The sequence below is a fragment of the Sphingomonas sp. AOB5 genome (assembly GCF_029433115.1).
Taxonomy (GTDB): Bacteria; Pseudomonadota; Alphaproteobacteria; order Sphingomonadales; family Sphingomonadaceae; genus Sphingomonas.
The window spans coordinates 1-111,519 of the sequence record NZ_JARNTV010000002.1 but is presented as its reverse complement, the minus strand read 5'-3'; the positions used below and the strand labels follow the sequence as shown (position 1 = coordinate 111,519).

Annotated in this window: 121 protein-coding genes, 3 tRNA genes and 1 pseudogene (1 of these 125 only partly in view); 48 read left to right on the top strand and 77 right to left on the bottom strand. The window is 65.2% G+C overall.

What is annotated here, in order from left to right:
- From P1X14_RS01645 to mazG, 9 genes are all read left to right on the top strand, one after another.
- On the top strand, positions 1-254 hold the final stretch of the coding sequence (locus tag P1X14_RS01645; RefSeq protein ID WP_277313558.1) for an AAA family ATPase. The gene continues 730 nt to the left of window position 1, outside the view; the window shows 254 of its 984 coding nt (coding positions 731-984); its start codon lies beyond the left edge, outside the window; it ends in the stop codon at positions 252-254.
- 75 nt (positions 255-329) lie between these two features.
- Positions 330-665: a cystatin domain-containing protein gene (locus P1X14_RS01640; RefSeq protein ID WP_277313557.1), complete on the top strand. Its 336-nt coding sequence runs from the start codon at positions 330-332 to the stop codon at positions 663-665.
- A 70-nt stretch (positions 666-735) separates the two neighbouring features.
- Complete coding sequence (locus tag P1X14_RS01635; RefSeq protein WP_277313556.1) at positions 736-1,056, top strand: hypothetical protein; 321 nt, start codon at positions 736-738, stop codon at positions 1,054-1,056.
- Positions 1,057-1,096: 40 nt separating this feature from the next.
- On the top strand, positions 1,097-2,605 hold the full coding sequence (gene metG, locus P1X14_RS01630) for a methionine--tRNA ligase (protein WP_277313555.1): 1,509 nt from the start codon (positions 1,097-1,099) through the stop codon (positions 2,603-2,605).
- Positions 2,602-3,381 carry a TatD family hydrolase gene (locus P1X14_RS01625; protein WP_277313554.1) on the top strand — a complete coding sequence of 260 codons (780 nt, stop codon included), beginning with the start codon at positions 2,602-2,604 and terminating at the stop codon, positions 3,379-3,381. The genes metG and P1X14_RS01625 overlap by 4 nt, the downstream gene beginning before the upstream one ends.
- Positions 3,378-4,145: an MBL fold metallo-hydrolase gene (locus tag P1X14_RS01620; protein WP_277313553.1), complete on the top strand. Its 768-nt coding sequence runs from the start codon at positions 3,378-3,380 to the stop codon at positions 4,143-4,145. Before P1X14_RS01625 ends, P1X14_RS01620 begins: the two co-directional genes overlap by 4 nt.
- Positions 4,142-4,417 (top strand): hypothetical protein, encoded by a 276-nt coding sequence (locus tag P1X14_RS01615; RefSeq protein ID WP_277313552.1) that lies wholly within the window; start codon positions 4,142-4,144, stop codon positions 4,415-4,417. The genes P1X14_RS01620 and P1X14_RS01615 overlap by 4 nt, the downstream gene beginning before the upstream one ends.
- A 66-nt stretch (positions 4,418-4,483) precedes the next feature.
- On the top strand, positions 4,484-5,110 hold the full coding sequence (locus tag P1X14_RS01610) for a TIGR02281 family clan AA aspartic protease (RefSeq protein ID WP_277313551.1): 627 nt from the start codon (positions 4,484-4,486) through the stop codon (positions 5,108-5,110).
- 216 nt (positions 5,111-5,326) lie between these two features.
- The gene (mazG, locus tag P1X14_RS01605) at positions 5,327-6,088 is read left to right on the top strand and encodes a nucleoside triphosphate pyrophosphohydrolase (protein ID WP_277313550.1); all 762 of its coding nucleotides are present in this window, start codon (positions 5,327-5,329) and stop codon (positions 6,086-6,088) included.
- 1 nt (position 6,089) lies between these two features.
- Here mazG and P1X14_RS01600 read toward each other — a convergent pair whose 3' ends face one another.
- The 3 genes from P1X14_RS01600 to hfq form a co-directional block, all read right to left on the bottom strand.
- On the bottom strand, positions 6,090-6,644 hold the full coding sequence (locus tag P1X14_RS01600) for a hypothetical protein (protein ID WP_277313549.1): 555 nt from the start codon (positions 6,642-6,644) through the stop codon (positions 6,090-6,092).
- 103 nt (positions 6,645-6,747) lie between these two features.
- Positions 6,748-8,037, bottom strand: coding sequence for a GTPase HflX (hflX, locus tag P1X14_RS01595; protein ID WP_277313548.1), 1,290 nt, complete (start codon positions 8,035-8,037; stop codon positions 6,748-6,750).
- A gap of 15 nt (positions 8,038-8,052) precedes the next feature.
- Positions 8,053-8,682, bottom strand: coding sequence for an RNA chaperone Hfq (gene hfq / locus P1X14_RS01590; protein ID WP_277313617.1), 630 nt, complete (start codon positions 8,680-8,682; stop codon positions 8,053-8,055).
- A 106-nt stretch (positions 8,683-8,788) separates the two neighbouring features.
- On the opposite strand from hfq, the gene P1X14_RS01585 reads away from it, so the two are divergent.
- Both P1X14_RS01585 and P1X14_RS01580 read left to right on the top strand, forming a co-directional pair.
- Complete coding sequence (locus P1X14_RS01585) at positions 8,789-9,106, top strand: multidrug efflux SMR transporter (RefSeq protein ID WP_277313547.1); 318 nt, start codon at positions 8,789-8,791, stop codon at positions 9,104-9,106.
- Positions 9,107-9,187: 81 nt separating this feature from the next.
- A complete protein-coding gene (locus P1X14_RS01580) occupies positions 9,188-10,669 on the top strand; it encodes a hypothetical protein (RefSeq protein ID WP_277313546.1) in 1,482 nt (493 codons plus the stop codon).
- 9 nt (positions 10,670-10,678) lie between these two features.
- Here the strand turns inward: P1X14_RS01580 and P1X14_RS01575 are convergent, their stop codons facing one another.
- The 6 genes from P1X14_RS01575 to P1X14_RS01550 all read right to left on the bottom strand — a co-directional run bounded on the left by P1X14_RS01575 (position 10,679) and on the right by P1X14_RS01550 (position 18,398).
- Positions 10,679-12,058, bottom strand: a complete 1,380-nt coding sequence (locus P1X14_RS01575; protein WP_277313545.1) for a sigma-54 dependent transcriptional regulator — start codon at positions 12,056-12,058, stop codon at positions 10,679-10,681.
- Positions 12,055-14,307, bottom strand: a complete 2,253-nt coding sequence (locus tag P1X14_RS01570; RefSeq protein WP_277313544.1) for an ATP-binding protein — start codon at positions 14,305-14,307, stop codon at positions 12,055-12,057. Before P1X14_RS01570 ends, P1X14_RS01575 begins: the two co-directional genes overlap by 4 nt.
- 59 nt (positions 14,308-14,366) lie before the next feature.
- Positions 14,367-15,821, bottom strand: coding sequence for a nitrogen regulation protein NR(I) (ntrC, locus tag P1X14_RS01565; protein ID WP_277313543.1), 1,455 nt, complete (start codon positions 15,819-15,821; stop codon positions 14,367-14,369).
- 10 nt (positions 15,822-15,831) lie between these two features.
- The gene (locus P1X14_RS01560; protein ID WP_277313542.1) at positions 15,832-16,935 is read right to left on the bottom strand and encodes an ATP-binding protein; all 1,104 of its coding nucleotides are present in this window, start codon (positions 16,933-16,935) and stop codon (positions 15,832-15,834) included.
- The gene (gene dusB, locus P1X14_RS01555; protein WP_277313541.1) at positions 16,911-17,909 is read right to left on the bottom strand and encodes a tRNA dihydrouridine synthase DusB; all 999 of its coding nucleotides are present in this window, start codon (positions 17,907-17,909) and stop codon (positions 16,911-16,913) included. The genes P1X14_RS01560 and dusB overlap by 25 nt, the downstream gene beginning before the upstream one ends.
- Positions 17,910-17,987: 78 nt before the next feature.
- Positions 17,988-18,398, bottom strand: coding sequence for an energy transducer TonB (locus P1X14_RS01550; protein WP_277313540.1), 411 nt, complete (start codon positions 18,396-18,398; stop codon positions 17,988-17,990).
- Positions 18,399-18,436: 38 nt separating this feature from the next.
- On the opposite strand from P1X14_RS01550, the gene P1X14_RS01545 reads away from it, so the two are divergent.
- From P1X14_RS01545 to P1X14_RS01535, 3 genes are read left to right on the top strand one after another with little or no spacing between them, the layout of a single operon-like run.
- Entirely contained in the window at positions 18,437-19,588 is a 1,152-nt protein-coding gene (locus P1X14_RS01545; protein WP_277313539.1) for a bifunctional 2-C-methyl-D-erythritol 4-phosphate cytidylyltransferase/2-C-methyl-D-erythritol 2,4-cyclodiphosphate synthase, read from the top strand.
- Positions 19,585-20,133 carry a hypothetical protein gene (locus P1X14_RS01540; RefSeq protein ID WP_277313538.1) on the top strand — a complete coding sequence of 183 codons (549 nt, stop codon included), beginning with the start codon at positions 19,585-19,587 and terminating at the stop codon, positions 20,131-20,133. Before P1X14_RS01545 ends, P1X14_RS01540 begins: the two co-directional genes overlap by 4 nt.
- A gap of 7 nt (positions 20,134-20,140) precedes the next feature.
- Positions 20,141-20,668, top strand: coding sequence for a CinA family protein (locus tag P1X14_RS01535; RefSeq protein ID WP_277313537.1), 528 nt, complete (start codon positions 20,141-20,143; stop codon positions 20,666-20,668).
- Here P1X14_RS01535 and P1X14_RS01530 read toward each other — a convergent pair.
- Entirely contained in the window at positions 20,602-21,090 is a 489-nt protein-coding gene (locus P1X14_RS01530; protein WP_277313536.1) for a type II toxin-antitoxin system RatA family toxin, read from the bottom strand. The genes P1X14_RS01535 and P1X14_RS01530 overlap by 67 nt on opposite strands.
- A complete protein-coding gene (gene lipA / locus P1X14_RS01525) occupies positions 21,090-22,022 on the bottom strand; it encodes a lipoyl synthase (RefSeq protein ID WP_277313535.1) in 933 nt (310 codons plus the stop codon). The genes P1X14_RS01530 and lipA overlap by 1 nt, the downstream gene beginning before the upstream one ends.
- A gap of 125 nt (positions 22,023-22,147) precedes the next feature.
- Between lipA and P1X14_RS01520 the strand changes: the two genes are divergently transcribed.
- The 6 genes from P1X14_RS01520 (at position 22,148) to P1X14_RS01495 (ending at position 27,482) form a co-directional block, all read left to right on the top strand.
- Complete coding sequence (locus P1X14_RS01520; RefSeq protein WP_277313534.1) at positions 22,148-22,777, top strand: carbonic anhydrase; 630 nt, start codon at positions 22,148-22,150, stop codon at positions 22,775-22,777.
- A gap of 183 nt (positions 22,778-22,960) precedes the next feature.
- Positions 22,961-23,575, top strand: a complete 615-nt coding sequence (locus P1X14_RS01515; protein ID WP_277313533.1) for a hypothetical protein — start codon at positions 22,961-22,963, stop codon at positions 23,573-23,575.
- 70 nt (positions 23,576-23,645) lie between these two features.
- Complete coding sequence (locus tag P1X14_RS01510; protein ID WP_277313532.1) at positions 23,646-24,497, top strand: MoxR family ATPase; 852 nt, start codon at positions 23,646-23,648, stop codon at positions 24,495-24,497.
- Positions 24,494-24,904 carry a GFA family protein gene (locus P1X14_RS01505; protein ID WP_277313531.1) on the top strand — a complete coding sequence of 137 codons (411 nt, stop codon included), beginning with the start codon at positions 24,494-24,496 and terminating at the stop codon, positions 24,902-24,904. The genes P1X14_RS01510 and P1X14_RS01505 overlap by 4 nt, the downstream gene beginning before the upstream one ends.
- 28 nt (positions 24,905-24,932) lie before the next feature.
- Positions 24,933-26,300 carry a hypothetical protein gene (locus P1X14_RS01500; protein WP_277313530.1) on the top strand — a complete coding sequence of 456 codons (1,368 nt, stop codon included), beginning with the start codon at positions 24,933-24,935 and terminating at the stop codon, positions 26,298-26,300.
- A 3-nt stretch (positions 26,301-26,303) separates the two neighbouring features.
- Entirely contained in the window at positions 26,304-27,482 is a 1,179-nt protein-coding gene (locus tag P1X14_RS01495) for a VWA domain-containing protein (protein WP_277313529.1), read from the top strand.
- On the opposite strand, the gene P1X14_RS01490 is transcribed toward P1X14_RS01495, so the two are convergent.
- From P1X14_RS01490 to P1X14_RS01480, 3 genes are all read right to left on the bottom strand, one after another.
- Positions 27,479-28,828: a cytochrome P450 gene (locus P1X14_RS01490; protein ID WP_277313528.1), complete on the bottom strand. Its 1,350-nt coding sequence runs from the start codon at positions 28,826-28,828 to the stop codon at positions 27,479-27,481. The two genes, P1X14_RS01495 and P1X14_RS01490, sit on opposite strands and share 4 nt — an antisense overlap.
- 69 nt (positions 28,829-28,897) lie before the next feature.
- Positions 28,898-29,287, bottom strand: coding sequence for a DoxX family protein (locus tag P1X14_RS01485; RefSeq protein WP_277313527.1), 390 nt, complete (start codon positions 29,285-29,287; stop codon positions 28,898-28,900).
- A 67-nt stretch (positions 29,288-29,354) separates the two neighbouring features.
- Complete coding sequence (locus P1X14_RS01480; protein WP_277313526.1) at positions 29,355-29,648, bottom strand: Hpt domain-containing protein; 294 nt, start codon at positions 29,646-29,648, stop codon at positions 29,355-29,357.
- 82 nt (positions 29,649-29,730) lie between these two features.
- Between P1X14_RS01480 and P1X14_RS01475 the strand changes: the two genes are divergently transcribed.
- On the top strand, positions 29,731-32,043 hold the full coding sequence (locus P1X14_RS01475) for a hypothetical protein (protein ID WP_277313525.1): 2,313 nt from the start codon (positions 29,731-29,733) through the stop codon (positions 32,041-32,043).
- Positions 32,044-32,048: 5 nt separating this feature from the next.
- Complete coding sequence (locus tag P1X14_RS01470) at positions 32,049-32,507, top strand: GyrI-like domain-containing protein (RefSeq protein WP_277313524.1); 459 nt, start codon at positions 32,049-32,051, stop codon at positions 32,505-32,507.
- Here P1X14_RS01470 and P1X14_RS01465 read toward each other — a convergent pair.
- The 29 genes from P1X14_RS01465 to P1X14_RS01325 all read right to left on the bottom strand — a co-directional run bounded on the left by P1X14_RS01465 (position 32,504) and on the right by P1X14_RS01325 (position 56,431).
- Entirely contained in the window at positions 32,504-32,764 is a 261-nt protein-coding gene (locus P1X14_RS01465) for a DUF1467 family protein (protein ID WP_277313523.1), read from the bottom strand. The genes P1X14_RS01470 and P1X14_RS01465 overlap by 4 nt on opposite strands.
- 4 nt (positions 32,765-32,768) lie before the next feature.
- On the bottom strand, positions 32,769-34,406 hold the full coding sequence (locus P1X14_RS01460) for a ribonuclease J (RefSeq protein ID WP_277313522.1): 1,638 nt from the start codon (positions 34,404-34,406) through the stop codon (positions 32,769-32,771).
- 31 nt (positions 34,407-34,437) lie between these two features.
- The gene (locus tag P1X14_RS01455) at positions 34,438-35,223 is read right to left on the bottom strand and encodes a type III pantothenate kinase (RefSeq protein WP_277313521.1); all 786 of its coding nucleotides are present in this window, start codon (positions 35,221-35,223) and stop codon (positions 34,438-34,440) included.
- A gap of 11 nt (positions 35,224-35,234) precedes the next feature.
- Positions 35,235-35,930, bottom strand: a complete 696-nt coding sequence (locus tag P1X14_RS01450; RefSeq protein WP_277313616.1) for a biotin--[acetyl-CoA-carboxylase] ligase — start codon at positions 35,928-35,930, stop codon at positions 35,235-35,237.
- Positions 35,931-35,938: 8 nt separating this feature from the next.
- Entirely contained in the window at positions 35,939-37,384 is a 1,446-nt protein-coding gene (nuoN, locus tag P1X14_RS01445; protein WP_277313520.1) for an NADH-quinone oxidoreductase subunit NuoN, read from the bottom strand.
- On the bottom strand, positions 37,384-38,961 hold the full coding sequence (locus P1X14_RS01440; protein WP_277313519.1) for an NADH-quinone oxidoreductase subunit M: 1,578 nt from the start codon (positions 38,959-38,961) through the stop codon (positions 37,384-37,386). The genes nuoN and P1X14_RS01440 overlap by 1 nt, the downstream gene beginning before the upstream one ends.
- Positions 38,962-38,965: 4 nt before the next feature.
- Positions 38,966-41,032: an NADH-quinone oxidoreductase subunit L gene (nuoL, locus tag P1X14_RS01435; RefSeq protein WP_277313518.1), complete on the bottom strand. Its 2,067-nt coding sequence runs from the start codon at positions 41,030-41,032 to the stop codon at positions 38,966-38,968.
- Entirely contained in the window at positions 41,032-41,337 is a 306-nt protein-coding gene (gene nuoK / locus P1X14_RS01430) for an NADH-quinone oxidoreductase subunit NuoK (RefSeq protein ID WP_277313517.1), read from the bottom strand. Before nuoK ends, nuoL begins: the two co-directional genes overlap by 1 nt.
- Positions 41,334-41,945 (bottom strand): NADH-quinone oxidoreductase subunit J, encoded by a 612-nt coding sequence (locus P1X14_RS01425; protein ID WP_277313516.1) that lies wholly within the window; start codon positions 41,943-41,945, stop codon positions 41,334-41,336. Before P1X14_RS01425 ends, nuoK begins: the two co-directional genes overlap by 4 nt.
- A gap of 32 nt (positions 41,946-41,977) precedes the next feature.
- Positions 41,978-42,463, bottom strand: a complete 486-nt coding sequence (gene nuoI / locus P1X14_RS01420) for an NADH-quinone oxidoreductase subunit NuoI (protein ID WP_277313515.1) — start codon at positions 42,461-42,463, stop codon at positions 41,978-41,980.
- 58 nt (positions 42,464-42,521) lie between these two features.
- Positions 42,522-43,346 (bottom strand): hypothetical protein, encoded by an 825-nt coding sequence (locus P1X14_RS01415; protein WP_277313514.1) that lies wholly within the window; start codon positions 43,344-43,346, stop codon positions 42,522-42,524.
- On the bottom strand, positions 43,343-44,395 hold the full coding sequence (nuoH, locus tag P1X14_RS01410; RefSeq protein WP_277313513.1) for an NADH-quinone oxidoreductase subunit NuoH: 1,053 nt from the start codon (positions 44,393-44,395) through the stop codon (positions 43,343-43,345). Before nuoH ends, P1X14_RS01415 begins: the two co-directional genes overlap by 4 nt.
- A gap of 139 nt (positions 44,396-44,534) precedes the next feature.
- A complete protein-coding gene (nuoG, locus tag P1X14_RS01405) occupies positions 44,535-46,535 on the bottom strand; it encodes an NADH-quinone oxidoreductase subunit NuoG (RefSeq protein WP_277313512.1) in 2,001 nt (666 codons plus the stop codon).
- Complete coding sequence (locus P1X14_RS01400) at positions 46,535-47,155, bottom strand: hypothetical protein (RefSeq protein WP_277313511.1); 621 nt, start codon at positions 47,153-47,155, stop codon at positions 46,535-46,537. The genes nuoG and P1X14_RS01400 overlap by 1 nt, the downstream gene beginning before the upstream one ends.
- A gap of 2 nt (positions 47,156-47,157) precedes the next feature.
- Complete coding sequence (locus P1X14_RS01395) at positions 47,158-47,739, bottom strand: hypothetical protein (RefSeq protein WP_277313510.1); 582 nt, start codon at positions 47,737-47,739, stop codon at positions 47,158-47,160.
- Positions 47,739-48,353, bottom strand: a complete 615-nt coding sequence (locus P1X14_RS01390; RefSeq protein ID WP_277313509.1) for a hypothetical protein — start codon at positions 48,351-48,353, stop codon at positions 47,739-47,741. Before P1X14_RS01390 ends, P1X14_RS01395 begins: the two co-directional genes overlap by 1 nt.
- Positions 48,350-49,657, bottom strand: coding sequence for an NADH-quinone oxidoreductase subunit NuoF (gene nuoF / locus P1X14_RS01385; RefSeq protein ID WP_277313508.1), 1,308 nt, complete (start codon positions 49,655-49,657; stop codon positions 48,350-48,352). Before nuoF ends, P1X14_RS01390 begins: the two co-directional genes overlap by 4 nt.
- A complete protein-coding gene (locus tag P1X14_RS01380; RefSeq protein WP_277313507.1) occupies positions 49,654-49,827 on the bottom strand; it encodes a hypothetical protein in 174 nt (57 codons plus the stop codon). The genes nuoF and P1X14_RS01380 overlap by 4 nt, the downstream gene beginning before the upstream one ends.
- A gap of 94 nt (positions 49,828-49,921) precedes the next feature.
- A complete protein-coding gene (locus tag P1X14_RS01375; protein WP_277313506.1) occupies positions 49,922-50,089 on the bottom strand; it encodes a hypothetical protein in 168 nt (55 codons plus the stop codon).
- Positions 50,089-50,757 (bottom strand): NAD(P)H-dependent oxidoreductase subunit E, encoded by a 669-nt coding sequence (locus P1X14_RS01370; RefSeq protein WP_277313505.1) that lies wholly within the window; start codon positions 50,755-50,757, stop codon positions 50,089-50,091. The genes P1X14_RS01375 and P1X14_RS01370 overlap by 1 nt, the downstream gene beginning before the upstream one ends.
- Positions 50,750-50,962 (bottom strand): hypothetical protein, encoded by a 213-nt coding sequence (locus P1X14_RS01365; protein WP_277313504.1) that lies wholly within the window; start codon positions 50,960-50,962, stop codon positions 50,750-50,752. Before P1X14_RS01365 ends, P1X14_RS01370 begins: the two co-directional genes overlap by 8 nt.
- Positions 50,959-51,303, bottom strand: a complete 345-nt coding sequence (locus P1X14_RS01360; protein ID WP_277313503.1) for a nuclear transport factor 2 family protein — start codon at positions 51,301-51,303, stop codon at positions 50,959-50,961. Before P1X14_RS01360 ends, P1X14_RS01365 begins: the two co-directional genes overlap by 4 nt.
- Complete coding sequence (locus P1X14_RS01355; RefSeq protein WP_277313502.1) at positions 51,287-51,475, bottom strand: hypothetical protein; 189 nt, start codon at positions 51,473-51,475, stop codon at positions 51,287-51,289. The genes P1X14_RS01360 and P1X14_RS01355 overlap by 17 nt, the downstream gene beginning before the upstream one ends.
- Complete coding sequence (locus P1X14_RS01350) at positions 51,472-52,707, bottom strand: NADH-quinone oxidoreductase subunit D (protein ID WP_277313501.1); 1,236 nt, start codon at positions 52,705-52,707, stop codon at positions 51,472-51,474. The genes P1X14_RS01355 and P1X14_RS01350 overlap by 4 nt, the downstream gene beginning before the upstream one ends.
- A complete protein-coding gene (locus tag P1X14_RS01345; protein ID WP_277313500.1) occupies positions 52,700-53,548 on the bottom strand; it encodes an NADH-quinone oxidoreductase subunit C in 849 nt (282 codons plus the stop codon). The genes P1X14_RS01350 and P1X14_RS01345 overlap by 8 nt, the downstream gene beginning before the upstream one ends.
- Positions 53,549-53,553: 5 nt before the next feature.
- On the bottom strand, positions 53,554-54,093 hold the full coding sequence (locus tag P1X14_RS01340; protein WP_277313499.1) for an NADH-quinone oxidoreductase subunit B: 540 nt from the start codon (positions 54,091-54,093) through the stop codon (positions 53,554-53,556).
- Positions 54,084-54,470, bottom strand: a complete 387-nt coding sequence (gene ndhC, locus P1X14_RS01335) for an NADH-quinone oxidoreductase subunit A (protein WP_277313498.1) — start codon at positions 54,468-54,470, stop codon at positions 54,084-54,086. Before ndhC ends, P1X14_RS01340 begins: the two co-directional genes overlap by 10 nt.
- Before the next feature lie 167 nt (positions 54,471-54,637).
- Positions 54,638-55,114 (bottom strand): hypothetical protein, encoded by a 477-nt coding sequence (locus P1X14_RS01330; RefSeq protein ID WP_277313497.1) that lies wholly within the window; start codon positions 55,112-55,114, stop codon positions 54,638-54,640.
- Between the two features lie 60 nt (positions 55,115-55,174).
- Positions 55,175-56,431, bottom strand: a complete 1,257-nt coding sequence (locus P1X14_RS01325; RefSeq protein WP_277313496.1) for a hypothetical protein — start codon at positions 56,429-56,431, stop codon at positions 55,175-55,177.
- Positions 56,432-56,509: 78 nt separating this feature from the next.
- Between P1X14_RS01325 and P1X14_RS01320 the strand changes: the two genes are divergently transcribed.
- Together P1X14_RS01320 and P1X14_RS01315 are read left to right on the top strand one after the other, a co-directional pair.
- On the top strand, positions 56,510-58,108 hold the full coding sequence (locus tag P1X14_RS01320; RefSeq protein WP_277313615.1) for a glycosyltransferase family 39 protein: 1,599 nt from the start codon (positions 56,510-56,512) through the stop codon (positions 58,106-58,108).
- A gap of 130 nt (positions 58,109-58,238) precedes the next feature.
- Positions 58,239-59,168, top strand: coding sequence for an acyl-CoA thioester hydrolase/BAAT C-terminal domain-containing protein (locus tag P1X14_RS01315; protein ID WP_277313495.1), 930 nt, complete (start codon positions 58,239-58,241; stop codon positions 59,166-59,168).
- Here the strand turns inward: P1X14_RS01315 and P1X14_RS01310 are convergent, their stop codons facing one another.
- From P1X14_RS01310 to thiE, 6 genes are all read right to left on the bottom strand, one after another.
- Positions 59,169-59,990: an inositol monophosphatase family protein gene (locus P1X14_RS01310; RefSeq protein ID WP_277313494.1), complete on the bottom strand. Its 822-nt coding sequence runs from the start codon at positions 59,988-59,990 to the stop codon at positions 59,169-59,171.
- Position 59,991: 1 nt separating this feature from the next.
- On the bottom strand, positions 59,992-60,378 hold the full coding sequence (locus P1X14_RS01305) for a hypothetical protein (protein ID WP_277313493.1): 387 nt from the start codon (positions 60,376-60,378) through the stop codon (positions 59,992-59,994).
- Positions 60,379-60,942, bottom strand: coding sequence for an elongation factor P (efp, locus tag P1X14_RS01300; RefSeq protein WP_277313492.1), 564 nt, complete (start codon positions 60,940-60,942; stop codon positions 60,379-60,381).
- A 42-nt stretch (positions 60,943-60,984) separates the two neighbouring features.
- Complete coding sequence (locus P1X14_RS01295; RefSeq protein ID WP_277313491.1) at positions 60,985-61,614, bottom strand: M23 family metallopeptidase; 630 nt, start codon at positions 61,612-61,614, stop codon at positions 60,985-60,987.
- Between the two features lie 4 nt (positions 61,615-61,618).
- Entirely contained in the window at positions 61,619-62,617 is a 999-nt protein-coding gene (locus P1X14_RS01290) for a L,D-transpeptidase family protein (protein WP_277313490.1), read from the bottom strand.
- A gap of 63 nt (positions 62,618-62,680) precedes the next feature.
- Positions 62,681-63,367 (bottom strand): thiamine phosphate synthase, encoded by a 687-nt coding sequence (thiE, locus tag P1X14_RS01285; RefSeq protein ID WP_277313489.1) that lies wholly within the window; start codon positions 63,365-63,367, stop codon positions 62,681-62,683.
- Positions 63,368-63,447: 80 nt separating this feature from the next.
- On the opposite strand from thiE, the gene P1X14_RS01280 reads away from it, so the two are divergent.
- Positions 63,448-63,828: a hypothetical protein gene (locus tag P1X14_RS01280; protein ID WP_277313488.1), complete on the top strand. Its 381-nt coding sequence runs from the start codon at positions 63,448-63,450 to the stop codon at positions 63,826-63,828.
- Here P1X14_RS01280 and P1X14_RS01275 read toward each other — a convergent pair.
- A complete protein-coding gene (locus P1X14_RS01275; protein WP_277313487.1) occupies positions 63,825-64,487 on the bottom strand; it encodes an O-methyltransferase in 663 nt (220 codons plus the stop codon). The genes P1X14_RS01280 and P1X14_RS01275 overlap by 4 nt on opposite strands.
- 56 nt (positions 64,488-64,543) lie before the next feature.
- Here P1X14_RS01275 and P1X14_RS01270 point away from each other — a divergent pair, with 56 nt between their 5' ends.
- Positions 64,544-65,032, top strand: coding sequence for a hypothetical protein (locus tag P1X14_RS01270; protein WP_277313486.1), 489 nt, complete (start codon positions 64,544-64,546; stop codon positions 65,030-65,032).
- A 28-nt stretch (positions 65,033-65,060) separates the two neighbouring features.
- Positions 65,061-65,495, top strand: coding sequence for a hypothetical protein (locus P1X14_RS01265; protein ID WP_277313485.1), 435 nt, complete (start codon positions 65,061-65,063; stop codon positions 65,493-65,495).
- On the opposite strand, the gene P1X14_RS01260 is transcribed toward P1X14_RS01265, so the two are convergent.
- The 10 genes from P1X14_RS01260 to tkt form a co-directional block, all read right to left on the bottom strand.
- Positions 65,492-65,896, bottom strand: a complete 405-nt coding sequence (locus P1X14_RS01260) for a putative quinol monooxygenase (protein ID WP_277313484.1) — start codon at positions 65,894-65,896, stop codon at positions 65,492-65,494. The genes P1X14_RS01265 and P1X14_RS01260 overlap by 4 nt on opposite strands.
- 2 nt (positions 65,897-65,898) lie before the next feature.
- Positions 65,899-66,804: a fructose bisphosphate aldolase gene (locus P1X14_RS01255; protein ID WP_277313483.1), complete on the bottom strand. Its 906-nt coding sequence runs from the start codon at positions 66,802-66,804 to the stop codon at positions 65,899-65,901.
- 163 nt (positions 66,805-66,967) lie between these two features.
- The gene (locus P1X14_RS01250; protein WP_277313482.1) at positions 66,968-68,104 is read right to left on the bottom strand and encodes an SPFH domain-containing protein; all 1,137 of its coding nucleotides are present in this window, start codon (positions 68,102-68,104) and stop codon (positions 66,968-66,970) included.
- A 473-nt stretch (positions 68,105-68,577) separates the two neighbouring features.
- Positions 68,578-68,653, bottom strand: a tRNA-Asn gene (locus tag P1X14_RS01245).
- A 2-nt stretch (positions 68,654-68,655) separates the two neighbouring features.
- Positions 68,656-68,724 (bottom strand) — tRNA-OTHER (locus tag P1X14_RS01240).
- Positions 68,725-68,850: 126 nt separating this feature from the next.
- Complete coding sequence (locus P1X14_RS01235; RefSeq protein WP_277313481.1) at positions 68,851-69,408, bottom strand: putative glycolipid-binding domain-containing protein; 558 nt, start codon at positions 69,406-69,408, stop codon at positions 68,851-68,853.
- Positions 69,409-69,439: 31 nt separating this feature from the next.
- A complete protein-coding gene (locus P1X14_RS01230; RefSeq protein WP_277313480.1) occupies positions 69,440-70,633 on the bottom strand; it encodes a phosphoglycerate kinase in 1,194 nt (397 codons plus the stop codon).
- Positions 70,630-71,088 carry an MOSC domain-containing protein gene (locus P1X14_RS01225; RefSeq protein ID WP_277313479.1) on the bottom strand — a complete coding sequence of 153 codons (459 nt, stop codon included), beginning with the start codon at positions 71,086-71,088 and terminating at the stop codon, positions 70,630-70,632. Before P1X14_RS01225 ends, P1X14_RS01230 begins: the two co-directional genes overlap by 4 nt.
- Positions 71,085-72,092, bottom strand: a complete 1,008-nt coding sequence (gap, locus tag P1X14_RS01220) for a type I glyceraldehyde-3-phosphate dehydrogenase (RefSeq protein WP_277313478.1) — start codon at positions 72,090-72,092, stop codon at positions 71,085-71,087. The genes P1X14_RS01225 and gap overlap by 4 nt, the downstream gene beginning before the upstream one ends.
- 19 nt (positions 72,093-72,111) lie before the next feature.
- Complete coding sequence (gene tkt, locus P1X14_RS01215) at positions 72,112-74,070, bottom strand: transketolase (RefSeq protein WP_277313477.1); 1,959 nt, start codon at positions 74,068-74,070, stop codon at positions 72,112-72,114.
- A 222-nt stretch (positions 74,071-74,292) separates the two neighbouring features.
- On the opposite strand from tkt, the gene P1X14_RS01210 reads away from it, so the two are divergent.
- The 7 genes from P1X14_RS01210 (at position 74,293) to P1X14_RS01180 (ending at position 76,663) form a co-directional block, all read left to right on the top strand.
- Positions 74,293-74,472 carry a hypothetical protein gene (locus P1X14_RS01210; RefSeq protein ID WP_277313476.1) on the top strand — a complete coding sequence of 60 codons (180 nt, stop codon included), beginning with the start codon at positions 74,293-74,295 and terminating at the stop codon, positions 74,470-74,472.
- A complete protein-coding gene (locus tag P1X14_RS01205; protein ID WP_277313475.1) occupies positions 74,472-74,774 on the top strand; it encodes a cell division protein ZapA in 303 nt (100 codons plus the stop codon). The genes P1X14_RS01210 and P1X14_RS01205 overlap by 1 nt, the downstream gene beginning before the upstream one ends.
- Positions 74,775-74,960: 186 nt before the next feature.
- Positions 74,961-75,509, top strand: a complete 549-nt coding sequence (locus tag P1X14_RS01200) for a 5-formyltetrahydrofolate cyclo-ligase (protein WP_277313474.1) — start codon at positions 74,961-74,963, stop codon at positions 75,507-75,509.
- Positions 75,506-75,730 carry a DUF2842 domain-containing protein gene (locus P1X14_RS01195; RefSeq protein WP_277313614.1) on the top strand — a complete coding sequence of 75 codons (225 nt, stop codon included), beginning with the start codon at positions 75,506-75,508 and terminating at the stop codon, positions 75,728-75,730. The genes P1X14_RS01200 and P1X14_RS01195 overlap by 4 nt, the downstream gene beginning before the upstream one ends.
- A complete protein-coding gene (locus P1X14_RS01190; protein ID WP_277313473.1) occupies positions 75,721-75,993 on the top strand; it encodes a hypothetical protein in 273 nt (90 codons plus the stop codon). The genes P1X14_RS01195 and P1X14_RS01190 overlap by 10 nt, the downstream gene beginning before the upstream one ends.
- Positions 75,968-76,219, top strand: coding sequence for a hypothetical protein (locus P1X14_RS01185; RefSeq protein ID WP_277313472.1), 252 nt, complete (start codon positions 75,968-75,970; stop codon positions 76,217-76,219). The genes P1X14_RS01190 and P1X14_RS01185 overlap by 26 nt, the downstream gene beginning before the upstream one ends.
- A 12-nt stretch (positions 76,220-76,231) precedes the next feature.
- Positions 76,232-76,663: a DoxX family protein gene (locus P1X14_RS01180; protein ID WP_277313471.1), complete on the top strand. Its 432-nt coding sequence runs from the start codon at positions 76,232-76,234 to the stop codon at positions 76,661-76,663.
- A gap of 12 nt (positions 76,664-76,675) precedes the next feature.
- Here P1X14_RS01180 and P1X14_RS01175 read toward each other — a convergent pair.
- Both P1X14_RS01175 and P1X14_RS01170 read right to left on the bottom strand, forming a co-directional pair.
- Positions 76,676-76,752 (bottom strand) — tRNA-Asp (locus P1X14_RS01175).
- Positions 76,753-76,807: 55 nt separating this feature from the next.
- Complete coding sequence (locus P1X14_RS01170; RefSeq protein ID WP_277313613.1) at positions 76,808-77,962, bottom strand: AI-2E family transporter; 1,155 nt, start codon at positions 77,960-77,962, stop codon at positions 76,808-76,810.
- A gap of 190 nt (positions 77,963-78,152) precedes the next feature.
- Here P1X14_RS01170 and P1X14_RS01165 point away from each other — a divergent pair, with 190 nt between their 5' ends.
- On the top strand, positions 78,153-79,622 hold the full coding sequence (locus tag P1X14_RS01165) for a glycerol kinase (RefSeq protein ID WP_277313470.1): 1,470 nt from the start codon (positions 78,153-78,155) through the stop codon (positions 79,620-79,622).
- Here the strand turns inward: P1X14_RS01165 and P1X14_RS01160 are convergent.
- Positions 79,603-80,190 carry a hypothetical protein gene (locus P1X14_RS01160; protein WP_277313469.1) on the bottom strand — a complete coding sequence of 196 codons (588 nt, stop codon included), beginning with the start codon at positions 80,188-80,190 and terminating at the stop codon, positions 79,603-79,605. The genes P1X14_RS01165 and P1X14_RS01160 overlap by 20 nt on opposite strands.
- A gap of 222 nt (positions 80,191-80,412) precedes the next feature.
- Here P1X14_RS01160 and P1X14_RS01155 point away from each other — a divergent pair, with 222 nt between their 5' ends.
- Together P1X14_RS01155 and P1X14_RS01150 are read left to right on the top strand one after the other, a co-directional pair.
- Positions 80,413-80,928 (top strand): hypothetical protein, encoded by a 516-nt coding sequence (locus P1X14_RS01155; protein ID WP_277313468.1) that lies wholly within the window; start codon positions 80,413-80,415, stop codon positions 80,926-80,928.
- Positions 80,929-81,034: 106 nt separating this feature from the next.
- On the top strand, positions 81,035-81,388 hold the full coding sequence (locus P1X14_RS01150) for a hypothetical protein (RefSeq protein WP_277313467.1): 354 nt from the start codon (positions 81,035-81,037) through the stop codon (positions 81,386-81,388).
- On the opposite strand, the gene P1X14_RS01145 is transcribed toward P1X14_RS01150, so the two are convergent.
- A complete protein-coding gene (locus P1X14_RS01145; protein ID WP_277313466.1) occupies positions 81,385-83,133 on the bottom strand; it encodes a class I adenylate-forming enzyme family protein in 1,749 nt (582 codons plus the stop codon). The genes P1X14_RS01150 and P1X14_RS01145 overlap by 4 nt on opposite strands.
- A gap of 156 nt (positions 83,134-83,289) precedes the next feature.
- Here P1X14_RS01145 and P1X14_RS01140 point away from each other — a divergent pair, with 156 nt between their 5' ends.
- The 5 genes from P1X14_RS01140 (at position 83,290) to tesB (ending at position 89,983) form a co-directional block, all read left to right on the top strand.
- On the top strand, positions 83,290-84,513 hold the full coding sequence (locus tag P1X14_RS01140) for a serine hydrolase domain-containing protein (protein ID WP_277313465.1): 1,224 nt from the start codon (positions 83,290-83,292) through the stop codon (positions 84,511-84,513).
- A gap of 78 nt (positions 84,514-84,591) precedes the next feature.
- Positions 84,592-86,619: a 3-hydroxyacyl-CoA dehydrogenase NAD-binding domain-containing protein gene (locus P1X14_RS01135; RefSeq protein ID WP_277313464.1), complete on the top strand. Its 2,028-nt coding sequence runs from the start codon at positions 84,592-84,594 to the stop codon at positions 86,617-86,619.
- A 100-nt stretch (positions 86,620-86,719) separates the two neighbouring features.
- Positions 86,720-87,877, top strand: coding sequence for an acyl-CoA dehydrogenase family protein (locus P1X14_RS01130; RefSeq protein WP_277313463.1), 1,158 nt, complete (start codon positions 86,720-86,722; stop codon positions 87,875-87,877).
- 88 nt (positions 87,878-87,965) lie between these two features.
- The gene (locus P1X14_RS01125; RefSeq protein WP_277313462.1) at positions 87,966-89,090 is read left to right on the top strand and encodes an acyl-CoA dehydrogenase family protein; all 1,125 of its coding nucleotides are present in this window, start codon (positions 87,966-87,968) and stop codon (positions 89,088-89,090) included.
- A complete protein-coding gene (tesB, locus tag P1X14_RS01120; protein ID WP_277313461.1) occupies positions 89,090-89,983 on the top strand; it encodes an acyl-CoA thioesterase II in 894 nt (297 codons plus the stop codon). The genes P1X14_RS01125 and tesB overlap by 1 nt, the downstream gene beginning before the upstream one ends.
- An 11-nt stretch (positions 89,984-89,994) precedes the next feature.
- Here tesB and P1X14_RS01115 read toward each other — a convergent pair whose 3' ends face one another.
- The 6 genes from P1X14_RS01115 to P1X14_RS01090 all read right to left on the bottom strand — a co-directional run bounded on the left by P1X14_RS01115 (position 89,995) and on the right by P1X14_RS01090 (position 95,839).
- Entirely contained in the window at positions 89,995-90,711 is a 717-nt protein-coding gene (locus tag P1X14_RS01115; RefSeq protein ID WP_277313460.1) for a TonB-dependent receptor, read from the bottom strand.
- Between the two features lie 87 nt (positions 90,712-90,798).
- Positions 90,799-91,599 (bottom strand): SDR family oxidoreductase, encoded by an 801-nt coding sequence (locus tag P1X14_RS01110; RefSeq protein ID WP_277313459.1) that lies wholly within the window; start codon positions 91,597-91,599, stop codon positions 90,799-90,801.
- Entirely contained in the window at positions 91,596-92,360 is a 765-nt protein-coding gene (locus P1X14_RS01105) for an SDR family oxidoreductase (RefSeq protein ID WP_277313458.1), read from the bottom strand. The genes P1X14_RS01110 and P1X14_RS01105 overlap by 4 nt, the downstream gene beginning before the upstream one ends.
- The gene (locus P1X14_RS01100) at positions 92,357-93,376 is read right to left on the bottom strand and encodes a phosphotransferase family protein (RefSeq protein WP_277313457.1); all 1,020 of its coding nucleotides are present in this window, start codon (positions 93,374-93,376) and stop codon (positions 92,357-92,359) included. Before P1X14_RS01100 ends, P1X14_RS01105 begins: the two co-directional genes overlap by 4 nt.
- Positions 93,373-94,458 carry a Zn-dependent alcohol dehydrogenase gene (locus tag P1X14_RS01095; RefSeq protein ID WP_277313456.1) on the bottom strand — a complete coding sequence of 362 codons (1,086 nt, stop codon included), beginning with the start codon at positions 94,456-94,458 and terminating at the stop codon, positions 93,373-93,375. The genes P1X14_RS01100 and P1X14_RS01095 overlap by 4 nt, the downstream gene beginning before the upstream one ends.
- 97 nt (positions 94,459-94,555) lie before the next feature.
- Positions 94,556-95,839 carry an acyl-CoA dehydrogenase family protein gene (locus P1X14_RS01090; RefSeq protein WP_277313455.1) on the bottom strand — a complete coding sequence of 428 codons (1,284 nt, stop codon included), beginning with the start codon at positions 95,837-95,839 and terminating at the stop codon, positions 94,556-94,558.
- 151 nt (positions 95,840-95,990) lie between these two features.
- Between P1X14_RS01090 and P1X14_RS01085 the strand changes: the two genes are divergently transcribed.
- On the top strand, positions 95,991-97,241 hold the full coding sequence (locus tag P1X14_RS01085; protein ID WP_277313454.1) for a TetR/AcrR family transcriptional regulator: 1,251 nt from the start codon (positions 95,991-95,993) through the stop codon (positions 97,239-97,241).
- Here the strand turns inward: P1X14_RS01085 and P1X14_RS01080 are convergent, their stop codons facing one another.
- The 6 genes from P1X14_RS01080 to P1X14_RS01055 all read right to left on the bottom strand — a co-directional run bounded on the left by P1X14_RS01080 (position 97,242) and on the right by P1X14_RS01055 (position 105,444).
- Positions 97,242-98,018 (bottom strand): SH3 domain-containing protein, encoded by a 777-nt coding sequence (locus tag P1X14_RS01080; RefSeq protein WP_277313453.1) that lies wholly within the window; start codon positions 98,016-98,018, stop codon positions 97,242-97,244.
- A 40-nt stretch (positions 98,019-98,058) separates the two neighbouring features.
- Positions 98,059-98,415 (bottom strand): hypothetical protein, encoded by a 357-nt coding sequence (locus tag P1X14_RS01075; protein ID WP_277313452.1) that lies wholly within the window; start codon positions 98,413-98,415, stop codon positions 98,059-98,061.
- Positions 98,416-98,439: 24 nt separating this feature from the next.
- The gene (locus tag P1X14_RS01070) at positions 98,440-99,729 is read right to left on the bottom strand and encodes an MFS transporter (RefSeq protein WP_277313451.1); all 1,290 of its coding nucleotides are present in this window, start codon (positions 99,727-99,729) and stop codon (positions 98,440-98,442) included.
- 208 nt (positions 99,730-99,937) lie between these two features.
- Positions 99,938-102,736: a TonB-dependent receptor gene (locus P1X14_RS01065; RefSeq protein WP_346770436.1), complete on the bottom strand. Its 2,799-nt coding sequence runs from the start codon at positions 102,734-102,736 to the stop codon at positions 99,938-99,940.
- Between the two features lie 312 nt (positions 102,737-103,048).
- A complete protein-coding gene (locus tag P1X14_RS01060) occupies positions 103,049-104,125 on the bottom strand; it encodes an acyl-CoA dehydrogenase family protein (RefSeq protein ID WP_277313450.1) in 1,077 nt (358 codons plus the stop codon).
- A gap of 95 nt (positions 104,126-104,220) precedes the next feature.
- Positions 104,221-105,444 carry an acyl-CoA dehydrogenase family protein gene (locus tag P1X14_RS01055; RefSeq protein ID WP_277313449.1) on the bottom strand — a complete coding sequence of 408 codons (1,224 nt, stop codon included), beginning with the start codon at positions 105,442-105,444 and terminating at the stop codon, positions 104,221-104,223.
- 382 nt (positions 105,445-105,826) lie between these two features.
- On the opposite strand from P1X14_RS01055, the gene P1X14_RS01050 reads away from it, so the two are divergent.
- Positions 105,827-107,038, top strand: a complete 1,212-nt coding sequence (locus P1X14_RS01050; RefSeq protein ID WP_277313448.1) for an MFS transporter — start codon at positions 105,827-105,829, stop codon at positions 107,036-107,038.
- A gap of 95 nt (positions 107,039-107,133) precedes the next feature.
- Complete coding sequence (locus P1X14_RS01045) at positions 107,134-107,841, top strand: glutathione binding-like protein (RefSeq protein WP_277313447.1); 708 nt, start codon at positions 107,134-107,136, stop codon at positions 107,839-107,841.
- Here the strand turns inward: P1X14_RS01045 and P1X14_RS01040 are convergent.
- Complete coding sequence (locus P1X14_RS01040; RefSeq protein ID WP_277313446.1) at positions 107,838-108,629, bottom strand: SDR family oxidoreductase; 792 nt, start codon at positions 108,627-108,629, stop codon at positions 107,838-107,840. The genes P1X14_RS01045 and P1X14_RS01040 overlap by 4 nt on opposite strands.
- Before the next feature lie 83 nt (positions 108,630-108,712).
- Between P1X14_RS01040 and P1X14_RS01035 the strand changes: the two genes are divergently transcribed.
- From P1X14_RS01035 to P1X14_RS01025, 3 genes and pseudogenes are all read left to right on the top strand, one after another.
- Positions 108,713-110,203: a class I adenylate-forming enzyme family protein gene (locus tag P1X14_RS01035; RefSeq protein ID WP_277313445.1), complete on the top strand. Its 1,491-nt coding sequence runs from the start codon at positions 108,713-108,715 to the stop codon at positions 110,201-110,203.
- Positions 110,200-110,973, top strand: a complete 774-nt coding sequence (locus P1X14_RS01030; protein WP_277313444.1) for a thioesterase family protein — start codon at positions 110,200-110,202, stop codon at positions 110,971-110,973. The genes P1X14_RS01035 and P1X14_RS01030 overlap by 4 nt, the downstream gene beginning before the upstream one ends.
- Before the next feature lie 277 nt (positions 110,974-111,250).
- Positions 111,251-111,519 (top strand): annotated as a pseudogene (locus P1X14_RS01025) (calcium-binding protein); the annotation flags it as partial.

Sequence of the window (111,519 nt, the reverse complement as noted above, 5' to 3'; positions counted from 1 at the left end):
ACGCGACCCGCACCCGTCTTGCCAAGCTGCTTGGCGTCAAGGCTGCACAGCCGCGTTACGAGGCGTTCCTCGAACGGGCGCCCAGCTTCATCGCAGAACATGCCCGGCCCCTGTCGGGCGAGCCGCTGCGCACCGCGCTGGATGCCTATGCCAGCGCACGCGACCTTTCCGGCGCTGCGCTCGGACTGTCGCTCGATGCCACGGCTACCGTGTTCGAGATGGGCGGGCTGATCGCGAAACTCGGCGCGCGCTGAATTTCGTTCAGCTTGCGTATCGACAAAGCGGGCTAGCCCCCGCAAAGCGAAGCACCATTGAGGAGCCGAAACGATATGCGCCTTGTTCTCGCCAGCCTTGCCGCCACCGTCTTCCTCGCCACCGGTGCACAGGCCCAGGATGCGCCGCGTCCGCGTCCGGTCGTGGGCGGCTTCAGCGCCATCGAAGTGGACGCCGAGGTCACCAAGGCCGCCGAGTTCGCGCTGGGCGAGTTGCAGATTCCGGTCGAGGACCTCGACCATATCGAGCAGGCCAAGCGGCAGGTGGTTGCCGGCACGAACTATAACTTCGTCATGGTGCTGAAGGATGGCCGCAAGTTCCGCGTTCAGGTCTGGGCGAAGCTCGATCGCAGCTATGCGCTGACCAGCAGCGAGGAAATCCACGCGCATTGATCGCCTTCGGGGGCTTTAACCTCGATTTCAGCCGTGCCGGGGTAAGTCTCTCCCGAACAGGGGAGAGAGTATGACCATCGGCATTTCCGGCACTGGCGCGGCCAGCGATCCTCTTCGCTCCAGGCCGTCGGCCAAGGCAAGTTCCGCCGCTTCGTTCGAGACGATCCTCGAATCCTTCAAGAAAGCCGCTGCCCAGACCCCCGAAGAGCGGGTCCGCGAAGCCGTGCTCAAGAAGCATGACCTGAACGAAGCCGATTACGACCGCCTGGCGCCGGAGAAGCGCAAGGCGATCGACCAAGAGGTCGCTGCGGCTGTGAAAAAGCTCCACGAACGCAAGACGGGCGTCCCCGCGACCGAACATTCGTTCGCCACGGACAAACTGTTCGGCTGAGGGCCTTCACCGCGCGAGCGCATTCCCCTAAAGCCGCCCCATGTCCCGGCCTTATTACATCACCACCGCCATTCACTATCCGAATGGCCGCCCGCATATCGGTCACGCCTACGAGATGATCGCGGCCGACGCGATCGCGCGGTTCCAGCGTCAGCAGGGTCGCGACGTCCGCTTCCAGACCGGCACCGACGAGCATGGCCTGAAAATGGTCAAGACCGCGCGTGACCGCGGCGTCGAAGTACGCGCGCTCGCCGACGAAATGTCCGGCTATTTCCATGAGATGGCGGACAAGCTCGATATTTCGTGCGATCGTTTCATCCGTACCGTCGAACCCGATCACTATGCCGCCAGCCAGGCGATCTGGAAGGCGATGGAAGCCAATGGCGACCTGTATCTCGATCGCTATGAGGGCTGGTATTCGGTTCGCGACGAAGCCTTTTACGAGGAAAAGGAGCTGGTCGAAGGCGAGGGTGGCGAGAAGCTGTCGCCCCAAGGCACGCCGGTGGAGTGGACCGCGGAAGAGACCTGGTTCTTCCGCCTGTCCAAATATCAGCAGCCTTTGCTCGATCTGTTCGCGAGCCAGCCCGACTTCATCCGCCCGGAATCGCGTCGCAACGAGATACTGCGCTTCGTCGAGGGGGGGCTCACCGATCTGTCGGTCAGCCGCACCAGCTTCGACTGGGGCGTGCCGGTGCCGGGATCGCCGGGGCACGTCATGTATGTGTGGGTCGATGCGCTGACCAACTACATCACCGGCGTCGGCTACCCCGACGATTCCGCGATGTTCGACAAATATTGGCCGGCGGACCTACACCTGATCGGCAAGGACATCGTTCGCTTCCACACCGTCTACTGGCCCGCCTTCCTGATGTCGGCGAAGCTGCCGTTGCCGAAACAGGTCTTCGGCCATGGATTCCTGCTCAATCGTGGGGAGAAAATGTCGAAGTCGGTCGGCAACGTGGTCGATCCGATGGAACTGGCCGAGCTCTATGGCGTCGATGCGCTGCGCTATTTCCTGCTGCGTGACGTCAGCTTCGGCAATGACGGCACCTTCAGCGACGAAGCCATCGTGACGCGTGCCAATGCCGACCTGTCGAACAGTTTCGGCAATCTGGCCCAGCGGGTCTGCGCCTTCATCGCCAAGAATCTCGAAGGCAAGGTGGAAGCGGGCAGGGCGGATACGGCCGACGATGCGCTGATTGCCGACGTGGATGCCGCCTGTGACGGTTTTGCGAAGGCGTTCGAGGAACTGGCGCTGAGCCAGGGCATCGAAAGCTGGATGACCGGCGTCTTCGCATGCAACGCGTTTATCGACGTGCAGGCGCCCTGGGCGCTGCGCAAGACCGATCCGGAGCGGATGCATGCCGTCCTGGGCACGCTTCTGAAGGCGATCCACCGTCTTGCCGTCACGATTGAGCCGGTCGTGCCGGGCTCGTCGGCGAAGCTGATCGCGCAGCTCGGGCATGATGCCGCGACCGGTGCCTTCAATATCGCGGCGCCAAGCCCCATCTTCCCGCGTCTGGAGCTTCAGCAGAGCGAGGAAGCGTGAGGTTAGCGGACAGCCATTGCCACCTGAACTATAAAGGGCTTGTCGAGGAACAGGCGCAAGTGATTGCGCGTGCTCGCGAAACCGGTGTGGAGGCGATGCTCAACATCGCCACGCGCGAAAGCGAGTGGGACGATGTGCTGGCTGCGGCCGAGCGCGAGCCGGACGTGTGGGCGACGGTTGGCATCCATCCGCACGAGGCGGACGAGCATCCCGATGTCGACACGGGGAAGTTGGTCGCTCGCGCTGCGCATCCGCGTATCGTCGGCATCGGCGAAACCGGCCTCGATTATTATTACGACCATAGCGACCGCGACCGCCAGCGGCACAGCTTCCGTTCGCACATCGCCGCCAGCCGCGAGACGCAGCTTCCCATCGTCATCCACACTCGCGATGCCGAGGAAGACACCGCGGCGATGCTGCGCGAGGAGATGGGGAAGGGGGCCTTTCCCGGCGTGATCCACTGCTTCACCGCCAGTGGCGAGTTCGCCGATATCGCGCTGGAACTGGGTCTCTACATCTCGATCTCAGGCATCGTGACGTTCAAGAACGCGAAGGACCTGCAGGAAACCGGCGCGCGCCTGCCGCTGGACCGGATGCTGATCGAAACCGATGCGCCGTTCCTCGCCCCGGTGCCGCATAGGGGCAAGACCGGCGAGCCGGCATTCGTGGCGGATACTTGCCGCTTCCTGGCAAATCTGCGCGGCGAGGATCCGGATGCGCTGGCGGACGCGACGCGGCTCAATTTCCACAAGCTCTTCTCGAAGACGCTGGCGTGAAGGTCCGCATCCTCGGCTCCGGCACGTCGTCGGGCGTGCCGAGGATCGGGAATGATTGGGGCGATTGCGATCCCACAGACCCGCGTAACCGCCGCACGCGCGCCTCGATCTTGGTCTCGACCGAAACCACGCATATCCTGGTCGATACCAGCCCGGACATGCGCGAGCAGTTGCTTGCCGCGAACGTCAGCGATCTCGATGCGGTGATCTGGACGCACGACCATGCCGATCATTGCCACGGTATCGACGATCTGCGGCAGCTGATGCACCTGCGCGGCGGCGATCCGGTCCGCGGGCTGGCGCGGCCGTTCACGCTCGAACAACTTCAGAGCCGCTTCGCCTACGCATTTTACGGCCGTGCCGGTTATCGCCCGACCATCGAAGGCGATCTGCTCCATGATCGCTGCCGCATCGGCGATATCGAGGTCAGCGTTGCCGATCAGCCGCACGGTGGCATCACATCGGCCGGACTTCGCTTTGAAAACAATGGAAAATCAATCGGATATTCCACCGATTTCAATGAAATGACGAACGAGATGCGTGAGAATTTCCGCGATCTCGATCTTTGGGTGGTCGATGCATTGCGCCATGCGCCGCATCCGACCCATCCGCATCTCGACGCCACGCTCCGCTGGATCCAGGAACTGAAGCCGCGCCGGGCGGTGCTGGTGCATATGGACCAGTCGATGAACTTCGCTACGCTGGCCGCCGAACTGCCATCCGGTGTGGAGCCGGGCTATGACGGACTGGAGGTCGCGGCATGAGCGATTACGAAGGCGCGCGGGTCATCTATCTTCTGGCGGCACTGGTGCTGGTCGGCAGCGGGCTGTGGGGGACACGCCTGTCGCTGGGCAAGTCGCTGCGCCTGCTGCTGCTCTGGGCGGGCATCTTCCTGATCGCGTTTCTGCTGGTCGACAATCGTCACGCGATCGGCCGCGCGTTCGGTATTCTGCCGGCTGAAGCCGAACAGCAGGATGTACAGCCGAACGACAATAGCCGGATCGCTGACGTCATGCGGGAGCAGGGAAGGGCCTGACGTTCTGCGTTCGGCATTTGTTCATGAGGGGCGGGGTATGGGTATCTCATGAATAATCAGCTACTTATGTTGATCGTCGCGGCGGTTGCGCTGTTGATCGCGGCGCGGTTAGCCGCCGGCGGCTTTACCGTGCGTGGCTTGATCCAGAGCCTGATCAGTTGGGCCGCCATCGGCATCATCGCGTTCATTGCCTTCAGCCATCAGCAGGAAATCGCCGCGATCCTGGCACGCGCGTCGGATCGGCTCGGCTATGAGCAGCAAAAGGTCGAAGGCGACACCGTTCGAATCCCGATGAGCCGTGACGGGCATTTCTGGGCCAAGGTCACGATCAACGGCGTCGAACGCCGCATGCTGGTCGATAGCGGCGCGACGGTCACAGCATTGTCCGAAACGACCGCGCGTGAGGCCGGTATCGGCCCAGGCGGCCTGCCGGTGGTGATCGAGACCGCCAATGGATCGGTTCAGGCGCGCAGCACGCGTCTGGACCTGATCGAAGTCGGCCCGCTGAAGACCCGCGATCTCGAGATCGTCGTTTCGCGCAGCTTTGGCGAGTTCGACGTGCTGGGGATGAATTTCCTGTCGCGGCTGCAATCCTGGCGCGTCGAAGGCAAGACGCTTGTGCTCGAGCCTGTGCGGCCGAAGGGTACGGAAGATCGCAAGGCATCGGAAAAGAGGGACCGGCGCGAACCCTGAATCCCCGTCGCGTGATGCTTATCGTAATTTAACATAATGTATATTATCGTTCTTGCGTTTGTCCGTGCGGGGCGATCGACTATGACCGCCCTCTCTTCAATTAGCCTGCACCAGCAAGCCTCCAGGTCGTGTCCTTGATGATGTGGCGGTATGGCGCGACGCAGGCGCGGCTGATACCAGCGGCGCAGCATCGATCCGCGCTCCGAAAGGCTCCCCATGACCGCCGCTCCCATCGACCGTCTCGTCGCGATCATGGCGCGGCTGCGCGATCCGAAGACCGGCTGCGAATGGGATACCGTCCAGACCTTCGAGACGATCGCGCCCTACACGATCGAGGAAGCCTATGAGGTCGCCGATGCGTGTCAGCGCGGCGATATGGCCGATCTGAAGGACGAGCTTGGCGATCTGCTGCTCCAGGTCGTGTTCCACAGCCGCATGGCCGAGGAATCCGGTCATTTCGCACTGCCCGACGTGATCGGCGCGATCAGCGACAAGATGGAGCGCCGCCACCCGCATATCTTCCTCGGCAAGTCCGAGGGCGGCCATCATCTGTGGGAACAAATCAAGGCCGAAGAGCGGGGGAGCAAGGGGGCGGAGAGCGCCTTGGATGGCGTCGCCCTCGCCCTACCCGCCCTGCTCCGCGCCGAAAAGCTCCAGAAGCGCGCCGCCCGCACCGGCTTCGACTGGCCCGATCCGAGCGGCGCCCGCGTCAAGATCGACGAGGAACTGGCGGAAGTGGAAGCTGCGGAGACGGCTGCGCATCGCGAGGAAGAAATTGGCGACCTGCTGTTCGCGGTGGTCAACTGGGCGCGCAAGCTGGGCGTGGACCCGGAGGCTGCGTTGCGCGGGGCAAGCGCCAAGTTCGAGCGGCGGTTCAAGGCGATGGAGGATGCGGCTGGCGTCGAGGCCTTCACAAAGCTCGATCTCGATGCTCAGGAAGCCCTATGGCAGCGGGTCAAGGCCGCACCAACCGCCTAGCCTAGGCCGGAATCTCGGCCTGCATGTCCAAGACATGCGGATAGTAGACCATCCGCGCCCAACCCGAGGCATCGCCGCCCGGCTGTTGGTTTTCGTGAATGATCCTGAACCCGATGCTGTGTAGCGTTTCCATTCCCGCACGACCGCCAGACACGGCAGAGGTTCTGAAACCGACCCCTGTCGGTTCGCTCCAGAAGCTGTTCGTCCGCGCATTCAGCGAAAACACATCGATCTCGGGATTCAGCCCGATCGTGATTTCCGAGTTGAAGGTCGATCCTCTCGAGCCACCGTCGGTCGCTCCGAGGGGAATCTCGAGCGTATCTATCGACATACTCGGTACAGATACCGGTCGAGGAAGACTGGACCCGGCCGAGTTCCACTCACCGGTATACAGATGCCTCGGCCCTAAGCCGTTCAGGGTTACGTAGAGAAAGTGCTGGGCGAATTCCGAAACCGTGACGTTGAGAAGTATTTTGAAGAACCCATCGCTCAAGCCCGGTAGCGTAAACTCAAGCGTCGAACCGCTGAATTCCCGGCTGAGGTAAATGAGTGGCATGGCCTGCTCCCCTTTCGCATCGAAGGGAAGCTATAGCCTGCCATGATCCGGCCCCTGCGCCGGATGCGTCCATTTCGCACCAAGTTCGTAACAATAGGGGCGTTCAGCCTCGCATCCCGAACCGTTCGAAATCCCGCGGCGCCATCCGCACTTCATACACTGCGCGGTCGCCCTCGACGCGTTGCTCGATCACCTCGCCATGCTGGTGCAGCCAGGCAGCCCCCGCCCCATCGCCGGTATCCAGCGTCACCGTGTAGCGCCGGTGCCCCTCGGTCAGCCGTGCTGCCACCGCTTCGATAAGGATCGCGACGCCCTCCCCCGTCCAGGCGGACAGCGCCACAACATCCTCGCGCTTCGTCGCTTCGGCCAGCGCTTCCTCGCGCCGCTCCTCGTCGAGCAGGTCGAGCTTGTTCCACGCCTCGAACCGCGGCGTGTCCAGCGCCACGCCGATCTCGCCCAGCACCTTCTCGACATCGGCGCGCTGCGCTTCGCTATCGGGATGGGCGATGTCGCGGACATGGATCAGCAGGTCGGCCGACACCACTTCCTCCAGCGTTGCCTTGAACGCCGCGACCAGCTGGGTCGGCAGTTCGGAGACGAAGCCCACCGTGTCGGACAGGATCGCCTTGTCGATCCCCGGCAACTGGATCTGGCGCAAGGTCGGATCCAGCGTGGCGAACAGCAGGTTTTCCGCCATGACGTCAGCACCAGTCAGGCGATTGAAAAGCGTGGACTTTCCGGCGTTGGTATAGCCGACCAGCGCGATCACCGGCCATGGCGCGCGCTGGCGACGGTCGCGGTGCAGGCTGCGCGTGCGGCTGACCTGATCGAGTTCCTTCTTCAGCCGCGCCATCCGGTCGCGGATCAGGCGCCTGTCGGCTTCGATCTGGGTTTCGCCCGGGCCGCCAAGGAAGCCGAAGCCGCCGCGCTGGCGCTCGAGATGGGTCCAGCTGCGCACCAGTCGGCCTGCCTGATAATCGAGATGCGCCAGCTCGACCTGAAGCCGGCCCTCGGCCGTCCGCGCGCGCTCGCCGAAGATTTCGAGGATCAGGCCGGTGCGGTCGATCACCTTGCAACCGAGCGCAGTCTCCAGATTGCGCTGCTGCACCGGTGTCAGCGCCGCGTCGAACACCGTGAGGTCCAGTTCGCGGTCGCGCACCGTCTCGGCCAACGCTTCGACCTGGCCCGAACCGATCAGCGTGCCCGGCTTGGGCTGGCGCAGCCGGAACGTCACCTTCTCGATCACATCGACGCCGATCGCCATGGCGAGGCCGGCGGTCTCCTCCAGACGCGCGTCTGCATCGCGCGAGCTGCCTCCCGTATCGGGATAGACGACTGCCGCCCTCGCCCCGCGAGTGAACTCGCTGGCGTCGCGTTCGAAACCGGTACTCATTTCAATGCCTTAAAGTCAGTCCTCGCCATTCTGCTCTTCGGCGAGGTTCAGCGGATGCGCCGGCTGGATGGTCGACACCGCATGCTTGTAGACCAGCTGCGCCATGCCCTCACGCTGGAGCAGCATGCAGAACAGGTCGAACGCCGCGATCTGCCCCTGCAGCATCACGCCATTCACCAGGAACATGGTGACATTTTCCTGCTGCTTGCGGATCGCATTCAGGAAAATTTCCTGCAAAACCGGGTTCTTGGACTGGTAATCTCCAACCTGATCCAAGAGTTGCTCGAGATCCACTGCGCCCGAGGGCATGATGGTGGAAATGGCATGCTTGTAGATCAGCTGCGACTGGCCGTCGCGGCGGAGCAGCACCGAGAAATTGTCGAACCAGGTCACGATACCCTGGAGCTTCACGCCCTTGACCAGGAACATGGTGACGGGGGTCTTGGAACGGCGCAGCGAGTTCAGGAACAGGTCCTGGAGCGAGGTCTGCTTGTCGGCCATCGAAGGGCTCCACTGTTTTTGGCGGGATCTGTCCCGCTGGGCGCCGTTTCCCGGCGTCGGAGTCGCGCCACCGCTGGCGCGCGCCGCCAATCTAGGGATTGCACCCCGTCGCGTCCAGTTGGATGCTTGATCGGCCCGTCCCATTTTCCTAGATGAGCCGCGCGAGGCCACGCCCTCCCCTGCTCACCACTATAAGAGGGTGCCGCAGGCAGATGCCCGGGACGGCCCGGCCTTTCGAAAGGAGGGCCATATGGCCTGGATTGCATTGTTCGTCGCCGGTCTGCTCGAAGTGGTGTGGGCCTATTTCATGAAGCTGTCGGACGGCTTCACCCGCCCGGGCGCGACCGCCGCGACCTTCGTCTTCATGTTCCTCAGCTTCGGCCTGCTCGCATGGGCGATGAAGCAATTGCCGCTAGGCACCAGCTACATGGTGTGGACCGGGATCGGCGCGGTCGGCGCGTTCATCGTCGGGGTGGTGTTCCTGGGCGAAGGCGCCGGGCTGATGCGGATCGCGGCAGCAGGGCTGATCGTCGCCGGGATCGGGTTGATGAAGCTGGCGACGCCCTGATCGAGACCGCTTTGAATGCGATCCCGCTTGCCTCACGGGCGGCGGGATTGCCATGGTCGGCTCGTCCAGGGGAGGATGCCGATGCCCGTTACCGATTTCGCGCCGCTGCGCCTTTATGACGCGTCCCGGGCGAACGGGCATTTCTCGCTGCTTACGCTCTCGATCATGGAGGAGGCGTCGGCGCGCGAGGCGTGGCGTGGCGCCGGCGAATATTCGAAGGTCGGCATGCAAACCCAGGCCGAGCGTGCCGAACGCGAGGCGGTGACCGCCGGTTTCAATCTGGATGAGATGCATCAGTCGCTGACGAGCGTCCACGAGCATAATCATTTCGCCGCCCATACCGGTTCGGCATTCGGGGTGCTGGTCACTTATGTCCAGCTCATGCGGCATGCGCTGATCGTCTCGATGCCGCGCATGGGCGAACTCGAGACGCCAAGGGCGATCCTTGATCTCTATGATCGGGTCTTGTTCTCGCTTACCGGCTATTCGCCCGAATGGACCCAGGCCGATGCGGTCGATGCGCTGAACATGCTGTTCACGCAATTCACGGACTGCGAAGCGCCGTTCGTTGCGGATACCCCCTCGGCGCCCGCCTGCCCCGATCCACGCTTTGCCTATACGAACCTGCTCGAGGCGTCCGCGCTGATGGTCGAGATGCGGCAGCTTCGCAGTTTCGCGCCAAACCTGGATCCGGTTCCGCTGCTCCGCTACGACAAGCGTGATCATCTGATCTATTTTGCGCTGATCGATGCCATGCGCGAGCAGATGGGTCTGCTGGCGCCGTGCCAGATGGCACTAGGCATCGCATTGTCGGGGCCGGTGCCGGTCTTCGGGACCACAAGCGGTGTCTCGGGCAAGCTACGGTGGAGCGCGTTTCATCCGGGCTACCGGCTCGCGCATCTCATTCCGGGTTCGCAACGGCAGTTGCAGACTGCGCGGGATGCGCTGACGAAGAATTACGAAGATCCGGAAATGGCGGAGGACAGGGCTTATGACTCGGTCATCCTCGAAATGTATCTCGATATTTTCAAACAGACCGGCCTGATCGGCTATTGTGGCGGGATACGCGCGCGCGAGACGCCGCTCACCGCCTCCTACCTGCGCGAGCGGCTCACCGAGCGTGGTGGCCGCATGCTCGGCAAGCTCGGCTTCCATCGACACGAGCCGATCCTCCAGCACGCGTGCGATTCCTATAATTCGGTCCAGGCGATGCTGCGCAAATCCTTCCTCGCCGCCGGGATGACCGAAATGCGCTTCTACGGGGCGGAGGCACGCGATACCTTTGCCGAGATGGTTCGCGATCGCGAGATTTACTACGCGCTTTTCTCGATCTTTGCCGGTGAGTTCCGCTCGGAATATGCGTCTTCAAAGGTTGAAGCGGTGACCTACGGGCTGTTCACCGCGATGCAGGCCGAGATCGTGGACTATCTGGCGCAGGGGTACGAGATGGACACGATCCGGGCCTATCTCGACCAGAAATACCATACCGGCGTGGAAACGAGCGATCGGCTGCTGGCGTCGGCGATCAGCCAGGCCTGCGACAGCCTGACATCGGTCGTGTGATCGCGCCGCCTAGTCTTCCCGCGTCTCGGTAATCCCCAGCAGCTTCAGCTTCCGGTGCAGCGCCGAGCGTTCCATCCCGATGAAGCTCGCCGTGCGCGAGATATTGCCCGAGAAGCGACGGATCTGGATGCGCAGATATTCGCGCTCGAACGTCTCGCGGGCTTCCTTCAGCGGGGCGCCCATGATCGCGTTGGCGCCGACGCCATTGCCCATCTCGCCCGGCTTGCCCAGCACTTCGGGGGGAAGCAGGTCGAGATCGATCCGGCCGATCCGGTCGCCGGGGGCGAGGATCACGGTGCGTTCGACCACGTTGCGGAGCTGGCGGACATTGCCCGGCCATTCATAGCTTTGCAGCGCGACGATCGCGTCCGCGGCCACCTCGGGCGTCGGCACGCGGCGTTCGCTGGCGTAATGCGCCACGAAATGCTCGACCAGCACCGGGATATCCTCGCGCCGTTCGGTCAGCGGCGGGATCATCACCGGCACCACGTTGAGCCGGTAATAGAGATCCTCGCGGAAACGCCCCTCGGCAATCTCGGTCATCAGGTCCCGTGCAGTGGCCGAGACCACGCGGACATCGACTTTCACGATCCGCGTGCCGCCGACGCGGCTGAAACTTTGATCGGTCAGCACGCGCAGGATGCGCGCCTGGGTCGCGATCGGCATGTCTGCGATCTCATCGAGAAACAGGGTGCCGCCATGGGCCTGTTCGAGCAGGCCGGTGCGGACCAGATCGCCATTCTCCTCGACGCCGAACAGCTCCTCATCGACCCGCTCGGGCGTCATCCGCGCCGCGCTGACGATGATGAAGGGCGCCTGTGCGCGCTGGCTCCAGCCGTGCAGCAGCCGCGCCGCGACTTCCTTGCCCACGCCCGCGCCGCCGCTGATGAGTACGCGGCTGCCGGTCGAGGCAACCCGCTTCAGGGTTGCACGCACCGCATTGATAGAACCGGACATGCCGGTCAGGTCTTCCTCGCGCCCGATCGACGCGCGCAGCGACGCGACCTCGCGCTTCAACCGCTCGGTCTCGGTCGCGCGTTCGACCAGCCACAGCAGCCGCTCCGCCTCGAACGGCTTTTCGATGAAGTCCACCGCGCCGCGCCGGATCGCCGCCACTGCGGTATCCAGATTGCCATGGCCCGAGATCACCAGCACCGGGATCGAGGGGTCGCGCCGCTTGATCTCGTCGAGCAGTTCCAACCCGTCGAGCCGCGAGCCCTGCAGCCACACGTCTAGCAGCACCAGGCTGGGCCGCCGGTCGGCAATGGCATTCAGCGCTGAGTCGCTGTCGGCCGCGCCCCGCGTCTCATAGCCTTCGTCCTCGAGCACGCCGGCGACCAGCTCGCGGATGTCGCGCTCATCGTCGACGACCAGGATATCGAGTGTCATGACTTGTTCCCACGGGTAAGCGCCACCGGACGCGTATCGGCGCTGTCGGCGGTTTCGGAATCGGCGGTGGCCATGCCGGCCAGCGCATCTGTGTCGAAGCAGATGGTGACGATCGTGCCGCCACCCGGACGATCCCCGAAGGCGATCGTGCCGCAATGCTCCTCGACGATCTTCTTGACGATGGCGAGGCCGAGCCCGGTGCCGCGGCTGCGCGTCGTCATATAGGGCTCGACGATGCGGTCGCGCTCGACCGGCAGGCCCACGCCATTATCGGCGACGGTCAGGGTCACCCTGCCCTCGTCCTCGGCAATGGTCAGCACGACCTCGCCCTGCGGCAGCGCCTCCCCTTCCCCGCGGCCCTCGATCGCCTCGACCGCGTTCTTGACCACATTGGTCAGCGCCTGACCGATCTGGCGGCGATCGGCGATCAGATTGGGTGCGGGATCGGGCGCATCCATCTCGAAGCGGATCGTCGGATGGGCGACTTCGTGGAGGAACATCGACTGGCGCGCGATATCGAGCAGGGATTCGCGGCGGAACAGCGGCTTGGGCATGCGCGCGAAGGAGGAGAATTCGTCGACGATGCGGCGCAGATCGCCCACCTGCCGCACGATCGTGTCGGTCAGCCGGGCGAAGGTGCCGTCCTCGGCATCCACCTTCTTGCCATAGCGCCGCTGGAGCCGTTCCGCGGCGAGCTGGATCGGGGTGAGCGGGTTCTTGATCTCGTGCGCGATCCGCCGCGCCACGTCGGACCATGCCGCGCGGCGCTGGTCGAGGAGTTGCTGGGTGATGTCGTCGAAGGTGAGGACCTGCCCGCCCTCGTCGCGGGTGATCTTCACGGCGAGCGTGCGCGGATCGCCTCCGGCTGTGACCTGGACCACGGCCTCGCGGTCCTGTCCGTCAAGCAGCACGGCGAGTTCGGGCACCAGCTCGGCCAGCGGCTGGCTCACCACATCGGCATCGCGACGCAGCATCGTAAGCGCGGACGCGTTGATCAGCCGCACCTTGCGCTCGTCATCGATCGAGATAACGCCTGCGGTCACACCCGACATCACTGCTTCGATAAGCGCACGGCGGCTTTCGGATTCAGCGTTCGCGCTGACGAGCGCACTGGTTTGCCCCTGAAGCCGCTCGGTCATCTGGTTGAACGCGTCCGCGAGCACACCGACTTCGTCCCGCGTCTTCGGCTCGGGCACGCGCACGCCCAGATCGCCCTTGGCAATCTCTCGTGCTGCACCAACCAGCTCGCTGATCGGCCGCACCAGCCGGTCGGCGACGAGGATCGCGACCCACATGGCAATGCCGATGATCAGCAGCGCGACGCCATAAAGCGCCGCGTTGAAAATGATCTGGAGCGAGCGCGCACGCGCCTGCAGCGCGGTGTACTCGCGCTTGATCTCACGCGCGGAGTCGGTTTGGCGCGTCAGATATTCGGCGTTTACCGGCGTCGCGACGTACAGGAAGATGTTGCGGGAACGATCGACCGGGGTGATCACCCAGACCAGCTTGGCGTTGAAATCGGTATAGGTTTTCTTGTTGTCGTTCAACGCGTTGAGGATCGAACCGGTGACCCGGGCGGCGAATTCCTTCTCGTTCGGCTGCTCATAGGCATAGAGCGGCTCGACATTCTTGCCATCGGGCAGATGAAATAAGACCGCCTGATAGAAATTCCGGAGGTAAGTCTGCTCGAGAAAGGCGCGCTGCACCGAAGCCGAGCGGCCGGGCAGATCGGGATAGATGGCGATCAAGTCATCCGCCATCGCCCTCGCCTCGCCGGCCCAGCGTTCCGCGACCACGCGCTGCCCTTCGATCGCAAGGTCGGTGCTTGATTCAAACGCGGTTCGCGCGCGTTCGGAACCCCAAAGCTGCACACCAGACTGGAACATCACGGAAGCGCCGATCACGGTCAGGATGATCGGAATGCTCGCAATCAGCGAGAACATCACCACAAGCCGGATGTGAAGCTGTCCGCCACCGGCCATGCCTGCTTTCGCAGCGCGGTTTCTGGCGATCCGGCGTCCGAGCAGGATAATCAGGACCACTGCGGGCAGCAGGTTCGCCAGCAGCAGGAACGCGGCGATTACCGGACTTAGCAGACCGGTGAGATCGCGCTGTCCGCTGATATAGAGATAGGTGCCATAAAGCGTCGCGGCCGCGACCCCCAGCACTGCCAGTTCGATCGCCGGGGTAACCGAAAACCACCGCTTTTGCGGCTTCTCTCCGGTTATTGGCGTCGTGACGGCATCCATCGTTGCAAGGCTACAACAGGATTGTGGCCGGAAAAACACATAATCTGGTCAGACTGTCGCTATTCGGCACCATCCTGACGCCCGCCCGCCATCGCGATCCCGAGCGTATCCAGCCGCTTGCGCAGCGTATTGCGGTTGATTCCCAGCGAGCGGGCGGCGCGAAGCTGGTTCTGGCCGTGGCGGCTCAGCATCGCTTCGATCAGCGGGCGTTCCACCTCGCCGATGATCCGGTCGTACAGCGTGCCATCGTCGAGCGACTGCGGCTCCTCGATCGCGATTCGTTCCAGCCGGGCACGCACTGCAGCCTCGATTCCCTCGTCGCGAACCGCCACGGGCGCATTGCCCATATTGGCTTCGCCCAGCGCGCGGCGGATGCCGGCAGCGTCGATCCACTCGTCGCGGCTGAGCGCGGCAATGCGGCGCATCAGGTTCTCCAGCTCGCGCACATTGCCGGGCCAGTCATAGGTCTCGAGGACGGTGACCGCATCCTTGTCGAGATGCTTGCGTGGCAATCCGTCTTCCACTGCCCGGTCGAGGAAGTGACGGGCCAGCAGCGCGACGTCCTGACGCCGCTCGCGCAAAGCGGGGAGCGCTACCGGCACTACGTTGAGCCGGTAGAACAGATCCTCGCGGAACTGGCCGATATTCACCAGCGCGCTCAGATCCTTGTTCGTCGCCGCGACGATGCGGACGTCTGCACGGATCGTGCGGGCGCCGCCTACAGTGGTGAATTCGCCCGATTGCAGTACGCGCAACAGGCGCGTCTGCGCATCCATCGGCATGTCGCCGATTTCGTCGAGGAACAAAGTCCCTCCTGCCGCCTGTTCGAACTTGCCGGCGACGCGCGCAGCCGCACCGGTAAAGGCGCCGCGTTCATGGCCGAACAGTTCGGCTTCGATCAGCTCGCGCGGGATGGCGGCCATGTTGAGCGCGACGAACGGCGCGCGCCGGCGCTGACCGAGATCGTGGATCGCCTTTGCGACCAGCTCCTTGCCGGTGCCGGATTCGCCCGAGACCAGCACGGTCAGGTCGTTCGAGACGACGCGGGCGATCACCCGATACACGTCCTGCATCGCAGGCGAGCGGCCGATCAGCGAGGGGCCTGCGCCTTCCTCGATATCCGGCATGGCCGAGGGCCGCCGCCGTCCCTTGGCGATCGCGCCGCGCACGGCCTGCGCCAGCACGTCGAGATCGAACGGCTTGGGCAGATAGTCGAACGCGCCCACCTCGGTCGCACGCACCGCGGTGGCCAGCGTGTTCTGTGCGGAGAAGACGATCACCGGCAGATCGGGATGCTCGGTCAGCAGCGACGCGACCAGATCCAGGCCATTGCCGTCCGGCAGCACCACGTCGGTCACCAGCACTTCAGGCATGGCGAGACGGAATTCACGGCGGAATTCGGCGATGCTGCCCGCGGTGGTGACGCGATGCCCCTCGCGCTTCAGCGCCGCGGCGACCACGGTGCGGATTGCAGCGTCGTCGTCGACGACCAGAACGGTACCGGGGCTGTTCATTTGGGCGCGATCACTTTGGAGCTCTGGGCAGGAGGATGCGGAATACAGTGGATTCGTTCTGGCCGGTGCGTTCGCGGGCATACTGGATGATACCGCCCATATCGCGGACCAGCTTCTCGACCAGCGGCAGGCCCAGGCCCTTGCCCTCGGGCTTGCCCGAAACGAACGGCTCGAACAGATGCTCGGCGATATCCCCCGGCGCGCCGGGGCCGTTATCGACGACGAGGATCTCGATCGGCAGCGGCTGGCGCGGACGCCCTGCCCCGGTGCTGACCGACATGCCGTGGCGATAGGCGGTCGACAGGGTGATCCGCGGCTGCGCCAGCCCGACCAGCACCTCGGCCGCGTTCTTCAGCAGGTTCAGCAGCACCTGCAGGAACGCGTCGGGATCGATCAGCACCGGTGGCAGCGAGGGATCGAACCGCTCCTCGATCACCATCCCGCGCGCGAACCCGGCCAGCGCCACGCGGCGGGCGTGATCCAGTAGCGGATAGACATTGGTCGGCGCCAGCTTCAGCGGACGCGTATCGGTGAAGTCCTGCATCCGGTCGATCAGCGCGGCGATGCGGTCGACTTCGGTGGTGATCAGCCCGGTGAGTTCTGGATCGGCTCCCTCCCCCATTCCGAGCAACTGCGCCGCCCCACGAATGCCCGAAAGCGGGTTCTTGATCTCATGCGCCAGCATCGCCGCTGCGCCGACTGCAGCGCGCGCGCCTGCCGAACGATCGCCGCCGTGCGCAGCTCTGCGCGGCGCATGGTGGAGCGTCACGATGCGCCAGCCGGGATGGTCGACGACCGAGGTCTCGACGAAATCGACGCGGATGCGGGAACCGCGCACCGCTTCGATCTCGACATCATAGGCCGCGAAGCCGCGTCCGTCGCGGCGGTCGGCATAGTCTTCGGGCGGCAGCAGCACCGCGTCATAGGGCTGTCCCGCCATGGAGGTTTCGCTGTGGTTGAGCAGCAGCTCGCACGCGGCATTGGCATGGGCGATGCGACCGTCCGGATCGATCACGAGCACCGCGACGGGCAATGCCGCGAACATTTCGCCAAAGGCCGGCCCCGCGACGGGGGTTACCTTGGCGCGCTTCAGGCCGCTTCGCGGGATCGCCACGGTGCGTAGAATTCGGCGAGCATCTTCAGGACGGTATCGGCGTCGGCGATCTTGTTGACTGCATTGCGGAACTCGGCCGATCCGTGCAGCCCCTTGGTGTACCAGCCGATATGCTTGCGCATCATGTTCACGCCGACTTCGTTGCCATACAGGCTCAGTGAGTCGCGGTAATGCGCTGTGATAATGTCATATTGTTCGTCGAGCGTGGGATCGGGGCGCACGCCCTGCCCTGACAGTTCGTCCATGACCTGCTTCAGGATCCACGGCTTTCCATAGGACCCACGGCCGATCATCACGCCATCCGCGCCCGACTGCGCCAGCGCGGTGCGGGCGTCCTCGGCGTTCAGGATATCGCCATTGACGATCACCGGGATCGACACCGCATCCTTCACCTTGCGCACGAACGCCCAATCGGCGCTGTCGCGGTACATCTGGTTCCGGGTGCGACCATGGACCGTCACCATCTTGACGCCAAGATCCTCGGCGATCCGGGCAAGCTCCGGCGCGTTCAGGCTGGAATGGCACCAGCCCATCCGCATCTTGAGCGTGACCGGCACCTTCACCGCCTTCACCACCGCCTCGACCAGCTGCGAAGCAAGCGGCAGGTCGCGCATCAGCGCGGAACCCGCATCGCCATTGGTGACCTTGCGCACCGGGCAGCCCATGTTGATGTCGACGATGGCGGCGCCGCGATCCTCGGAGAGCTTGGCCGCCTCACCCATTTCATAGGGGGTGCAGCCGACCAGTTGCATCGACACCGGATCCTCGATCGGATCCCAGGCGAATTTCTGGACCGACTGGCGCGTCTCCCGGATGGCGGCCTGGCTGGCGACCATCTCGGTGACGTTGAGGCCCGAGCCATAGCGCCGCACCACCCGCCGGAACGGCAGGTCGGTGACGCCCGTCATCGGGGCGAGGATCACCGGTACGTCGATCCGCACGGGACCGACCTGGATGGGAGCGAGCGTCGTCATGATCTGCCTGAAAAATAGGCAGCAGCCCCTACGCGCGCAAGCGGCGATTGGCAAGTTGGGGTGGTTACGCCCCGTATATTACGGGATCTCCCAGTGAAACCGGCTGCTCCAGACGCTGGGAATATTCTGGCCCTCTTCGTTCCTGGCGGGAATAAACCGGGCACGGGCCTTCAAAGCTGCGCAGACTGTGTCGTCGAGACGCCGGAATCCGCTCGTTTGGGTGATGGTGCAGGCGCTTACCTTGCCCTTCTCGTCGACATCGAGACGGAAATACACCATTCCCTGCTCCCTGCGCCGCAGGGATTCCATGGGATAATCGTTGTTGGTGATCCACTTGAAGGGATCGATGGGACGCAAGCTGGATTTCTGCGCCCATGCAGCAGGGGCAACCGATAGCGCCGCGATGGCTGCCAAGAACTTCAACCCCGCCATTGTCATGCCGATCCCCTTTCCTGCCCCGATGCTGCCAGTGCCGGTGCCGCCGATCAAGGCTGGCGACCCACTTCGCCTTGCGCTAGGGCGCCCGAATGTCCCGCCCGAAGACCGTCGCGATCATCGTCGCCGCTGGGCAAGGCACCCGAGCGGGCAGCACCGTCCCCAAGCAGTTCGCGAAGCTCGCCGGCAAGCCGATGCTGGCGCACAGCTATGCCGCTTTGGCGTCGCATCCGGACGTGGACGACGTGCTGGTGGTGATCGGCGAAGGCCAGCAGGACGCGCTGGCCGAGGCGCTGGGTGACGTCCCGCACGTTATCGGCGGGACCACGCGCCGCGAGTCGGTGCTGAATGGCCTGCAGGCGATTGAAGCGGATCGTGTCCTGATCCACGACGCCGCGCGGCCGTTTCTGCCTGCTACGGTGATCGGCGCGCTGGTCGCCGCGCTCGACGAGCATGAAGGTGCCATCCCTGCCCTGCCCGTCGCCGACACTTTGGCACTGTCGTCTATTGGTAAGTTAGAGGACACTGTTCCCCGCGACGGCCTGTTCCGCGTCCAGACCCCGCAGGCCTTCCGCTATCCCGCGATCCTCGCCGCGCATCTCGACTGGCCAGAAGATCGCGAAGCCACCGACGATGCCCAGATGCTCCGCCATGCCGGGCATGACGTCATGCTGGTCCCCGGAGATGCTGCATTGGAAAAGATCACCCACCCCGCCGACTTCGCTGCCGCAGAGGCGCGCCATTCGGCCAGCCTGCGCGTGCGCACCGCGACCGGATACGACGTCCATCGCTTCGCCGAGGGTGAGGAATTGTGGCTCGGCGGCGTGCTGGTGCCGCACAGCAAGGGGCTGTCCGGCCATAGCGACGCCGATGTCGCGCTCCATGCGATCACCGATGCGTTGCTCGGCACCATCGGCGCGGGTGATATCGGCATGCATTTCCCGCCCAGCGACCCGCAATGGCGCGGCGCTTCATCGGGGCAGTTCCTCCAGCATGCCGCCGGCCTCATCGCGCGCGAAGGCGGGATCGTCGACTTCATAGACCTGACCCTGATCTGCGAGGCGCCCAAGATCGGCCCGCACCGCGAAGCCATCCGCGCGAGCATCGCAGAGCTGTTGCGGCTCCCCGTCAGCCGGATTAGCGTCAAGGCAACGACGACCGAGCGGCTGGGCTTTACCGGTCGCGGCGAGGGCATGGCGGCACAGGCGGTCGCCACGGTCAGGATTCCGGAGACCGACGCATGATTCGCAAGGGATTCCTCGCCACCGCTGCCGCATGGGCCGCGCTCGCAGCCACCGGCGCGCATGCCCAGAGCTTTGGCGGTCGCGACATTCCCTGTCTCGAAGCACCCGAGGCCGAAGCAGTGATGCTGCTGATCGCACCCGGTGCGATCAAGGGCGTAACACAGGCGTGCACCCCCCATTTCACCGCCGGCGCCTTCCTGACCGGCCCTGCCGGTCGAGCCCAGCTGACCCGCTACGAAGCCGCCGCGAAGGCTGCTGAACCGGCCGCGGGCTCGGGCATCGCCAAGCTGCTGGGCCTGCCGCCCGCCGCTGCAGCCGTTCCGGGATCGTCCGCGGGCTTCGCGTCGCTCGCGCAAATGATGGTGATGGGCGAACTGGACCAGATGGACACGCTCCGCTGCTATGCGTTCGATCGGATGTTCCACCTGCTCGATCCGCTGCCGCCCAAGGATGTCGCCGGCGTTTTGACCGTGATCGCCGAACTGGGTTCGCGCGACGGGAAAAAGCCGCTGCCGATCACTATATGCCCCCGAAAGGCACGCTGAGACTCATATGGACACCATTCTTCCCCCGGAACTCGTCGCCGCCGCGCGCAAGGTGATCGAGGCCAACCGCGCCGCTGGACGGCGCATCGCGGTGGCCGAAAGCTGCACCGGCGGGCTGGTCTGCGGCGCGCTGACCGAGATTCCGGGTTCGTCGGATGTGCTGGAAGGCGGCTTCGTTACCTATTCGAACGAAGCCAAGACCGACATGCTGAAGGTCAGCACCGATGTGCTCGAGACGTTCGGCGCCGTCTCGATCGCCGTTGCCTGGACGATGGCGCAAAACGCGGTTTCCAAGACCCAGGCCGATGTAGCGGTGGCGATCACCGGCATCGCAGGCCCCGATGGCGGAACCGAGAAGAAGCCGGTCGGCACGGTCGTCTTCGCGCGCGCCGAAAAGGGCGCCGACCCCAATCACATCGTCGCGGATTCGAAGCTGTTCGAGAATAATGGCCGCGGCGGGATCCGGCTTCAGGCGGCGCTGGTGGCGCTCGAACTGCTGATGCCGGGCGCGCCCGAGCCGGATGCGGCGGAATAGAGCCGCGCGGCGCGATCCTCGAACGCATTGACCATCTTGCGGACGGCGCGGTCGAACACCTGACCCGCCAGCATCTCGAACATGCGGTTCTTGAACGCGAAATCGACGCTGAAATCGACCAGGCAACCGCCCTTGCCGTCCGGGCGAAACTTCCAGTCGTTATTGAGGTGCTTCAGCGGCCCCTCAAGATAGTCGACATGGATATGATCCGGCTGCGTCTTCGCGACACGCGACGAGAAGGTTTCGCGCAGCCCCTTGAAGCCGACGATCACGTCCGCGACCATCTCGGTCTCGCTGTTCGAACGCACCCTGACTGCAGTCACCCAGGGCAGGAATTCGGCATAGCGGCCGACATCGGCCACCAGATCGAACATCTGTTCGGGCGTGTAGGGAAGCGCCCGCGTCTCCTGATGACGCGGCATCAGGCCCCCGCGGCTTCCTTGGCCAGCTTGGCTGCGCGGGCGTCGCGCATCTTCGCGAAATCGTCGCCCGCATGATAGCTCGAACGGGTCAGCGGCGAGGACGCGACCAGTAGGAAGCCCTTGGCCCGCGCAATCGCACCATAGGCGTTGAACGCCGCCGGGGTGACAAATTCCTGCACCTTGGCGTGCTTGGGCGTCGGCCGGAGATACTGACCCATGGTCAGGAAATCGATGCCGGCCGAGCGCATGTCGTCCATCACCTGATGCACCTCAAGCCGTTCTTCACCGAGGCCCAGCATCACGCCCGACTTGGTGAAGATCGACGGATCGAGCCGCTTCACCGTCTCAAGCAGCCGCAGCGACGCATAATAGCGCGCGCCCGGGCGGATCGTGGGATAGAGCCTCGGAACGGTTTCGAGATTGTGGTTGTACACGTCGGGCCGCGCGGCGACGATCGCCTCGACCGCGGCCTCGTGCTTGTTGCGGAAATCCGGGGTCAGGATCTCGATGGTCGTGGTCGGGTTCGAGCGGCGGATCGCCTCGATCACCTTCACGAACTGGCTCGCGCCGCCATCCTTCAGATCGTCACGGTCGACCGAGGTGACGACGATGTGCTCCAGCCCCATCTGGGCCGCGGCATCGGCGACATTGTTCGGCTCCATCGGATCGACAGCGCGCGGCATGCCGGTCTTCACGTTGCAGAAGGCACAGGCGCGGGTGCAGGTGTCGCCCAGGATCATCACGGTCGCGTGCTTCTTTGACCAGCACTCGCCGATATTCGGGCAGGCGGCCTCTTCGCACACCGTGGTCAGGCTTTTCGACCGCATCAGTTCGCGCGTGGCGGCGAAACCGGCCGAGGTCGGCGCTTTCACGCGGATCCAGTCGGGCTTGCGCTGGCGTTCCGGGCGGGGTGCGGCAGAGAGGTCGTTCATGAGGGCCAGATAGCGGCAGCAACCAACGGTTACAATGTTGCGCTTGTCCCGCCGGCGCGCTTTCCGTTAACCGCCATCGCACCAGGCACCGCCCCAGTGTATCAGTCGGGGCGCACGGAGGTACCATGACCTACTTCACCGACCTTGTTGACGGCTATCACCGGTTCCGCAGCAGCGACTATCGCCGCCAGCGCGAACGCTGGGAGCAACTGGCGGAAGGCCAGTCGCCCAAGGTGATGGTGATCGCCTGTGCCGACAGCCGGGTCGAGCCGTCGCAGATATTCGACACGCTGCCGGGCGAGATGTTCGTGGTGCGCAACGTTGCCAATCTGGTGCCGCCGTTCGAGACGACTCCGGGCCGTCACGGCGTGTCCGCCGCGCTGGAATTCGCGGTGACCAAGCTGAACGTCGAGGAGGTCGTCGTTCTCGGTCATGGCAAATGCGGCGGCGCACATGCCGCGCTGACCGAGATGTTCCAGGATTCCGAACGCGGCGATGGCGGCTTCGTGCACGACTGGGTGAGCCTGCTCGACGGCGCGCGCGAAAAGGTGAAGGCGAAGTTCGGCGACAGCCCGGATATCGGCCGCGAGATGGAATATGAGACCGTCCGCACCTCGATCGCCAATCTGCGCAGCTTCCCGTTCGTCACCGATCGCGAGTCTGCAGGCACGCTGACCATCCACGGCGCCTATTTCGCGATCGCGGACGGCGGCTTGCACGTGATGGGCGAAGATGGCGAGTTCACACCCGCCTGAACGCAAACGTGCTTCCGTAGAAACACCTAGGTAAACACCGAATAAACCACGTCTTTACGCGGTTCGGTATATTCCTGCCCGCTATTGAGAGGCGCGCCCGTCTTGGGCTGCACTCTTGTGTAATGGGGGCGTATGCCGTTTGATTCGGTACAGATTGCGCGGCTGAGCGGTGCTTCGGGGCCTATGGGCGCCCTCACCGCTTCGGACGGCGTCGCGGTCCATCCCTGGCTCACCCGACTCGCGACCAAGACCGAGCCGCCCCGCGACCTTGCCGACGCGGTGCATTATCTGTGCCTGCTGCACGGCAGCCATCCGGGTGTGATCGATCACGCACTGGCGCATGCGCGCGGCGATCTGGAACGCGGCTGGCTGGAAGCGGCCGCCGAGGCCTTCGTCGCCGAGCGCGAGTTCCTGGTTCGCATCGTGTCTGCCGCAGGCCCCCTGCCCAGCACGCCGGGCCATGCCGAGGCCGAGGCCGCAGCACAGCATCAACGCCACGCGCTGGACATGCTGGCCCAGTCGGATCGCGCCGGATGCGCTACCGGCGCCGCGCTGGCACTGGCGCTGGACTGGGATGCGATCCGCGACGTGCTGGATGCCGCCGCGCACCGGCTCGGCCTGATTGCGCCGGCAAGCACGTTGCCGTTGGCGGAGGAGACTATAACCGTGGTCGACACGCTGGTGCGAGAAATGAGTGTCGAGCGTGCCATGCTGTTCGGCGCGCAGCAGATGTTCGCCCAGCATCGCGGCCTGTTCGATCTGCTCGAAGCCCGCGCCAGCGCCCGCGGCAAGCACTGATCCCTCCGGCGGGGTTGCACCCGCCGCCCCTTCCCCTCTACGCAGCAAATCGGGTTTCAAAGGAATACCGATGCGCTTCGAGGGTACCCAGTCTTACGTCGCTACCGAGGATCTGAAGGTCGCGGTCAACGCCGCGGTCACCTTGCGCCGCCCGCTGCTGGTGAAGGGCGAGCCGGGCACCGGCAAGACCGTGCTGGCCTATGAGATAGCAAAGGCGGTCGGCGCGCCGCTGATCGAGTGGAACGTCAAGTCGACTACCAAGGCGCAGCAGGGCCTGTACGAATATGACGCGGTCGCCCGCTTGCGCGACGGCCAGCTGGGCGACGAGCGCGTCCACGACATCGCCAACTATATCCGCAAGGGCAAATTGTGGGAGGCGTTCACCGCGCCCAAGCTGCCCGTGCTGCTGATCGACGAGATCGACAAGGCGGATATCGAGTTCCCGAACGACCTGCTCCAGGAACTCGATCGCATGGAATTCCATGTCTACGAGACCAAGGAGACCATCCGCGCTGCCGAGCGCCCGATCGTGGTCATCACCTCGAACAACGAGAAGGAACTGCCCGACGCGTTCCTGCGCCGCTGCTTCTTCCACTATATCAAGTTCCCCGATCGCGAGACGATGCAGGCGATCGTCGACGTGCACTTCCCCGGCATCCAGAAGATCCTGGTCAGCAAGGCGATGGATATCTTCTACGATATCCGCGAGGTGCCGGGCCTGAAGAAGAAGCCCTCGACCAGCGAGCTGCTCGACTGGCTGAAGCTGCTGCTACACGAAGACCTGCCGCTCGACGTGCTGCAGAACAAGGATCCGACCAAGGCGATCCCGCCGCTCCACGGCGCGCTGCTGAAGAACGAGCAGGACGTGATGTTGTTCGAACGCCTCGCCTTCATGGCCAAGCGACAGCAGAACCGCCCGTGACGAGTAGCGCAGGTTGCCTGTGCGGCGCCGTGCGCGTCGCGATCCATGGCGAACCTGTGCGCGTGCGGACATGCTGGTGCCGCGACTGCCAGTATTGGGGTGCCGGTAACGGCACCACCAATGCTTTGCACCGTGCGGCGGACCTCGAGATCGAGGGCGAAGTCCGCTGGTATGAGAGCGTCGCGGATAGCGGCAACCGTCTGCGGCGCGGTTTCTGTCCGCAATGCGGAACGCCGCTGTTCACCGGTCCTGTGAGTGGCGAGTTCCTGGGCATGCGCGCTGGCGCGCTGGACGATCCGGGCAGCATCCGCCCGACCGAAGTGATCTGGACCGCGTCCGCGCCGCACTGGGCCGCTTTCGATCCCGAACTGACGCAGTCCGAGCGTCAGCCCCCGCCGATAGGCTGACACCATGGCTGGGGGGCGTCGTCTTTGGTTGGCAGTCGCCGCCATAGCGGTACTCGGTCTTGCGCTGCGCGTCGCTGCCGGAACCGGGGCGCTTTGGCTCGACGAGGCTTGGTCGGCGGTTCAGGCGCATGATGTGGGGACGCCGCTGGGCGTGTTCCTCAACATCAATCATGACAACAACCATCACCTGAACACGCTGTGGCTGCAGATGGTAGGTCTGGACGCACCGCCGGTGCTACAGCGTGGCCTTTCGGTCCTGACCGGTACGGCGGCCATTGTCGTCGCGGCGCTGATCGGGCGGCGGGACGGTGTGGCGATGGCGCTGGTTGCCGCGTTGCTGTTCGCGGTGTCGCCGTTGCTGGTCATTTATGGATCGGAAGCGCGGGGCTATGCGCCGATGATCCTGGCGCTGATGGTTGCGGCTCTGCTGGCCGCGCGGTGGATGGACGATCCGGGGCAGCGGCTGCCGGTGGTGCCGCTTGCCCTTGCCTCACTGCTGGGCATGGCTTCGCAACTGACCATGGCGTTCGGTTTGGCGGCGATGGCGCTCTGGGTCGTGCTCACCCTCAAGCACGGGCGTTCGTGGCGGGAGACGCTGATGCTTTCGGCGCGCGTCCTGCTGCCCTTGGCCCTGCCCGCCATCGCGATGCTGGGGCTGATCCTGTGGGCGGCGCAGGGGGAACTGCAGTTCGGCAATGTCGAGGCCTTCAGCTGGGCGAGCTGGTGGAACGGCGTGAGCCTGCTGGCGAACTACTGGATCGGCGGCATCCTGCCGATCGCGCTGCTGGTGCTGCTGCTCGGTCTGGGCGAGGCGCCGCTTGCCCGGAAGGCGGAGCGCAACGAGCTGGCCTATTGGGTCATCCTGCTGCTGGTGCCGCTGGCGATCGCGCTGGCGCAGCTGCCGAACAGCGGGGCACCGCGATACCATATCGTCGCCAGCATCGGCGGGCTGATGCTGATGGCGGTGCTGATCGCGCGGCGGATCGAGTGGCCCGGGCTGGCGCGCATGTTCGGCTGCATCGCGATCGTCGTGGTGGCGTGGTTCGCGCTCGACAAGGACTGGCGCCTGATCGTCGACCAGCGCGCCGATCCCGGCCGCGCCATCGCCGCGATGCGCGACAGGGCGCCTGCCGGAGCGGATGTCACCGCCGAGCGGGATCGCGCCGTTGCGGTGCTGCGCGCGGCGAGCGTCTCGTCGGGCTACCGGCTGACCATCGTCGAGACACCCTGCCCCGCCCCGCGCTTCCTGTTCGTCGACCGCGACGGGTTCGATCGGTTTCCCGACGCCCCCGAACATTGCGGCACCATCTATCAACCGATCGCCGAGGCGCATCCCGAAGGCCTGTCCGGCACGCACTGGAAGCTTTACGAGCGCGTCGCAGAGGAGCATCGCTGACCCATGTTCTTCAACTTCCTCGACGAGCTGCGCGCCGCGGGTATTTCCGCCAGCCTGAAGGAGCATCTGGTCCTACTCGAAGCGCTCGACAGCGATGTGATCGACCGCACGCCCGAGGCCTTCTACTTCCTCGCCCGCGCGACTTTCGTGAAGGACGAGGGGCTGCTCGACCGGTTCGACCAGGTGTTCGCCAAGGTCTTCAAAGGCATCTCGTCCAGCTATGGCGTGGCCCCTGCCGAGATTCCCGAGGACTGGCTGAAGGCCGTGGCCGAGAAATTCCTGACCCCGGAGGAAATGGAGAAGATCAAGTCGCTCGGTTCGTGGGACGAGATCATGGAGACGCTGAAGAAGCGGCTCGAGGAGCAGCAGGGCCGGCATCAGGGCGGAAACAAGTGGATCGGCACCGGCGGCACCTCGCCTTTCGGCAATGGCGGCTATAATCCCGAGGGCGTCCGCATCGGCGGCGAGAGCAAGCACAAGCGCGCGCTGAAGGTGTGGGAAGGCCGCGAGTTCAAGAATCTGGACGCCACCCGCGAGCTGGGCACACGCAACATCAAGGTGGCGCTGCGCCGCCTGCGCCGCTTTGCCCGCGAGGGGGCAGCGGACGAACTCGATCTGGAAGGCACCATCGAAGGCACCGCGCGCCAGGGCTGGCTCGATATCCGCATGCGGCCGGAGCGGCACAATGCGGTGAAATTGCTGCTTTTCCTCGATGTCGGCGGATCGATGGATCCGTTCATAAAGCTGTGCGAGGAGCTGTTCTCTGCCGCGACCGCCGAGTTCAAGAACCTCGAATTCTTCTACTTCCACAACTGTCTGTACGAAGGCGTGTGGAAGGACAATCGCCGCCGCTTCACCGAGCGTACGCCGACCTGGGACGTGCTCCACAAGTACGGGCACGACTATAAGGTGATCTTCGTGGGAGACGCCGCGATGAGCGCGTACGAGATCAGCCATCCGGGCGGATCGGTCGAGCATTTCAACGAGGAAGCCGGCGCGGCGTGGATGCAGCGCGTGACCAACACCTATCCCGCCGCGGTGTGGCTCAATCCGATTCCCGAGGCGCAATGGGGCTATTCGCAGTCCACGCGGATCATGCGCGAGCTGATGACCGACCGGATGTATCCGCTGACGCTGGCGGGGCTGGACGATGCGACGCGGGAACTCAGCCGGAAGCGCTAACGCCTGTAAGGCAGCATCCACATGCCGCCCTGGCCCACCAGCGCGCCGAGCCGTACGCCGATTTCCACTGGTCGCGCTGGATCGGGAGCTAAGCGAACTGCGCGGACCAGGGTCGCGAGCGACGCCACCATCTCGGTCATCGCGAACGCCGCGCCCATGCAGATGCGAGGGCCCGCGCCGAAGGGGTGGTAGATAGCGGCGGCGGGTTTTTCCCCGCTGAACCGGTCGGGATCGAAGCGTTCGGGGTGGGACCACAGATCGGCGCGGCGATGGAGCGCATAGGTGGCGATCTGGACCAGCGCGCCCTTGCGCACCTTGTGACCGCCCAGTTCGCAATCGGCCGCTGCGGTGCGCACCAGCGCGACGGCGCCGGGATAGAGGCGCTGGGTCTCCTGGATCACCTGCCTCGTGAAGATGAGCTGGCCCACATGTGTCCCGCCGATCGGCCCCTGCCCTGCTACCGCCTCGATCTCGGCCAGCAGCCGCCCCTCGACTTCCGGGTGATGCGCGACGAGCCACAGTGCCCATGACAAAGCGAAGGACGAAGTGTCGGTGCCCGCGGCAATGAACCCCAGCAGATTGTCGCGCAGCAGTTCGTCGTCCATGCGCTGACCCGTCTCCGGGTCGGCAGCCTGCATCAGCATGGTGACGAGATCGTCGGGCTGCTCGGCCAGCGCACGCCGCCGCGAGACCATCGCGTCGACGCCGGCGCGCAGATAGGCGGCATCGGCACTTCCCCGTCCCGCGGTCGAGCCGCGCCAGCGCTCTGGGATCGGCAGGAAATCGCGCAGGCTGAACTGCCCGACCCCATCCAGGAAGCGATGCACATGGCGGCTGGTTTCCGCCTTGTCAGGAAAATCGGCGCCACCGGACAGCACGGCGTCGAACAGCACCTGCAGCGTGAGCCGGCGCATTTCGTCATGCAGGTTGACGGGAACTCCGTTCGTCCAGCGCGCCGCGACACCCTCTGCGGCGGCGCTCATCACCGGCGCGAGCGCATGCATCGCGGACGGGCGGAAGGCAGGTGCTGCGGCTCGGCGCTGCCAGCGCCACTCATGGCCTTCGCTGACAAAGATGCCGCGTCCCCAGACCGGGCGGAACAGGCGGTTGAACAGTTCGCCATGCGGGAACTCGTCGGCGCGATCGACCAGCACCTCATGGGCGAGATCGGGATCGCTGACGATCAGCGGGGCGCCGGGAAGGCGAGAACGGTAGATGCCGCCCGTGAAAACCTGGGCGGGCCAGCCGTCGACCACGGTGCGGACCGCGCGGAGCGATTCCTTCAGGCCGGGTTCGCGCGAGGGCGGATAAATGGCGGGCGGCACGATCTGCTGTCCGGTCGCCATGGTCCGCCCCCCTTTCGGGGCTGGCTCTACGCCCGGGACGCTGGCGGGGCCAGTGCCAAAGCGGTCAGATCAGCCCTTCCGGAACGGAAAGATCGCCCGCAATGCCGGATCGCGCAGCCATAACCCGCCCCACATGAACAGGCCGAGATACAGGCTGAAGAGGATGTTGCTGTAGAGCGGCATTTCCGCGCGGATCTGGGTCGCCATCGCGCCGCCGAACACGCCCATGAACAATATGGCGCCCAGCACGCTCGTGCGCGGGAAGAGATAGAGGATCAGGCAGGCCAGCTCGATCAGGCCGATCATCATGACATAGCCGGCGGGCCAGCCGAGTTGTGCCATGGTCTCCTCGGCAATCGGCATGCCGGAGAGTTTCGGGAACACCGATGCGCCCAGAATGAACAGCGAGAACAGGCCGGTCAGGACCCATCCGGTGATCGTCATCGCCTTGGGCGACATATGCAGGCTCCCCTCGTTTCGAAGTTAGTTTATGTAACTTCGATCGGGAGCGCAACCGTAAGGAGGATCAGAGGCGTTCAATCGCCCGATGCAGGCGGCGCAGCGTCGCATTGTCGTGCGCCAGGCCGTTGGCGGCTTCGCCCGCCAGCGCCATCAGGCGAACCGCGCCGAAGCTGGCGGCCAGACCCTTGAGACGCAGTGCCGCGGCGGTCCATCCGTCGGGCGTGTCGGCCGACTTCATGCCCTCCAGATTGCGCTTCACGCCATCGAGGAAAGCCTCGCGCAGCTCCGCGATCAGAGCAGGCTCATCGCCTACCGCTGCCGCCAGCGTCGCATCGATTGCACCGGGATCATACGCCATGATCAAAGAGTAGCTTAACCCCAGTTAATGCTTCGTTTCCTTACGGAGTTGGACCGGCAGCGAAATGTGGTAAATGGGTCACATGACAGGGGCCAAAACCGCCGAACCCATTCTCGCGCCGACGGCAAGCGGCGAAGAGGAACTGTTGCTCGCCAACGACGCTTTCGAAGCGTCGGCCGAGCCGGAGGCCGTTTACGCGGCCGAAGTGGAGGCGGATGAGGAGGAAGCGCCGCGCCGCAGCTTCGGCTGGCTCGCCCCTGCCCTCGCCATTCTTCTGTCGCTTGGCTGGATCGGCGGCTCGCTATGGGCGATGCGCGATATGCTGACCCAGCCGATGGCGCCGGTCGAACTCGTCCGGCTGGTGGCGGAACTCTGCGTTCCGCTCGCGCTGATCGCGATACTGTACCTTCTGGCGATGCACACCAGCCGTGCGGAGGCGCAACGCTTCGGCAAGACCGCCCGGGCGATGCGCTCCGAGGCGGCAGCGCTGGAGCGTGTCGTCGAGACGCTGGCGCGCCGTATCGAGGATAATCGCGCGGCGCTGGCGCAGCAGACGACCACGCTGATGGCGATGGGCGATGCGGCGGCCGAGCGGATGGCGGGTCTGGCGACCGAAATGGGCCAGCAGGCGCGCGTGGTCGATGCCAGCACGCGTACCCTCGTCGAAGCGGTTACCGATGCCGAGAAGAGCGTCGCGGTTGTCCTCTCCTCGCTGCCCAAGGCGCATGAGGAAATGCAGGGCATGGCCGCGCGCGTGGACGCCGCGGGCCTGATCGCCAGCGAGCGTGCGGCGGCACTCGATACCCAACTTACCGCGCTCGCCGATCGCGGGCGTGAGGCCGACACCGTCGCCGGTGGCGCTGCAGACCGGCTCGCGGCGCATATCGCGCGGATGGAAGCGACCAGCGAGACTGCCAGCGCGCGGCTGGAATCGGTTACCGGCGAGATGTCGACTGCGGTTGATGCGGTGCTGGATCGTGCCGCCAATGCCGTGGACGAAGCGCGCAAGGGGATCGCGGCGCAGGGCGAAGCGATGCTCGCCATGCTCGGCGCCAATCAGGCTGCGCTGGATCGTGCCGGCAAGGACAGTGCGGATGCGCTGGCCGAGCGGATCGCGACCATCGAGGAAGCCGTTGGCCGCATTTCCGAGCGGCTGGGCGAAGAGAAGGACCGCGGCAGCGAGCTGTTCAGGACGCTGACCGACGGGGTGAAGCGCACCGATCAGGAACTCGCGGTGCTCCACGCCGCGGGCATGGACCGCACCCAGGCGCTTGCCGCGCAGGTCAGCGCGCTGGGCGAATCCTTCGAAGCGACCGCGGCGACGATGCGCGCGGGCGAGACCACGGCGCGCGCGGTGATCGCGACCTCGGAAGACCTGCTGACCGCGCTCGATGCATCGGCGCGCGAGATCGACGAGACGCTGCCGGAGGCGCTCGACCGGCTCGATGCGCGGATAGCGCTCAGCCGTCGCGTGGTGGCCGAGAGCAAGCCCGAACTGCTGGCGCTGGTCACCGCCGCGGAGAGCACGCACGACGCGATCGAAGCGATTGCCGATGTGGTCAAGCAGCAGACCGATACGCTGGCCAAGACCCAGGAATCGCTGCTGGAGACGCTCGCCAGCGGCCGTGAGAAGGCCAACGATCTCGAAGCGATCGTCGACGATGCCATTTCCACCACGCGCCGCTTTGCCTCCGAAGCCGCGCCGCAGTTGATCGACGCGCTGCTCCGCGTGCGCGAGACTTCGGCTCAGGCGGCCGATCATGCGCGCAACACGCTGGCGGGGATCGTGCCGGTTGCCGAGGCGGCGCTGGAGGAAGCGGGCAATGCCGCGCTCAGCCGCGCAATGGATGCTTCGGTGCGCCGCCAGCTGGTCGAGCTGGCCGACACTACCGAGGCTGCGGTTACCGCCGCCACGCGGGCGTCCGAGCGGCTCACACAGCAGATGCTGGCGCTGGCCGAGACCACCTCGCAGGTGGATCGCCAGATCGACAAGGCGCGCGCGGAGCATGAGAAGAGCGACAGCGATAATTTCGCGCGCCGCGTGACCTTGCTGATCGAGGCGCTCAATTCGGCGTCGATCGACATCACCAAGAGCTTCTCGGCCGAAGTGACCGACAGCGCCTGGTCGGCCTATCTCAAGGGCGATCGCGGGGTCTTTACCCGCCGTGCGGTACGGCTGCTGGATGCGGGAGAGACCCGCGAAGTGGCGCGGCTGTATGACGAGGACGAGGTCTTCCGCGACAACGTCAACCGCTACATCCATGATTTCGAGGCGATGCTCCGCCAGATCCTCGCGCTGCGTGACGGATCGCCGCTGGGCGTAACCCTGCTCTCGTCCGACATGGGCAAGCTCTACGTCGCGCTGGCACAGGCGATCGAACGGCTGCGGGGCTGAGCCCGGTGCAGCCCCGGCTGGTCGATCAGGGCGGACTGAGGCTGGCCGGTATCCGGCGTTCGCACCCGCGCGCCAAGATGGCCAGCGACTCCCGGCGGCAGTGGATGGACCTGGTCGTGCTCGGCCGGATTCCGGGTCAGGCGGCGCAGACCGGCTATGGACTTCATCTCGAGGCGCCGGACGCGGAGATGGTCGACTATCTCGCGGCGGTGGAGGTCGACGGGTTCGAGGCCCTGCCCGCCACGCTCGAGCGGATCGCACTGCCGCAGCGGCGCTATGCGGTGTTCGAGCATCGCGGGCATGCCGCCGAGGCGCGCAGCCTGCGGGATCGGCTTGCGGGCGGCGAACTTGCCGCACTGGGCCTGACGGCGGACGAAGGCCCGGATTTCGAGCGCTATGACGAGAATTTCGATCCGATCACCGCGACCGGGCTGATCGAATTATGGTTCCCCGTCCGAGCCTAGTGCGCCCAGTCGAGCATCTCGGTGGTCACCCAGCCGAAGATATAGTTGAGCAGGAAGATCGCGAAGAGGATCGTCGAGACGATCGTCGTGCGGATCGCGACCTTGGCCAGGCTGAAGCTGGCCGGGGCGCTGTCGGCCTGTCCGGGCACCATCTCCACGCCCGCTTCCTGCGAGGTCTTCACGCCGAACGGCAGCACGAAGAAGACGCAGAGCGACCAGAACAGCACATAGATTGCGAGCGCGGATTGCCACTTCATCGGATCAGGCCTCGATCACCAGCACATCGACCACCGGCTTCTTGCCGGTGAAGCGGGTCGCGGTGCGCCGAACGGCGAGCCGTAGCGCCTCGCGCAATGCTTCGCCGCCGGACTTGCCCGCGCGGACCGCTTCGGCGGCGGCGTCCGCGGCTTCGGCGATGAACTTGTCGCGATCTTCCTCTACCGGCACGCCCTGCACGCGGATCTGCGGCTTGCCGAACAGGCGGCCATTCTTGTCGAGCGCGACTGCGACCGAGATCTGGCCGTAGAGCGCCACGCGACGGCGTTCGTTGATCGTCGTGCCGTCGGCAGGCAGGATCACGTCCCCATCCAGCACGAGGCGGCCGGCATGCGCCTCGCCCACCTTGTGCGGCTTGCCCGGCGCCAGCCGGATGATGTCGCCATTGACCTGTTCGATCGCGGCCGGGATGCCGAGCGAACGGCCGAAGCGCGCCTGTTCGTGCATGTGGCGCACCTCGCCATGGACCGGCAGCAGGATCTGCGGGCGGATCCACTTGTACATCTCGGCCAGTTCGGGGCGGCCCGGATGGCCGGAGACGTGGATAAAGGCCTGGCGATCGGTCACCAGATCGACACCCTGCCCCGCCAGAATGTTCATGATGCGGCCAATGGCGATCTCGTTGCCCGGGATCTGGCGCGACGAGAACAACACGGTGTCGCCCTTGCCCAGCTTGATCTGGTGCTGTCCCTCGGCGATCCGCGACAGGGCGGCGCGGGGTTCGCCCTGCCCGCCGGTCGCCACGATCATGACGCGGCCCGGCGGCAGCGACATGGCGGTGTCGAAATCGATCGTTTCGGGGAAATCGCGCAGATAGCCGGTCTGCTTGGCCACACGCAGGATGCGGTCGAGCGAGCGGCCCGCGACGCAGAGCTGGCGCCCGGTATCGACCGCGACTTCGCCCAACGTCTGTAGGCGCGCGGCGTTCGAGGCGAAGGTGGTGACCAGAACGCGGCCGGTGGCGGCGCCGATCACTTCGTCCAGCCCCTTGCGGACCTCGCCTTCCGAACCCGAGGCTTCGGGATTGAAGACGTTGGTGGAATCGCAGACCAGAGCCAGCACGCCCTGGTCGCCGATTGCGGTCAGTTCCTCGGCGGTGGAAGCGCCGCCCAGCGAGGGGCTGTCGTCCAGCTTCCAGTCGCCGGTGTGCATGATCTTGCCATAGGGCGTCTCGATCAGCACCGCGTTGCCCTCGGGGATCGAGTGGGCCAGCGGGACGTAACGCACGGTGAAGGGGCCGATATCGAACGGCTCCTCGTCCTTCACAACGTTCAGCCGGACGCGATCCTCGACACCCTCTTCCTCCAGCTTGCCGCGGATCAGGCCCGCGGTGAACGGGGTGGCATAGAGCGGCACGCCCAGATCGGCGGCGAGATAGGGCAGCGCGCCGATATGATCCTCATGCCCATGGGTCAGCACGATGCCGAGCAGATCGTCGAGCCGTTCCTCGATGAACTGGAGGTCGGGCAGGATCACGTCGACGCCGGGATAGTTCGCGTCGCCGAAGGTGATGCCGCAATCGACCATCAGCCACTTGCCCTGCGTGCCGTAGAGATTGACGTTCATGCCGATCTCGCCCGAGCCGCCGAGCGCGAGGAAGAGGAGTTCTTTACCGGGGGTCACATCGTTCCAATCAGTTGCGCTGCCTCAACGCTCATTTGGCGCTATGGCTGCGTGCCCAGAGCATCGACAGGCCCTGGATGGTAAGGTCGGGTTCGATCACGTCGAACACATCGGTATGCTTCTCGAACAGGACGGCGAGGCCGCCGGTGGCGATCACCTTGGCGGGACGGCCGATCTCGGCCTTGGTGCGCGCGACCAGCCCTTCGATCATCGCGATATAGCCCCAATAGATGCCGATCTGCATCTGATCGACCGTGTTGCGGCCGATCACGCTGTTATTGCCCTTGGGCGCCTCGATCGCGATGCGGGGCAGCTTGGCGGCCGCGGTGACGAGCGCATCGAGCGACAGGTTGATGCCCGGCGCGATGATGCCGCCCTTGTACGTGCCCTTGAAGTCGATCACGTCGAAGGTGGTCGCGGTGCCGAAATCGATAATAACGAGGTCGCCGGGATGGCGGGCATGCGCCGCGATGCAGTTGAGCGCACGGTCTGCGCCCAGATTGTCCGGCTCGTCCACGTCGAGCTGAAAGCCCCAGTCTGCGTCGCCCTTGCCTGCGATCACGGCCTCGGTCTTGAAGTATTTGCTGCTGAGCACCTGAAGATTGTGAAGCGCACGGGGCACCACCGTGCCGAGGATGACCGCGGTCACCGAAGCCATGGTGAAGCCTTCGAGGCCAAGCAACTGACTGAGCCACACGGCATATTCGTCGGCGGTGCGGCGCGGATCGGTGGCGATCCGCCAGCGCGCGCGGATCTCGCCCGCATCAACGAGCGCGAAGACGACATTGGTGTTGCCGGCGTCGATCGCGAGCAGCATCGGGCTTTCCTCTAGATCAGGAATACATCGGCGGCGTGAATGACATGGCTGGAGCCATCGGCCAAGCGAAGGATGAGCGCGCCGTCACCGGTGAGGCCGCCGAACAGGCCATCCTGCGAACTGCCATCGGCCTGTCGCGCGGTGAGCGCGGTGCCCATCGGGTGCGCGCGGGCGAGCCAGCGGTCGCGGACTGGACCAAGCCCCTCGCCCCGCCAGCGTGCGATCCAGCGCTCCAGACTTTCGGCGAGGGTTTCGAGGAAGATATGCGGATCGGGCGTGACGCCGTGTGCGGCGAGGCCGGTGACGGGGCGTTCGAGACCCTCGGGATGATGCGCCAGATTGACGCCGAAGCCGATGATGACGGCATCGTCGACCCGTTCGAGCAGGATGCCCGAGAGCTTGGCGCCGTCGATCAGCAGATCGTTGGGCCATTTGAGCATCGCCTGGCCGGGCAGGAAGGTCGACACCGCATCCTCGAGCGCCACCGCCGCGACCAGCGCGAGCGTGGCGCCCTGCGGATCGCTTGGCCGTAGCCGAACCAGCGTCGAAGCGAACAGGTTGCCGACGGGGGATTCCCACGCCCTGCCTTGCCGACCCTTGCCCGCGGTCTGGCGTTCGGCCCTCAGCCACAGCCCTTCGGCCGCGCCGCTGCGGGCGAGGCCGGCGAGATCGGCATTGGTCGAACCCGTCTCGGCGACGGTGCGGATCGTGACGGTCAGAACAGCGACTTCGCGGCCAGCATCGTCCAGGCCGACAGGCAGGTCAGGCCGAACCAGCTGAGCGGCGAGAGCGCCACCGCGCTGAGCGTGATCAGCCCGCCTTCGATCACGCCCGGACGCCCCTCGAACTTCGGCGCGGGCTTGTCGAAATACATCCGCTTGATGATCGAGAGATAGTAGAAGGCGCCCGGCACCGATCCGACGATGCCGATCGAGGCCAGCCAGAGCAGATCTGCCTGAACCGCGGCGTTGAACACTTCCAGCTTCGAGAAGAAGCCGAGCAGCGGCGGGATGCCGGCGAGACTGAACATGAAGATTGCCATCGCCGCGGCCAGCCCCGGACGGGTCTGCGACATGCCCGAGAGAGCGTCGATCTCCTCGACCTGATTGCCCGCCGCATCGCGCATCTGAAGCACGATCAGGAAGCAGCCGATGGTCATGACGACATAGACGGCCATGTAGAACAGCACGCTGGCGACACCGGCCTGCGTGCCCGCGGCCAGACCGATCAGCGCGAAACCGACATTGTTGATCGACGAATAGGCCAGCAGCCGCTTGATGTTCTTCTGACCGATCGCGCCGAACGCGCCGAGCAGGATCGAAGCGAGCGCCGCGAACACGACGATCTGGCGCCAGTCATGGATCGCGGGACCCATCGCCTCGATCGCGACGCGGATCGCCATCGCCATCGCCGCCATCTTGGGCGCGCTGGCGAAGAAGGTGGTCACCGGGGTCGGTGCGCCTTCATAGACGTCGGGCGTCCACATGTGCAGCGGCACGGCGCTGATCTTGAAGGCGAGGCCGGCGAAGACGAAGACCAGACCGATCAGCAGGCCAAGCGAACGGCCCTCACCATAGGCATCGGCGATACCGCCGAACAGGGTCGTGCCGCTGAAGCCATAGACCAGGCTGATGCCGTAGAGCAGCATACCCGAGGCGAGCGCGCCGAGGATGAAGTATTTCAGGCCCGCTTCGGCAGAACGCGTGTCGCGACGCATGAAGCTGGCGAGGACGTAGGATGCGAGGCTCATCAGCTCGAGGCCGACATAGAGGGTCAGCAGGTCGCCCGCCGACACCATCATGCCCATGCCTGCGGTCGAGAGCAGGATGAGCACCGGATATTCCGGACGCAGATCCTCGCCGCTGGTGCGCTGGAAGAAGTTCGGCGCGATCAGGATGGAGACCGCTGCCGCGGCATAAATCACTGCCTTGGAGAAGGCGGCGAACATGTCTGCGCGGTACAGGCCGTCGAACGCGCTGCCGCCGGCCGAGGCCGGACCGAACAGGGCGATGAACGCGCCGGCGATCACCGCGACCGCGGCATAGCTGACCACGCGGGTGGAGGCCTGCCCGCCCCATGCGGCGACGAGCATCAGCAGGATCGCGCCCAGGCCGAGAACGATCTCGGGCAGGGTCATGGCGAGCTGGAGGGAGTAGGACATCAGTGCGCCTCGGTCTTTGCGGCGGGTTCGCCGTGCGCAGCGGGGGCGCCATGTGCGTCGTGCGCGGCCTTGGCGGCCGCAGGGTTACCCGGGGTAGGCTGGGAGTCCCCAGCCGGCTTGGCGCGCTCGATCCGCTCGACCAGGCGAGAGACGTCGGGGCGCATCGGCTTCAGGAAGCTTTCGGGGTACACGCCCATCCACAGCACCGCCGCCGCAATCGGCGCCAGCGTCAGGATCTCGCGGACGTTGAGGTCCGGCATGGCGCGGACATCGTCCTTGGTCAGATCGCCGAACACCACCCGGCGATAGAGGTACAGCATGTACGCCGCGCCCAGGATGATGCCGGTGGTCGCCATGAACGCGTAGAAGGTCGAGATCTGGTAGATGCCCGCCAGCGCGAGGAATTCGCCGATGAAGTTGCTGGTGCCCGGCAGGCCGACCGAGGCCATGGTGAACAGCATGAAGAACACGGCGTATTTCGGCATGTTGATCGCAAGGCCGCCGTAGCGGTCGATCTCGCGGGTGTGCAGCCGGTCGTAGATCACGCCGACGCACAGGAACAGCGCGCCCGAGACCAGGCCGTGGCCGAGCATCACCATCATCGCGCCTTCGATGCCCTGCGCGTTGAACGCGAACAGGCCGAAGGTGACGATCGCCATATGCGCGACCGACGAATAGGCGATCAGCTTCTTCATGTCGGACTGCACCAGTGCGACGAGCGAGGTGTAGACCACCGCGACGGCCGAGAGGGCGAAGACCAGCCAGGTGAGCTGGGCCGAAGCCTCGGGGAACATCGGCAGCGAGAAGCGCAGGAAGCCGTAACCGCCGAGCTTCAGCAGCACGCCCGCCAGGATCACCGAACCTGCGGTCGGCGCCTGCACGTGTGCGTCGGGAAGCCAGGTGTGGACCGGCCACATCGGCATCTTCACCGCGAACGAAGCGAAGAAGGCCAGCCATAACCATGTCTGGACTTCCGCCGGGAAGTCATAGGCCATCAGCGTCGGGATGCTGGTCGTGCCTGCGGTGCCCACCATGTACATCATGGCGATCAGCATCAGCAGCGAGCCGAGCAGCGTGTAGAGGAAGAATTTGTACGACGCGTAGATCCGGTTCGCACCGCCCCAGATGCCGATGATCAGGTACATCGGGATCAGGCCGGCTTCGAAGAAGATGTAGAACAGGAAGATATCCTGCGCCGCGAAGGTGCCGATCATCAGCACTTCGGTGACGAGGAACGCCGCCATATATTCGGAAACACGATCCTGGATCGCGTCCCAGCTCGCCAGGATGCAGATCGGCATCAGGAACACGCTGAGCAGGATCAGCATCAGCGCGAAGCCGTCGATCCCGAGCGACCAGCCGAAGCGGCCGAGGACCGCGCTATGCTCGACGAACTGCCACTGGGCCGCGTGCGGACCCATGTCGAAACAGGCCCAGAGCATACCGCCCAGGACGAGATCGATCAGGGTCGCGCCCAGCGCGATCCAGCGCGCCGCCTTCGCGTCGACGAACAGACAGGCAATGGCCGCGACCGCAGGGACCGCGAGCATGATCGAAAGGATGGGAAATCCGGTCATGCGCTCAACCCACCATGAACCAGGTGATCGCCGCAGTGAGGCCGATCAACATGACGAACGCATAGCTGTATACATATCCCGATTGCAGGCGGACCGCGCCGGCGCTGCCGAGCTGGACCAGCCGGGCGAGGCCGTTGGGGCCGAACCGATCGATCGTGCCCTCGTCGCCCTTCTTCCAAAGGAACCGCCCGATCGCGAAGGCAGGCTTCACGAACAGGAAGTTGTAGAGCTCGTCGAAATACCATTTGTTGAGCAGGAACTGGTAGACCGGCTTGAACTGCTCGACGAAGCGCGCCGGGAAGCCCGGGTTGCGGATGTAGGCATACCAGCCGATCAGCAGGCCGCTGACCATGGCGATGGTGGCGGAAAGCTTCACCAGCGTCGGCACCTCGTGCATCGCGTGCATCAGATGGGTGTCGAACGCGAGCGCGCCGTTCCAGAAGTGCGCCCCCTCCTCTGCCTCAATGAAGAAGCCGTGGAAGACGAAGCCCGCGGCGACTGCGCCGACGGTCAGCACCAGCAGCGGGATCAGCATCACCAGCGGGCTTTCATGCGGGTGATAGCCGGCCGTCCCGTCACCGTGCGAGTCATGCGCGTGGGCGTGATCGTCATGACCATGGGCATGATCATCGTGGTGCGCATCGCCATGGCCATGCGCGTCATGCACGGCATGCTGGATATGCTCGGACTGCTCCCAGCGGGGCTTGCCGTAGAAGGTCAGGAAGATCAGGCGCCAGCTGTAGAAGCTGGTGATCAGCGCAACGCCAACGCCGACCCAGAAGGCGGCCGGATAGCCAGCCGCCCAGGCCGCTTCGATGATCGCGTCCTTCGAGTGGAAGCCGGCGAAACCGATGGCGAGATGGTTGCCGAACACCGCGGGGATGCCCAGGCCGGTGATCGCGAGCGTGCCCGCCATCATCGTCCAGTAGGTGATCGGGATGTGCTTACGCAGGCCGCCATAGTAGCGCATGTCCTGCTCGTGGTGCATCGCGTGGATCACCGAACCGGCGCCGAGGAACAGCAGAGCCTTGAAGAAGGCGTGCGTGAACAGGTGGAACATCGCCGCGCCGTACGCGCCGACGCCTGCCGCGAAGAACATGTAGCCCAGCTGCGAACAGGTCGAATAGGCGATCACGCGCTTGATGTCGGTCTGCGTCATGCCGACCGTGGCGGCGAACAGGCAGGTCGCGGCACCGACGAAGGTGACGACATGCTGCGCGACTTCGCTGGTTTCGAACATCGGCGACAGGCGGCAGACCATGAACACGCCGGCGGTGACCATCGTCGCAGCGTGGATCAGCGCCGACACCGGGGTCGGGCCTTCCATCGCGTCCGGCAACCAGGTGTGCAGGCCGAGCTGCGCCGACTTGCCCATCGCGCCGACGAACAGCAGCAGGCACAGGATCGTCATCGTATCCCAGCGAACGCCAAGGAAGCCGATGGTCGAACCCGCCATGCCCGGCGCGGCGGCCAGGATCTCGGGGATCGAGATGGTGCCGAACACCAGGAAGGTGCCGAAGATGCCGAGCATGAAGCCGAGATCGCCGACACGGTTCACCACGAACGCCTTGATCGCGGCCGCGTTGGCGCTGGGCTTCTTGAACCAGAAGCCGATCAGCAGATAGCTGGCGAGACCCACGCCTTCCCAGCCGAAGAACATCTGGACCAGATTGTTCGCGGTCACGAGCATCAGCATCGCGAAGGTGAACAGGCTGAGATAGGCGAAGAAGCGCGGCTGATCCGGGTCCTCGCTCATATAGCCCCAGCTATAGAGGTGGACGAGCGCCGAGACGCTGGTGATCACCACCAGCATGACCGCGGTCAGCGCATCGACGCGCAGTTCCCACTGCACATCCATCGCGCCCGACAGGATCCAGGTGAAGCCCGGCGCGATCGCCGCCTCGCCGCCACCCAGATATTTGATGAAGATGGTCCAGGAGAGCGCGCACGCAACGAACAGCGCGCCCGTCGTCACCAGCTTCGGAAATGCGAAACCGAATGCCTTGTTCGAAAGGCCGCCCACTGCTGCCGCGATCAGCGGCAGGAGTACGATGAAATGGATCGTCGACATCAGCCCTTCATCCGATTGACGTCGTCGACTGCGATCGTGCCGCGGCCACGGAAATAGATGACGAGGATGGCGAGACCGATCGCGGCCTCACCGGCAGCGACGGTCAGCACGAACATCGCGAACACCTGACCGACCATGTCGTTCAGCGCCGCCGAGAAGGCGACGAGGTTCAGGTTCACGCTCAGCAGGATCAGCTCGATCGCCATCAGGATGATGATCAGGTTCTTGCGGTTCATGAAGATGCCCAGCACGCCCAGCGTGAAGAGGATCGCCGAAACGACGAGATAATGGGTGATGCCGATCACAGCTCGACCCCCTGCCCAACCGGCGGTTTCATGTTGCGGGTCGCATCCTTCTGGCGGCGATTGATCTGGCGGTTGATGTTCTGCTTGTGCACGTCACCGCGCTTGCGGTGGGTCAGCACGATGGCGCCGATCATGGCGACCAGCAGGACGAACCCGGCAGCTTCGAAGACGAACAGGTAACGGGTGTAGAGCAGCTCGCCGAGCGCCTCGATGTTCGGCTTGGCGCCATCGACCGGCGCGATGCGGCGGCCGAGCTGGATGCCGCCCGCCTGCCACGCGCCCACCGCGATCACGATCTCGGCAGCCAGCGCGATCGCCAGCGCCAGACCGACTGCGGCATAGCGCATCACGCCCGCGCGCAGTTCGGCGAAATCGATGTCGAGCATCATCACGACGAACAGGAACAGCACCGCGACCGCGCCGACATAAACGATGACGAGCAGCATCGCGATGAACTCGGCACCCGCGAGCACCATCAGCCCTGCGGCGTTGAAGAACGCCAGGATCAGCCAGAGCACCGAATGCACCGGATTGCGCGCCAGGATCGTCATCGCCGCGGACGCGACGACCACGATGGCGAACAGGTAAAAGGCTAGGATCTGGATCACGGAATCAATGGGCCCCTGAAGCTGCGGTGCGCTTAACGATACGGTGCATCGGCGGCAAGGTTCGCGGCGATGGCGCGTTCCCAGCGGTCGCCGTTGGCGAGCAGTTTCGACTTGTCGTAGATCAGTTCCTCACGCGTCTCGGTCGCGAATTCGAAATTCGGTCCCTCGACGATGGCGTCCACCGGGCATGCCTCCTGGCACAGCCCGCAATAGATGCACTTGGTCATGTCGATATCATAGCGCGTGGTGCGGCGGCTGCCGTCGTCGCGCGGCTCGGCCTCGATGGTGATCGCCAGCGCCGGACAGATCGCCTCGCACAGCTTGCACGCGATGCAGCGCTCTTCGCCATTGGGATAACGGCGCAGCGCATGCTCGCCGCGGAAGCGGGGCGAGATCGGGTTCTTCTCGTAAGGATAGTTGATCGTCGCCTTGGGCTTGAAGAAGTACTGCAAGGTCAGCGCATGCGCCTTGACGAACTCCCACAGCGTGAAGGAACGGATGGTCTGGGCGATGCTCATTGGCTTGCTCTCGGGAAATTGGGTTGCGCCTGGCGCATCAAGGGGGTCCGTGCCATCGTCATCCACCTACCGGCGTAAATTGGGTACGGACCACACCATTCGCATTGCACAGCGCGCGAGCGCCGGTTGCCGCCGGACTGGAAAGATCGGAAAATTCGAACACGGATGACAGGATCGCAGACTCCTTGCCCGTCATCTGGGTGTACATGACTCGCGTGCCGCGTGGGCCCGTCTTGCCGCGCGCCGGCGCGAACGCGTCCGTCGTCAGATCCAGATCTCTCGCAATCTTTCGGGTGCCCGTATCCCGCAACACGACCGGCGATGTCGGCGCACTCCAGAGATCATAGCCCGGGGCCTGAAAACTGATCGTAAGATCACCCGATCCCGAAGCCGCTGCATAACGGGGATCGATCACCACCCGCTTGCCTTCGCTGGTGATCGCCAGGCACTTCTGCATCCAGCGGTCGTAAGCAAAGGCTGGAGAGGTCGCATCAGCTACCGTTGCGGTACGCGCCCCGGAGGTATCCTTGGCGTCATCTTCGACGCAATAGCCAACCGCGACCGGAAGGCCCTTGAGCGTGGCATTGGTCTGAAAGAGTGTCGCCGAGCGCATGCCGTCCTGTATCGGACCCAACTCGAGCGCAAGCCGCTCGGATCCAGATCCGATCACGACCGTTTCGCTCGCCCCTGACTGCGTGCGGGGCGTAACGATCTTAGCGCTCGGCCACGCGGTTCCGCTCGTCGGGACCAGCGTTGCCTGCGGCCCTGACGTCGCAATACCGAACACCACGGGATCGCCCGTTGCAGCGATCATGCCGCATTGCTGGGCGCCCGCCGGTGCGGACTGCGCGGACAGCGCAAGAAGGAGGAGCGGCAAGCTCACCAGGGCATCCCCACGCGCTGGATCATCAGCCAGCCCGACACCAGGAACACGAAGGTCAGCGACAGCGGCAGGAAGATCTTCCAGCCCAGCCGCATCAGCTGGTCGTAACGGTAGCGCGGGACGGTGGCCTTCACCCAGCTGAAGCAGAAGAAGAAGAACAGGATCTTCGCGAAAAGCCAGATGATGCCCGGCACGTAATAGAGCGGCGCCCAGTCGATCGGGGGCAGATAGCCGCCCCAGAACAGGATCGCGTTCAGCGCGCACATCAGGATGACGTTGGCGTACTCGCCCAGCCAATAGAGCGCGAAGGCCATCGACGAATATTCGGTCTGATAGCCGGCGACGAGCTCGCTCTCCGCTTCGGTCAGGTCGAACGGCGCGCGCTGGGTCTCGGCGAGCGACGAGATGAAGAACACCACCGCCATCGGGAACAGCAGCGGGTTGAAGCCGAAGCCGTTGAGGAAGCTCAGCACATGGCCCTGCTGCGCATCGACGATGGTCGAGAGGTTGAAGCTGCCGGCCCACAGCACGACGGCGATCAGGACGAAGCCGATCGAAACTTCATAGCTGACCATCTGCGCCGCGGCACGGATCGCCGAGTAGAACGGGTATTTCGAGTTCGACGCCCAGCCCGCCAGGATGATGCCGTACACGCCCAGCGACGAGGCCGCGAGAATGTAGAGCAGGCCGACATTGATGTTCGACAGGACCACGCCCGCTTGGAACGGGATCACCGCCCACACGATCAGCGCGACCGTGAAGGTGATGATCGGCGCCATCAGGAACAGCACCTTGTTGGCGCTCGACGGGATGATCGTTTCCTGCAGGAACACCTTCAGGCCGTCCGCGAACGACTGGAGCAGGCCCAGCGGACCCACCACGTTCGGGCCGCGGCGCAGCGCCATCGCCGCCCAGATCTTGCGATCGGCATAGATGATCATCGCGACGGCCAGCATCAGCGGCAGCGCGATCAGCAGGATGCCCGCGATGGTAGCGATGAACCACGCCGCCTCGAACGGCAGGCCGAGCCATTGGAAGAAGGCGGTCATCGCGCGCACTCCATCAGCTCGAAGCAATCAACACTAGCGCCGCCAAGCACAGAATGACGGTCATGAACAGCGCCCACGCCTTCCATGAGGAGGGCATAAGAAACCCGAGGATTTCGAAGAGGTAGTTGGACATAAGTCATCACTCCGCGGCCTCCGCGAAATCTTCGCCGTGGATCAGTTCGGCCGAGCAGCGCTGCATCGTCGGGCTGGCCCGGCAGATGGCGTTGGTGAGGTAGAAGTCCTTCATCGGATAGGCGAGTTCGCCCTTCGCCTTGGCAGCCAGCTTGGGCGGCGCCCAGTCGTAGCTGACCAGACCCTCCTGCCCCAGCGCCGGCACGTCCGCGGCCATCGCGGCGCGCAGCTCGTCGAGCGTGTCGAACGGCAGGGTGTGGCCGAGCTTGTCCGACAGCGCACGCAGGATAGTCCAGTCCTCACGGGCATCGCCCGGGGCGTAGACGGCACGGTCGCCACGCTGGACGCGGCCTTCGAGGTTCACATAGGTGCCCGGCTTCTCGGCATAGGTCGCGCCCGGCAGGATCACGTCCGCGTGATGCGCGCCGGTATCGCCATGATGGCCGATATAGACCTTGAAGCTGCCCCCGAACGCCGAGAAGTCGACTTCGTCGGCGCCCAGGAAGAAGGTCAGCTTCGGTGCAGCCGCAACCACGTCGGCGATGCCGCCCTTCTGCGCATAGCCGAGCATCAGCCCGCCCATCCGCGCCGCGGCGATATGGACGACGTTATAGCCGTTCCAGCCGTCACGCATGAAGCCGCCGGCCATCGCCAGCGTCGGGCCATGGCCGTCCTTCAGCGCGCCGGGGCCGACGATCAGCAGCGGCTTCTTGGCTTCGTCGATTGCCTGTGCGGCCTGAGCCGGCAGCTTGGCGAGCAGGCCGAGATCGTTGCCGAGCCATTCGACCGGATAGGTCAGGTCGGTCTCGGGGCCGATGGCGAAGACCTTCGCACCCTTCTTGAAGGCCTTGCGCACGCGGGTGTTCACCAGCGGCGCTTCCCAGCGCAGATTGGTGCCCACCAGCAGGATCGCGTCGGCATCCTCGACGCCGGCGATGGTCGAGTTGAACGCCACGGCGCCCAGATTGCTGGTGTCATAGGCCATGCCGGTCTGGCGGCCTTCGAGCAGGTCCGAGCCGAGCGACTTGAGCAGCGCCTTGGCCGCGAACATCGTCTCGCAATCGAGCAGATCGCCGGCAATGGCCGCGACGCTGGAGCCGGCGGTCTTGGCGGCCTTGGCGATCTCGGCGAACGCTTCGTCCCAGGTCGCTTCGATAAGCTTGCCGCCCTTGCGGACATAGGGCTTGTCGAGGCGGCGGCGCGACAGACCATCGACATGGTGGCGCGTCTTGTCGTGCGCCCATTCCTCGTTGACGTCCTCGTTGATGCGCGGAAGCGCGCGCAGCACGGCGCGGCCGCGGCTGTCGAGGCGGATATTGGTGCCGACCGCGTCGGTCACGTCGATGGCGAGCGTCTTCTTGAGCTCCCACGGGCGCGCTTCGAACGCATAGGGCTTCGAGGTCAGCGCGCCGACCGGGCACAGGTCGACGACATTGCCCGAAAGCTCGCTGGTCACGGCCTGTTCGAGATACGAGGTGATCTGCATGTCCTCGCCGCGATAGATCGCGCCGATTTCCTCCACGCCCGCCACTTCCTCGGCGAAGCGCACGCAGCGGGTGCACTGGATGCAACGGGTCATCACCGTCTTGACGATGGGACCCATGTACTTCTCGGTCACCGCGCGCTTGTTCTCGGTGTAGCGCGAATGGCCGCGGCCATAGGCGACCGACTGGTCCTGCAGGTCGCATTCGCCGCCCTGATCGCAGATCGGGCAATCGAGCGGGTGGTTGATCAGCAGGAACTCCATCACGCCTTCGCGCGCGGCCTTCACCATCGCACTGTCGGTGCGGATTTCCTGACCTTCGCCAGCGGGCAGCGCGCATGAGGCCTGGGGCTTGGGCGGTCCCGGCTTCACTTCGACCAGGCACATGCGGCAATTGCCGGCGATCGAGAGGCGCTCATGGTAGCAGAAGCGCGGAATCTCCTTGCCCGCGGCCTCGCAGGCCTGGAGCACGGTGGCCCCTGCGGGCACCTCCACTTCGATTCCGTCGACAGTTAGCTTGGGCATTACTGGGTTCCCGCTTGGGCAGGCGCAGCGCTTCCGCTGCGAGACTTGAACAGGGCTTCGGCGAGAAGACCGTGGAGCATGGCGCGATCGAAACCGATCTGTGCGCCGTTGGGGGTGCAGCCCGCGATCACCGGGACGATGCGGGTCAACGCCGCCTTTTCCTCGGGCGAGCGGAGCTGCGAACGGACGAAGCGGTCGGCACCGGACGGATCGCGCGCGGCGACGCAACGCGTGACGTCATAGCTGGCCAGCCGCGAATTGCCGCTGCCGGTGAATGGCGCCTCGGAAGCGGGGCGATCCGCCAGCGGCTCGGAATAGGTGTCGAGATAGAGGCGCTCGGCGACCGCGCCGCGGAACGACGCCTGCTTCATCCGCAGCTTGCCGCTGACGCCCATACAACCGCTGCGCCGCGTGATCGCCGCCTGGAACATGGCGTTGGTCTCAGCCGTCTCAGGCTCCATCGCCAGCAGCGCGCGTGCCTTGGCCGGTTCGCCGCGCACGAAGCAGCGCGCGACGTCCTGCACCATGCGATAGGTGCGGTCGGGACTTGCGTCCTGCGCCTGCGCCGGAAGCGTGGCGAGGCCGATGGCGGCAACGGCAAGGATCGGAACGAGACGCATCGTCAGTTCGTCCCCGCCGCGCCGCGGATATTGTACAGGCCCTCTGCCACCATCCCGCGCAGCTTCTCGCGGTCGAGGCCGAGCTGGAATCCCGACGGCACGCAGCCGCCGAGCACCGGCATGATCCGCTTCAGTGCCGCCTTCTCCGCTTCCGAACGCAGATCCGAGCGGATCAGCATATCGGCACCCAGCGGGTCGCGGGTCGCGACGCAGCGGGCGATGTCGTAATAAGCGAGGTCCCTGACGCCGCTGCCGGTGAAGGCGGCGGGCTCGCCCGTCGCTTCGGCCGGCGGGGTGGCATAGGTGGCGAGATACAGCTTCTCGGCCACGGCACCGCGCAACCCCTCGTCATTCGGCTTGCCGTCACAGCCAAGCGCGGTGACCTTGGCCGCGGCGGCGCGCGCCTCGGCACTGCCCGGCACGGTCGCCAGCAGCGCCTTGGCGGCAGCCGCGTCCTTGCCGACCGCACAGCTCGCATAGTCGAGCGTCGTGCGGTAGGCCGAGGTCGAGACCCCCTGCGCCGCGGCGGGCTGCGCAAGCAGACCGAGCGGCACAGCGGCGATAAGAAGGGCGAGCGGCTTCATCACTTCGAACCGGACGCCTTGCGATAGGCGGCCTCTGCGATCACGCCGCGCAGCTGGGTGCGGGTGAAGGTGATCTTGTCGCCATCGTTGAGGCATTCGCCCATGACCGGTGCCAGTGCGCTGAAGGCGGTCCGCTCATTCGACGAACCTGGCGCGGTCAGCATCATCGCGACCGACTCCTTCGGTGCGGCCTGAACGATGCAATCGCCATAAGCGAGCATGCCGATCGCGTAACGGGTGCGCGGATAGAGAGACTGATAGCTGCCCGGCATCGGCATGGTGAACATCGAAACCTTGCCCGGACGCGCTGCGCCATCGAGCGTGCCGTAGTCGCGCTCGAACAACGCCTCGGCCATCGAGCCGCGAACCGTGGCCGGATCGACCGCGAAATCGCCCATGGTGCGGCAACCCTTGCTGAGCAGCGCAGCGATCGCATCGCTCTCGCCCGACGTGCCGGGCATGGCGCCGAACAGCCCCTGCACCAGAGTCAGGTCGTTCGCGGCGCAGGCGACGAACGCCTGGGTCGATTCCACGGCGCTTTCGGTGGCGACGGGAACACGGTTCCCCTGTTGCGGCGCGGTCATCAGCGCCAGAGAAGCGAGAAGAGCAATCATTCTGCAGCCTCCATCATGGGAGCGTCGCCACCGCCATTGCGTTCGGCAATGCGGCGTTCCAGCTCAGGTCGGAAATGGCGGATCAGGCCCTGGATCGGCCAGGCGGCGGCATCGCCCAGCGCGCAGATCGTGTGCCCTTCCACCTGCTTGGTAACCTGGTGGAGCGTGTCGATCTCGCTGACATCGGCATCGCCGGTGCGCAGACGTTCCATGACACGCCACATCCAGCCCGTACCTTCACGGCACGGGGTGCACTGGCCGCAACTCTCATGCTTGTAGAAATAACTGATCCGGCTGATCGCGCGGACGATATCGGTGGACTTGTCCATCACGATGATCGCGGCGGTGCCCAGGCCCGATCCGACCTTCTTCAGGCCGTCGAAGTCCATCGGGCAGTCGATGATCTCGGCCGCAGGCACCAGCGGCACCGACGAGCCGCCCGGGATCACCGCGAGCAGATTGTCCCAGCCGCCGCGAATGCCGCCGCAATGCTTTTCGATCAGCTCGCGGAAGGGAATGCTCATCTCTTCCTCGACCACGCACGGCTTGTCGACGTGACCGCTGATCTGGAACAGCTTGGTCCCGCGATTGCCCTCGGCGCCGAAGCTGGCGAACCATTCGGGCGAGCGGCGCAGGATCGTCGGGACGACCGCGATCGATTCCACATTGTTGACCGTGGTCGGGCAGCCATAGAGGCCGGCGCCTGCCGGGAATGGCGGCTTCAGGCGCGGCTGGCCCTTCTTGCCCTCGAGGCTTTCGAGCATCGCGGTCTCTTCGCCGCAGATATAGGCGCCCGCGCCGCGATGGACGACGACGTCGAAGTCATAGCCCGACTTGCACGCATTCTTGCCGATCAGGCCGGCTTCATAGGCTTCGTAGACCGCAGCCTGCAGCGTCTCGGCCTCGCGGATATATTCGCCGCGAATGTAGATGTACGCAGCACGTGCACGCATCGCGAAGCCGGCGATCAGCGCGCCTTCGATCAGCTTGTGCGGATCGTGGCGGATGATCTCGCGGTCCTTGCACGAACCCGGCTCTGACTCGTCGGCATTGATGACGAGGAAGTTGGGACGGTCCGGGCGCGGTTCCTTGGGCATGAAGCTCCACTTCATGCCGGTGGGGAACCCTGCCCCGCCGCGGCCGCGCAGGCCGGACGCCTTGACCTTGTCGATGATCGGATCCTGACCGAGCTGCATCAGCGCCTTGGTCTTGTCCCAGTCGCCACGCTTCATCGCGGCCTTCAGTCCCCAGGACTGGAAGCCGTACAGATTGGTGAAGATGCGATCCTTGTCAGCGAGGCTCACGCCTGGTTCCCTTCCGACCGGTTCAGGTTGAAGATGCCGAAGCCGCCGAACAGGAAGCCCAGAATGGCCCAGACCACCCAGGCATCACCCTGGAAGAATTTGAGGCAGGCCAGCGCGAGGAAGATGACGCCCACAACCGGCACGCCAAGCTTGACGGGCTTCGACGTCATTCGCCGCCCCCCTTCTTCTTCGCCTGCGTGGACGCGTAAATCGCCACGAACGATCCCATGAACACCGCGATCAGCGCGAACCAGACGGCGCCGTTCATCGTCCCTTGTCCTTGAAGAAGATCAGGTAGACCGCGACTGCGAGGCCGATCAGCAGCAGCGGCCCGAGCAGCGCGAAGGTCACGCGCAGCACCCAGCCCAGCACGACGAGGCCGCCGATGATGGCGAGGATCGTGACGATCAGGTTCTTGTTGTCGCCGCTCATTACCATTCTCCCCGGTAATCGTGATTGGCGCTCACCATTTCCTTCAGCGTGGTCGCGCCGCCGACCGGCTCTACCGTGTGCCGGCCCGGTTCCTGCGTTCCGGCCTTGGGGCTTTCGCCCTTCGCCAGCGCATCGAGGATCGCGATGGTGCGATCATAATCCAGATCCTCGAAATTATCGTCGTTGATCTGGACCATCGGCGCGGACGAGCAATTGCCCATGCACTCGACCTCGGTCAGCGTGAACATGCCGTCCTCGGTGGTGTGGCCCTTCTTCATGCCGCGCGCCTTGCACGCTGCCATCACATCGTCCGACCCGCGCAGCATGCACGGCGTCGTGCCGCACACCTGGACGTGGAACTTGCCCACCGGGTGCAGATTGAACATCGTGTAGAAGCTGGCGACCTCGAGCACGCGGATCACCGGCAGCGAGAGTTCGCGCGCGACGAACTCGATCACCGGGATCGGCAGCCAGCCCTGCGTATCGGTCTCCGCACCGACCTGACGCTGGGCCAGATCTAGGAACGGGATCGTGCACGACTGCTGACGGCCAGCCGGATAGCGCGACAAGATTTCCTGCGTCTTGGCGACATTTGCCGCATTCCACGCAAACCCGCCCCAGCGAGCGCGCAGTTCGGGGGTATCTTCGAGAGGGGGTTTCTCAGCCATTCACAATCTCGTTCGTCACGCTCGGCTTCGCTTTCCTGCGCAGCACGCGCATCCCGAAAAAGCCAAGCAACAGGACATAGGCGACAGCCATCGCGAGGATAGCGCCGTAGGACATCTCGCTCAGCAGCACGAACGCCAGCACCACCAGCGGCACCGCGAGCAACTGGCCAGCGAAATGGCCCATGAAGGAGACCAGCGTCTTCACCGGATGAACTCCACCCGCTCAACCAGATCGCCGTCGAACGAATAGACGGTCATCACGTCGAACGGCTCGGCGGTGCTGGAGCGGTAAACCCGCTCGTGCAGCACGACGCGGTCGCCCAGCTGGAATTTCTGGAGCACGTCGGCGCGGTTCTCGGGGAATTCAGCGAACACCGCCTTCATGCCCGAACGCACGCCTTCGCGGCCTTCACGCACCACGTCGCCGCGATACATGGCTTCGCTGCCGCCCTCGGCGAACATCTCGGCATAGGCGTCCGCATCGAGCGCGTTGTAATGCGCCATCAGCGTGTCGATCAGGGCGATGCGATCACTCACCGGTCGCACTCCGCATGCCTGCTTCACTATCTTTCCGCTCAAGCCGCTGAACCAACACGATCAGCCAGCAACCCGCCACGAAAGGCAGGGCGGCAAAGACTTCCATGCCAGTTAGTTCGAGCAGATAGAAAGTCGTAACCGCGACAATGACGATGGCAGAAAGGAGCATGAGCCACTTCACCGGTCGCACTCCCCGAATACGATATCGAGCGCACCCAGAATGGCCGTCGTGTCCGCCAGCATGTGGCCGCGCGACATGAAGTCCATCGCCTGGAGGTGGCTGAACGCGGTCGGGCGGATCTTGCAGCGGTACGGCTTGTTGCTGCCGTCGCTGACCAGATAGACGCCGAACTCGCCCTTCGGGCTTTCGGTGGCCACGTAAACCTCGCCCGCGGGAACGTGATAGCCTTCCGAATACAGCTTGAAGTGATGGATCAGCGCTTCCATCGACTGTTTCATCTCGCCGCGCTTGGGCGGGCCGACCTTGCGGTCGAGCGTCATGATCGGGCCTTCGGGCATTTCGGCCAGGCACTGCTTCATGATGCGCGCGGACTGATAGACTTCCTCGACGCGAACCATGAACCGGTCATAGCAATCGCCGCGGGTGCCGACGGGGATCTCGAAATCCATCCGGTCGTACACGTCATAGGGCTGCGACTTGCGGATATCCCAGGGGATGCCCGCGCCGCGGATCATCGGGCCGGAAAAGCCCCATTTGATCGCGTCCTCGCGGCTCACCACCGCGATATCGACATTGCGCTGCTTGAAGATGCGGTTCTCGGCAACCAGGCTGATCGCATCGCCGAACAGCTTGGGCAGACGCGTGTCGAGCCAGTCGCCGATATCGGCCAGCAGCTTGACCGGCGCATCCTGATGGACGCCGCCGACGCGGAAATAGTTGGAGTGCATGCGCGCGCCCGACACGCGCTCGAAGAAGTTCAGGCAATCCTCGCGGATCTCGAACATCCACAGGTTCGGCGTCATCGCGCCGACGTCCATCACGTGCGAACCGAGATTCAGCATGTGATTGCAGATGCGGGTCAGCTCGGCGAAGAACACGCGCAGATATTGCGCTCGCAGCGGCACTTCGAGATCGAGCAGCTTCTCGACCGCCAGCACATAGCTGTGCTCCATGCCCAGCGGCGAGCAATAGTCGAGGCGATCGAAGTAAGGCAGCGCCTGCGAATAGGTCTTGTACTCGATCAGCTTCTCGGTGCCGCGATGGAGCAGACCGACATGCGGGTCGAGCCGCTCGACGATTTCGCCATCCAGCTCCATGACGAGGCGCAGCACGCCGTGCGCCGCGGGATGCTGCGGGCCGAAATTGATCGTGTAGTTCTTGATTTCGACATCGCCGGCTTCCGGCTTGCCGGCGTCGGTGACGCCTTCCAGTTCGTCCAGATACTCAGCCATTGTCCGGCCCTGCCTTCTTCGCACGCGGCTTGCGCGGCGTCTTCACCACATCCGGATCGGCCGGCTTGGGGCCTGCATGCGGACTCGCCTTGCCGATACCGGTATCGGCCGGGCCGTCGCTGGTCTTGGGCGTCTTCGCGCGCGGTTTGGTCACCTTGGGCGCAGGCTCGGCCTTGGCGGGAGCTGCTGCAGGCGGCGCGGGCGGCGGTGCCGGCGGTGTGGGCGCGACGTACTTCTCGTCGCCGGGGAGGATATATTCCGCCCCTTCCCACGGGCTCATGAAGTCGAAATTGCGGAAGTCCTGTGCCAGCTGGACCGGCTCATAGACCACGCGCTTGGCTTCTTCCGAATAGCGCAGCTCGACATAGCCGGTCAGCGGGAAGTCCTTGCGCTGCGGATGCCCCTGGAAACCGTAATCGGTCAGGATGCGGCGCAGATCGGTGTTGCCCGAGAACAGCACGCCGTACATGTCGTACACTTCGCGCTCGAGCCAGCCCGCGACCGGCCAGATGCCCGTCACCGACGGCACCGGCTTCACCTCGTCGGTGGTCACGCGCACGCGCAGCCGGTGGTTCCGGGTGAGCGAGAGCAGCATGTAGCAGACGTCGAACCGATCGGCCCGGTCGAGATAGTCGACCCCGGCGATCTCCATGCACTGCTGATATTCGAGGCCCTTGGTGTCGCGCAGCGCGATCATCGCCTCGATCAGGCGCGTACGCTCGACCGTCAGGTTCACCTCGCCGACCAGATCGGTCGCCTCGATCAGCATATCACCGAGCGCAGCCTTGGCCGCGTCGATCACGCCCTCGTTCGAGGCGTAACGGGGAGCAGAGGTCTTCACCACGCTCACCGTTCGATCGTCCCGGTGCGGCGGATCTTACGCTGGAGCTGCATGATGCCGTACAGCAGCGCCTCGGCGGTCGGCGGGCAGCCGGGAACATAGATGTCCACGGGCACGATCCGGTCGCAGCCGCGCACGACGCTGTAGCTGTAATGGTAATAGCCGCCGCCGTTCGCGCACGATCCCATCGAGATCACGTACTTGGGCTCGGACATCTGGTCGTACACGCGACGCAGCGCCGGGGCCATCTTGTTGCACAGCGTGCCGGCCACAATCATCACGTCCGACTGGCGCGGAGACGCGCGCGGGGCGGCGCCGAAACGCTCCATGTCGTAGCGCGGCATGTTGACGTGGATCATCTCCACCGCGCAGCACGCCAGGCCGAAGGTCATCCACCACAGCGAGCCGGTACGCGCCCACTGGAACAGCTCCTCGGTCGAAGTGACCAGGAAGCCCTTGTCACCCAGCTCGGCATTGATGTCGTTCAGGAACGCGACGTCCGGGAGGGTTCCCGGCGGCGGCGCCTGCGTAAGATCTACTCCCAATCCAGGGCTCCCACTTTCCAGGCGTAGACGAGACCGAGCGCCAGCTCGGCAATGAAGATCATCATCGAGGTCCAGGCGACCCAGCTGGCCGAAGCGCCCAGCTTGAACACCGTGACCGCCCACGGAAACAGGAAGGCGGCTTCGAGATCGAAGATGATGAAGAGGATCGCGACGAGATAGAAGCGAACGTCGAACTGGCTGCGGCTGTCCTCGAACGCGGGGAAACCGCACTCATATTCAGTCAGCTTCTCGGGCGTCGGCTTGTGCGAGCCGGTCAGGCGGCTGACGGCCATCGGCAGAAAGACGAACGCGCTGGAAAGCACGATCGCGACGCCGAGGAACAGCAGGATCGGCAGATATTCGATTAGATCGATCAAAGCTCATCTCGCGAGTGCGGAATCTGACGTGGGCTTTAGGACTCCCTGCCCCGCGAAGCAACGCCTCGGGGAGTGAGAATGACTCGCAATTGGAGTGCAGATACGCAGCCCAAAACGATCCGTGCCGCATCGTCGCGCGGCACGGATCGCAAAAGCCGAAAAGCGCTTTAGCTGGTCTGCTGAACGCAGCGGCGCAGCGCAGCGCGGGCAGCCACAAAACCGGTGACATTCAGGTCGACGACGGTGGCGCCATCCTTGGTCACCTTGAAGCGCCAGCTGTCCGGAAATGCATCGATGGTGGTCGCGGCAGGGAACGACAGCCAATAGCCCGGCATATCGCTATAACCGATCGCGCGACGCTCGCCGGCCATGGTCGGCGGACCCGAGAGCTGCAGCGGCTGACCCGGGCCGTCGGCCACGGTCAGGCCGGGCTTGGCGATCATCATGCCGCCCTGATTCTCGCCGGTGGTGGCGGGCGAAGCGATCATCAGCATGCCCTGCGGCGTCATGAACCCGACCAGACAGTCGCCGCCCTTGCCGCTGACCTTCCATGCGCCGACGGTCTCCATCGGCATTTCCTTGACCTGGGCCTGGGCCGCGACCGGAACGACCGACGCAAATGCGAGCGCAATCAACCACTTCATGACAATTCCCCTTACACCTTTGCGCGGCACGATAGCTTAGTTGCGCGAACGGGCAAGCACTCAGGTGGCGATATTGGTCACGGCGATCCGGTAGATCGGCGTGCCCCGCGCGGGCTGGCCATCCTTGATCGCGCCGGCGGGTCCGTACCGCTCCCACTGCGCATCGCCGACATAATAGAGGTAACCGCCTACCAGCGTGCCGAGCGTCGGTTCCGGCCCTTCGGGCGAAAGCCTGCGAAGCACGGTAACCTGCGTATCCGGTCCGCGGTGCGACGAAGGATAGAGTTTGAGGATGCGCCGCGGACGCGTGCCATTCTGGATCGCGATCAATGCGCCGCCAGTTTGTGCCGCTATCAGACCGTCGATGCCATCGAGCATGATGGGCTGGGCAACGCGAAAGGGCGAAACGGCGCCGGTTGTGGTGTCGACCATCCACAGCCCCGAATCATAGTCGGCAACGTACAGCCGGTCGCCCCTCGGGGAGAGCGCCAGACCCTGCGGGCTGTTGAAGCGCCCGGCGGGCACCAGCGCTTCCAGTTCGGTGCAGCCGGGCCTGCAGCGATGGATCGCGCCCGACACGCTGTTGCTGGCGAACACCGTGCCGTCTGGGGCTACTGTAAGGTCACCGACCATTCCGGGCTTGGGATCGGTGACGGGAACGCGGCGAACCACCTTCAGCGTATCGAGATCGACCGCAATCAATCCCGTCATCCGCTCACCAGTCACCGCCACCTGATCGAGCACGCCGGTGGCAATCCATAACAGCCGGCGCTTCCTATCCACCGACATGCCGAACAGCCCACCACGCGGCGATGCGATCTGGACCTCGTGCCACGCGCCATTCTCGAGATAGGCGAGACGGCCATCGATCACGGTACTGACGAACAGCCTCTTGCGCGCAGCGTCCCATGCGATGCCTTCGACCAGCCGGTACTCGGCAGGCACCGTTGCCACCAGATCCGCGGCGGGTGGCATCTCGACCAGGGCATTATCGTGAAACCTGCTCCGCAACTGCGCGAGCCCGGCGGACGGCTGCAACCCGTACCATGCGCGGGGATCGCCGAGCGTGGCGGGATCGAGCAGCGGCGTGACGCGATCGAAACTGGCATCGGAAAGCGCGCCGCCCATCGCCGCGAGGTCGATCACACCCCGGGTCACCTGTGCGCGATCGCCCGATTCGAGCGCTTCCGAAATCTGCTGGCGTGCGGTGCTGCTGGAATGGGGTGGCGCGGCAGCGGGCGTCGAGGTCATCGGCGGATTCGTCGCGCAAGCCTGAAGCATCAGCGCGGCGGCGACACTCGTTGCGATCCGCTTCATCACCCCTCCTCTGCCCGTTCGAATCATTTCTAGCCGAAATCCACGATTTCCTAAGCCCTTGCCGTCACTATCGTGCAGATGCTCGTCCGCCGCCTTCCCTTCCCCGTCGTCGCAGCAGCCGTTTTCGGGTTGCTCTCGCTCATCCTCGCCTCGCTGAGCGGCGGTCTTTCGGAGAGCCTGATCAATCCCGACGAGGGCGGGCATTATGTCAACGCGCTCTTCATCGGCGACTGGATCCGGGCGGGCTTCCCTTCGCCCATGGCGTTCGCGCAGGATTATTACGCGCACTTCCCGCGCCTCTCGATCGGCCATTGGCCGCCGGGATGGTATCTGCTGGAAGCGCCGATCTTCGCGGTGCTGCGGCCTTCGCCATATGGCGCACTGCTGATCGCGGCGTTCGTCGCAGGACTGCCTTCGGGGGCCATCGTCTGGGCGTTCGACCGGATCGGGCATCGCGCGATCGGGCTGATTCTGGCGCTGACCTATGTCTTCCTGCCGCTGGTGGTCGATGGTGCGCGCTACCTGCTGCTCGACCAGCCGGTCGCGCTGGTTGTCGCGGTCGCGGCGATCCTGTGGGCGAACGCATCGGACAAACCGGGCTGGACCCGCTTCCTGCTGTTCGCGGTCTTCGCCGCAGCCGCGCCGCTGACCAAAGGCAACGGCGCGCTGATCGCGCTGGTGCCTGCCATCGATATCGCACTCACTGACCGCTGGAGGCTGTTGAAGCAGCCCGCTCTGTGGGTCGCCGCGCTGATCACCGTGGCGCTGGTCGCGCCGTGGTACTGGTTCTCGTTCAAGATCTCCGCAGGCGGGTTCAACTATGCCCCGGGCCTCGAATATGCGGGCCTGTCGCTGAGCGCGAACGGTACCGCGCTGCTCGCCAATTTCGGACTGGTCGGGATCGCACTCGCCATCGGCGGGATGGTCTCGGCCTTCCGTCCCGGCGACGCCCGCGAGATGCGGGTCGCGCGCCTGTCGATCGCGGTGGCCGCCGCGACCCTGATCTTTCAGGCTGCGGTCCCCGCCGCGCTCGAGCCGCGCTACGTCACCCCGCTCCTTCCCTGGCTGACCGTGCTGATGGGCCTCGGCCTGCTCAACCTGTGGCGGCTGCACCGCCATGCCCGCTTCGCGACGCCGGTGGCGGCGCTCGCCGCTATTGCGCCTGCCATAGCCGCGCTCTGGGTCCTGCCCGCCAAGCCCGATATCGGCGCTCCGGCACTCGGCCGCACCATGGCGCGCGAAGGCGGGTTGTGGCTGGTCGACGGACGCGCGGGCGGCGAAGGCGCGCTGATCGCCGCGGCTGCGCATGCAGATAATGGCGAGAAGCGCGTGTGGATCAGCCGTGCCTCGCAATGGCTTTCGACCAGCGACTTCATGGGCCGGGGCTATACGCTGACCGCACAGACGCCCGGCGCGGCGCGCAAGATCCTCGACGAGATCGGCGCCAGCGGCGTGGTGTCCGCCGCCGAACTGGACCGCTACGCCTATCCGCACAGCCGCGTGCTGTGGGGCGCGGCCAAGGGCGATGGCTATACCTTCACCGAATGGGGCTTCGCCTCGGGCAAGGGCAGCGTGCTGATCGCGCGCCGCAACCTGCAGGTCGAGCCGAACCTGGCGCTGATCCGCGAGAATTCGGGATCGGTGAATGTCGGCAAGATGAAGACCGCGCTGCGCTGAACGCCGCATATTGCGGCAGGTGCATTATTATCATAACACACCACTTCGAATTGCCGGAGTGACGAAGACGATGCGCGCCCTGCTTGCCTGTTCGCTTGCCCTGACCCTTCCCGCCATCGCTCCAGCCTCCGTGCCGCCCCCAGCGGCGCCCGCACCCGCGGACGCGGTGGAGACGGCCGATATCGCCGGATTCCCTCACGCGAAGCTCTACCGGCTGGCCGGGGAGAAGAAGCGTCCGGTAGTGGTGATCCTTGCGGGTGCGGAGGGTGGCGACGGCGCGGGCAAGCGCTTCGGACCGATCCTGGCGCAGATGGGCTATGCGGCGATCAGCCTGCCTTACTACTCGCCGAACTGGGGCAGCTATGGCCCGCCGCCCGAATATCCCGACCTGCCGGGTAGCTTCATCGACATTCGCGTGGACCAGCTCGCCCGCCTGCGCACCACGCTGGCCGGGATGCCCGGCGTCGATGTCGAGCGGTTCGCCCTGTTCGCGGGCTCCAAGGGATCGGAATTCGCGCTGATCGCCGCGAGCCACTATCCGTGGATCGATGCGGTGGTCGCCTATGCGCCGTCGGATCTGGTGTGGGAAGGCTGGGGCCTGGAGACGCTGGAGGCCGAGGGCACCCGCTCGTCCTTCTCGTTCGACGGCAAGCCCCTGCCCTTCATGCCCTATCGCGGGTTCGTCGAGGGCCTGCAAAAGGGTCCCGCTGCAGACCTGCGCGCGATCCATGAGAATGGCCGTGCCGATCATCCCGGCCGCGAAACCGCCGCGCGCATCCCGATCGAGAATTATCGCGGGCCGCTGATGCTGATCGCGGGAGACCGGGATCATCTGTGGAACTCGGGCCGCATGTCGCGAAACATCGCCGCGACCCGGAATGCCAGGGGGCTGAAGACCGAGACGCTGATCTATCCGCAGGCGGGCCACGATCTGGCCGGCGGATCGGCGGACCCGCGCGAGGATCCCCGCGGTGGCGGCACGCCCGCAGCCAATGCACAGGCGCGGGCGGACTCATGGCCAAAGGTCGTCGCGTTCCTCGCCGGAGCGCTGACGCCCTGATCAGGCGTTGCGGAGCGCGCCTGCCACGAGCTTGTGCAGCTTCGAATGCAACACGTCGTTCGCGGCGAGATACTGGTTGCGCTCGCGCGCCAGATCCTGCCCGCGGAAATCGGTGACGAAGCCGCCCGCTTCCCGGATCAGCAGCATGCCTGCCGCCACATCCCACGGCTGGAGATCGCTTTCCCAGAAGCCGTCGAAACGGCCCGCCGCGACCCATGCCAGATCGAGCGCCGCCGAGCCGAGCCGGCGGATGCCCGCCACTTCAGGCGCGACCGCACCGAAGATGCGGCTCCACTGTGCGAAATTGCCATGGCCCAGGAACGGAATGCCGGTGGCGATCAGCGCTTCGTCGAGATGGCGGCGCGCCGACACGCGCAGGCGCTGGTCCTGCAACCATGCGCCGCGGCCCTTCTCGGCCCAGAAGCTCTCGTCGGTCAGCGGCTGATAGATCAAGCCGGTGGTGATCTCCGGCTTGCCCCCGGCGCCGATCGGCTCCTCGACTGCGATCGAGATCGCGACATGCGGGATGCCGTGGAGAAAGTTGGTGGTGCCGTCGAGCGGATCGATGATCCAGCGCGGCTTGTTCGGATCGCCCTCGATCACGCCGCCTTCCTCCAGCAGGAAGCCCCAGTCGGGCCGCGCCTTGCGCAGTTCCTCGACCAGCGTTTCCTCGGCACGCTTGTCGGCCAGGCTGACGAAGTCGGCCGGCCCCTTGCGGCTCACCTGCAGGTGTTGGACCTCGTTGAAGTCGCGGCGCAGGCGCGGCGCGGCCTTGCGGGCAGCGCGCTCCATGACGGTGAGAAGGCCGGAATGGGAAACCACTTCAATTCTCCAGTTCAGCGGCGAGCGCCACGATTCGGGCGCTGCCTGCCGTAAAGCTGAGTTCGCCCCAGTCACCCTCCAGCGTGAAGCGATCCTGGCCCTCGACATTCATCGCGTCGATATGACCGTAGTCAGGTTCGTCCGAGGCATCATGGGCTGGCGGACGACCGCTCGCGCGGTAATCCAGATCAGCGACGCCCTCGAAAATCAATTTCGAACGTAGATAGCAGTGCTGCTCGCCGGGTTCGGCAGGCCGGTATTCCGGATGTTCGGGCGTCAGAACCGCATCAAGATCGAAGACGATCCGGTTCTCCCCCACATCGAGACCCAGCACCCAGCTGCCCTCGAGATAATGGGAAGAGAACCGAGGATCGTCCTCGTAGCCCACTTAGTCCGCCCGCTTGACGTAGGTCTGCTCGTACACGTCGACCACGATGCGGGTGCCCGATGCGATGTGCGGCGGCACCATGATGCGCACGCCATTGTCGAGGATCGCGGGCTTGTAGCTCGACGATGCCGTCTGGCCCTTCACCACGGCGTCGGCCTCGACGATGGTGGCCTCGATCGTATCGGGCAGCTGCACCGAGATCGCTTCCTCGTCGTACAGCTCCATCACCACGTCCATGCCGTCCTGCAGGAAGGCAGCCGCATCGCCCAGCAGGTCGCGCGGCAGCGTGGTCTGGTCGTAGGTTTCCTTGTCCATGAAAGTCAGCGTGTCGCCCTCGGCGAACAGGAACTGGAAGTCCTTGGTGTCGAGGCGGACGCGCTCGACCGTTTCCGCCGAGCGGAAGCGGACATTGTTCTTGCGGCCGTCGCGCAGGTTCTTCATCTCGACCTGCATATAGGCGCCGCCCTTGCCGGGCTGGGTGTGCTGGATCTTGACCGCACGCCAGATGCCGCCTTCATATTCGATGATGTTGCCGGGACGGATGTCCACGCCGCTGATCTTCATGATCGAGACCTATAGAGCTTGAGAAAGAGCGAAGGCGGGCCTTTAGCGACGGGCGGCCTCTCCCGCAAGCATGGGATAGGGATTGACCGGCTGGCCCTTCCACCACCCGTCGCCCGGCTGCATCCGCGCCACGCCGAAATGAAGATGGTAATTGCCGGTCCCGGCATTGCCGGTATCGCCGACATAGGCGAGCAAATCGCCTTCATGCACCGGCTGACCCTCGTGGAGGTCCGGCGCATAACCCTGAAGATGTGCGTAATAATAGCTCCACAGCCGGTCAGGCGAGCGGACATAGAGGGTGATCCCGCCACCGCCGTTCGAGAAGTACAGCTTCTCCACGGTGCCGTTCGCCGCCGCGATCACCGGCGTGCCGCCTGGCGCCATGATGTCGATGCCCTGATGCGCCCGCGCGCCGGCTGCACGCGATTGGCCCCAGCTGTCGTACAATGCGGATCGCGAGACGCCTTGAACCGGTACCGTCAGCAACGGATGCTCCCGCGACGCGACCGGCTTTCCTTCGGGTGCGGCAGTAACCGGTGCCTCGAGCCGCTGGACCGGGTGCGCAGGCGTCGCAGCAGAGTCCGGCTCGGGCGGCACGACCCGCACCATCGAACCGGCCAGCATCACCAGCCCGCCGGCGACCCCGCCCGCAATCCAGGTGCCGAAGCTCATCGCGTCACTCCTGAAACACCGCCGGTACGCCGGGCTTCACCATCAGCGACAGGCGCGCGACGTCCCAGTTGGTCAGGCGGATACAGCCATGGCTTTCCGCCCGGCCGATGGTCTGCGGTTCGGGCGTGCCGTGGATGCCGTAATGCGGCTTGTTCAGATCGAGCCACAGCACGCCGACCGGGCCATTGGGTCCCGGCGGCAGCAGCACCTTGGGCTTGTGGTCGCTCACGTCCCAGAACAGCTCCGGGTTGTAATGGAATTTGGGATTATAGTCGGCGCCCTGGATCTTCCAACGCCCGATCGGCAGCGGGTCCTTGCCGCTGCCCATCGTCGCGCTGAACAGCGCCACCAGGCGATCCCCCGAATAGACGCGCAGCGTGCGTTCCGATTTGTCGACGACGATCCGGTCGCCCTGCGGCTGGTTCGCGTCGACATTCAGGTCATGCAGCGTCTGCCGCCAGTCGGGGCGGAGGCTTTCGGGATAAGCGCGTGAGGTGGGCAGCGCGTTGGGAAAGATCATCTGCACGCCCGGTTTCGGGGTGCCCAGCCGCGGATTGAGTTCGGCCAGCACCTCGGGCGTGGTGTGGAACATCTCCGCCAGCTTCTCCATCGGATCGCGATAGGCGAGCGTGGTGAGCTTGCCCTGTTCGACCGGATCCTTGGGCAGCGGGTTCACGAACGGACCCGCGACCGCATCTTCGGTAAGGGTGAGCCGGCGGACCGGACGGAGCGCGCGATAGGGATGAAGCGCATGCAGCGTGCGCGCGTCGAGCTTGCCCGTTTCGGGCAGGCCGCGGGTTTCCTGAAATCCCTTCAGCGCCGCGACAAGCGACTGCCCTTCGCGCCCGTCGAGAATGCCGGGCGCGAAACCGAGATGATCGAGGATCACCTGCGCGTGGAGAACACCGAGATCGATCGGCGGCCGGGTTCCCGCCGCCTGCGCCTGAGCAAGACCGGGCGAGGCAAATGCGAGACAGGTTGCCAATCCGAGAAATTTGCGCACGCTTTCAAGCTCCTGCTGTTTCGTATCACTAGGACAACGACACAGCGCTCGCTTGTTTCCGCGTCAGCCGAGCACTCCGGCAAAGGCCTTGACCGCGGCCTCCTCGTCCCCGCCCCACACGGCGTTCGACACCGCGATGAAATCGGCGCCGGCCTTCACCAGTGCTGGCGCGTTCGCAGGCGTGATGCCGCCGATGGCGACACAGGGGATCTCGAACATCGTCGTCCACCACGACAGGATCGAGGGATCGGGATGGTGCCGCACCTCTTTGGTGGTGGTCGGGAAAAAGGCGCCGAACGCGACATAATCCGCGCCCGCCTCGCCCGCTTCCATCGCCAGGTGGCGGCTGTCGTGGCAGGTCACGCCGATCTGGGCCGAGGGACCGAGTACTGATCGCGCCTCGCGCGGATCGCCGTCGCCCTGCCCCAGATGCACGCCATCCGCGCCAAGACGCTTCGCCAGCGCGATGCTGTCGTTCACGACGAAGGCGACGTCATGATCGGCGCAGATACGCTGCAGCGGCTCGCCCAGCCGTGCGGCCTCGTGCTGGTCGACATCCTTCACGCGGAACTGGAACGCCGCGACTTCGCCAGCACCCAATGCGCGCTTCAGCCGCTCGTCGAACCCGCCGGTCACGTCGAGCGGCGAGATCAGGTAGAGCTGGCAAGGCGGCCGCCGCATGTCGCGTTCGAACTGCTCGGCGAATTTGGGGTCGAGCGGGCCCAGCGGGTCTTCTTCATCGATGATCATGACGCTCCCCTACCGCGTCGGGCAGGCCGGGGATAGTTTCGTTCATCCGGCATCTCACTCGCTGCGGATAGACTGGCGTCATGAAGCCGCTCCTTCTCCTGCCACTGTCTTTCCTGACCGCTTGTGCCGCCACGGTCGCTGCCACGCCGGCGCTTCCGGAAGGCCCGGCGCGGATCGGTGAGACGGTTCGGGTGGACGGCCCGACCGTACGCCCGTTGGCGATTGTCGAGGACAGCCGCTGCCCGGTCGATGTGGCGTGCATATGGGCCGGGCGGCTGGTGATCCGCGCCGAGATCGGCACCGGCCGGGGCAAGCAGGAGATGGTGCTGACGCTGGGCGAACCCGTCCCGGTTGCCGACGGCATGCTGACCCTGCGCGACGCGACGCCGGTCACGCGGCACGGTCAGCCGCTAAAGCCCGGCGACTATCGCTTCACCTTCGCGTTCGCCGGCGGCTTCTAGCGGACCAGCGCCAGCACGAACCCGTCCCAGCCTTTCGCACCGACGGTCTGGATCACGGTCGCGTCGATCCGCGGCTCGGCGGCGAGCATCTCGAACGCCGCCTGCGTGCCCCTCACCGAAGGATCGCTGCTGCCGGGATCGAGGATCGCCCCGCCGCGCACCACATTGTCGAGTACGATCACCGTGCCGGGCCGGCTCATGGCGAGCGCGGCCGTGAGATAGGCGGTGTTGCTCGGCTTGTCGGCATCGATGAAGACGAAGTCGAACGGTGCGCCGCCTTCGGCCTGAAGCGCGGCAAGGCTTTCGACCGCGGGGCCGGTCCGCACCTCCGCCTTGTCCGCCACCCCCGCCGCGGCGATGTTCGCGCGGGCGACATCGGCATGGTAGGGGTCGATCTCCAGCGTCACCAGATGCCCGTCCTCCGGCAATGCCCGCGCCAGCCAGATGGTGGAGTAGCCGCCCAGCGTCCCCACCTCGAGGATGTGCCGCGCACCCACCATCCGCGCAAACAGCATCAGCATCTTGCCCTGCGCCGCGGAGACGTCGATCGCGGGTAGTCCCGCCGCTTCGTTGTTCCTCAGCGCCGCTTCCAGCGCGGGATCGCTACCGAGCAGGCGATCGCAGATATAGGCATCGACGCCGGTCCATTCGTCCATCATCGCCGCTTGCTCCCGCATCGTATATGATACACTATATCTTCACAGGAGGCGCACCAATGGCCGGACGTTCGATATCGCTTTGCGCCGCCCTGTCCTGCTTCGTGCTCGCTGCCTGCTCGGCTCCCAATGCGGCGGAGAATCAGGCCGCGCAAGCCTCTCCCGAAGCGAAGGCGCCAGCCAAACCGTTCGTCCCGCTGACTTCCGCGGAAATCAAGAAGCTGCTGTCGGGCCATTATATCGATGAAGGCCCTTATGGCTGTTTCGACGGGCCATTGCGCGTGCTGGGTGACGGCAGTTTCGAAGCCTACAACATCGGAAGCGGCGTGACCGGCGGCACGGTTGAGATCGTCGATGGCGCCGCGATATTCGATGACGGGGCCGGACCCGAGCATTTCCGGCGGGTCCTCATGCTGTTCCGCGACGGCCGCGGCGATCCTTTCTATCGCGCGGAAGGCGACACGGCCGATCCGCGACCGCTCAGGCTGGGCCGCAACGGCGTGGACGAGCCGGTATCCAGCTGTCAGCCCGGGAATGCGTCCGGCTGAGATGAGAAACTTCGCCCTCGCAAGCCTGTTGCTGCTCGGCGCATGCTCGCCGGCAAAACCGCCGCCCGGTCCGGCGACACTGCGAACACCCGTTGTCGCAGCCGAGTTGCAACGGCTCTTGCCCGGCCATTTCATCGATGAGCGGCCCTATCCCTGCGATGCCGGCGCACTGGCGCTACACGCCGACGGGAAATTCGACTGGTTCAGCGGCTGGGGCGGAACCCACGGTACCTACCGGATCGGGGACGGCGCGGTTGCGTTCGAAGGTTATCGCTACAATTCCGCCGATCCCAAGGTCGATTTCAGCGTCACCTTCGCCAAGGACGGCAACGGAACCATCTACTACCGGATCGCGCCGGACCCCGAGCGTGAGTTGCGGCTCGCGAAAATCGACAGGAACACGCCGTTCATCAGTTGCGGCAATGTCGAGGCGCCCCCGCCGCCGCCCGGCAATGGGGGTTAGCCGGCGATCCCCATGCCGCCGACCGGCCGGGTTTCGACATGGGTATCGAAGCCGGCGATCAGCGGCCGCCCTTTGGCGATCGCGGCCTGCACGGCGGGCAGCTTCAGCGAGTCCGCATGATACCCCTTGGTCTGCCAGACCTCGGTGATCCAGATGCCGTTCTCGTCCTTCACGTCTTCGGCGACGATATAGGCAAGACAGCCGGGCATATCGGCGGTGCCCGCGGTCAGCAGGTTGATCAGCTCGTTGCGCTTGCCCGGATGGGCAGTCATCTTGCCGATCAGGCCATAGAGTTCGATCTCTTCCACGCCGCCGAACTCCCCACTGAATTCCCTTGCCAATACGGGGCCGCCCAGTATCGCCAGCGCGAGGCCGGCAAGGACCGGGCGGCGGCCCGTCATGATCAGGCCGGAACCGCCGTCTTGGCGGTCGAGGCTGCGTGGATCTCGTCGATCGCGCCGCCAAGCGAGGCGTTGAACTCGTCCTCGCTCATCTGATGGCGCAGATCCTCGAGCAGTGCGCGGCTGAAGCTGGCGATCATGCCGCGGTTCTTGGCCAGCTCGGCGCACGCCTCGGGACGGGCGAAGCCGCCCGACAGGGCCACGACGCGCAGCACGCGCGGATGATCGACCAGCGCATCGAACAGGCCGGGCTTGGCCGGGATCGACAGCTTCAGCATCACCTTGTCGTCGCCCGGCATCGCGTCGAGCGCCTTGAGCAGTTCGTCGAGCAGGATCACTTCGGCTTCGGCGCGTTCCGGCGACTTGATGTTCAGTTCCGGCTCCAGCATCGGCATCATGCCGTGCGACAGCACCTGCTGGCCCACTTCGAACTGCTGCGCGACGATGGCGGCGATGCCCTCGCGATTGGCGAGGTTGATCACCGAACGCTCCTTGGTGCCGAACACGCCCAGCGCCTTCGACTTGGTCAGCAGCGCGTCGAGTTCCGGCATCGGCTTCATCAGCTGAACGCCATTGGCTTCGTCCTCGAGGCCCTTGTCGATCTTGATGAAGGGCACCACGCCGCGCTCGATCAGCGCCTGCGGGGTCGGCTTGCCGTCGACCTGGCCGTCCATCGTCCGCTCGAACAGGATCGCGCCGATCACCTTGTCGCCGTTGAAGCAGGGCGAGGTGATGATGCGGCTGCGCATGTCGTGGATCAGGCCGTACATCGCGTCTTCGCCGGAGTAGGACCCTTCCTCGATGCCATAGCCCTTCAGCGCCTTCGGGGTCGAACCGCCGCTCTGGTCCAGCGCGGCGATGAAGCCGTTGCCCTCTGCGATCTTGGCGGTCATCTCGGCGGTGTTCATGTGGCGTGATCCCCTTGTTCGAACTAGCGGCACATCGGCCGCGCGAATTCCTTCGCTATTGCAGCGACTCGCTGGAGTTGGAAGTCTGACAACGCTGGTCAGCAAGTGTCAGAAAGGGAGGCGCAGCGTTTCCGCCACGCCTCCCGTCCGTTTTTGCGGAACGTCAGTCCCGCGGCTTGAGGGTCACGAGCTGGTCGAGCAGGCCGCCAAGCCCCTGGCTGCCCGTGTGGACGTCGATCCGGCCGATCTTCTCGGTCACCCGCTCGAGGGTCTCCAGCTCCTTCAGGCGCAGCAGCGTGGGGTTGTCCTCCATCAGCTTCGCCGTGTTGAGCAGGCTCCGCGTCGCCGCGGTCTCCTCGCGCCGGCGGATCAGGTTGGCCTGCGCCACCTTCTCCGCTTCGACGACCTTGTTGATCAGCTCACGCATCTCGCCCGGCAGGATCACGTCCTTGATGCCGAGTTCGGCAACGCGGACGCCGATGTCGCCAAGCTGGTTCCGGACATGCGCGACGATCTGCGCGTCGACCGACTCGCGATCGTTGAGCAGCTCGTCGAGCGTCCGCCCGCCCACGGCCTCACGGACCGCGAACTGGACCAGCTTGTAGACGTGACCCTGGTGGTCCGGGGTCGAGAGCGCCGCCAGACGCACGTCCGTGATCTGCACGAACGAGGTCAGGGTGACGCGCAGCGACACGCGGTCCTTCGTCAGGATCTCCTGTGCGGTAACCTCGACCGGGATCGGGCGGGTGTCGAGCATCTTGGCAGTGACCTTGCGGCCGATCTGCCAATAGCCGTACCGGCCCGGACTGAGCGTCTCGACGAGCTCGCCGTCGAAGAACACCAGACCCGCCTCGGCTTCTGCGACCGAGATGGTCGCGATCACCGCCGGCGTGGCCGGGCCGACCGTCGCCGCCTTCTCGAACGCCACCAGTTCGCGCTTGTCGAGCTTCGGGCGCTCCAGAACGTCGAACGTGTCGACGCGGACGGTATCGAACACCTTCCACACACGGATCACCTGACCCGGGCGCACGATCCACGCCGCGCGCTCACCGAGCCACACGACACAGACCTGGCCTTCGCCCGGCTGCACCGTCTCGAAATTCGCCTGAGCGAGTTCGGGATGGCGCTTTTCCATGATCTCGGCCCAGGGCGAGTTGAACAGGCCGATCGCGTCAACGATCTCCACGCTCTTTCGTCCCAGCCAGTTCGAGATCCGGTGACGACCCGGACCCAGAACATCGATGATGCGGCCATCCTGAATGAGGAGGCCGCGCTGGTTTTCGGCGATAACGAACGTCATTGCCGGTCCTCCTCTTGCTCATCCGCGCGACCTGAGTGTCGCTGCGGGACGGCGCCGTTAGACCGGCATAGTAACGATTGCAACGGTTATTTTGCTGCGGTGCAGCATATAAAGAAATCTGCAAATCCTTATATGTCGTGGCGATGACAAGACGCGTCGATACACGGCGCAAAATCGCGGCATGGAGGTCGGGTTATCTTGGGGGATAGGGTCGGCCGGCGGGTTGTTCGCCGATGATCGTGCGGGCTGGCGATTGAGGCAGGTGCCGGGGCGGTTGCCGTTCGCGCGGACATATCGGGGCCAGCCCCGATCCCGGTACGAACGCCGCACGCCCCTCAGCGCGCTGCCGGTATCCTCGCCGGCGCTGAGCCGGTCACCGACTGCCTCGGGCTGCGCGCGCCGGCCGAAGCCGGAACGCCCTTCCCTCGGCGTGAACACCCTGCCGGCCTTCCCATCAGGAATGGCTTCGAAGGCCAGTGCAGGAGTCGAACCTGCGGAGGACGCTTGCGCGCCCGACAGATTAACAGTCTGCTGCTCAACCACTGAGCGTGGGAAAAAGGAAGGATTCGAACCTTCGCCAGCCCGGTTCCCCGGGTGCTCTACCGCTGAGCTACATTTTCATGTCTGATCTGCGCCGTGGAACACGGTACGGTACGCCGCCCGCGCCCGCGGGGTCTCACGAGCCCCAACGAAACAGCACAATCCAGAGCCGCCCCTTGGCAGCCCGGCTCGCGCTTGTCCAGCATTTATGTTGCAGCGCAACATGAAATCCAGAGCCCGGGATAGTCGCTCACGAACCCATTGGCGGCGATGTGGAGCGTGGCGAGATACGGCCCTTGCGGCGAGTTATAATCGTAGGTGTCGTTCCCCGTGCGCTTGTAGATCTGGGGCAGTGCGATCAGCGTATCGGACTCGACATCCAGCCACGCGACATCGATCGAAGCGGATTGCCCGACGGAAAGTCCCATCCGCTTCAACTGCGGGCAATTGGTCGCAGGCGTGAAGCCGAGGTCGAGATCGACACAATGCGCGACGCCGGTTTGCCGTACGCCATCCAGAGTCCAGCCTTCGGCATCCCGCTCGATCCGGCGGGACACGGGCTTCGTGCCGACAAAGCCGTCGATACGGCCGCGGCGCGTCGACCAATCGGGTTCGAGATCCAGCGCATAGTGGAGGCAGGCCGGCGCGCCTTCGTGGAGGAACACCGCCGTGCCGCTCAGCCGCCAGCCCTTGCCCGCCTCGGCCAGCAAGGCGGCGTCATGTCCTGTCGTATGGAGCGTCTTCCAGAACGCCGTCTCGCCCATCCCCGCTCAACCGGCGGACGGGCGAATGGTTTCAGGCCCTGATCAGCGCCGCGACGCCCGGAAGGTCCTTGCCTTCCATCCACTCCAGGAAGGCGCCGCCCGCGGTCGAGATGAAGCTGAAGTCGCCCGACACGCCTGCCTGATTGAGCGCAGCAACAGTGTCCCCGCCCCCGGCAACCGAAACGAGCGAGCCTTCCTTGGTCAGCGCCGCCGCAGTCTTGGCCAGCGAAACGGTGGCGGTGTCGAACGGCGGCGTCTCGAACGCGCCGAGCGGTCCATTCCACACCAGCGTACGGCAGGTCTTGAGCACATCGGCCAGCGCTTCGGTCGCCGCCGGGCCGACGTCGAGGATCATCTCGTCGGCTTCGACTTCATGGACATTGACTGTGCGCACCGGCGGATTGGCGCGGAATTCCTTCGCCACCACCACGTCGTAGGGCAGATGCACGGTGCAGTTGGCGCGGTCGGCAGCATCGAGGATTTCCTCGGCGGTGCCGGTCAGATCATGCTCGCACAGGCTCTTGCCCACATCCACGCCGCGCGCGGCGAGGAAGGTGTTGGCCATGCCGCCGCCGATGATCAGGTGATCGACCTTCTCGACCAGATGCTTCAGCACGTCGAGCTTCGACGATACCTTGGCCCCGCCGACCACCGCCGCGACCGGATGCTCCGGATTGCCCAGCGCCTTGTCCAGCGCGTCCAGCTCGGCTTCCATCTGACGGCCCGCGAACGCCGGCAGCTTGTGCGCCAGCCCCTCGGTCGAGGCATGGGCACGGTGCGCCGCCGAAAAGGCGTCATTGACGTAGAGATCGCCCAGCGCTGCGAGGCGAGCGATGCTCTCGGGCGCGTTCTTCTCCTCGCCGGGATCGAAGCGGGTATTCTCGAGGATGCCGATATCGCCCGGCTGCATCATCGCCACAGCGTCGCCCGCATCCTGATCGTCGATGAAGCGCACCTGACGACCCAGCACCTGCGAGAAGGGCCGCGTCACAAGCGACAGGCTCATGCTCGGGTTATGCTGGCCCTTGGGCCGTCCGAAATGCGCCAGCACGATCACGATCGCGCCCTTGTCCGACAGTTCGGCGACGGTCTGCACCGCAGCACGCAGGCGCGTGTCGTCGGTCACCGCGCCATCGGCCATCGGCACGTTCAGATCCTCGCGGACCAGCACGCGCTTGCCGGTGATGTCGCCCATATCGTCGAGAGTCTTGAAGTTGCGGCTCATGCTTCGATCCTGATTTCGTCGCCAATGGCGATATGTCCGCCCGAGATGACGCGCGTGCAGGCCCCGCCGCGCCAGTCGGGCTTCAATGCTTGCTGAAGGCCCATATGGAGATCGTCCATCCGGCTGCACGGATCGCATTCGACCGTGACTTCCAGCACGACCTCGCCGCCGATGCGGATGCGGGCGCCCTCGCTCTGCGGCAGGTCCACGCCGTCCACCAGTAGGTTCACCCGGCGGTTCCACCAGTCGAGCGACGTACCCGCTTCGCGCGAGGCCGCCGCCCAGTCACCTGCTTCCATCACAGTGACCTGGCGGCGGTTCTTGCTATTGGGTCTCAGGATGCCGCGACAGCATCCCTCGATCCCGCGCTCCACCGACACCGCGACCGAATCGAGCGTCTCGATCGGGCCTTTCCGCTCGCGATGGAGCGCGATGCCGGCGAGCGTGCCGGTCACCCCAGCTTGGCCATCGCCGAGGCGGTGTCGACCATGCGGTTCGAGAAGCCCCATTCGTTGTCGTACCAGCTGACCACGCGGACCAGCTTGCCGTCCATCACGGTCGTTTCCAGGCTGTCGATGGTCGACGATGCCGGGGTGTGGACGATGTCGATCGAGACCAAAGGCTCGTCCGAATAGAAGAGCACGCCCTTCAGCGGACCGCTTTCCGACGCGGCCTTCAGGATCGAGTTGATCTCTTCCTTGGTCGTGTCGCGCTTCGGGGTGAAGGTCAGATCGACAAGGCTGCCGTCCGGGACCGGAACGCGGATCGCCGAACCGTCCAGCTTGCCCTTCAGCTCGGGCAGAACCTCGCCCACCGCGCGGGCAGCGCCGGTGGTGGTCGGGATCATGCTCATCGCGGCGGCGCGGGCGCGGCGCAGGTCGTCATGGATCTGGTCGAGGATTTTCTGGTCGTTGGTATAGGCGTGGACCGTGGTCATAAAGCCACGCTCGATGCCGACCGTGTCGTTCAGTACCTTGGCGACCGGCGCCAGGCAGTTGGTGGTGCACGATGCGTTGGACACGATCGTGTGACCGGCCTCCAGCTTGTCGTTGTTGACGCCGAACACGACGGTCAGGTCGACATTCTTGCCCGGTGCCGAGATCAGCACCTTCTTCGCGCCCGCCGCGATATGCTTCTCGCACGATGCACGGTCGGTGAAGAAACCGGTGCATTCCAGCACCAGTTCGACGCCGTTCGCGGCGTGCGGCAGGTTCGCCGGATCGCGCTCCTTGGTCACCTTGATGCGCTTGCCGTCGACGACCAGATCGTCGCCATCGGCCGAGACGGTGCCGGGATATTTGCCGTGGACCGAATCGCGCGAGAACAGCCACGCGTTCGACTTGGCGTCGGCGAGATCGTTGATCGTGACCAGTTCGAGGCCGCTTTCCGGCCGCTCGAGAATGGCACGCGCCACGAGGCGGCCGATGCGTCCGAACCCGTTGATCGCAACCTTCGTCATATCCCTGCTTCTCCTGCTCTTATTTCAGCTTTTCGAGGATTTGCGGCACGATCGCCGCGGCCGTGAGGCCAAAATATTCGTACAGCGCGGGCGCCGGGGCCGAGGCGCCGAACCGGTCGATACCGAAGCGCAGCCCGTCCAAGCCGGTATAGCGCTCCCAGCCGATGGTCGTACCGGCCTCGATCGAGACCTTCAGCACATCGGCGGGCAGCACGTCCTGGCGATAGGCCAGGTCCTGTGCATCGAAGCGTGACCAGCACGGCATCGACACCACGTCCGCGCCGATTCCCTGCGCTTCGAGCGCTTCGCGTGCTGCAACCGCGATCTCGACTTCCGAGCCGGTCGCGATCAGTACCACCTTGCGCGCTGTAGTAGCCGTAGCGAGGCGATAGCCGCCCTTCGCAGTGTTGCCGGCGACGGTGCAGAGCTGCGGCAGGTTCTGCCGGGTCAGCGCCAGCAGCGACGGCCCGTTGGCGCGCTTGAGCGATTCTTCCCAGGCTTCCGCGGTCTCGACCGTGTCGCACGGCCGCCAGACCTCGAGGTTGGGCATGATGCGCAGCGAGGTGACATGCTCGATCGGCTGATGCGTCGGGCCGTCTTCGCCCAGCCCGATCGAATCATGGGTCATCACATAGACGACACGGGCATTCTGCAGCGCCGAGAGGCGGATCGCGCCGCGGGCATAGTCGGAAAAGACCAGGAAGGTGCCGCCATAGGGGATCACGCCGCCATGCAGCGCCATGCCGTTCATCGCGGCCGACATGCCGAACTCGCGAATGCCGTAATAGACATATCGGCCCGAATAATCGTCGCGGCTCAGCGGCGTGGTCTGCTTGGTCTTGGTGTTGTTCGAACCCGTAAGATCGGCCGAACCGCCCAGCGTTTCGGGCACCAGCTCGTTGATCGCGCCCAGCGTATTCTCACTGGCCTTGCGCGTCGCGACCTTTTGCGGCGCGGCGAGCAGATCGGCGACGAACGCGTCGAGCGAGAAGCCCTCGGGCAAATCGCCCGCCATGCGGCGCGAGAATTCGGCTGCATTGGCGTCGCTTGCGAGACGCTGCTTCCACTCGGCGTGAGGAACGGCACCACGTGCGCCCGCTTCCAGCCACGCCGAACGGATATCCTGCGGCACTTCGAACGGCGGATAGCTCCAGCCCAGTTCCTCGCGGGCAGCCGCGACTTCGGCACCGCCCAGCGGCGAACCATGGGTCTTGGATGTGCCCTGGAAGTTCGGCGCACCCTTGCCGATGATGGTCTTGCAGCGGACCAGCGAGGGCCGCTCGTCGGCGATGGCATGGTCGAACGCCTTGGCGATGCTGACGGGATCATGCCCGTCGCATTCCACCACCTGCCAGCCGGTCGCGGCATAGCGCGCCGGGATATCCTCGCTCGACGACAGCGATACCGCGCCGTCGATGGTAATCTTGTTGTCGTCCCACAGCACGATCAGGCGGCCGAGCTTCAGATGGCCGGCAATGCCGATCGCCTCATGGTTGATGCCTTCCATCAGGCATCCGTCGCCCGCGATCACCCACGTGCGATGATCCACCAGCGAATCGCCGAAGCCCGCATTCAGGTGACGCTCGGCAATCGCCATGCCCACCGCCATGGCGAGGCCCTGCCCCAGCGGGCCAGTGGTGCATTCGACGCCCGCCAACTCGAAATTCTCGGGGTGCCCCGCGCACGGGCTGCCGATCTGGCGAAAGGTCTTGATGTCCTCCAGCGTCGGGCGCGCATAGCCGGTCAGGTGCAGCAGCGAGTAGAGCAGCATCGATCCATGACCGGCCGACAGCACGAAACGGTCGCGGTCCGGCCATTTCGGATCGGCAGGATCGAACTTCAGATAATTCTGGAACAGCACGGTCGCGACATCGGCCATGCCCATCGGCATGCCGGGGTGGCCGGAATTGGCCGCCTCCACGGCGTCCATCGAGAGTGCGCGGATGGCATTGGCGCAGTCGCTGAAGGATGCGGTCACGTATATTCCCCGGGTAGCTGGCGCGCACGCCTTTGGGACGCATGCGCCGATACGTCAACCGACTCGCCGGACCAGCATTTCTTGGGGCGCTGCAACTTGCCCGCCGCTCGCCGCGAAATCGGGGGATTCGGCCGCACCAATCGCCTTTCGTTATACCTTGTGTCGAATGCGCTATAGGTACGAGGGGTTGCCGCTCGGCGCCGCGGTGCCTAATCCTAGCCTATGGCGGGTAGTTCTTCCGACCGGATCGAAAAGGCCCTGGCTCGAATCGAGGCGGCCGCAGCGGCTCGCGCATTTTCCAGCGAGCGAATCGTCCGCCGCCACGCCGCCCTGCGCAAACGCATCGAAACCGCCGTCGCTTCGCTCGACGAACTGATCGCGCGCGAAGGCCGGAGCGACTGATGGCCGAAATCACCCTCACCGTCGCCGGCCGAAGCTATAATGTCGCCGCGCGAGAGGGTGACGAGTCCCATTTGCGCCACCTCGAAGCGCTGCTGGCCAAGCATGCCGATACTGCCCAGCGCGCCTCGGGCGGCCTCAGTGCCGAGAAGACCCTGCTCTATCTCGCGCTGATCCTGGCCGACCTGCTCGACGAGGCGGAGAAGAATCCGCCCTCCGGCGTCTCGCCCGTCCTGCTCGATCGCATCGCAGATCGTCTCGAAGCCGTCGCCGCTGCCCTTGAGGAAGACAGTGCGAGCGCCTAGATAGGTTGACGGTGGGCACTGCCCGGTACGAGCTTTAGCGATTATCCCTGAGGCGATTCATCATCCATGGGGGTTGTCCCTGCGCAGATCCTGGTCTGTCGTACATGATCCCCACCTGACGTACTTGGCGTCAGAGGATATTCAGGCAAACGGCCATGGCGGTCCCACCACCCCGATCGGACAGATATGATCCCCGATAAACTGGCCCTCCGGGCAAGGCTCCGCGCCGAACGCGACCGGTTTGCGGCCGAATCGGTCAGCGCGATCACAGCACCCGAAGCATTTCTGGAACGGCTGAAGCCGGATCTGGTCGTCACAAGCTATATCGCGCTCGGCAGCGAGGCCGATCCCACCCAGCTCGCGGCCGCGGCGGTGGCCAAGGGCTGCCGCCTCGCTTTGCCCCGCGTCACTGATCGCACCAGCCCGATGCGCTTCCTCGCCTGGAGCCTGGGCGATCCGCTGGTCACCGGCCAGCTGGGCCTGCGCCAGCCCGGTGCGGACGCCGAGGAAGTGACGCCGGACATCATCCTGACGCCACTGCTCGGCTTCGACGCGCGGCTCGACCGGCTTGGTCAGGGCGCCGGCCATTACGACCGTGCCTTTGCCCGCTATCCCGATGCGTGGCGGGTCGGTATCGCATGGAGCGTGCAGCAGGTCCCCGCGGTCCCGACGGACATCTGGGATGTGCCGCTCCACGCCGTGATCACCGAGGAAGGCATGCTGTGTCACAAATAGGACCCGATTCCGGACCGCAGCCGAGCTGGCGCAAGCCCGCGGGGATGTTCGGCATCCTCGTGCTGATCCTGGTGTGGATCGTCGCGGTCGCCAGCTTCTCGGCCGAGATCGGATCGCTGCCGGTGCTGGTGCAACTCGTCATCTATGTGGTGCTGGGCATCATCTGGATCATGCCGCTCAAGCCGTTGCTGCGATGGATGGAGCTGGGGCGGTGGAAATAACCCCGCCGAAGCAGCCCTTCCCGCTGAAGCGCCTGCTGCGCGAATCGCTGTCGCAGGTCGCGCATTTTCTGGTGTGGATAGCCTGTACCGGCGTTGCCACAGCGCTGCTGCAAGGCATGACGTCCGGCTTCGAGATATTTGCCGAGGGTTGGCTTCCGCTGGCCGTACTCGGCAGCATCGCTATCCCTCTCGTGCTGGCGGCACCGATCCTGATCCTCGATTGGCGCAACGCGCGCCGTGAGAAGTCCCTCGCCAGCCGCTGAACCGCCCCCGCGCAATCCCCGCTGGGAAGCGATCACCGTCGCCGCGACCTTTGCGTTCGGCGGCGGACTGATCTCGCTGATCATCGTCGGGCTTGCATGGTTCGCCATCGGCCCCGCTTTCCGCTGGCCGATCGAATCGGGTTTCGTCACATTGTGCGTCATCGCCATGGTGGCGGGCCTGCCGGTTCTCGTGATCGACCGGATCCGTCACCGGGAGAAGCAATAGGGAGAGGATCGCATGTCCGACTGGAAGCACATTGTCGTGCAACCCGGCTGGGCGATTCGCCGCGATGCCGTGTTGCTCGCCTCACGACTGACCATCGGCGCGTTTCTGATCTGGGGCGTGTGGGACAATATCGTCGATCCGGCGCGGATGAGCGAGTTCCGCAACTTCCTCGCCTTTCACGATTTCCCCATGCCGGGCATCGCCGCGCCGCTCTCGGTCTATGCGCAGTTCATGTGCGGCGTGGCGTTCCTTGCCGGCATCGGCACGCGCTGGGCCGGACTGATCTGCGCGATCAATTTCGCGGTGGCGATTGCGATGGTGGACGCAAAGCTGGGCATTCGCGGCGCGTTTCCGTCCGCATGCCTGATCCTGTTCGGATTGATCTTCGCGACAATCGGTGCGGGCCGTTATTCGGCCGACGCCATCCTCAATCGAAATCCCTGATTTCGTGAGCGATGGCGCGAGTGACGGGGCTCGAACCCGCGACCTCCGGCGTGACAGGCCGGCGCTCTAACCAACTGAGCTACACCCGCTTGAACCAGCGAGGAGGCGGGCACTAGACGCGGGTCCCACCCCTGTCAACACGCTTTAGCCGGAATTGTCGCGCCCGGGGGAACGACGGAAGCGGCTGGCAGTGCGATCATGCGTCAGCGTGCCGTGTTCGAACAGGAATCCGGCGATATCCGGCTTGCCCGCGGCGTTCATCACGGTCTGGACGATGATGAGAATCGGCACCGCCATCAGCGCGCCCGGCGTGCCCCACACCCATCCCCAGAAGCTGAGCGAGATCAGGATCAGGATCGGGCTGATCGTCAGGCGGTGACCGACGATCAGCGGCGTCACCACATTCGCTTCGATCAGATGCGCGACGATCATGATCGCGGCCGGCACCAATGCCCAGCCAATCTCGGGAAAGCTCATCAGCCCGCCGATCGCCAGCAGCAGCGCCGCGATCACCGGCCCGAAATAGGGGATATAGTTGAGCAGCGCGACCATCCCGCCCCACATCAGCGGACTGGGCATGCCGATCATCCACAGCGCGGCGGCAACGATCAGGCCCAGCACCAGATTGATCAGCGTGATCGTGCCCAGATAGGCCGAGGTATCGTCGACCACGTCCTGGATCACCCGCGCGGTCGCCATCGCCCCGCCAAAGCTGGAACGGCTGGTGATTGCGCCGCGCCGCAGCCGGGTCCAGCCCGACAGGAAGAAATAGATCACCAGGATCGCGAAGAAGCTCTCGATGATCGCCGACGGCGCCGAGGTGGCAAACAGATCGAGCAGCGAACGCGGCGGCGTAGCGGCCATCACCGCAGGCTGCTTCATCGGCTCGGCTGCGAAGTTCATCAGCGTGCGGTTCACGAACTGATCGAGGTTCGAATAGAATTCGATCAGCGGCGCGAGATTGTTCTGGATCTGCGGAATCTTGGCCGGCAGGTCGCGGATCCACTGGGTCGCCGGCACCACGATCGACGCCAGCGCGACATTCGCCGCGACCAGGAACAGCAGCACGCAGGTAAAGGCGGCGATCGGCGAAGGGATGCGATGCCGCTCCAGCCATTCGAGCAGGGGCACCAGCGCGATGGCGATCACCACCGCACCGGTCAGGGGCAGGAAGAACTCGCTACCGGCCTTCAGCGCGAAAGGCAGCGCGAGCAGCAGGCCGATCCCCGCGAGCAGCGCCAGCGCCGCCATCAGCCGGTCGCGCTGCATCTCGCCTTCAGCACCCGCGGCGGGAAGCATCGGCGACGGCGGCACAGCCTCGGGTGCAGGCGCCGCCGCAGCAGCTCCCGTATGCGGCGTGTTCGCGCCCGTCGTTCCGGCTTGCTCGTTCATACCCTACCCTCGCAGGGGTACGTTAGGCGCGGCAGGGCGTGGGGGCAACAAGTCCCGCCCCGTTTCCACGAGGGGAAAACCCGGCTAGCCTCGATACATGGGAGAGATACTGCTCGTCATCGACGAAGGCACCACATCGACGCGCGCGATGCTGTTCGCGCCCGACGGCACCGTATTGGGATCGCAATCGGCGGCGCTGACCCAGCATTATCCGGCGCCGGGGCTGGTCGAGCATGACGCGGCCGAAATCTGGGAAAAGACCCTCGCCTGCGCCCGCGCGATGGTCGGGAAGGCCGGTGGCGCAGACCGGATCGCCGCAATCGGCATCACCAACCAGCGCGAGACCCTGGTCTTCTGGGACAGGACGACCGGCGAGCCGCTGGCCCCCGCGATCGTGTGGCAGGACCGGCGCAGCGCCGACATTTGCCGCACGTTGAAGGATGCGGGCGAAGAACCGGGCGTGCAGGCGCGCACCGGCCTGCTGCTCGATCCCTATTTCAGCGGCACCAAGATCGCATGGGCCATGGCCAACTGGCCCCAGCTCAAGGAAGCGGGCGACCGGCTGGCGCTGGGCACCATCGAAAGCTGGCTGGTGTGGAAGCTGACGGGTGGCTTGCACGTCACCGATGCCACCAACGCTTCTCGGACCCTGCTGATGGGCCTTGGCAGCGGCGCGTGGAGCGATGGGCTGATCGACCTGTTCGGTGCCCCGCGCCATGCCCTGCCCGAGATCGTCGATTGCGCGGGCCGATTCGGCACCACCAGCCTGTTCGGCGGCGAAATCCCGATCTGCGGCCTTGCCGGCGACCAGCAATCCGCCACCATCGGCCAGGCCTGCCTCGCCAAGGGCGAGACCAAGGCGACCTATGGCACCGGCGCGTTCGTGCTCACCAATGCCGGCACCGCCCAGCCCCGCTCGAAGAACCGCCTGCTGGCCACCTGTCTGTGGCAGCTCGACGGGCGGCGCACCTATGCGCTGGAAGGATCGGTGTTCGTCGCGGGCAGCCTGATCCAGTGGCTCCGCGATTCGGTGAAGCTGATCGCCAATGCGCAGGAGACCGAAGCGATCGCGAAATCGGTCGACGACAATGGCGGGGTCTATCTGGTCCCCGCTTTGTCCGGCCTGGGTGCCCCATGGTGGCAGCCCGAGGCGCGCGCCGCGATCACCGGCCTCAGCTTCTCGACCGGCAAGGCGCATATCGTCCGCGCGGCGCTGGAAGCGATGGCGCACCAGAGCCACGACCTGAAGACCGCCTTCGCCGCGGACGGCGTCGACTGGGCCACGCTGCGCGTCGATGGCGGCATGGTGACCAACGACTGGATCGCGCAGGATCTGGCGGACATGCTCGACGTGACCGTGGAGCGCCCCGACTTTGCCGAGACGACGGCACTAGGTGCGGCGATGCTCGCGGGCGTGGGATGCGGCATGTTCGCGGGACTGGAGGAAGCTGCCACAATGCGCGGGAAGGTCGAGACGTTCACCGCGCAACTCGATCCAGCCACCCGCGACGCCCGCCTCACCGGCTGGCGCAGCGCCATCGAGAACGTCATCGGCCAGCGGGTTTGAGCGGAGTACGCTCCATGAGTTTCCGCCACGCCGCGCGGCACGCTTCGTCGCCATCGCCAGCGTCCGGATCGAGTTCGAACCAGGCGATGTCCCGGATCGCATCGGTCGACAAGCTGACCGGCCAGATCTGCCAGAAGATATATTCCCTGCCTTCGCCATCATAGAGCTGGAACGAGAAAGCGTCGGTGCGGCGGCAGATCGGATAGAACGCTTCATCCGCACGTCCGGTGTCGAACATCGCCCACCGCTCCGCGAAGACCGTCGGGCCATTTTCCGGCCTGACAAATTGCGCCCAGCGCATCGACAATCCCACGAGGAGCGTTGCCGCCAGCCCCGCCACAAGCCCGCTCCGCCTCACAACTGGCGAACCATGCAAGGCGGAGAGTGCCAGTAGAAAGGTTGCAATGGCAGCAAGCGCGACGATCCTGGCCGGCGGCACCGCCAGCGTCACTTCCATATCATCGATGCCGATGCCCACGCCGTGCAGCGAGGCGAAGAACAGGTGCAGCAGCACCATGACCGGCACTGCGACGATAAGCACCCAGCGCACCAATCCCGCCTTCCGCATGACTTCCCCCGCAGTATTCGCCATCCAACGATATCAAACACCGCCACAATCGGAAGGGAGACGGACAATGAGGAGTCCGACCGTCGAACCGCTGGCATAAGTTCAAGGAACATCGCATCGTCGCATTGCCGGTTAAGGAGGGGCGAGGATGCGACACGTTCGCCCGGCGGGCCTGCTGGCGCCGCACTCTGTGATTGCCGATACCGACGGGGGGAAGACGAAGTGAACAATGCCGATGTGATCAAGGCCGAACTGGACTGGCTGGAGGCTTGTATCGGCAGCCGCCTCAACGCCTATGGAGAGGCGGTCGCGATCGACCTGCCGCCCGCGCCGCCATTGGTGGAAGCCGCGCCGGGCTATGCCGGAATCGTCGCGCGCCTGTGCTTGGCCGACGAGGCGCGCCTGCTGCTGATCCTCGCCCTCGCCCCGCATGTCGCGCCGAACCTGCTCGACAGCTTCATGATCGAGAACTCGGCGATCGAGCGCCGCTTCACCGAGTTCGGCGGCTTCATCGATCCGGCGGGCAGCGGATTCCGCCCGACCTGCCAGACCGCCTGCTTCCTCGTCGCGGGCGACGATATCGCGCAGTCGCTCCGCTTCCAGGCCGGGCTGAAATCGCATCCGCTGATCGTCGAGGACCTTGTCCGTTTCGACCGCCGCGACAGTCACGAACCGCTCCTCAGCGCACGGCTGATCGTGCCCGAGGATGCCGCAGAGCAGATGTTGTTTCCCGGCTGATCCGCCACAGACATAGTAGCGAAACGATTCGCGCCTAGCGCCAAGTCATCAGCCGTTGACTTGCATCTCCGGACGCAGGCCCCGGCCAGTGACTGGAGTATGAAGCGTGGACCACAATGAACGCGAGCAGGCGCTGCGCCTGCACGAGAGCCTCGAATATATCGGCCTGCGCGCCCAGGCGACGATGGTCGGCCTGTCGCAGCTCTGCACCGAGCTCGTCGCCGCCAATGTGCTGAGCGACGATGCGGTCGAGCGGATCAAGCTGGCCATCGTCCAGGACATCACCGTGTCGCGCCCGCGCGTGCGCAATCACGAGGAGTTCGAGGCGGCGCTGAAGAACCGTATCGACACGATCTTCCCGCGCCCGGCAGGCGGCAAGCGCAGCGCCCGCGTCGGCCCCTCGACCGACATGGAACGTGCGCTGCAGACCAGCCCGGAGGAACTGCGCGGCGAAGCCTAAACCGCAGCTTCCTCGCCGAACAGCGCCTTCAAATCCTTCTTCAGGATCTTGCCGTTGGCGTTGCGCGGCAGCGTGTCCTTCGAGAACAGCACCCGCACCGGCACCTTGAAGCCGGCCAGCCGCGCACGGACCCAGTCCTGCAATTCGGCTTCGGTCGCGCTGGTGCCGGGGGCGAGGTGGACCACTGCGGCAGGCTCCTCGCCCAGCGAGCGGTGCGGGATGCCGACCAGCGCCGCATCGGTCACCGCCGGATGGGCGTAGAGCACGTCCTCGACCTCGATCGAGTAGATATTCTCGCCGCCGCGGATGATGATGTCCTTGGCCCGGTCGACGATGTAGAGGAAGCCTTCCTCGTCCACCCGCGCCAGATCGCCGGTGCGCACCCATCCGTTGACGAAGGTCTCGGCGCTCGCCTCGGGCTTGTTCCAATAGCCCTTCACGATCATCGGCCCGCGCGCCCACAGTTCGCCGACTTCGCCGACGGGCAGCTCGTCCTTGGCCTCGACGTCCATGATCTTCAGGTCGGCCACCGCCACCGGCACGCCCGCGCTGGTCGGCCGGGTCAGGTAATCCTCGCCCGAATGCTGGGTCACCGTCGCGGTCGTTTCGGTCATGCCCCAGCCATTGCCGGGCAATGCGCCGAACTCGGCATAGATGCGCTTGACCAGCTCCGGCGCGGACGGCGCGCCGCCATAGGAGATGCTCTCCAGCGACGAGAGATCGTATTTCGCCCGGTCGGGATGCTCGAGCAGCTGCCACGCGATCGTCGGTACGCCGCCGGTCATGTTGATCTTCTCGCGCTGGATCAGCTCCATCGCCAGAACCGGATCCCAGCGCCGCATGAACACGATGGTGCCGCCCGCCGCGATCAGCGTCATCATCGCCGCGCTGCACGCGGTGACGTGGAACAGCGGGATCACCAGCAGCGTGGTCTTGTGATCGGGCATTTCGGGCGGCATCTCGCCCCGGCGCAGCATCGCCCTGCCCGCGCTGTACCCGCTCGACATGATGTTGGTCACGAAATTGCGGTGCGTGCCCAGCGCGCCCTTGGGATTCCCAGTCGTGCCGCTGGTGTAGAAGATCGTCGCATCGTCGTCCGGCGCAACATCGGCGTCGGGGAAGCCGATATCCTCCAGCGTCGCCCAGTCCTTCGTGACACCGATCAGCACTTCCAGCCGGCTGGCCGGCGCAACGATCTCGGTCTTGCCGCGCGCCACCACGACGCGCTCCAGATCGGGCATGCGCTCGTAGCAATCCTTCAGCCGCTCGTGCCGCTCGCCATCGACGAAGAGGACCTTCGCGCCCGAATCCTTCATGGCGTATTCCAGCTCGCCGCCGGTCCACCATGCGTTGAGCGGCACCACGATCGCGCCGATGCTCACCCCGGCGAAATAGATCACCGGCCATTCGGGCAGGTTGCGCATCGCCAGCGCGACGCGGTCGCCCTTGGCCACGCCCATCTCGCGCAGCTTGTGCGCCAGATGGCTCACCGCGCGATAATTGGCGTCATAGGTGACGCGCTCATCCTCATAGATGGTGAATTCGCGCGCGCCATAGGCCCGCACCAGCTGCGCCAGCACCCGCAACGAGGGGGGCGCATTCTTCCACACCCGCGTCGGCACCCCGCGAATCTCGACGGTGTCCATCTCGAACTTGGCGCCCGGCGCGGTCATCGCGGCCTGGACTGCCGCTAGGGAAGCCTTGGGCCAGGCAGGGTCCAGCGGCACGATCGGATCGTTCGACAAGGCGGCATCACTCCATTTGTAGAATGTCGGGTTTGCCCCGCGCTTTCTGATTCCTTATCGAACTAGTGTTGATTCAAGCCGCACTCAAGGCAATAGGGGATGCGACGGGCGCGGAAACGCATCGGACAAGATTCGAGTTTAGGGTATGGAGTGGGCATGAAGGTCGCGAAGCCGGAATCACAGGGGTTCGACGCGGCGCGCCTCGCCCGTATCGATGCGTTCATCAAGGCGACCTATCTCGATTCGGGAAAGCTGCCCCACGCCCAGCTGCTGATCGCCCGCAATGGCGAGATCGTCCATTTCTCAAGTCAGGGTGCCGCGCGCGAAGGCGGTGCCGATGTGAACGACTCCACCCTGTTCCGCATCGCTTCGATGACCAAGCCGGTCACCAGCCTCGCCTTCATGATGCTGGTCGAGGAATCGCGGGTCAGCCTCGATACGCCGGTCCATCACGTCCTGCCCGAATTCAAGGGCCTCGGCGTCTATAATGGCGGCGGTGCGGGCGTTCCGTTCGCGACCAAGCCGACCGCCGAGCCGATGCGGATGATCGATCTGCTCCGCCACACTTCGGGCCTGACCTACAGCTTCCAGAACCGCTCGAACGTCGATGCCGCCTATCGCGCGGGCAAGATCGAGAATTGGTGGGGCCACCTCACCCTCGAAGAGTTCGTCGGAGCGCTGGGTCAGATCCCGCTCGAATTCTCGCCGGGAGAAGCCTGGAACTATTCGGTTTCCACCGACGTGCTCGGCCTCGTCGTCGAACGTGTCTCGGGCATGCCCCTGCCCCGCTTCTTCGAGGAACGCATCTTCAAGCCGCTCGGCATGGGCGACACCTTCTTCCAGGTGCCCGCCGACAAGGTCGATCGCCTCGCCGATTGCTGGACGCTGGCGCCGGGCAAGGGCCGCGTGATGTTCGATCGCGGCGCGGAAAGCCTGTGGGCGACCCCGCCGACCCAGGTTTCTGGCGGCGGCGGCCTCGTCTCGACCGCGCTCGACTATCACCGCTTCAACACCATGCTGCTCAGTCAGGGCGAGCTGGACGGCGTGCGCATCGTCAGCCGCAAGACGATCGAGCTGATGACCACCAACCACCTGCCCGGCGGTTCGGACCTCGCCACCATGTCGCAATCTTTGTTCAGCGAGACGACCAATGCCGGTGTCGGCTTCGGTCTGGGCTTCGCGATCACCACCAATGTGGCGCGCACCCTGATCCCCGGCTCCAACGGCGAATTCTACTGGGGCGGTATGTTCTCGACGGCCTTCTTCGTCGATCCGGTCGAACGGATCTCGATGGTCTTCATGACGCAATTCTCGCCGTCCACCACCTTCCCGATCCGCCGGGAACTCAAGACGATGATTTATTCTGCGTTGACGGACTGACTGCCCTCCGGCGAACGCCCATTTGTCCCCACCATCCCCCGGCCCAGGCCGCATGACGAACCCGAAATGGAGAGAAGAATGACCTCCCCCATCACTACCAGCCGCCAGGGCGATGTCCTGATCATCACCTCGGATAACCCGCCGGTGAACGCGCTCGGCGCCGCGGTCCGCCTCGGCATCCAGGCCGGGATCCGCGAAGCCGCAGCAGACGATAGCGTGAAGGCGGTGGTGATCCACTGTGCCGGCCGCACCTTCTTCGCGGGCGCCGACATCACCGAGTTCACCAAGCCGCCGGTCGATCCGCTGCTCCCGGCTTTGGTCGACGAGATCGAGGCTTCGGAAAAGCCGGTGATCGCCGCGATCCACGGCACGGCGCTGGGCGGCGGCTGCGAAGTCGCGCTCGCCTCGCACTATCGCATCGCCGTCCCCTCGGCGAAGTTCGGTCTGCCCGAAGTGAAGCTCGGCATCCTGCCCGGCGCAGGCGGCACCCAGCGCCTGCCTCGCGTTGCAGGCGTCGAACTCGCGCTCGAAATGGCCGCCAAGGGCGATCCGATTTCGGCCAGCAAGGCCAAGGATGCCGGTCTGGTCGATCGCCTCGCTGGCGAAGACAGCCTGCTCGCCGATGCCGTGGCCTTTGCCAATGAAGTCGCAGCCACGCGCCCTCTGCCCCGTGCCAGCGAGAAGACCGCGACTGCCGATCCCGCGCTGTTCGAAACCTTCCGCAAGACCAACGCCAAGCGCTTCCGCGGCTTCGAGGCACCGGCCGACATTGTCGACCTGATCGAGAAGACCACCGGCATGGACTATGCCGAGGGCGTCAAGCTCGAGCGCAACGGCTTCATGAAGCTGGTGATGGGTGTCCAGTCCGCTGCGCAGCGCCACATCTTCTTCGCCGAGCGCAAGGCCAGCAAGATCGACGGCATCGCCGACGACATCGCGCTGCGCGACGTGAAGCGCGTCGGCGTGATCGGCGCCGGCACGATGGGCGGCGGCATTTCCATGAACTTCCTGTCGGCGGGCATCCCCGTCACCATCGTCGAGATGGCACAGGAAGCGCTCGACCGCGGCACCGGCACGATCCGCAAGAATTACGAAGCCACTGCCGCCAAGGGCCGCATGACCGCCCAGCAGGTGGAAGGCGCGATGGGCCTGCTGAAGCCCACGCTCAACTTCGACGATCTGGGCGAGTGCGACCTGATCATCGAGGCCGTCTATGAGAATATGGACGTGAAGAAGGAGATCTTCGGCCGTCTCGACAAGATCGCCAAGCCCGGCGCGATCCTGGCGTCGAACACCTCCTATCTCGACGTGAACGAGATCGCAGCCGCCACGTCGCGGCCGCAGGACGTGCTCGGCATGCACTTCTTCTCGCCGGCGAATGTCATGAAGCTGCTGGAGATCGTCCGCGGCGACAAGACCGCCGACGATGTGCTCGCCACCGCGATGGCGATCAGCAAGAAGATAAAGAAAGTCGCCGTCGTTGCGGGCGTCTGCTACGGCTTTATCGGCAATCGCATGCTGATCCCGCGCCAGATGGAAGCGATGAAGATGCTCCACGAAGGCGCCACGCCGGAGCAGATCGACAAGGTCCATGTCGCGTTCGGCATGCCGATGGGTCCGTTCCAGATGAGCGATCTCGCCGGCGTCGATATCGGCTGGCACCGCGATCCCACCCGCATCGAGAATATCCGCGACGCGCTCGCCGCCGAAGGCCGCTGGGGCCAGAAGACCGGCAAGGGCTTCTACGATTATGACGAGAAGCGGAACCCCTCGCCCAGCCCGCGCGTCGCCGAGATCATCGCCGATTTCCGCGAGAAGACCGGCACCCCGCAGCACGAGATCACCGACGAAGAGATTGTCGAGCGCACGCTCTACACCATGGTCAACGAAGGCGCGCTGATCCTGGCGGAAGGCAAGGCCCAGCGCGCGTCGGACATCGATGTGGTGTGGATCTACGGCTACGGCTGGCCGGTCTATCGCGGCGGCCCGATGTTCTGGGCCGATACCGAGGGCCTCAAGAAGATCGTCGCCGGACTGGAAAAGCACGGCTTCGAAGTCGCCCCCCTGCTCCGCGAAAAGGCCGAAAAGGGCGAGCGGTTCAACTAAAATGACCCGTCACCCCAGCGAAAACTGGGGTCTCAGGCCGCGGGCGCATCGCTCGCGGCACGAGATCCCAGCCTGCGCTGGGATGACGATGGAGTGGAAAATGTCTGAAGACCTCGACCAATTCCGCCTCGAAACCCGCGCCTGGCTCGAAGCCAATTGCCCGGAATCGATGCGCCAGCCCGTCCGCAGCGACAAGGATGCGAACTGGGGCGGCCGCAACCCGAACTTCTCGCATCCCGACCAGAAGCTCTGGATGGACCGGATGGGCGCGCGCGGCTGGACGGTGCCGGATTGGCCCGCAGCCTATGGCGGCGGCGGTCTCTCGGCAGCCGAAACCAAGATCCTGCGCGAGGAAATGGCCCGGCTGAAATGCCGCAATCCGCTCAACTCGTTCGGCATCTCGATGCTCGGGCCGGCGCTGCTGAAATATGGCACCGAGGAGCAGAAGCTCGATCACCTGCCCAAGATCGCCCGCGGCGAAATCCGCTGGTGTCAGGGCTATTCCGAGCCCAACGCCGGGTCCGATCTCGCCGGTCTCCAGACCAGCGCGGACGACGCGGGCGACCACTTCGTCGTCAATGGCCAGAAGGTGTGGACCAGCTACGCCGACGAAGCCGACTGGATCTTCTGCCTCGTCCGCACCGACAAGACGACCAAGCAGGCCGGCATCAGCTTCCTCCTGTTCGACATGGCCAGCGAAGGTGTATCGACCAAGCCGATCCTGCTGATCAGCGGCTATTCGCCCTTCTGCGAGACCTTCTTCGACAATGTGAAGGTGCCCAAAGGCAACCTGCTCGGCACGCTGAACAAGGGCTGGGACGTCGCCAAGTTCCTGCTCGGCCATGAGCGCGAGATGATCTCGGGCTTCGGTCTGGGCGGCTCGGGCGGCGACCCGCTGATCGAAGCCGCGCGCAAGGGCGTCGACCCGATCCTGCGCGGACAGATCGCGCTGTTCGACGTGCGTTCGAAGGCGTTCGGCGCATGCTCCGAAAAGTTCATCGACGAGCTGAAGGCCGGGAAGGCGCATCCTGCCCAGCCCTCGATGATGAAATATTACGGCACCGAGCTGAACAAGTCGCGCCACGAGCTGCTGATGGCCGCGGGCGGCAGCGACAAGCTGGAATGGGAAAGCGACGCCTCGAACCACGGCTCCGCGCCGCGCGCCTGGCTGCGCACCAAAGCCAATTCGATCGAAGGCGGAACGAGCGAGATCCAGCTGAACATCATCGCCAAGCGTATCCTCGACCTCCCGTCATGACCCGTGCTCCGGCGAAGGCCGGAGCGTTGGCCAGCGCGGCCTCACGACAGCCAGCGTTCCGGCCTTCGCCGGAACACGGAGACCTGAAATGCCCCTCTACCTCACCGACGACCAGACTCTGCTCCGCGACACCGCGAAGGACTTCGTCGCCGAACACGCGCCCGTCAGCCATATGCGCGCGCTGCGCGATGCGGACGACGCCACCGGCTTCAGCCGCGATCTGTGGAAGCAGTTCGCCGAACTGGGTTTCACCGGCATGCTGGTGCCCGAGGGCGATGGCGGCCTTGGCCTCGGCCATGTCGAGGCCGGCCTCGTGCTGGAGGAGATTGGACGCAACCTCTCCCCCTCCCCCTTCCTCACCACCGCGGTGGCGGCGGTAGAGGCCCTCAAGGGCAGCGCGGTGCGCGAGCAATATTTCCCGGGCATCATCGCCGGAGATACCGTCGCCGCGCTGGCGATCGACGAGGGCCGCAAGCATGACGGCGCCATCGCGATGAAGGCCGAGCGTGCCGGCAACGGCTTCCGCCTGACCGGCGCCAAGCAGTTCGTGACGCATGGCCATGTCGCCGACCTGATCCTGGTCGCCGCCCGCACTGCCGGTTCGGCCGGCGATGCGGAAGGCATCACCCTGTTCGCGCTGTCGAAGGACGCGGCCAGCCTCACTGCCGATCCGCAGCGGCTCGCCGATGCCAGCCTTGCCGCCCGCCTCGAACTGAATGGCGTCGAAGTCGATGCCGATGCGGTGGTCGGCGATGTCGATCAGGGCGGCACGATCCTCAACCGCCTGCTCGCCGCGGGCCGCACCGGTGCTTCGGCCGAGCTGGTCGGCGTCGCGGGTGGCGCGGCGGACATGACCTATGCCTATCTGAAGGACCGCAAGCAGTTCGGCGTGCCGATCGGCAGCTTCCAGGCGCTGCAGCACCGCGCCGCGCATCTCTACAGCGAGATGGAAGTCGCCCGCGCCGCCGTGCTCAAGGCCCAGCAATTGCTCGATGCAGGTGCGGACGCGAGCGAGGCGGTTTCGGTCGCGAAGGCGATGACCGGCCTTGCCACCACGCTCGCGGTGCAGGAAGGCGTGCAGATGCATGGCGGCATCGGCATGACCGACGAATTCGACATCGGTTTCTACATGAAGCGCGCCCGCGTCCTTGCCGAAATGTTCGGCGACACCAATTTCCACGCCAACCAACTGGCGCTGGCCGCAGGATACTGATGGACGCAACCCCACCCGAACGCGCACTCGATCCCGCAGGGCTGGTCCGTCAGCTCGGCGAACTGCTCGATGTCGAGCGGATCGACACCGATCTCTATCGCGGTGCGCGCCAGCCCGGCGGGGTCGGCCGCGTCTTTGGCGGTCAGGTGATCGGCCAGGCGCTGCAGGCAGCGCAGCGTTCGGTCGAGGATGGCAAGGCGGCGCATTCGCTCCACGCCTATTTCATGCGGCCGGGCGATGAGGATCATCCGATCATCTACCGCGTGGTCCGCGATTTCGAGGGGCGCAGCTTCGCCACCCGCCGGGTGATCGCGATGCAAAAGGGCCAGCCGATCCTCAACATGGCCGCCAGCTTCCAGGCGCCGGAGGAAGGGCTGCATCATCAGGACGCGATGCCCGACGTTCCCGATCCCGACACGCTGCGCCCCGAAAGCGAGCTGCGCGAGGAAATGCGCGATCAGGTGCCGGAGAAGTTCCGCCGCTTCTTCCTGCGCGCCCGCCCGGTCGAGATCCGGCCGGTTTCGCCGCGCAACTGGTTCCGCCCCGCGCCGACCGAGCCGGTCCAGCATAGCTGGTTCCGCGCCGTCGCGCCGCTGCCCGACGATCCGGCGATCCACCGCGCCATGCTGGCCTATGCCAGCGACATGACGCTGCTGGGCACCTGCATGCTGCCGCATGGCGTCAGCTGGATGACCGGCAATATCCAGACCGCCAGCCTCGACCATGCGATCTGGTTCCACGAGCCGATGCGGTTCGACGAATGGCTGCTCTACACCACCGACAGCCCATGGTCTGGCCATTCGCGCGGCTTCAATCGCGGCCGCATCTTCACGCGCGACGGCCGGCTGGTCGCCAGCGTCGCGCAGGAAGGCCTTGTGCGGCAGCGGCGCTAACGCCGCCGCCCTCAGTTCGACTTGGGCCGAACGACCATATTGTACGGCACGTACAGGAACACGTCGGTCAGCCCGACCTGATTCCACTCCACTGGACGATCCAGCCCTCGCAGTTCGACACCGTAATCCGGCCCCAACCGGGCGGAGATTTCCTTGGAATCCTTCGCGATGATGTCGAGGATCTCGCCGCGGAACTTGTCCGGCCCGACAATCGAAAGCGTCAGGTCGTTGTCGCCGCCGCGGATCTCCGCGCGGCCGACCGCAGGCACGGCCTTCAGGAACTTCCGGATCCGCTCGCGCGCCGTAACGCCATCGACATTGGGGCCGAGCTTCACCTTGACCCGGAACGTCACGCGATCGGTATCCGGGCGGCCGTCGCCGGTGAAACCCAGATTGCGATAATTGTCCGTCGTCAGCGGTTCGACCACCACATCGCCGGTCGCCAGTTCCACCTGATGCTTCGGCGCCAGATCGATCGCACTGCGCACCATCGCCAGTATCTCGGTCCGGCGCACTTCGCGGTCGCGCGTATCGCCGACGATGGTCACCTGCAGGATCGCGAAATCGGCGGGGCGGCGCAGCCCGATGACCGGGCGGGATTCGTCGAAGGAGCCTGAAGATCGCCGCGATCCGGTCACCACGACTTCGTCATTGGCATAATCCTGCGCCAGCGCCGGAACTGGCAGCAGGCACAAAACCACAAGCAGGGATCGCAGCAGGAACGACATGGTACCCTCTCCTCTCGACTATATGGAGAGGCTGTAGCGGCACCGATGCCAAGTCAACCGGAACCCCTCATCCAAGGGGGGCTGCGATCAGAACGCGGTCTTGCCGAATTCCTGGCGCGTCACCGGATGGCTGGTCGAAAGCCCGCCATCGACCACCCAAGCCTGTCCGTTGACATAGCTGGCTTCATCGGACGCGAGGAACAGCGCCACGCGGGCGATCTCCTCGGGCACGCCACCGCGGCGCAGCGGGTTCAGCCGCCCGATCTTGTCCTCGACGCCCTTTTCGCGGGCATAGTCGAACGCGCGATGCGTCATGCCGGTCTCGATCAAACCGGGGCAGATCGCGTTGACGCGAACATTCGATCCCGCAAGCTGCTGCGCGCTGGTCTGGACCAGGTTGATCACGCCCGCCTTGGATGCGGAGTAGGCCGGCCCGCCCGCGCCCGAACGCAGCCCGGCCACGCTCGCGGTACAGATGATCGCCCCCTTGCCGCGCTCGACGATCTTCGGTGCTGCATGCTTGATCGCCAGGAAGGGACCGATCAGGTTCACCCGCAGCACTTCGGTCCACAGCTCGACCGAACTGTCGAACAGCCCCTCGATCCCGCCCGAAATCCCGGCATTGGCGTAGAACACGTTCAGCCCGCCGAATTCGGCTACCGCCAGCGCCACCACATCCTCGACATCGCGCTCGGCACCGGCGTCCATCTGCACGGCGATGGCGGTGCCCCCCGCCCTTTTGATCGCCTCCACCGTCGCATGCACGCCGTCGCTCTGGTCCGCGGCAATCACCTGCCCGCCTTCCGCCGCGAACAGCGTCGCGGTGGCGCGCCCGATGCCCGATCCCGCGCCGGTGACGATGATCGATTTTCCCGTGAACCGCGTCATATCGTCGTCCCTCCGTCGATCACGATCGACTGCCCCGTGATATAGGCGCCAGCGCGGCTGGCGAGGAACACCACCGCGCCGGCCACGTCCTCGACCTCGCCAAAGCGGCGCAGCGGCAGCACCGAATGCATCGCCTTCACCCGGTCCGGATCTTCCCACAGCGCGCGGGCGAAATCGGTCTTGATCACTCCCGGCGCGATGCAATTCACCCGCACATTGTCCGGCCCCAGCTCGACCGCGAGGTTGCGCGCAAGCTGCATGTCGGCTGCCTTGGAGACGTTGTACGCCCCGATCATCGGCGATCCGCGCAGCCCGCCGATCGACGAGACGATGATGATCGAACCATCGCGCCGCTCGCGCATCTCGGGCGCGATCATCTGCACCAGCCAGTGATTGGCGAGGATATTATTGTCGAGGATCTTGCGGAACTGATCGTCGCTGATCCCGGCGAGCGGCCCGTAATAGGGATTGGAAGCCGCATTGCAGACGAGGATATCGATCCGCCCGAACAGCGCCCGCGTTTCGTCGACCAATGCCTGCAGCGCATCCTTGTCCGAAATGCTCGCCGCGATCGCGATGGCGGTGCCATCGCCGAACCGCGCGTTTATCTCGGCGGCCACTTCGTCGCACGCATCCTGCTTGCGGCTGGAGATCACGACCTTCGCGCCATGTTCGGCCAGCGCCTCGGCCGCGGCCTTGCCGATGCCCTTGGTCGATCCGGTGATGACCGCGACCTTTCCGCTCAGGTCGAACAGGTTCATTTCGCCCCGGCCTTCACCGCGAACGCCCATGCCGCCGCCACCAGCCCCGGCATCCGCGCCACGGTCGCCGCGGCCTGATCGCTCGACGCATTGCCGTCGATCATCCGCTTCTTGATCCCCTGCACGATCCCCGCCAGCCGGAAGAGATTGTACGAGAAATACCAGTCGAGATCGGGCACGCCGTCACGCCCCGTCGCCGCGCAATATCGCGCCACGATCTCCTCGATGGTGGGAATGCCGGTCTCGGGACCGGTCAGCCCCATCACGCCGCTGCGCCCCTCGGGCTGGGTCACCCAGCTCATCAGGAAATAGGAGAAGTCCGCCAGCGGATCGCCCAGCGTCGAAAGCTCCCAGTCGAGCACCGCGATCACCCGCGGCCCGGCGGCATCGAAGATCATGTTGTCGATGCGGAAATCGCCATGGACGATGCTCATCCGCGTCTGCTCGGGCACGGTGCGCGGCAGCCACTCGATCAGCTTCTCCATCTCGGGCAGCTCGTCGGTCTGGCTGGCCTTGTACTGCTTCGACCAGCGGCCGACCTGCCGCTCGAAATAATTGCCGGGCTTGCCATAATCGCCCAGCCCCACCGCCTCGACATCGATCGAATGCAGCGCCGCCAGCGTATCGACGATGGCATTGTAATGCGCGGTCCGCTCGGCCGTGGCCATGTCGGGCAGCGATCCGTCCCACAGCGTCCGCCCCTCGACCATCTCCATGATGTAGAAGGCCGAACCGATGACCCCATCATCCTCGCACAGCCCATAGGGCTTCGCGACGGGAAAACCGGTCGGGTACAGCGCCGCGATCAGCTTGTACTCGCGCTCCACCGCATGGGCGGAAGGCAGGATCGGCCCGAACGGCTTGCGCCGCAGGACGTACGATCCGCTTGCCGCGTCGATGCGATAGGTAGGATTGCTCTGCCCGCCGGGGAATTTCGCGACGGTGATCGGCCCGGCAAAGCCCGCGACATTCGCCGCCAGCCAATCGCCTAGCTTCGCTTCGTCCAGATCGCTCACGGGAAGATGATCACCGAACGCGCGGTGTCTCCCTTGCGCAGCTTTTCCAGCGCGTCGTTGACGTCCTCCAGCGCGATCCGCTCGGCCACCATCGTGTCGAGATCGAGCAGCCCGTCGAGATACATCTTCACCAGCCGCGGCATGTCGATCGGAAAGCGTGTGGATCCCAGCGACGAGCCCTGGATCTTCTTGCCGCTCAGGAAGGTCGGCCCGGGCAGGTTCACCGTGTTGCCCGGCGCGATCATGCCCAGAATGGTCGCGGTACCGCCCCGGCGCAGGATGTTCCATGCGAGCTCCGCGGTGTTCGAACGGCCCACCGCCTCGATGGCATAATGTGCGCCGCCGCCGGTCAGCTTCATCACCTGCTTGGCGACATCGTCCGCGCCCGCATCGATGACATGGGTCGCGCCCATCTTCGTCGCCAGTTCGCGCTTCTCCGGCACCGGATCGATGGCAATGATCATGCCCGCGCCAGCGATCTTCGCCGCGTTGATCGCGCTTAGGCCAATGCCGCCCGCACCGATCACCGCCACGCTCTCGCCCGGCTGGACCTTGCTGTCGTGGAAGATCGCACCCGCCCCGGTAATGACCGCACAGCCCAGCAGCGCAGCGCGATCCAGCGGCATCGCCTTATCGATCGCGACACACGCATTCTCGTGCACCAGCATCTGCTCGGCGAAGGACGACAGGTTGATGAACTGCGCCACCGCCGTGCCGTCGGGCAGGCTCAGCCGCGGATCGGCGTCGGCCGGGCGCCGGGTCGAGGGATCGACGCACAAAGACGGTCGCCCGCTAACACAGAACTCGCAGCTGCCGCAGAACACGGTGAAGAAGGTGATGACATGATCGCCCGGCTTCAGCCGCGTCACATCGCTCCCCACCCGCTCGACAATGCCCGAGGCCTCGTGCCCCAGCACGGTCGGAACGGGATGCGGCCATGCCCCGTCGGCGAAGTGCAGGTCGGACCGGCACACACCCGCCGCCGCGGTACGGATCACCACCTCGCGCGGGCCGGGCTCGCCGAGCACGACCTCGGTGATTTCCAGCGGCTGCTTCGCTTCTCGAAGGACTGCGGCTTTCATTCCTTACTCCGTCATCCCGGCGAAAGCCGGGATCTAGTGCCGCAAGCGCGGCGCTCGTGGCTCGAGACCCCGGCTTTCGCCGGGGTGACGTGGTGGTTCAGCGCGAAACCCCGACATCCCCCGACGACACCCGGTCCGCCTTGAAGTCGTGATATTTGCCGAACTCGTTGCGGGCGATCGCGCGGTTGTGGACCTCGTCCGGACCATCGGCGAAGCGCAGCGTACGCACGCTCGCCCAATTGTGCGCCAGCTCGAAATCGCCCGAAACGCCGCCGCCGCCATGCGCCTGGATCGCATCGTCCAGGATCTGCAGCGCCATCAGCGGTGCCTGCACCTTGATCATCGCGATCTCGAGCTGCGCCGCCTTGTTGCCGGCCTTGTCCATCATGTCCGCGGCCTTCAGGCACAGCAGGCGGGTCATCTCGATATCGATGCGTGCGCGGGCGATGCGCTGTTCCCACACCGAATGCGACGCGATCGGCTTGCCGAACGCCACGCGGCTCAGCAGCCGCTTGGCCATTGCCTCGATCGCTTCCTCGGCGACGCCAATGGTGCGCATGCAGTGATGGATACGGCCGGGCCCCAGACGGCCCTGCGCGATCTCGAAACCGCGGCCTTCGCCCAGCAGCAGATTCTCCGCCGGCACGCGCACATTCTCCAGCACCACCTCGCCATGGCCGTGCGGCGCGTGATCATACCCATAGACCGAAAGCATCCGCTCGATCTTCACGCCCGGCGTGTCGAGCGGCACCAGGATCATGCTCTGCTGGGCATGTTTGGCGGCCTCGGTGTTGGTCTTGCCCATCACGATGGCGACGGCGCAGCGTGGATCGCCCACGCCAGAGGACCACCATTTGCGGCCGTTGATCACATAATGATCGCCATCGCGAACCATTGCGGTCTGGATGTTGGTCGCGTCCGACGATGCCACCGCCGGCTCGGTCATCAGGAATGCCGAGCGGATCTCGCCTTCCATCAGCGGCTTCAGCCAACGGCCCTTCTGCGCGCGGGTGCCATAGCGGTGGAACACCTCCATGTTGCCGGTGTCCGGCGCAGAGCAGTTGAACACCTCCGGCGCCCAGCCGATCCGGCCCATCTCCTCGGCGCACAGCGCATATTCGAGGTTGGTCAGCTGCTCGCCGCGAAATTCGAAACTGTCGTCGACATGGGTCTGGCCCGAATGCGGCGGCATAAAGAAATTCCACAGCCCTTCCGCCTTGGCCTTGGCCTTCACTTCTTCGAGGACGCGGTTGACCTTCCACCGCTCACCGCTTTCGGCCTCGGCGTGATAGTCATGCTGGCGCGGACGGATATTGGCGTCGATGAAGGCTTTCACGCGGTCGCGGAAATAGGTCTCGCGCTCGTTCAGCGTGAAGTCCATGGCATCGTCTCCTGATCCTGTTTCGAATCGGGCTTAGAGCGTACCGGTTTTTCGGTAAAGGGCATCAGGCCACGAAAATGCGTGGTTTATCGTGTCCCGCAAAATTCCAAAAAACACTTTTGGATCGCACCGAATTGGCTAAACTGGCCGGATGAACGCGCCAGACAAGATTGCAGAGGAAAAGGGTCAGGAAGGGGGAACCAAGCGCTTCCAGGCGAAGCGCGACGCGATCCTCGCCGCCGCCGCCGATGCGATCAACGAGCAGAGCGCAAAAGGCATGACCTTCGCCGATGTCGCGCGCCGCGTCGGACTGAACACGACTTCGGTCACTTATTATTTCAAGCGCAAGGAAGACCTTGCCGCCGCTGCGTTCGAACAGACGCTCGACAAGTTGCGCGAGATGCTGACCGACGCGATGCGAGAACCGACGCCGGAAGCCCGCGTCGCCCGCTATCTGACGATCAACTTCGAACGGCTCGCGGCGATTCAGCGCGGCGAGGAAAAGGCGCTCGCCATCCTCTCCGATCTTCGCGCGATGGACGGCGATCTGAAGCGCGAATTGCTGGCCGGCTGGCGTGACGTCTTCCGCATGACCCGCAATCTGTGGGGCAGCGACGGTTCGCGCGCCGAAACCGATCTGCGCGGCGCCCGCGCGCATGTGCTGCTCGAAAACACCTTCTGGCTCACCGCCTGGATGCCGCGGTACGAGATCGACGAATATCCGCGCGTCCTCGCCCGGCTGATCCAGGTCTTCACCCATGGCATCGCCGCCCCCGGCGCGCAGTGGGAACCGCATCTGCTCGACCTCGAGCATGACGAGCCGGAGCCGGGCCGCGAAGCCTTCCTGCTGGCCGCCACGCGCCTGATCAACGAACTCGGCTATCGCGGCGCATCGGTCCAGAAGATCGCCAGCGAGTTGAACGTCACCAAGGGCAGCTTCTACCACCATCTCGATGCCAAGGACGAGCTGGTCATCGCCTGCTACAAGCGCAGCTTCGATATTATCGCCGATGCTCAGAAGCTGGCCGAGGAACGCGGCGGATCACACTGGCAGCGGCTGGAAAACACCATCGCCACCCTGCTCGACGTGCAGTTCTCCGAACGCGGCCCGCTGTTGCGCACCACCGCGCTGTCCGGCCTGCCCCCGCGCGAGCGCTCGACGATGATCGACCGGTCGAACCGCATCGCCCGCCGCTATGCCGGCATGCTGTCGGACGGGATCGCCGAAGGATCGATCCGCGCGATCGATCCGCTGGTCGCGTCACAGGCGATGATGGCGATGCAGAACGCCGCGTTCGACATGCGCAAATGGGCCAGCACTATGCCGCGCGAAAAGGCGGTGGCCTTCTATGCCTCGACGCTGGCGTACGGCCTGTTCGACGATCGCGTGCTCACGCTCTGATCACTCGTAGCCGAAGGTCGCGTTCCAGTTCACGCTGCCGTCGGGCAAGCATTTGAGCGCACCGCTCTCGCAGGTAATATTGGTGCGGAAGGGATAGCTGCGCAGCCAGCCTCGCGTCGGCGCAACCTTGGCCAGCTCGGCGGGTGTCAGGTCGATCCATTTGCCCGCTGCATCGCGCCGCGACGTCACGCGATAATCGATCTGGACCCATTCGCCGCGGCAATCGATCAGCTTTGCGTCGTGATCTCCATAGGCATTCAGCGCGCCATCGGCATCGATCACCGCTGCGCTCTCCTCGGGTCCGGCCCGCGCCGGCCCGTCGATCGCCTCGCCCGGCCGCTGCAGATCGGCAACCACGCCGCGCGAATGCACCCAGCCGGGGCCGGTATAATTGGGAATATCGTCGCCCAAGCCGTCGGATAGCGGATCGGTGCCGTCGATCTTCACCCAGTCGCCGCGCACATCGACGATCCGAAAGCCCGGCCCGTAATATTCAGGCGGCCCGGGCCAGCGATGGCTTTCCGGGTCCACGACCGACTGAAGCACCCCGAGGATCGCCGACGCTGCATCGGGCTCCGCGCGCACGTTCAGCCCCTTCGCGTCCTGCTCCAGCGACTTGCCTGCCGCCCAGCATCGGGTGGTGAAATGCTCGGCCGGCGGCTGCACGGCGGCGGTCGCGTTCTGAACTACGGCCTCATTGCCCTGCGGCTGTGCGGTTCCGCATGCCGACAGGCTCAGCGCCGTTACGATCCAGAAGCGTCCACCCCCGAGTCCCATATGCGCAACCTATATCGCGCCCATCCCGCACGCCATCGCTTCAACGTGGCGGGTTGGACATCGTGAACTTAAGCCCGCTCTTCGTCTCCAGCGTCACCGGACCGCGCGGATTGCGCGGCAGGGTCGTCTTGATCCGCTGGAACAGGCGGCGCGCATCGCTCGCGCGTTTGGTGATCACGCACAGGGTCACTTCGCCTTCGCGGCCCCAGCGATGGCTGGTGGTACGCCGCACGCCCGCATCGCGGCGAAGCAGCCGCTCGGTACGTGCCAGCGTCGGCTGGTCGATGCCCATGGCATAGCTGCCGAACGCGACGGTCAGCGAGCAATTGTCGGGAACGCCCGACTGGATGGGCGTGGTTGCGGCAAGCGCGGCGAGCAGGATCGAAGTCATTGTCATGCAGGCAGAAAGCGCCCGCGCGCCTTAACCCTGCCTGAGCAGCACGCCCGCCCGCCAGTAATGGAAGATCGCCCAGGGCGTCGCCGCCGCAAAGATCACCATCGCCCAGCGCAGCGAGTCCGCACCCAGCGACGGCCTCAGCATATGGCTGATCGTACCGACCAAAGTCGGCCCCAGCCCCAGCCCGATCAGGTTGATCACCAGCAATGTGATCGCCGCCCACAAGGCCCGCTGCCGAACCGGCGCCAGCCCCTGGATCAGCGCGAAGGTCGGGCCGAGATAGGAGTTGGCCAGCAGCACATAGAGGAAATAGCTGCCGATCGCCGCCACCGGTTCGTCGAAGATCAGGAAGGCAAAGGTGAAGGGCAGCGCCAGCGTCTTGAGCGCCGCCACCATCATGCTCTGCATGTACAGCCCCCGCGTCCGCGCGAACCGGTCCGCCAGCCTGCCCCCGAACACTGCCGACAGCACGCCGCAAACGCCCGCGGGCAGCGCGACGTAGAGCGCGATCTGTTCCTTGTCGAAGCCCAGCGAGCGCTGCATGTAGCTCGGCCCGAACGCGGTCAGGCCATAGCCGATCATCGACGTCACGGTGACCGCCATCACCAGATGGAGTGCCGCGGGCGTACGCAGGATCGCGATGAAGCCGTCGCGCAGCGGGGGCATCGGCGCCGCGCTGGCGGCGGCATGCTGCGGATCGGACAGGCCCCGGCGCGGCTCGACGATGAACAGCCAGACGATCACCGCCAGCGCCACGCCTGGCAGGCCGATGATGAACATCGCCGTCCGCCAGCCATAATGATGCGCCACCAGCCCGCCGATGGTCGTCCCCAGCGCCGCGCCCAGCACCACGCCCAGCGAATAGATGCCCATCGCCCCGGCGCGTTTCTCCGGCGGATAGAGATCGGCGATCATCGAATGGCTCGGCGGCGATGATCCCGCCTCACCGATCCCCACGCCGATCCGCGCCAGCAGCATATGGGTGAAACTCTGCGCCAAGCCGCCTAGCGCGGTCATCGCGCTCCAGATCGCCAGGCTGATCGCGATGATCCCCTTGCGGTTTGCCCGGTCCGCCAGCCAGGCCACCGGGATGCCGAGCGTCGCATAGAAGATCGCAAAGGCCAGCCCCGCCAGCAGCCCGAGCTGCCAGTCGACCAGCATCAGGTCGCGCTTGATGTCCTCCTGCAGGATCGCGAGGATCTGCCGGTCCATATAGCTGAAGAAATAGGTCAAAGTGAGCAGCGCCAGCGTCAGCCCGCGGCGGCGAATGGCGCGCGCATCCGCGTCGCGCTGGTCTGGCGAAAGCTCGGTCATCTTACTCCAACCCGATACCTTGATCCTACCCCGCCAGGGGGAGGTGTCAGCGTAGCTGACGGAGGGGGCGGTAAGCGACGAACGGGCCGGCGTGTGCCTCCCCCTCCGTCGCCTTCGGCGCCACCTCCCCCTGGCGGGGAAGGATGGTCACGCCCAAAAGAAGAAGGGCGCGAACCTCGTGGTCCGCGCCCTCTTCATGCCAACCGGATCAGAACTTGAACCGGCCGGTGATGCCGTAGGTCCGCGGCTCGGCCAGGTAGCTCGAGAAGGTCTGGTTCGCCGTCGCGAAGCTGGGCGATCCGAAGCCCGGCGACGTGATATGCGCCCGGCTGTTCGCGCCCTGGAACGGCGAGTTGAACGCCACCTGCTGGTAGTTCTCGTTGAACAGGTTCTGGCCCCAGATCTCGATGGCCCACTTCTCTTCCGGACCGCGGATGCCGAGGCGTCCGTTCACCACCGTGTAGCCGTCCTGCTCCTTCTCGGGGAACAGATCGGAGCCGGTGTTATAGTCCGACGTGGTGCGCTGATCGATGTAGAACAGGGCGCTGAACCCGCTGTTGCCAAGACGCGGGGTCCAGGCGAACGAGGTCGTCACGACATGCTCCGGCGCGTTCGACAGATTGTCGCCCGGCAGGAGGAACAGCGCGGGATCGAGCGGCGAGCCGGTGTTGCGGCCCACCAGATCCTCGGCGAACTTGGTCTGCGCGTAGGTATAGCCCGCCGAGATCGCGATGTTGCTCGAGGGGTAGAAGGTCGCTTCGAGTTCGACACCCTGCGAGATCACGCCCGCCTTGATATCGCCCGGAGCGCAAGAGCCGGTGGTCGCCGACGGATCCTGATCGGCCAGGCCCAGCGCCGTTTTACAACCGGCGACGTTCTGGACGAGGAAGACCGAACCGTTGAAGGTGTTCAGCTGGAAGTCGCTGAAATCCTGACGGAAAGCGGCGACGTTCAGGTTGAACTTGCGGCCGTTATACTTGAAGCCGATTTCGTAGGCGTTGACCTTCTCGGCGTCGAACTGGAGGTTCGCGGTGCCGAAGGTGGCGCCACGGCCGCCAATGTTGCGAGCGTCGTTCTCGGCGTACTGCGGCAGGCCCAGCGCCGAACGGTCGAGGTTGAAGCCGCCCGACTTATAGCCCTTCGAGAAGCTGGCATAGACCAGCAGCTGATCGGTCGGCTTCCATGCCAGCACCGCGGTTCCGGTGAACTGATCCTCATCGCGCGTGTCGGTGAGGTTCAGGCCGTTCAGGCTGCTCGACGTATTGCCCTGGCAGGTCAGGTTGACCACGCCCGCCGCAAGGCCCTGAAGCGTCGCGGGAAGCGGGGTCGCACCACCGGTCAGATAGGGCGAGAAGAACGCGCGCTGCGTCGGGCAGGCGGTGTTGGTGTTGTTGAAGGTGGCGCTGAAGTCCTTGCTCTCACTGGTGTAGCGGCCACCCAGCGTCAGGCTCACGCGATCGGTGAACTTGATGATGTTGTGGGTGAAGATCGCGAAGTTCGAGCTCTTCTGGTAATAGTTGGCGTCATTGTCGCCGACATTGTTGACCGTGCTCAACCGGTCGAGACCGGCAAGGAAGATCGGAGCAGCAGCACCCAGCGCCGCACCGAAGGCCTGACGGCCGGTGGCACCGCCCAGCGCGACCTGCGGGGTCGTGCCAAGGCAGCCCGGCTGGGTCGGATCACGCAGCAGCGAATTCGGGCTGACGGTCGCGACCAGACGGCACGAAGCGAACGCACCGTACTGCGCACCGAACTTCAGATTGTCCTGAACGTGCAGCTTCTCGTTGGCATAATAGCCGCCGATCAGCCAGTTCAGGCGATCCTCGAACGCCGTGCCCTGGATGCGGAATTCCTGGGTGAAGGTGCGGAACTGGCGATAGCTGTGCCCGTCCGCGGCGCGATACAGGATGTCGACATTGCCATAGTCCACGTCGCCGCCTGCTGCCGACTTATAGTCGCGATAGGCGGTGACCGAGGTGATCGTGACATCGCCCAGATCATAATCGATCTGGCCCGAAATGCCCCAGTCGGTGGTCTTGCCGTCATAGGGACGGTTGGCGTTGGTCGCGATACGGCGGCTGTACGGATTGCCCGCGCTCGGATTGCGCCAGCCCAGGCTGGTCATCACGTCGACGATGCGGTTCGATGCGGCGGTCGAATAGTCGCCCGGAACGCCCGGGGTCGGATCGGTGGTCTCGGCCAGACCGGTATAGACCGCGGCACAGCACGATTCCTTGCGGCTGGTATAGTCGCCGATCAGGCGGACGCTGAGTGCCGAGCTCGGCTGGAACAGCAACTGGCCGCGGAGGAAGTAGCGATCGCGATCGTTGACGCGATCGATCACATTGCCGGCAGCGTCGACATTCTCATAGAAGCCGTCGCGCTTCACATAGACGGCGTCGAGGCGCGCCGCGACGGTCTCGCTCAGCGGGCCGGTGATGCCCAGCTGGCCGCGCCATGCATTATAGTTGCCATAGCTCGCCTCGGCCTTGCCGCCGAAGGTGAAGGACGGCGACTTGCTGACGATGTTGATCAGACCCGCCGAAGCGTTGCGGCCGAACAGCGTGCCCTGCGGGCCGCGCAGCACTTCGATCCGTTCGATCTCGCCCAGTTCGTTCAGGCCGATGCCCGAACGCGAGCGGTACACGCCGTCGATGAAGGTCGCGACCGAGCTTTCGAGGCCCGGATTGTCGCCCACCGTGCCGATGCCGCGGATACGGGCCGAACCGTTCGCTTCCGAACCGGTCGACGAGACCAGCAGCGACGGTGCCACCTGGTTCAGCTGGCGAATATCGGTCGCGCCGGTCCGCTCCAGCGACTCTGCGGTCACTGCCGAAACGGCGATCGGAACGTCGGAAAGCACTTCGGAACGGCCCTGAGCCGTCACCACGATCTCTTCGTTGGTGCTGCTATCATCCTGAGCCGCGTCCTGCGCATAGGCAGGCGCAGCCAGCGCCATCACGAACGCCGGAACAGCACAGGCCGTCAAAAGGCGAAACCGCATCATCATCTTCTCTCCCACCATGGCCGGAGCACTTTGCGGCTCCATACCCTATCCTCGAATAAGCCCGGTTCCCCAGCGCCCGTCAAGCATAACAACCGTTGCAAAGCAGGACGTTTCTCAACTGTTGCAGGAATGTCATATATATCGGTACGGCCGGACCGGCCCCGAACCGTTTTTCGAATCCAACCATTTTGGGTGGAACCTTGGCCGCAAAATGCCGTTCCCCGGCGAAGGCCGGGGTCCAGTGGCCGAACGTTGGCCAATCTGGACCCCGACCTTCGCCGGGGATCAGTCTATCGGGAAAGGATCAGACGCTCAGTAGCCGCCCAGCCGGGCAAAGCGCTCGCGGTGCCAGCTGGCATTGCCCCACATCGTCTCGAGCACCCGCGAACGCTTGATATAGAAGCCCGCATCATGCTCGTCGGTCATCCCGATGCCGCCATGAAGCTGGATCATCTCGCGGCTCACCAGATGCAGCGTATCGCCCGCAATCGCCTTGGCCAGGCTCACCGCCTGCGGCACGTCGGGCCGGCCAGCGTCAATCGCCTCGAACGCGCCTTCCACCGCCGAACGCATCAGCTCCAGCTCGGTGAACATCTTCGCCATGCGATGCTGCAGCGCCTGGAAGCTCGACAGCAGCTGTCCGAACTGGACGCGGGTCTTGAGATAGTCGTTGGTCTGCGCGAACGCCGCCTCGGCCATGCCGAGCATTTCGGCACAGGTTGCGGCCGCGGCACGATCGGTCACCTGCGTCAGCAGGTCCGCGCCGCCCTCGGCCAGCTTCTCGGCCGCAGCGCCATCGAACGTCACCTGCGCATGGCTGCGCGAGTCCGCCAGATGCCGCGTCGCGCGCGATACGCCCGCATCGTCGCCCGCCACCAGATACAGGCCGTCCGCAGCAGCCACCACGAACAGCCCGGCGCTGTCGCCTTCGGCCACGAATTCCTTGGTCCCGCTAAGCTTGCCGCCGGAAACGCTGGCCGCGATCTTGTCCGGCGCAAAGCGCGGGCCTTCGTCGATCACCAGCGTGGCGATCACTTCGCCCGATGCGATACGCGGCAGCCATGCAGCCTTCTGTGCCTCGGACCCGCCCAGCACGATGGCGGCAGTCGCCGCTGAGGTGGCGGCGAGCGGCGTCGCGGTCAGCGTCCGCCCAAGTTGCTCCAGCACCGCGCCGAGCGACACGAAGCCCATTTCCACGCCGCCATGCGCCTCGGGCACCAATATGCCCGCCCAGCCCATCTCGGCCTGCGCCTGCCACGCATCGCTGGCGAACATTTCCGCCGGCGCGCCATCGCGCATCGCCCGGAATGCAGTGACAGGCGATTCATTGTCCGCCCACTCCCGCGCCATGTCGCGGAGCATCGTCTGTTCTTCGGTCAGTACGGCCATTTCTCTGTCCCCGTCATCCCAGCGAAAGCTGGGATCTCATGCGGCAAGCGCACGCTTAGTGTCGAAAGACCCCAGCCCGCGCTGGGGTGACGTTCCTATTGATGATCCAGCATCCCCAGGATGCGCTTCGCGATCACATTGTTCTGGATCTCGCTCGATCCGCCATAGATCGACACCGCCTTGCCGAAGAGCCAGTGGCGGGTGTCCTTCAACGCGTCCTCGTCGAAGCCCTCGCCTTCCCAGCCGAGTCCCGCCATGCCGCGGATCTCGATCAGCAGCTCGGATCGCTCCTGCATGATCCGCGCGCCGACATTCTTCATGATCGAGGTCGCCGCACTCGGCCCCGAATTCGACTTGGCATCCTGCTGAACCCGCCGCAGCGTCAGCGCGAAGGCGCGGATATCCATCTCGTGCCGGATGATCTTGGTGCGCAGTTCGCCATCGGCGATCCGCCCCTCGGCATCGACGCCGATATATTTCTTGGCCAGCGCCGACAGCGGCGTGCCCGCGAACAGTCGCGATGCGCTCGATCCGCCCCCGCCCAGGCTGTTGCGCTCATGCTGAAGCAGGCGCTTGCCGATGGTCCAACCCTGCCCTTCCGGGCCGACGCGATTGGCCTTGGGCACTTTCACATCGGTGAAGAAGGTCTCGCAGAAGGGCGAACTGCCCGAGATCATCTGGATCGGCTTCACCTCGACGCCGGGCGAGGTCATGTCGATCAGCAGGAAGGTGATACCTTCATGCTTCTTGGTCTTGTCGGTGCGAACCAGCGCGAAGCATTTGTCGGCCCATTGCCCGCCGCTGGTCCAGGTCTTCTGGCCGTTGACGATGTAATGATCGCCGGCATCTTCGGCGAACATCTGCAAGGACGCGAGATCCGATCCCGCGCCCGGCTCGGAATAGCCCTGGCACCAGCGCAGCTCGCCGCGGACGATCGGCGGGATATGTTCCTGCTTCTGCTCCTCGCTGCCATATTCCAGCAGGGTCGGGCCGAACATCATCACGCCCATCGATCCGCCCATCGGGTTCCACGCCCCGACCTTGGCCATTTCCTCCTGCAGCACGCGCGCCTCGGCACGGCTCAGCCCGCCACCGCCATATTCCTTCGGCCAGGTCGGCACCGACCAGCCCTTGTCGCCCATCGCCTTCTTCCACGCCGCCTGTTCAGGCGTGTCGTCATTGGGGCCTTCCACCGCGGACATGGAATTGTCCTTGCCGCGCAGATCGGGCGAGAAATTCGCCGCCAGCCAGTCGCGAGCTTCGGTGCGGAACGCCTCCAGCGGATTCGCCGGTGCGTCGATTTCGGGTGCGGTGGCCAATGTCTCTCTCCCGATAGGCCTGAATTCGTTGTTTCGAAAATGCGGTATGCTCGCGCGGACGTCAAGCGGGTGCGTCGCGTCCTGCTGCAGAATCCGCTGTCCTACCGGTGAGAAGTCTGCGATGTTCTCTATATGTTTCCAAATTCCCAGAATCCCTGTACTCCGGCGAAGGCCGGAGCGTTGGCAGTCAGCGGACCGCGCGGCCAAAGCTCCGGCCTTCGCCGGAGCACGGCGCTCTTGCTTCCAAGCCGACCGGTAGGACCACACCCCATTCCTGCGACGATGAGGATCCCACCTCGTGCGCGCACGCATAGCCAGTGTGACTCTTGTGACTTTCGCCCGCCAAAACCGCCGCTAGAACCGTCACCGAACAGGGGGCCGAATGACTTTCCACCACCGTGCCGTGCCGATCGTGCTGACCGCGATCCTCATCGATTCGATCGGGTTCGGCATCGTCATGCCGGTGCTCCCGAACCTCATCGTCGAGCTGAGCGGCGTGACGCTCGCCACCGCGACCGAGATCGGGGTTTGGATGCTGGCCGCCTATGCCGCCGCGCAATTCTTCGCCGGGCCCATCGTCGGCAGCCTTGGCGATAGCATCGGACGGCGGCCGGTGATCCTCTTTTCGATGATCGCCTTCTCGATCGATTATGCGCTGCTCGCGGTCGCGCCCACGGTCGGCTGGCTGTTCCTCGGCCGTGTCGTCGCGGGCCTCGCCGGCGCGGTCTATGGCCCGGCCAACGCCGTCCTTGCCGACGTGACCCCGTCCGAAAAGCGCGGACAGGTCTACAGCCTGATGGGCGCGGCGTTCGGCGGCGGCTTCATCCTCGGTCCCGGCATCGGCGGCATGCTCGCCGATTTCGGTCCGCGCGCACCGTTCATCGCCGCGGCGGTGCTGGCCGGGCTCAACGCGATCTGGATCATCTTCGCCTTGCCCGAGACCATGACGCCGGAGAAGCGCCGCCCGTTCAAATGGAAGCAGGCGCATATCGTCGGCGCGTTCCGACCGCTGGTGAGCGAATCCGGCGCGGCGCGCTGGCTGATCCTTGCCGCCTTTTGCTGGCAGTTCGCGCACATGGTCTATCCCGCCACTTGGGCCTTCTGGGCCGAGATCGCGCTCGACTGGAACCCGAAGATGATCGGCTATTCGCTCACCGCCTCGGGCGTGGCGATGGTGCTGGTCCAGGCGCTGATCACCGGCCGCGCGATCACCCGCTGGGGTGAGGAGAATACGGTGGTGATCGGCATGATCGCCGCGGGACTGGTGTTCACCGCTTTCGCCTTCACCAGCCAGGGCTGGATCGTATTCCTGCTGATCATCCCCAGCGCCTTTCAGGGCTTCGTCCAGCCTTCGATCAACGCGCTGGTTTCGCGCTCGGTCGACGCATCGCATCAGGGCGCGGTTCAGGGGGGCATGCAGAGTCTCGCCGCGGTCGCCGCGATCATGGCGCCCCTGTTGCTCGGCTATTCGCTGGCCATCGGCACCCGCAACGGCTTCTCGGGCGGCAATTTCGTGGTGGCAGCAACCATCGCCTTTACCGCGCTGCTGATCGTTCTTTTCCGGGTGAGAGGGAAACTACTGCCCCGCACGTAGGGCTGTTGCCCGAAGTGCCAACAAAAAGAGCGAAGCGCCCGGTTGCGTAACGAAACGGAGCCACCCACTTCTGCGCCACCACGGAGGAGTTCCCCATGATCGAGCTTTACTATTGGCCCACCCCGAACGGCCACAAGATCACCCTGTTCCTCGAGGAAGCCGGCCTCGATTACGAGATCAAGCCCGTCAATATCGGCAAGGGCGAGCAGTTCGATCCCGACTTCCTGAAGTTCAGCCCGAACAACCGCATGCCCGCGATCATCGACCGCGCGCCTGCCGATGGCGGCGAGCCGGTGACGGTGTTCGAAAGCGGCGCGATCCTGATCTATCTCGCGCTCAAGGCGAACAAATTCTACGGCGAGACCCCGCGCGAGCGCACCGATATCCTGCAATGGCTGATGTGGCAGATGGGCGGCCTCGGCCCGATGGCCGGGCAGAACGGCCATTTCAACATCTACGCGCCCGAAAAGGTCGAGTACGCTATCAACCGCTACACCAACGAGACCAACCGCCTCTACGGCGTGCTCGACCGCCGTCTGGAAGGCCGCGAGTTCGTCGCGGGCAGCGATTATTCGGTCGCCGACATGGCGATCTACCCCTGGATCGTCCCGCACGAGGCGCACAAGCAGGACCTGAACGACTTCCCCAATGTGAAGCGCTGGTTCGAAGCCGTGGCCGCCCGCCCCGCCACGATCCGCGCGTACGAGAAGGGCAAGGAAGTCCAGGCCTATCAGAAGCCGCTCACCGACGAGCAGAAGGCCGTCCTGTTCGGCCAGACCGCCGCGAGCACCGCGAAGGCCTAGATCTCCCGCCCGGGCCTTCTCGACTGACCGATGTCGAGATGCGCCCCGGCATCCACCCGCACGACCTCGCCGACCAGTGACCGGCTGGCGGGGTCGAGCAGGTGGACGATATGGACGGCGATGTCGTCGGCCATGGTCGCCAGCGCCATCGGCACACCCGCCGCGATCCGCTCGTTCAGCGCCGCAAAGCCCGCCGCACCCAGCCGTTTCTCGAACCACCCGGTCCCGACATAGGCCGGCGCCACCGCGTTGATCCGGATCGCCGGCGCCAGCACCCGGGCCAGGCTCTGCGTCATGGTCACCAGCGCGCCCTTCGACGCCGCATAGGCCACCGACGAGCCATGTCCGGAAATCCCCGCGACCGAAGCGATGTTGACCACCGCGCTGTGCGGCCCCTCCCGCATCGCCGGGGCACAGGCCCGGATCATCTGGAACGCGCCCACCGTGTTCAGCCGGTATATGTCGAGAAAGTCGTCGGCCGACAGCGCCTCCAGATCCTCATGATTGGCGAACTTGGTCTTGCCCGCATTGTTGACCAGGAAGTCGATCCGCCCGAACGCCGCGACCGCTTTCGCCGCAAGCTCCCGGCACGCCGCATCGTCGCCCACATCGGCCTGAACCGCGATCCCGCCGGTCTCGCCCGCCAGTGCCTCGGCATCCTCACGGCTGCTCGCATAGTTGATCACGCAGCGCACGCCCCGCGCCGCCAGCATCCGAACCGTCGCCGCGCCGATCCCGGTTCCGCCGCCGGTCACGATCGCAACCGAGCCATCCATCCGATCCGTCATGCCCACTCCATATTTTTCGAACATTGGTTATGGCATTCCGCATGGCGCTCGCCTAGCGGTTGGTTCGTGAGGGTATGTAAATCATGAGTGCCGAGACGATCCTGACGGACAGCTTTGCGACATTGCCGGAACTGATCCGTGCCCATGCCGCCGGGCGCGGGCAGAAGGCCGCCGTCGTCTGCGGCGATCAATGGCTGACCTATGCCGAGCTGGATCGCGGCATGGATCGGGTCGCAGCCGCCCTCCAGCGCGACGGCATTCCCCGCGGCAGCGCCATCGCCATCGCCTCGGCCAGCTCGATCGAATATGCGCAGGTGTTCCTCGGCGCGATCCGGGCCGGCTGCGTCGCAGCACCGCTCCAGCCCTCCGCCACCCCCGAACAGCTCGCCGCGATGGTCGCCGATTGCGCCGCCCCGATCCTGTTCCACGACGCAGCCTCGGCCGGGATCGAGACCGGCGCGCGCAAGATCGCTCTGGACGGCCCAGCCTTCGCCGCCTGGCTGAGCGACGCCACCCCTGCCCCGGTGATCCTTGCCCCCGGTGATCCGTTCAACATCATCTATTCCTCGGGCACCACCGGCACGCCCAAGGGCATCGTCCAGTCGCACGCGATGCGCTGGCAGCATATCGTCCGCGCCCCGCCGAGCTTTGCCGAAGCGGTGACGATGATCGCCACCCCGCTCTATTCGAACACGACCCTGGTCAGTTTCCTGCCCACGCTCGCCTGGGGCGGCACCGCGGTGCTGCTGCCAAAATTCGATGCGCGCGCCTATGTCATCATGGCCGAGAAGCATCGCGCCACCCATGCGATGCTGGTGCCGGTCCAGTATCAGCGGATCATGGCCCTGCCCGATTTCGACAGTTTCGACCTGTCGAGCTTCCAGTTCAAATCCTGCACCAGCGCGCCCTTCTCGCCAGCGCTGAAGGCCGACATCATCGCCCGCTGGCCCGGCGCGCTGATCGAGTATTACGGCCTCACCGAAGGCGGCGGCACCTGTGTGCTGGTGTGCAACATGTTCCCGGACAAGCTCCATACGGTCGGCCGCCCGGTCGAGGGTCACGACATCCGCCTGATAGACGAGGATGGCTGTGAAGTCGGCCTCGGCGGGGCGGGCGAAGTCGTCGGCCGCAGCCCGGCGATGATGTCCGGCTATCATGGTCGCAGCGACGCCACGAGCTCCGCGACATGGCACGATGCGGAGGGCAACGCCTTCATCCGCCACGGCGATGTCGGCCGCTTCGATCCGGACGGGTTCCTGATCCTCATGGACCGCAAGAAGGACATGATCATCTCAGGCGGGTTCAACATCTATCCCTCGGACCTCGAGGCGATCCTGATCGGGCACCCGCAGGTAAAGGACTGCGCCGTGGTCGGCGTGCCGTCCGAACAATGGGGCGAGACGCCGGTCGGCTTCTATGCCGGCGATGGCGACGCCCCCGCCATCCTCGAGTGGTTCAATGCCCAGGTCGGCAAGACCCAGCGCCTCACCGCGCTGGAAAAGGTCGACGAGCTTCCCCGCAGCGCGATCGGCAAGGTGCTGAAGCGCGAACTTCGTGACCGGTATCTCGCATGACTTCCATCACCCAGATCCTCGCCGCCGCCGAACGCACCGATACGGGCATGCGCGCCGCGATTCCCGCCGGATGGCTTCAGGGCCGCACGGCCTATGGCGGCCTGTCCTCCGCGCTCGCGCTCGAAGCCGCGATGGCGATCGAGCCGGACCTGCCGCCGCTGCGTTCGGCGCAGGTCGCGTTCATCGGTCCGCTGGCGGGCGAGGTAACTGTCACCGCCACCAAGCTGCGCCGCGGCCGCAACGCCGCCTTCATCCAGTCGGACATCGTCTCCGAAGCCGGCCTTGGCTATCGCGCGACCTTCATCTTCATGGCGGCGCTCCAGTCCCGGATCGCCCATGACCAGGCCGCCCGCGCGCCGCTCGCCCCGCCCGCGCCTGACGCAAAGCTCTATACCGGCCCGGAGGACTTCTTCACCGGCAACTTCAATTTCTTCGATCCCAAGGAAGCCAAAGGCCCCGCCGAATGGCTCCGCTGGGCGCGACTGCGAGAGCGCGACGGCCTGCATCCGATGACCGAGCTGATGGCCATCGGCGATGCCCTGCCCCCGGCCGCGTTCAAGCTGATCGAAGGCCAGCAGGCGCCGCTCAGCTCGCTCAACTGGCAGATCAACTTCACTACGGCCAACCCGACGACCGATGACGGCTGGTGGCTGCTCCATGCTGTCGCGGATCGGGCAAGCGACGGCTATTCGAGCCAGCGCATGACGATGTGGAACGCCGCCGGCGACCAGATCGCCGAGGCGATGCAGGCCGTCGCGATCTTCGCCTGATTCGTTCCAAATCCTCCCCCGCCAGGGGGAGGTGGCGCGCGAAGCGCGACGGAGGGGGCGGAATCACTGCGCAGCGTTGGGACTCCTCCCCCTCCGTCAGCCTTTGGCTGATACCTCCCCCTTGCGGGGGAGGATCATTCTCCCTGCGACAATTCGCGACACTTTCCTGAACGGCTGACAAACGGTTGCGACAGGCATCCGACAGAAAGGCAACAACGGCGGGGCAGAACCCGGCCGTAGAAAAGCCAGGAGTTCAGCCCCAATGAATACCCGCCCGTTGAAGACCCGATTGTTCGCAGCGGCACTCGCCGCGTCGCTCACCATCGGCGGCAGCGCCTATGCACTGTCCCCCGCCCAGTCCGCACAGGACGCCCCGGCCCCGCGCGGCGGCGGCATCCTGCTGCGTGCCGATACCAACAAGGATGGCATCGTCACCCGCGCCGAGATGATCGCCGACGCCGAAGCCCGCTTCGCCAAGCGCGACACGAACAAGGACGGCAAGATCGGTGCCGACGAGCGCCCGCAGGCCGGCACGCGCGGCCGCCG

Coding starts and splice junctions, on each gene's coding strand:
- P1X14_RS01640 (WP_277313557.1), top strand. CDS start 330: ATGCGCCTTGTTCTCGCCAGCCTTGCCGCCACCGTCTTCCTCGCCACC.
- P1X14_RS01635 (WP_277313556.1), top strand. CDS start 736: ATGACCATCGGCATTTCCGGCACTGGCGCGGCCAGCGATCCTCTTCGC.
- metG (WP_277313555.1), top strand. CDS start 1,097: ATGTCCCGGCCTTATTACATCACCACCGCCATTCACTATCCGAATGGC.
- P1X14_RS01615 (WP_277313552.1), top strand. CDS start 4,142: ATGAGCGATTACGAAGGCGCGCGGGTCATCTATCTTCTGGCGGCACTG.
- P1X14_RS01610 (WP_277313551.1), top strand. CDS start 4,484: ATGTTGATCGTCGCGGCGGTTGCGCTGTTGATCGCGGCGCGGTTAGCC.
- mazG (WP_277313550.1), top strand. CDS start 5,327: ATGACCGCCGCTCCCATCGACCGTCTCGTCGCGATCATGGCGCGGCTG.
- P1X14_RS01600 (WP_277313549.1), bottom strand. CDS start 6,644: ATGCCACTCATTTACCTCAGCCGGGAATTCAGCGGTTCGACGCTTGAG.
- hflX (WP_277313548.1), bottom strand. CDS start 8,037: ATGAGTACCGGTTTCGAACGCGACGCCAGCGAGTTCACTCGCGGGGCG.
- hfq (WP_277313617.1), bottom strand. CDS start 8,682: ATGGGACGGGCCGATCAAGCATCCAACTGGACGCGACGGGGTGCAATC.
- P1X14_RS01585 (WP_277313547.1), top strand. CDS start 8,789: ATGGCCTGGATTGCATTGTTCGTCGCCGGTCTGCTCGAAGTGGTGTGG.
- P1X14_RS01580 (WP_277313546.1), top strand. CDS start 9,188: ATGCCCGTTACCGATTTCGCGCCGCTGCGCCTTTATGACGCGTCCCGG.
- P1X14_RS01575 (WP_277313545.1), bottom strand. CDS start 12,058: ATGACACTCGATATCCTGGTCGTCGACGATGAGCGCGACATCCGCGAG.
- P1X14_RS01570 (WP_277313544.1), bottom strand. CDS start 14,307: ATGGATGCCGTCACGACGCCAATAACCGGAGAGAAGCCGCAAAAGCGG.
- ntrC (WP_277313543.1), bottom strand. CDS start 15,821: ATGAACAGCCCCGGTACCGTTCTGGTCGTCGACGACGACGCTGCAATC.
- dusB (WP_277313541.1), bottom strand. CDS start 17,909: ATGACGACGCTCGCTCCCATCCAGGTCGGTCCCGTGCGGATCGACGTA.
- P1X14_RS01545 (WP_277313539.1), top strand. CDS start 18,437: ATGTCCCGCCCGAAGACCGTCGCGATCATCGTCGCCGCTGGGCAAGGC.
- P1X14_RS01540 (WP_277313538.1), top strand. CDS start 19,585: ATGATTCGCAAGGGATTCCTCGCCACCGCTGCCGCATGGGCCGCGCTC.
- P1X14_RS01535 (WP_277313537.1), top strand. CDS start 20,141: ATGGACACCATTCTTCCCCCGGAACTCGTCGCCGCCGCGCGCAAGGTG.
- P1X14_RS01530 (WP_277313536.1), bottom strand. CDS start 21,090: ATGCCGCGTCATCAGGAGACGCGGGCGCTTCCCTACACGCCCGAACAG.
- lipA (WP_277313535.1), bottom strand. CDS start 22,022: ATGAACGACCTCTCTGCCGCACCCCGCCCGGAACGCCAGCGCAAGCCC.
- P1X14_RS01520 (WP_277313534.1), top strand. CDS start 22,148: ATGACCTACTTCACCGACCTTGTTGACGGCTATCACCGGTTCCGCAGC.
- P1X14_RS01515 (WP_277313533.1), top strand. CDS start 22,961: ATGGGCGCCCTCACCGCTTCGGACGGCGTCGCGGTCCATCCCTGGCTC.
- P1X14_RS01510 (WP_277313532.1), top strand. CDS start 23,646: ATGCGCTTCGAGGGTACCCAGTCTTACGTCGCTACCGAGGATCTGAAG.
- P1X14_RS01495 (WP_277313529.1), top strand. CDS start 26,304: ATGTTCTTCAACTTCCTCGACGAGCTGCGCGCCGCGGGTATTTCCGCC.
- P1X14_RS01490 (WP_277313528.1), bottom strand. CDS start 28,828: ATGGCGACCGGACAGCAGATCGTGCCGCCCGCCATTTATCCGCCCTCG.
- P1X14_RS01485 (WP_277313527.1), bottom strand. CDS start 29,287: ATGTCGCCCAAGGCGATGACGATCACCGGATGGGTCCTGACCGGCCTG.
- P1X14_RS01480 (WP_277313526.1), bottom strand. CDS start 29,648: ATGGCGTATGATCCCGGTGCAATCGATGCGACGCTGGCGGCAGCGGTA.
- P1X14_RS01475 (WP_277313525.1), top strand. CDS start 29,731: ATGACAGGGGCCAAAACCGCCGAACCCATTCTCGCGCCGACGGCAAGC.
- P1X14_RS01465 (WP_277313523.1), bottom strand. CDS start 32,764: ATGAAGTGGCAATCCGCGCTCGCAATCTATGTGCTGTTCTGGTCGCTC.
- P1X14_RS01455 (WP_277313521.1), bottom strand. CDS start 35,223: ATGCTGCTCGCGATCGACGCCGGCAACACCAATGTCGTCTTCGCGCTC.
- nuoN (WP_277313520.1), bottom strand. CDS start 37,384: ATGTCCTACTCCCTCCAGCTCGCCATGACCCTGCCCGAGATCGTTCTC.
- P1X14_RS01440 (WP_277313519.1), bottom strand. CDS start 38,961: ATGACCGGATTTCCCATCCTTTCGATCATGCTCGCGGTCCCTGCGGTC.
- nuoL (WP_277313518.1), bottom strand. CDS start 41,032: ATGTCGACGATCCATTTCATCGTACTCCTGCCGCTGATCGCGGCAGCA.
- nuoI (WP_277313515.1), bottom strand. CDS start 42,463: ATGAGCATCGCCCAGACCATCCGTTCCTTCACGCTGTGGGAGTTCGTC.
- nuoH (WP_277313513.1), bottom strand. CDS start 44,395: ATGACCGCCTTCTTCCAATGGCTCGGCCTGCCGTTCGAGGCGGCGTGG.
- nuoG (WP_277313512.1), bottom strand. CDS start 46,535: ATGCCCAAGCTAACTGTCGACGGAATCGAAGTGGAGGTGCCCGCAGGG.
- P1X14_RS01400 (WP_277313511.1), bottom strand. CDS start 47,155: ATGCGTCTCGTTCCGATCCTTGCCGTTGCCGCCATCGGCCTCGCCACG.
- P1X14_RS01395 (WP_277313510.1), bottom strand. CDS start 47,739: ATGAAGCCGCTCGCCCTTCTTATCGCCGCTGTGCCGCTCGGTCTGCTT.
- P1X14_RS01390 (WP_277313509.1), bottom strand. CDS start 48,353: ATGATTGCTCTTCTCGCTTCTCTGGCGCTGATGACCGCGCCGCAACAG.
- P1X14_RS01380 (WP_277313507.1), bottom strand. CDS start 49,827: ATGACGTCGAAGCCCGTCAAGCTTGGCGTGCCGGTTGTGGGCGTCATC.
- P1X14_RS01375 (WP_277313506.1), bottom strand. CDS start 50,089: ATGAGCGGCGACAACAAGAACCTGATCGTCACGATCCTCGCCATCATC.
- P1X14_RS01370 (WP_277313505.1), bottom strand. CDS start 50,757: ATGGCTGAGAAACCCCCTCTCGAAGATACCCCCGAACTGCGCGCTCGC.
- P1X14_RS01350 (WP_277313501.1), bottom strand. CDS start 52,707: ATGGCTGAGTATCTGGACGAACTGGAAGGCGTCACCGACGCCGGCAAG.
- P1X14_RS01330 (WP_277313497.1), bottom strand. CDS start 55,114: ATGAAGTGGTTGATTGCGCTCGCATTTGCGTCGGTCGTTCCGGTCGCG.
- P1X14_RS01325 (WP_277313496.1), bottom strand. CDS start 56,431: ATGAAGCGGATCGCAACGAGTGTCGCCGCCGCGCTGATGCTTCAGGCT.
- P1X14_RS01320 (WP_277313615.1), top strand. CDS start 56,510: ATGCTCGTCCGCCGCCTTCCCTTCCCCGTCGTCGCAGCAGCCGTTTTC.
- efp (WP_277313492.1), bottom strand. CDS start 60,942: ATGAAGATCAGCGGCGTGGACATCCGTCCCGGCAACATCATCGAATAT.
- P1X14_RS01295 (WP_277313491.1), bottom strand. CDS start 61,614: ATGAGCTTCGGCACCTGGATTGCGGGCGGGGTCGCCGGCGGGCTGGTG.
- thiE (WP_277313489.1), bottom strand. CDS start 63,367: ATGATCATCGATGAAGAAGACCCGCTGGGCCCGCTCGACCCCAAATTC.
- P1X14_RS01280 (WP_277313488.1), top strand. CDS start 63,448: ATGAAGCCGCTCCTTCTCCTGCCACTGTCTTTCCTGACCGCTTGTGCC.
- P1X14_RS01275 (WP_277313487.1), bottom strand. CDS start 64,487: ATGATGGACGAATGGACCGGCGTCGATGCCTATATCTGCGATCGCCTG.
- P1X14_RS01270 (WP_277313486.1), top strand. CDS start 64,544: ATGGCCGGACGTTCGATATCGCTTTGCGCCGCCCTGTCCTGCTTCGTG.
- P1X14_RS01260 (WP_277313484.1), bottom strand. CDS start 65,896: ATGACGGGCCGCCGCCCGGTCCTTGCCGGCCTCGCGCTGGCGATACTG.
- P1X14_RS01255 (WP_277313483.1), bottom strand. CDS start 66,804: ATGAACACCGCCGAGATGACCGCCAAGATCGCAGAGGGCAACGGCTTC.
- P1X14_RS01250 (WP_277313482.1), bottom strand. CDS start 68,104: ATGACGTTCGTTATCGCCGAAAACCAGCGCGGCCTCCTCATTCAGGAT.
- P1X14_RS01235 (WP_277313481.1), bottom strand. CDS start 69,408: ATGGGCGAGACGGCGTTCTGGAAGACGCTCCATACGACAGGACATGAC.
- P1X14_RS01230 (WP_277313480.1), bottom strand. CDS start 70,633: ATGAGCCGCAACTTCAAGACTCTCGACGATATGGGCGACATCACCGGC.
- gap (WP_277313478.1), bottom strand. CDS start 72,092: ATGACGAAGGTTGCGATCAACGGGTTCGGACGCATCGGCCGCCTCGTG.
- P1X14_RS01210 (WP_277313476.1), top strand. CDS start 74,293: ATGGCGGGTAGTTCTTCCGACCGGATCGAAAAGGCCCTGGCTCGAATC.
- P1X14_RS01205 (WP_277313475.1), top strand. CDS start 74,472: ATGGCCGAAATCACCCTCACCGTCGCCGGCCGAAGCTATAATGTCGCC.
- P1X14_RS01200 (WP_277313474.1), top strand. CDS start 74,961: ATGATCCCCGATAAACTGGCCCTCCGGGCAAGGCTCCGCGCCGAACGC.
- P1X14_RS01180 (WP_277313471.1), top strand. CDS start 76,232: ATGTCCGACTGGAAGCACATTGTCGTGCAACCCGGCTGGGCGATTCGC.
- P1X14_RS01170 (WP_277313613.1), bottom strand. CDS start 77,962: ATGCTTCCCGCCGCGGGTGCTGAAGGCGAGATGCAGCGCGACCGGCTG.
- P1X14_RS01165 (WP_277313470.1), top strand. CDS start 78,153: ATGGGAGAGATACTGCTCGTCATCGACGAAGGCACCACATCGACGCGC.
- P1X14_RS01160 (WP_277313469.1), bottom strand. CDS start 80,190: ATGCGGAAGGCGGGATTGGTGCGCTGGGTGCTTATCGTCGCAGTGCCG.
- P1X14_RS01140 (WP_277313465.1), top strand. CDS start 83,290: ATGAAGGTCGCGAAGCCGGAATCACAGGGGTTCGACGCGGCGCGCCTC.
- P1X14_RS01135 (WP_277313464.1), top strand. CDS start 84,592: ATGACCTCCCCCATCACTACCAGCCGCCAGGGCGATGTCCTGATCATC.
- P1X14_RS01130 (WP_277313463.1), top strand. CDS start 86,720: ATGTCTGAAGACCTCGACCAATTCCGCCTCGAAACCCGCGCCTGGCTC.
- P1X14_RS01125 (WP_277313462.1), top strand. CDS start 87,966: ATGCCCCTCTACCTCACCGACGACCAGACTCTGCTCCGCGACACCGCG.
- tesB (WP_277313461.1), top strand. CDS start 89,090: ATGGACGCAACCCCACCCGAACGCGCACTCGATCCCGCAGGGCTGGTC.
- P1X14_RS01115 (WP_277313460.1), bottom strand. CDS start 90,711: ATGTCGTTCCTGCTGCGATCCCTGCTTGTGGTTTTGTGCCTGCTGCCA.
- P1X14_RS01110 (WP_277313459.1), bottom strand. CDS start 91,599: ATGACGCGGTTCACGGGAAAATCGATCATCGTCACCGGCGCGGGATCG.
- P1X14_RS01105 (WP_277313458.1), bottom strand. CDS start 92,360: ATGAACCTGTTCGACCTGAGCGGAAAGGTCGCGGTCATCACCGGATCG.
- P1X14_RS01095 (WP_277313456.1), bottom strand. CDS start 94,458: ATGAAAGCCGCAGTCCTTCGAGAAGCGAAGCAGCCGCTGGAAATCACC.
- P1X14_RS01090 (WP_277313455.1), bottom strand. CDS start 95,839: ATGGACTTCACGCTGAACGAGCGCGAGACCTATTTCCGCGACCGCGTG.
- P1X14_RS01085 (WP_277313454.1), top strand. CDS start 95,991: ATGAACGCGCCAGACAAGATTGCAGAGGAAAAGGGTCAGGAAGGGGGA.
- P1X14_RS01080 (WP_277313453.1), bottom strand. CDS start 98,018: ATGGGACTCGGGGGTGGACGCTTCTGGATCGTAACGGCGCTGAGCCTG.
- P1X14_RS01075 (WP_277313452.1), bottom strand. CDS start 98,415: ATGACAATGACTTCGATCCTGCTCGCCGCGCTTGCCGCAACCACGCCC.
- P1X14_RS01070 (WP_277313451.1), bottom strand. CDS start 99,729: ATGACCGAGCTTTCGCCAGACCAGCGCGACGCGGATGCGCGCGCCATT.
- P1X14_RS01065 (WP_346770436.1), bottom strand. CDS start 102,736: ATGATGCGGTTTCGCCTTTTGACGGCCTGTGCTGTTCCGGCGTTCGTG.
- P1X14_RS01060 (WP_277313450.1), bottom strand. CDS start 104,125: ATGGCCGTACTGACCGAAGAACAGACGATGCTCCGCGACATGGCGCGG.
- P1X14_RS01050 (WP_277313448.1), top strand. CDS start 105,827: ATGACTTTCCACCACCGTGCCGTGCCGATCGTGCTGACCGCGATCCTC.
- P1X14_RS01045 (WP_277313447.1), top strand. CDS start 107,134: ATGATCGAGCTTTACTATTGGCCCACCCCGAACGGCCACAAGATCACC.
- P1X14_RS01040 (WP_277313446.1), bottom strand. CDS start 108,629: ATGACGGATCGGATGGATGGCTCGGTTGCGATCGTGACCGGCGGCGGA.
- P1X14_RS01035 (WP_277313445.1), top strand. CDS start 108,713: ATGAGTGCCGAGACGATCCTGACGGACAGCTTTGCGACATTGCCGGAA.
- P1X14_RS01030 (WP_277313444.1), top strand. CDS start 110,200: ATGACTTCCATCACCCAGATCCTCGCCGCCGCCGAACGCACCGATACG.